The sequence below is a fragment of the Pseudomonas sp. GYB4201 genome, from assembly GCF_056312595.1.
In genome coordinates, this window is record NZ_JBWGIG010000008.1 from 1 (window position 1) to 113,916 (window position 113,916).

A 113,916-nucleotide genomic window follows, 5' to 3' on the forward strand; every position below is an offset into this window, starting at 1 on the left:
CTGTCGAAGCCTTGGACGGTCAGATTGAACGTGGGCTGATTGGCCAGCGCGAACATCCATTGTTCCTCTAGATCAGGGTAGGCAGAAACAACATCGGCCAGAAGAATCTGACCGATGTTGTGACAGTCACGCGCGCTTAGGCGGCGACTGGGGAACGCCAGTCATCGGAACCGGAAGTGCCCGAGACTTCGTGGGTCCAGGTGATCTTGCGGTAGGTGAAGTAGACGTCTTCCAGGTGGGTGAAGTGCGACATGTTCGGGTCCTGGCAGTTAGCCATGTTGGACTGCACGTCAACGATGATCGCGTCTTCCAGCTTGATGGTGTAGTAGTGCTCCTGGGTACCCGAGGCCGAGGTGCGGAACCACTTCAGGGTGCACTCGGTCAGGCGCTCGCCGGTGGTCAGCGCGGTGAAGATCAGCGGCGACGACTTGTCGAAGACCTTGGTGATTTTCAGCGGCTTGTGCACGCGTTGGCCGGTCGGTTGGCCGGACTGTGGGTCACGCGGGATGATGACCTGGTGGTCGAAGGCCTGGACCAGGATCTCGTCTTCGTGACCTTCCTGGTAGATGTTGCCGACCGAGTCTTCGGTGAAGGTGCCGGCAGTGATCAGACCTTGCTTGGTGCCTTGGAGGGTCAGGTAGGCGGGTGTTGGCATGAAAGCTCTCCTTGCGGGGTTTAAGTGTCGAATCCTGGACGGGGTAAGGCGTCCTGGTGGCTAGAGAGATATCAAGAGTCGTGCCATAATTTGCAAAAGCTATGTAAATCAATGGTTTGGCGGAATTTTGCTTCGCCCGCGAGCGGCAAAACCAGCTTTTTCGGGGGTAAAGTGCGCAAGAAGTTGCGCAGTGCTGCGCAACTTCTTGCGCACTTGGCTGCAGCCCTTGTGGGCTGGGGCCTGCAGGGCCTCAGAGGGCCATTTCGAGAGAAAAAGTGCGCAACTTCTTGCGCATGATGGCTATTTGCCTTGGTTGTAAATTCAGCCCGTGTTCAGCGCTTTCGTCATGCAGGTGATTGAATTTTTTTGAACGATAGTTCCGAATGATGCTGTTCATTTAATCCGCAGCGAATGAGGCAGACGTATATCTAGCCAATTGGCTAGATTCCACGATTGATGCGATGCAAGTGAATATGTCTTCACCCGTTTTGAACGATTTGAATTGCTAACATTTCAAGGTGACTGTGTAGGAAATGTCACCGTATACAGTAGTTGAATTCGCGTGTTTTTGATATCAAAAAGAAATCATATGGCCATCATTTTGTTTAAAATACTTCCCCCTTAAATCGCTGCGGCCCTTCTAGTACGCGTGTTCCACGAGATAGCACATTGCCCCGTAATCTTTGGCTTAAACCCCACGTTTTGTCCGTTAATACCTCCGAAAGTACACCTTCGTTCAATGTCAAAATACTTGCATCACGCCAGTAGTCTCATTTAGGATCCACCCCCGCTACAATCAGGGTCGGTTTGTACTACATCGGAAATAGTACGCAACAACCTTCCCGTCATTGTTTTGACACCCAAGACTAACCTTGGGGAAGTTAGTCAATGATTCGTCCCCAAGGCCACGGATGACATATTCAAGCAAGCTTTGCTCCCATTATCTCGACCTCGCGAAAGTGCCGGTTTCAACCACGGCATTTGCCGGCGAAGACGTGCGTTTTTCCCTTGAGTACGAGGCGTTGGAGCTCGAGCTCGCCAAGGGCTCGTCGATGCACGACGCTGGCCGCACCGACTGGCTCAAGGTCAAGGACGGCTGCGAGCTGCTGCTGCGTACCCAGTCCAAGGATTTGCGCGTAGCCACCTGGCTTATCTGGGCGCTGCACCAGCGCGAGTCTTTCGTTGGCCTGGTAGCGGGGCTGGGGTTGCTGCGCTACCTGTGTGAACAGCATTGGGCGCAACTGCATCCGGCAAAGGCGCGCACGCGGGCAGGCGCAATCGTTTGGTTGCTGCCACGCCTGGAGCAGGTGCTGTCGGAGGACGTGCCCGTCAAGGATCAGCTGCCGCTGTTCCGCGCCATGGTCGAACACCTGGAGGCGCTGGACACGGTGTTTGCCGAGCACCTAGGCGACGACGCGCCGTTGATACTGCCCATGCGCCGCCGCCTGGCCTCGATGGTGCAACGCGCCGCCGATGGCCAGCCAGAACCGGGCAGCGTTGGCGCCGTGGTAGCCCAGGTCAAGCAGGTGGCAACCCAACTGCTGACCCCTGGCGCGCCCATCGACAATGAAAAGGAGGCGCACAAGGCATTGCGCGCCCAGCAGGAAAGCGCACGGCCGCTGTGTGCCTGGTGGCTGCGCCAGAAGGCCACCGACCTGCGCGCCTTGCGCCTTAACCGCACCATGCTGTGGCTGCCGATAGACACCCTCCCGGAGCGCAACGCCGAGCAGATCACCGCCCTGCGCGGGGTGCCGGTGGACAAGCTCAACAGTTACCGCGAGCGGTTTGCGTCAGGCAAATACGCGGACCTGCTGGTGGACCTGGAAGCCAGCCTGGCGCGCTCGCCGTTCTGGTTCGATGGCCACCGCATGGCCTGGGAGTGCTTGCAGGCGCTGAATGCCGAACCTGCCATGCGGGAGGTGGAAATCCATTTCGCCCTGTTCCTGCAACGGCTGCCCGGCATCGTCGACCTGCGCTTCCATGACGGCGCACCCTTCGCCGACCCGGCCACCCGCAGCTGGATCAGCTCCACGGTCATGCCGCACCTGCAAGCACCGGCCGCCGCGCCGCGCAAGGCCGAGGCCAGCGCTAGCCGCCCGGCCTGGGAACAGGCCCTTGAGGACGTCAAGCCAGTGTTGCTCAAGGATGGGCTCAAGGCCGCCGTGCAAGTGCTCAAGCAAGGGCTGCAAGGCGTTAACGGCGGCCGGGAACGTTTTTTCTGGCAGTTCAGTCTGGCACGCCTGTGCCATCAGGCAAAAAAGTACGAACTGGCCCGCACCCAGCTGGAGACGCTGGACCAACAACTGCAGGACTCAGGCCTACATGCCTGGGAGCCTGATCTCGCGCTGGAGGTTCTGCACCTCCTGCACAACTGCTGTGAGTTGCTGCCACAGAACCATGCAGTGCGCGAACGCAAGGAAGAAGTGTATCGCAGGCTGTGCCACCTCGACCTCGAAGTGGTACTCGAATAGGCCCCCGGGCCGGAACCGTAAAGGAGAAAACCCATGGCCAAAGAAGGCTCCGTAGCACCCAAGGAACGCATCAACGTCACCTTCAAGCCGGCGTTGGGCAATGCCCAGGAAGAGATCGAGCTGCCGCTCAAGCTGCTGGTACTCGGTGACTTCACCCAGCAGGCCGACGAGCGCAAGGTCGAAGACCGCAAGCCCATCAGCATCGACAAGAACAACTTCGACGACGTGCTGGCCAAGCAGAACCTGAACCTGACCATCAGTGTTCCGAACCGTCTGCAGGAAGAAAGCGAAAACGAAGAGCTGGCCGTGAGCATCAAGGTCGGCTCGATGAAGGACTTCAACCCAGCCAACCTGGTTGACCAGGTGCCCGAGCTCAAGAAGCTGATGGAGCTGCGCGACGCCCTGGTGGCGCTAAAGGGCCCGCTGGGCAACGCCCCGGCTTTCCGCAAGGCCATCGAAGGCGTACTGGCCGACGACGAGTCGCGCACCCGCGTGCTGGGCGAGCTGGGCATGCAAGCCGAACCGCAGGACGCCTGAGTTTCCAATTGATAAGGATGCCAACACATGAGCACCAGTGCAGCACAGCAGCAAACCAGTGAAGTTTCCGAGTTCGGAATCCTCGACCAGATCATCGCCGAGACCAAGCTGACGCCCGATGACGAGGCGTACAACATCGCCAAGCGTGGCGTGTCGGCGTTCATCGAGGAACTGCTCAAGCCACAGAACCAGGGCGAGCCAGTCAAGAAGGCGCTGGTCGACCGCATGATCGCCGAGATCGACGCCAAGCTCAGCCGCCAGATGGACGAAATTCTCCACAACAGCGAATTCCAGGCACTGGAATCGTCGTGGCGCGGCCTGCAGTTGCTGGTCGACCGGACCAACTTCCGCGAAAACATCAAGATCGAAGTGCTGAACGCCTCCAAGCAGGACCTGCTGGATGACTTCGAAGACTCGCCGGAAGTGATGCAGGCCGGCCTGTACAAGCACATCTACACCGCAGAATACGGCCAGTTCGGTGGCCAGCCGGTAGGCGCCATCATCGCCAACTACTTCATGTCGCCAAGCGCGCCAGACGTCAAGCTGATGCAGTACGTCTCCAGCGTCGCCTGCATGTCGCACGCGCCGTTCATCGCCGCCGCCGGCCCGAAATTCTTCGGCCTGGAAAGCTTCACCGGCCTGCCAGACCTGAAGGACCTGAAGGACCACTTCGAAGGCCCGCAATTCGCCAAGTGGCAGAGCTTCCGCCAGGCGGAAGACTCGCGTTACGTCGGCCTGACCGTGCCGCGCTTCCTGCTGCGCAACCCCTACGACCCTGAAGACAACCCGGTGAAAACCTTCGTCTACAAGGAAAACGTGGCCAACAGCCACGAGCACTACCTGTGGGGCAACACCGCCTACGCGTTCGGCACCAAGCTGACCGACAGCTTCGCCAAGTTCCGCTGGTGCCCGAACATCATCGGCCCGCAAAGTGGCGGCGCGGTGGAAGACCTGCCGCTGCACCACTTCCAGAGCATGGGCGAGATCGAAACCAAGATCCCGACCGAGGTGCTGGTGTCGGACCGTCGTGAGTACGAGCTGGCCGAGGAAGGCTTCATCTCCCTGACCATGCGCAAGGGCAGCGACAACGCCGCGTTCTTCTCGGCCAACTCGGTGCAGAAGCCGAAGAACTTCGGCATCAGCGAAGAAGGCAAGGCCGCCGAGCTGAACTACAAGCTGGGCACCCAGCTGCCATACATGATGATCGTCAACCGCCTGGCCCACTACCTGAAGGTGCTGCAGCGTGAGCAACTGGGTTCGTGGAAAGAGCGCACCGACCTGGAAGCCGAGCTGAACAAGTGGATTCGCCAGTACGTGGCCGACCAGGAAAACCCAAGCGCCGAAGTTCGTGGCCGCCGCCCCCTGCGCGCTGCGCAGATCTCGGTCAGCGACGTTGAAGGCGAGCCGGGCTGGTACCGCGTAAGCCTGAACGTGCGCCCGCACTTCAAGTACATGGGTGCCGATTTCACCCTGTCGCTGGTTGGCAAGCTGGACAAAGAGTAAGCAGGAGCTTTCGCCATGACTGGATACGGCAGCCTTTTCGAGCGCCTCAACGGCGATGCTGCACGCCGCGCCGGCTTGCCCCGCGAGGTGAGCGCGATGGCCTCGGTGGCTGCTCATCTGGCGAAAATGCTCAGCACCCGTGCGGGCAGCGTGCAGACGCTGCCCGACTACGGGTTACCGGATCTCAACGACATGCGCCTGAGCCTGCACGACTCATTGAGTCAGGCACGCGATGCGATCAGGAAATTTATCGAGGCCTACGAGCCTCGCCTGTCGAAGGTGCAGGTCGTTTCCCAGCCGCGCAACGGCGACCCCCTGAAGCTGACCTTCGCCATCGAAGGCTTGCTGGAAGTGGACGGTTTCAAGCGGCAGGTCACGTTCACCGCCAACCTGGATGGCAGTGGCAACGTAAAAGTCCAATAAGGAGATAGACATGGCTGGCAAACCTGCTGCGCGCGTCACCGACCCTACTGCTTGCCCGGTATCGGGGCACGGCGTCAACCCAATTACCTCGGGCTCGCCCGACGTGATTTTCGAAGGGCTGGCGGCTGCCCGGTTGAATGACCCGACGGCATGCGGCGGGGCGATCGCCAGTGGAGTTTCGTCGACGGTGTTCATCAACGGGATGAACGCGGCGACGGTGGGCTCGGTGGGTTCGCATGGCAATAGCGTCACGGCTGGGGCGGGGACGATCATCATTGGTGATACGCATACGCCTGCGCCCTTCGAGCCACCTGCCCCATTACCAATGAGGTTTGACGAAAGGATCAAGATCGTTGGCGATGACGGCAGTGGGATGGCTAGCGTGCCTTATTACATTGAGGCCGCTGATGGTTCGGTTTATCAGGGCTTCACTAATGAACAGGGCTTAATCCCTCGAATCATGACGCGGACCAAGTCCCAGTTAACTGTGACCCTTGGTGTCGCAGCTTTGGAAAAAGGGGTTTGGGGATGACGCAATCAACTCACGTGGTTGAGACCAATGACAAACCGCAGTCGATGCAAAGTATTCCTGGCTACCTTATGCCTGCCCGGGCCTTTTTCTTCATTGTGGTTGAAGAGCCTGGGGCGGACGGTTTCCTGGTTAGGAAAATTTATGCGTCTCCCAAGAGTCCCTACCTGAAGAACATGCAATTGTCGCCGTTGCAGCAATTGTCGGAGCTTTCACCTGAAAAATATGGTCTTGCCCCCAAGAGTCCGGGTTCTTCTGTTTCCGTTGCTGAGCATGTAATGGGTAAAAACAGCTCGTCATTTGTGTCGACAAGCTCAATTTTTCCGGAAGGTTCACCACGGTTCCAAGGTCGAAGCATTTTCATTGATATCGAAAGGGCGAAGGCATCCGGTGCGCGGATCATCTCCACGCAGGAGATTTTGGCCGACCTGAACAATTACAAGACGCAAAACCCACACCTTGCCAAGCGGGTGGACAAGATTGCTGGTTACGTTTCCGAGATTGACAAGGAAGTATTGGTTTCAGGCAATAAGGTGCCGGCTAGTGCGGTATTCAGCGAGTCCGGGCTCAAGTTTGCCCAGGTGGCGGCACGATCCGCTCGAGTGGTGCAGGTTGTTGGCATCGTCTTCACGGCTTATGACCTTTCCGTAGCTACTAACGAGTCAATCAAGACCAAAAGCGTCAAGCCAATTACCGCCGAGGTGGTCAGGCAGGCGGGAGGTTGGGGCGGAGCCATGGCGGGGTTCAAGGTGGGAAGTGTCGCAGGCGCAGCAGTTGGCGTAGAGACCGGACCTGGCTTGATTTTAACCGGCTTGGTAGGGGGCTTGATCTTCGGAGCGGCTGGGTATTTCGGTGCCGACTGGGTAGCTGATCATATCTATGAAAACTGAGAGAGGACTTAACTTGATCCGTCATTGGTGGGGCCGACTGTTCCGCCGTGGCAATCCCCAGGGTGACGTTGCGGCCGCCGTGAGCGCGGAGCTCGGTCCCTACGGCAAGACATTTGAAGCGGGTGCTCTGGAGCTGCCTTACGACTGCGACTATCCCTCATTCATGTCCATGGGCGAATTCGGGTTGGCAGCGTATCGCGCCAGTTTTCTAGTGGCTGTGCAAAAGGTAGTGCTGTTGCTGGAGGCGCTTGAGGCGCATTACTTCCACAATGCTTCTCATGGTGACAGCGACTGGCAACTCTTCGAGAGCCAAATCGGCGAAAAGGTCTTGCTGCTTGTGCAGCCATTCCGCCTCGAGTCGTCCGTTCTTCTGCTGACGAACAGCGCCGCGTTCATCGAGGTCCTCAAATCTTTGGATCTCGCGCCGCCCACCCCATGGGATGTGCTTCAGGAACTGAATCCTGAAACTCTGGGCGCCCTGCAGGGCGATGCAGAATTTTATTGGGACCATTACTGGCAACCGTTTTGGTCAACCCGCTGTCCGGAACAGCAACAGGAGTTCCTTGCGCAAGCACCTGTCGGTTGGCGTGATTACATGCAGTTTCGCGGCTGAAGTGAATCACGTGTCTTTTAGTTATTAATTTTAGTTTTAAAGGTAATCAACAGTGTCCTTCAACCACTACTACCAAAGCGAGCTCACCGCACTGCGCCAACTCGGCCGGCGTTTCGCCGAGCGTAGTCCGGCGCTGGCGCCGTTTCTCAGCCAGAGTGGTCGGGACCCGGACGTGGAGCGCTTGCTGGAAGGCTTCGCCTTCCTCACCGGGCGCCTGCGCCAGAAGCTGGATGACGAGCTGCCAGAGCTGACGCATTCGCTGATGCACCTGTTGTGGCCCAATTACATGCGGCCGCTGCCTTCGTTCAGCGTGTTGCAGTTCGAGCCGCTGACCGAAGCCGGGCCGGCACTGATGGTGCCGCGTGAAACCCCGGTGGAAAGCCGCCCGGTAGACGGTGTGCGCTGCCGCTTCCGCACCTGCTACGACACCGAAGTGTTGCCGCTGGACTTGAAGGCCCTGAACTATGCCGCCAAGGGTGATGGTGCGGTGCTGACGTTGCGGGCCGAGATGACGTGCGCCGGCTTCCTGGCCGAGCTTGAACTCAAGCGCATGCGCTTGCACCTGGCAGGCGAGCGGTACATCAGCCAGATGCTCTACCTGTGCCTGCTGCGCAACCTTGAAGGCATCGAACTGGTGCCGGTGGATGCCAATGGCAAGGCTTTCACAGGCGTGAATGACCGGGATATCAGCTTCAAACTTGGCGCCAACAAGGTCGCGCCAGTGGGCTTTGCGGAAGAAGAGGCGTTGATCCCGTATCCGCTCAACACCTTCCGCGGCTACCGCTACCTGCAGGAATACTTCGCCTTCCAGGACAAGTTCCTGTTCGTCGACCTGAATGGCCTGGACGTGCTCAAGAGCTTCCCCGAAGCCCTGCAGGACCAGGTGCGCGGCCTGGAGCTGCGGTTCAATATCCGCAAAAGCGGCATCCAGCGCCTGCGCCCGAGCCTGGATAACGTGAAGCTGCATTGCACGCCCATCGTCAACCTGTTCAAGCATGACGCGCTGCCGATCCGCCTGGACGGCAAACAGGATGAGTACCTGCTGCTGCCGGCCGAATACGACCTGCAGAACTGCGGTGTGTTCTCGGTGGAGTCCATCACGGGGTGGCTGCCGGGTGGCGTGGGCTATCGCCCCTACGTGCCGTTCGAGTCCTTCGAGCACGACCCCAGCTTCGATGTGCCCAACGCCAGCCCGCATTACAGCGTGCGCCAGCGCAGTTCGCTGCTGCACGAGGGCATGGACACGTACCTGAGCTTCGCCATCCGCCATGCCGAGGCGCATGAAACCTTATCCATCGAGTTGGTGTGCACCAACCAGAACTTGCCGTTGCGCCTGCGCGAAGGGGACATCTGCCTGGGGGCTGAAAACACCCCCGAGTTTTTGCGCTTTCGCAATATCACCGCCGCGACGCCCAGCTACGCACCGCCGATCAACCGCGACTTCCTGTGGAAGCTGATCAGCAACATGTCGCTGAACTACCTGTCGTTGGCCAACGTGGAGGCGCTCAAGGTCATCCTCGAAACGTATGACCTGCCGCGCTACTACGACCAGCACGCAGAGAAAGTCAGCAAGCGCCTGCTCGGTGGCCTGAAGGCGGTCAAGCACCAACATGTCGACCGGTTGCACAAGGGCCTGCCGCTGCGCGGCCTGCGCACTGAACTGACTATTGATCCGGAAGGGTACGTAGGGGAGGGCGACCTGTTCGTCTTCGCCTCGGTGCTCAACGAATTTTTTGCGCTCTACGCCAGCCTCAATTCGTTTCACGAACTGAGGGTCAAAAGCACACAGGGAGAGGTGTACCAATGGACACCACGTATGGGCCTGCAGCCCCTGCTCTAAGCGGGCTGACACGGGCAATACGCGAGTACTCGCTGTTTCAGGCCGTGCTGCTGGTAGTGGATCGCTTGCGTGAAAACTACCCGTACCTGAGCGAAGAACAGCTGTATGACCATGTCGAATTCGAGGCCAACCCAAGCCTGGGTTTCCCCGGCAGCGATGTCGATCGCGTGCACTTTTTCGAAGAGCACGGTGAGCTGCGCGCGCGCCTGCGTTTCAACCTGATTGGCCTGTTCGGCGCCAGTTCGCCCTTGCCGGCGTTCTACGGTGAGCAAGCGCTGGGGGATAGCGAGGATGGCAACCCGACCCGGCAATTTCTCGACTTGTTCCACCACCGCCTGCAGCGCTTGATGCTGCCCATCTGGCGTAAGTACCGCTACAACGCGCGCTTTGAAAGTGGCGCGAAAGACCCGTTTTCCGAGCAGCTGTTCGCCCTGATCGGCCTGGGTGGCGAAGACATTCGCCGCGCCGAGGACTTGAACTGGAAGCGACTGCTGCCCTACCTGGGCCTGCTCAGCCTGCGGGCCCACTCCGCAGCACTGATCGAGTCGGTGCTGCGTTACTACTTCAAGCACGAAGAGCTGACGATCGAGCAGTGCGTGGAGCGGCGCGTGGAAATTCTTGAAGAGCAGCGCAACCGCCTGGGCAGGGCCAACAGCATGCTTGGCGAAGACCTGGTGTTGGGTGAACGCGTGCGTGACCGGGGTGGCAAGTTCCGCATCCACGTGCGCGAGCTGACCTGGACCCGCTTCCACGAATTCCTGCCCATTGGCCTGGGCTATCAACCGCTGTGCGCCCTGGTGCGTTTCACCCTGCGCGACCCGCTGGACTACGACCTGCGCCTGGAACTCAAGCACGAAGAGATCCGTGAGCTGCGCATTGGCGAGCACAACGCCTGCCGCCTCGGCTGGACCAGCTGGCTTGGACACGAGCGTGCCGACGGGGTCGTGACCCTCGGCAGCCGAATTCATTAAGGACCAATGAACATGATCAACGTAGATCTGCAACAACTCATCAAGGCGCTGGACGCCGACACCCGCCGTGACCTGGAAGGTTCGGCGCAACGTTGCGTCGCCCGCGGCGGCAGCAAGATCCTGGTCGAGGACCTGCTGTTGGGCCTGCTGGAGCGGCCCGAAGGCTTGTTGGCCAAGGCCCTGCAGGACGCCGACGTAGAGCCGGCTGAGCTGGCCACGGCCTTGCAGCCGCGCCCTGAGCACAACGCATCGCGCAACCCGGTGTTCGCCCCCGAACTGGTGCAGTGGCTGCAGGATGCGCTGTTGGTGGCCAACCTGGAACTGGGCCAGAGCCAGGTCGAACAGGCCGCGCTCATTCTTGCCCTGCTGCGCAACCCCATGCGCTACGCCGGCAGCCACTACCAACCGCTGCTGGCCAGGCTCAACAGCGAGCGCCTGCGCGATTTTGCCCTGGCCCAGAAAGCCGAGCCCGCTTGCGATAAGCCGGCAGCCGGCGGGGAATCGCTGCTGGGTAAATTCACCCACAACCTGACCCAGCAGGCCCGTGACGGCAAGTTGGACCCGGTGTTGTGCCGTGATTCGGCGATTCGCCAGATGGTCGATATCCTTGCCCGGCGCCGCAAGAACAACCCCATCGTCGTCGGTGAAGCCGGGGTCGGCAAGACCGCCATCGTTGAAGGCCTGGCGTCACGCATTGCCGCAGGCGAAGTGCCGCAGGTGCTCAAGGGGGTAGAGCTGCTGTCCCTGGACATGGGCCTGCTGCAGGCGGGCGCCAGCGTGAAAGGCGAGTTCGAGCGGCGCCTGAAGGGGGTGATCGACGAGGTCAAGGCGTCGCCCAAGCCCATCATCCTGTTTATCGATGAAGCCCACACGCTGATCGGTGCTGGTGGCCAGGCCGGTGGCTCGGACGCGGCCAACCTGCTCAAGCCCGCCTTGGCGCGTGGCGAGCTGCGCACTATTGCCGCCACCACCTGGGCGGAATACAAGAAATACTTCGAGAAAGACCCAGCCCTGGCCCGCCGCTTCCAGCCGGTGCAGTTGCACGAGCCTACGGTGACCGAGGCGGTGACCATTCTGCGCGGCCTGGCCCAGGTGTATGAAAAGAGCCACGGCATTTACTTGCGTGATGATGCCGTGGTGGCCGCCGCCGAGCTGTCGGCACGCTACCTGGCCGGGCGGCAGTTGCCCGACAAGGCGGTAGACGTGCTGGACACCGCCTGCGCGCGCGTGCGCATCAGCCTGGCGGCCGCCCCTGAAAGCCTTGAGCGCCTGCGTGGCGAGCTGGCCGAGGGCGAACGCCAGCGCCAGGCCCTGCGCCGTGACGCCGAAGCTGGCTTGCCAGTAGACCTTGCGGCCTTGCAGGTGCTTGAGGCGCGGCTTGGGCAGGCGACCCGTGAGCAGGGTGAACTGCAAGCCCGTTGGGCCGAGCAGAAAACCCTGGCCGAACAGTTGCTGGACGTGCGCCAGCAATTGGCTGAAGCCCGGGGCAGCGAGGCCGATGAGCCGGCAGACATCGCCGGCCTGGAAGCGCAGCTGCACGACACCCACGTGGCCCTGACCACTGCCCAGCAGGTTGAGCGGCTGGTGAGCTTTGAGGTGTGCCCGCGCCTGGTGGCCGAAGTCATCAGTGCCTGGACCGGTGTGCCCCTGAGCCAGCTTGCCCGTGAGCACAATGCCAAGGTCGCCAGTTTCGCCCAGGACCTGCGCCAGCGCATCCGCGGCCAGGAGCAGGCCGTGCATGCACTGGACCGCTCCATGCGTGCCACGGCCGCGGGCCTGAACAAACCCGATGCGCCGGTAGGCGTGTTCCTGCTGGTTGGCCCTAGCGGCGTGGGCAAGACCGAGACAGCCCTGGCGCTGGCCGACCTGTTGTACGGCGGCGAGCGTTTCGTCACCACTATCAACATGTCGGAGTTCCAGGAAAAGCACACCGTGTCGCGCCTGATTGGTGCGCCACCCGGCTACGTCGGGTATGGCGAAGGCGGCATGCTAACCGAGGCGGTGCGGCAGAAACCGTACTCCGTGGTGCTGTTGGATGAAGTGGAAAAAGCCGACCCGGATGTGCTCAACCTGTTCTATCAGATCTTCGACAAGGGCGTGGCCAACGACGGGGAAGGGCGCGAGATCGACTTCCGCAACACCCTGATCCTGATGACCTCCAACCTTGCCAGCGACCGCATCAGTGCGATGTGCGAGGACGGCCAGCGGCCTACCGCACAAGCCCTGGAAGAGGCCATTCGGCCGACGCTGAGCAAGCACTTCAAGCCCGCGTTGCTGGCGCGCATGCGGGTGGTGCCGTACTACCCGGTTGGTGGGCCGGTGCTGCGCGAGCTGGTGGAGATTAAATTGGGCCGGCTGGGCGACCGCCTGGCGCGTCGCCAGTTGGGCTTCAGCCATTGCGCCGCGCTGGTGGACCATTTGGCCCAACGCTGCACCCAAAGCGACAGCGGTGCGCGGCTGATTGATCACCTGCTGGACTCGCACCTGCTACCCCTGATTGCTGACCGCTTGCTCGATGCCATGGCGGCTGGGGATGCGCTGAAGCACGTGCACGCCACGCTCGACAGCGACGGCGCCGTTGTCTGCGAGTTCGCCTGAGGTGGGAGTGATGTTCAACCAGGTCCCCCAGCCGCTGGCTTATGCCGAGCAGCTGTTGGGTGCGTTCGCTTCCTTGGCGCAGGTTAGCGAGCGGGCGCAGCTGCTCGGCGATTTCGCGCGCCTGGCCAGCCAACTGACCGGGTGCGAGCTGGCGCAGGTCTACCTGCTGGACGCTGGCCACAGCAACCTCGGCCTGAGTGCGCAATGCCTGCAGGGCGAATTGCAGGCGGCCGAGAGCGCCCGGCGGCCCACGGACTACCACAGCGACGAGCTGCTGCAGTTCAGCCTCTGCCAGAACCGCGTGCTGTGCCTTGATTCCCTGGGGGACGGCGTCTACCAGACAACCTTCCTGCCAGCCTGTGCCGGGCAGTGGCGAGCGTTGTTGTGCGTGCCATTGAGTAACGATCAGGGCGTGGTGGAGGGGTTGCTGGTGTGTGCCAGCCTGCAGCACGGTGAACTGCGCGGCTTCGCCGACTCCATGGGCACCCTGGGGGCGTTCGTGCTTTCCCAGCTGGCGCTGCGGCAAAAGGCCCGCCAGATCCAGCCGCCGGTATTGGCGGCCCCGGACTCCGCCGTTTGCCCCAGCGGCTACGGCCTGATCGGTAACAGCCCGGCCATGCGCAAGACCTACCAGCTGATTGGCAAGGTGCTGCACAGTCCCTACACCATCTTGCTTACCGGCGAGACGGGCACTGGCAAGGAGGTGGTGGCCCGCGCCCTGCACGAATGTGGCCCACGGCGCTCCAGCAAGTTCATCGTGCAGAACTGCGCGGCTTTTCCCGAGGACCTGCTGGAAAGCGAGCTGTTCGGTTTTCGCAAGGGCGCCTTCACCGGTGCCGACCGTGACCGCCAGGGGCTGTTCGATGCGGCCGACGGCGGCACCCTGTTGCTGGATGAAATCGGCGACATGCCGCTGTCCTTGCAGGCCAAGCTGCTGCGCGTGCTGCAGGAGGGCGAGATTCGCCCACTGGGCGCCAACGATACCCACAAGATTGACGTGCGCATCATTGCGGCCACCCACCGCGACCTGCCCAGCATGGTTGCCCAGGGCAAATTCCGCGAGGACCTGTACTACCGCTTGGCGCAATTCCCCATCGAACTGCCGCCCTTGCGCCAGCGCGATGACGATGTGGTGGTGCTGGCGCGCCACTTCGCCGCTACTGCCTGTGCCTTCATCGGCCGTACCCCGCTGGGCTGGTCCGAGGCAGCGCTGGCGCAGCTGGCGGTGCACACCTTCCCCGGCAACGTGCGTGAACTCAAGGGCATGGTCGAGCGCGCGGTGCTGCTGTGCGAAGGCGACGAGCTGCTGGCCGAGCATTTCAGCGTGAGCGCCGAGGCCCATCCCGAGGACAGCACCCTGTACCTGCGCGAGTACCTGGAGCGCGTGGAACGCGCCTACCTGCTCAGTTGCCTGCGCCGCAACGAGGGCAACCAGACCCTGGCCGCGCGCCAGCTGGGCTTGCCACGCCGCACGCTGCTCTATCGCCTGGGCCGCCTGAACGTCGATTTGCGCGAGTTTCAGGAATGACTGCCCGCTTTTCCCTTTTTGCTTTCATGGAGAAACCCTGATGCCTGTCCGTCCATGGCAGACCGCCGCATTGCTGCTGGCGCTTGTGCTTGGCCTGAGCGCCTGCACCGGCAACTACAAATTCAACGACAACGAATACCGCCCGCTGGGTGATCCACAAGCGGTCAATCGCGGCAAATGACCGCAAGGAGTGCTTCACACATGGAACTGGTCCTCGAGATTCAGAACACCAGGCAGATGATTCCCCATCACGCCGCCAGCCGTACCTTCCAGGAAACCGGCGGCGTGATCGGCCGGGCCAGCGATTGTGACTGGGTCATCCCGGACGCCAAGAAACACGTGTCGGGCCAGCACGCCAAGGTGACCTTCCACCGTGGGGTGTTTTACCTGACCGATGTCAGCCGCAACGGTATGTTCACCGCCTCGGGTATCCAGTTGCCCAAGGGCGAACCGTTCCGCGTTGAGCACGGCAGTGTGTTCCGCCTGTGCGATTTCGAAATCCGTGCGCGGGTGATCCGCGACGCGGTGGCCCTTGATGTGGAGTTGGGGCGCCCGCAGGTGGCAAGCGGCCTGATTCCCGATGACGCTTTCCTCAGCCTGGACCCGTTGGTGGCGCTGGACCAGCAAGAGCGGCAGCACGCCGAGCACGATGACCTGGCGGCGCTGATGGCCCCGCACCGTGAGGCCAGGCAGCGCGCTGACTACGCGTCTATCGACATGGAGAACCTGACGGTGCCGGCACTGGTGCCAGCCCCCGCCGAGCCCGTTGCGGCTGCCCCGGCACCGGCGGCGGTAGCCGAGCCACTGGCGGAGCAATTCTGGGCCCGCTTCGGCCAGGCGCTGGGTGTTGACCTGCAAGGCATGGACAACGAAGCCCGCGAAGCCCTGGCCATCAAGGCCGCAGGGCTGCTGGCACAGAGTGTGGGTGGCCTGCAGCAGAGCCTGCGCACCCGTAGCGAGTTGAAAAACGAGCTGCGCCTGCCCCAGACCACCGTGCAGATGGCCACGCGCAACCCGTTGAAACAGGCCGTGGACAGCGCCGAGGCGCTGCAGGCCATGTTGCAGCCCAGCCGTCCCGGCCAGGTCTCGGGCGAGCAGGCCATCACCCGCGCGTTCCGCGACCTGCAAGCCCATCAGGTGGCGTTGCTGGTGGCGAGCCGCGCCGCTGTACGCGCCAGCATGGAACACTTCGCCCCGCAACAGCTGGCGCTGCGTTTCGAGCGTGATGGCAGCAAACCACTGTTCGCCACCGCTGGCGGGCGCTGGCGCGCCTTTGGCCGCTATCACCAGGCGCTGCGCCAGGACGATGACTTCAGCGAGCGGCTGATCGCGCGGGATTTCGCCCAGGCCTACGACGAACAGGTGCGCTTGATCGCCACCCTCCACACCGAACATCAGGGATGACCCGCATGACCCGTCTCACATCATTCATCAGCGCCGCGGCGTTCATCCTGCTGGCAGGCTGTTCGGCCCTGTCACCGTATTCCAGCGAAACCAAGCTGGACCTCAAGCTCAGCGCCGGTGACCAACTGAACCCGGACCTCAATGGCCGACCGTCGCCCATCGTGCTGCGCCTAATCGAGCTCAAGCACCCGGTGGCGTTCCAGAACGCTGATTTCTTCAGCCTGTACGAGCGCGCCAAGGACATCCTGGCGCAGGACCTGGTAGCCAGCGAAGAAATCGAACTTCGCCCCGGCGAAACCCAGGAACTGAAGCTCACCGTGGACAGCGGCAGCCGCTACGTTGGTGTGCTGGCGGCATACCGCGACCTGCCCGAGACCCAGTGGCGCTACATCATCCCGGTGGATGCGCAACAGCTGACCAAGATCAACCTGGCCCTGGACAAGGACGGCATCCACAACCCCGATGACAAACTGGCCAAGGCGGATGACCGCTCATGAATGCCCATAAAGTCATCTGGCAGGAAGGCATGTTGCTGCGCCCGCAGCACTTCCAGCACAACGACCGTTACTACGATCACCAGTTGAAGTCCCGCACCCAGCTGCTGGAGCGCTACTCGTGGGGCTTCCTGAACCTGGAAATCGACCTGCAGTTCCTGGGCATGGGCAAACTGGTGGTCAGCCAGGCCAGCGGCGTGCTGCCCGATGGCAGCCTTTTCAACCTGGACGGTAACAGCGAGCCATTGGCGCTGGATGTACCGCCCAACACCGGCAACACCCCGGTATACCTGGCGCTACCACTGGTGACCGGCAACCACGTCGAGGCGCGCCGTGGCACCGACCGCGATGTGCTGGCACGTTATATCGCCTATGAAATGGATGTCTCGGACTCCAACGCCGGCGACGATTCCAGCAGCCAGGTCAGCTGTGCACGCCCAGATTTTCGCTTGCTGCTGGGCGAGCAGCAGAATGACCAGGCCTACGTGAAACTGAAAATCTGCAACGTGTTGGACACCTCGCCAGACGGTGTCATCAGCCTTGATGCCGAGTTTGCCCCCACGTACATCCACGCCCATGCGTCCACCTACCTGCAGTCCTGCCTCAAGGAAGTGATCAGCATGCTGGACAACCGCGGCGACGTGCTGGCAGGCCGTATTCGCTCCACCGGCAAGGTCGGCGGTGCGGAGGTCGGGGACTTCCTCATGCTGCAGTTGATCAACCGTACGGGCGTGTTGCTGCGCCACTACCTGGGCATGGAGCATGTTCATCCCGAAGAGCTGTATCGCACGCTGCTGACGATGCTGGGGGACCTGTCCACCTTCGCCAATGAAAGCAAGCGGCCGCGAATCGACAGCCATTACCAGCACAGCGACCAGGGTGCGAGTTATCGCAAGCTGATGGAATCCATCCGCCAGGCGCTGTCGATGGTGCTGGAGCAGCACGCCATCGAGTTGATCCTGCAAGACCGCCAGTACGGTATCCGCGTGGCGGCCCTTCAAGACCACAAACTCCTGGGCACCTCGTCCTTCGTGCTGGCTGCCAGCGCCAGCTGCGACACCGAAGAGCTGCGCCACCGCTTGCCGGCGCACCTCAAGGTGGGCCCGGTGGAGCACATTCGCCAACTGGTCAACCTGAACCTGCCGGGTATCAAGGTGCGGCCATTGCCCGTGGCCCCCCGGCAGATCCCGTTCCACTCGAACAAGACTTACTTCGTCCTCGAATTCAGTGCCGAGGAGCTGGCCCAGTTGGAGCGCTCTGGCGGTTTCGCCTTCCACGTATCGAGCGAATTCTCCGACCTTGAGCTGACATTCTGGGCTATCAGGAACTCATGACAATGAATACGGAAATGGACTACCAGCAGGATGAACCGACGGTTCTGGTGAATAAGGACGGAGACCGCCCGCACCACGAGCCGCTGACCGATTTTGCCAAGCCGCCGCGGTACGAAGAGCTTGAAGAACGGTTGATCTATGCCGCCAACCGCGGCGCAGATGAAAGCTTCAACATCAGCATCAACCCGCTGGTGTCGGCCGCGGCGCCCCTGTTTTCGGCCATCGTCAAACTCAAGAACAGTGCAGGCCAACGGGACCTGAGCGTTTTGAGAGACGAGCTGACCGCGCACATCAAACGGTTCGTGGCCCATGCCTCGAGCGAAGGGGTGGATAACAGCGAGGTCTTCAGCGCGCGCTACGTGCTGTGCACCGTGGCAGACGAAGCCGTGGTGACCACCGATTGGGGCAGCGAGGGCGCCTGGGCGGACTTCAGCCTGCTGAGCAGCTTCCACAATGAAACGTTCGGGGGCGAGAAGTTCTTCCAGTTGCTGGAACGCGTGGGCCGCACCCCGGTTCGGCATTTGCCGATGCTGGAGCTGATGTACATCTGCCTATCCCTGGGTTTCGAAGGTAAATACCGTGTGCAGGCACGCGGCATCATCGAGCTGGAGGGTATCCGCGACAACCTGTACCGGCAGATTCGCCAGATGCGTGGCGATGTTCCGCGTGAACTGTCCCCGCATTGGGAGGGTATCAGCGAGCCCCGTCGCGGCCTGGTGCGCATTGTGCCCTGGTGGCTGGTAGTGGCCCTGACCGTGGTGTGCCTGGCGGTGATGTATTCCGGGTTTGCCTATGTGCTGAGTGAAAAGCGCGAGGCGGTTCTCAAACTCTATGAGCCTGTCGACCCGGTAGTGGTCGAGCCCAAGTCGTAATATCAGGGACGTGTAATGAAAAACTTCTTCAAAAAGACGTGGGCCTTCCTGTGCAAGACCTGGGTGTGGACCTTGTTGCTGGTGCTGGTAACGGCGCTGCTGGTGTGGTTCGCCGGCCCATTGCTGGCGGTAGATGACTACAAATTCTGGGAAAGCGCCAGCTCGCGGCTGCTGAGCATCAGCGTGCTGTTCCTGCTGTGGGGCTTGTTCATGGTCTTCGTCAGCTGGCGCAGCACCGTACGCAAGAAAAAAGTGGAGGAAAGCGAGGACGGCCAGGTGCAGATCAAGCGCCACGAGGCCATCACTGAAGCCGAACACACCCTGCGCGCGCGCTTCAAGGAGGCCATGCGCACCCTCAAGACTTCCAGCCTGTACCGTGGCCGCAGCGAGCGCTGGCGCAACGACCTGCCCTGGTACCTGGTGATCGGCCCCCAAGGCAGTGGCAAGACCAGCCTGCTGGATTTCTCCGGGCTGGAGTTCCCGCTGAACAAGGTGGAGCGCAAGCTTAGCCGTGACGCCACCGGCACCGAACACTGCGACTGGTACTTTGCCGACAATGGCGTGCTGGTCGACACCAGCGGCCGCTACATGGACCAGGGCGACGCCCAGGTCGACGGTGCGGCGTGGAAAACCCTGCTGGGGCTATTGCGGTCGCGCCGCCGCAGCCGCCCGCTCAACGGCGTGCTGGTGACTATCCCGGTTACCATGCTGCAGAGCGGCGACCGCAACGCCATGGTTGCCATGGGGCGGGTCATTCGTAACCGCTTGCAGGAGGTCCACCAACAGCTGCACGTGGACGTGCCGGTTTACCTGGTGCTGACCAAGGCTGACCAGGTGGTGGGCTTCGAGGCGTTCTTCGACCAGCTGTCCCGCGAGGAATCGGAGCAGGTGTTGGGCGCCAGCTTCGGCAAGGGCCAGCACGGTGCGGACGTGACAGTGCTGAACCAGGAGTTCAAAGAGCTGCTGACGCGCCTCAATGCCCAAGTGGTCTCGCGCCTGCACCAGGAGCGCGATTCGCAGCGGCGCGGCTTGATTCTGGACTTCCCGATGCAGGTGGGCCTGATCGGCTCGAGCCTGGGCATCCTCGTGGACGCCGCCTTCACCGGCAACCGTTACCAGCGCCCAAGCAAGTTGCGCGGCTTCTACCTCACCAGCGCGCCGCACTTCAGCAAAACCGCTGGCCAGCAGGAAGACGGGCCAGCGCTGCCGATGATGTACAGCGGCCGGGCGCGCTTCATCTACAACCTGCTGGCGCGGGTCATCTTCCCTGAAGCCGAGCTGGCGGGCCTGGACAAGCGTGAGACCAGCCGCATCAACTGGGGCCAGCGTGCGCTGTACGCCGGTGCCTTGGCCTGCATGGGCCTGTTCGGGCTGGCGTGGGCGGGAAGCTTTTCTGCCAACGACTCCAGCCTTGAAAAGGTAAAAGGCCTGGCCGAGCAGCAGGCTCGCCAACACGCCGGCTTGAGCGCCCAGGACGATGCAATGGCGGTGCTGCCGGTGCTCGACACGCGCTATGCGGCCAGCCAGGTGTTCCCCGCCAAAGGTGACGCTGCGTACAGTGAGCGAGGTGGCCTGTACCAGGGTGAACCGAGCAACCCCAAGCTGGTTGATGCCTACCACCGCGAGCTCAGCCAGGAGCTGTTGCCACGCGTGGCCCACACGCTGGAAGGCCAGATTCGCGCCAACATGGGCAACCGCGACCGCCTGCTGGGCAGCCTGCGCGCCTACCTGATGTTGAACCTGGTAGAGCGCCGCGACCCAGCCACCTTGAAGGACTGGATGGCCGCCGACTGGTCCCAGCGCTACCCGGGCAACGCCCAGGTACAGGCGGGCCTGAATGAACACTTCGGCCGCCTGTTGCAGCAGCCCTTCGTGTACCCGCTCAACGATGCGCTGGTAGCCCAGGCCCGCCAGGTGCTGCGCAGCGAGTCCCTGGCCACCGTGGTGTACCGCGTGCTGCGCGAGCAGGCCCGCGACTTGCCCGAATACCGCTTCAGCCAGCACTTGGGGCCGCAGGGCGCGCTGTTCAGCGGCACCGACTACGTGATTCCCGGTTTCTACACGCAGAAAGGCTATCAGCAGTACTTCATCACCCAGGGCGCCAGCCTGGTGCGCGATATCCTGCGTGACAACTGGGTGCTGGGGGAGGGCGGCAGCCTGAGCGGCATGGACATGCGCCGCCTGATGGTGGAGCTTGAGCAGCTGTACTTCGGCGATTACGCCAACTACTGGAGCGAGGCCGTCAACCAGGTCAACCTCGACGCCTTCACCGATGCCCAGGACGGCGCCGACCAACTGGCAGGCCTGACCTCGGCGAACTCGCCGCTGTTGCAGCTGCTGGTGGAAATTCGCGAGAACACCCGTTTCCCGGCGCTGCTGGACGCGGACGCCGCAGGCGATGCGGCCGACCAGGTCGGTGGCAAGCTGGGCAAACTGGGCAAGGCTGCCGCCGCCGCAGCCGGCCAGGCTGGCGAGGCGATGGCCAAGAACCTGCCAGATACCGCGAAGAAGTCCCTGGAGCGTCGGTTCGAGCCGCTGCACCGCCTGCTGGACGACAACAACGGCCCGGCTGCCGACCTGACGCCGGTGTTGCAGGCCCTCAATGACCTGCAACTGCAACTGTCCGGCCTGGCCCGTGCCAGCCAGCCGGAGCAGGCCGCGTACGATATGTCGAAAAACCGCATGAGCGGCCAGCGTGACGCGCTGAACAGCCTGCGCAATGCGGCGTCGCGCCTGCCACGGCCGATCAGCATGTGGTTCAACAACATGGCTGAAGACACCTGGATGCTGGTGCTTCACGACAGCTACCAGTTCATCAACCAGCACTACCAGGCCGAGCTGTACAGCTTCTACTCCAAGGCCATCAGCCAGCGCTACCCGTTCTTCGCCCACAGCAACAGCGACGTGGCACTGAACGACTTCCGCGAGTTCTTCAAGGCCCAGGGTATTGCCGACCGCTTCTTCGACAGCTACCTCAAGCCGTTCGTCAGCGGTGAGGCGGGCAACTACCGCCTGCGCAGCGTGGACGGCCGCAGCCTGCCGATGTCGAAAATGTTCCTCGACCAGATGGGCAACATCCAGACCATCCGCCGCAGCTTCTTTGCCGAGAACCCCAACGAGCCGCAGGTGCAGTTCAAGCTCGAGCCCTACACCATGGACCCGAACGTGGGCCGCGCCGAGTTCAAGTTCGGTGACCAGCAGATGGTCTACCGCCATGGGCCGATCGTGCCGGTGGCTTTCAAATGGCCAACCGATGCTGACGACGGGCGTACCAGCCTGGTGCTGGAGGAACTGAGCGGCAAGGCCATCGGCATCCAGAAAGACACCGGCCCCTGGTCGCTGTTCCGCCTGTTCGACTTGATGCAGACCGAGTACCAGAGCGGCCGCGACGTGCTGATGATCAAGGCCAACGTCGGTGGCATGCGCGCCAACTACCTGGTGCTGAGCCAGCGTTCGCCGAACCCGTTCGACCTCAGCGCAGTGCGCAGCTTCCGCATGCCGGTGACCCTTTGATGCCGGTCATGCACACCTGGTGCAGCGCGGGCCTTACCCACAAGGGTAAGGTCCGGGCGCGGAACGAGGATGCCTTCCTCGACCGCCCCGAGCGCGGCCTGTGGGTGGTGGCCGACGGCATGGGTGGGCATCAGTCGGGCCACCTGGCCAGCCAGATGGTGGTGGCGGCGCTCGATGAGCTGATGCTCGAAGGTGACTTCGACGAGCAGCTGCGCCAGGTGCGCCAGTGCCTGCATTGGGTGAACCGGCGGTTGGGCCAGGAGCTGACCGTGGTGGCCGACCGTGCCGACAGCATCATGGGCACCACCGTGGTGGCGTTGCTGCTGCACGACAACCGCGCCGCCTGCATCTGGGCCGGCGACAGCCGCTGCTACCTGTGGCGCGGCAACCGCCTGTTCCAGCTGTCCCGGGACCATTCGCTCAAGCAGCAATGGATCAACGAGCAGAGCCTGAGCCCGGAAGAGGCCGCGGGGCGCCCCGGGGCCAACGCCCTGACCCGGGCGCTAGGGGCCAGCGAGCAGCTCAAGCTGGAAATTCTGGAGCTGGAAGTACGCCACGGCGACACCTTCCTGCTGTGCAGTGATGGCCTTTACCAATGCCTCAGCGAAGAGTCCATGGGCAAGGCATTGAATATGCCCCTGCCGGGGATCGCCCTTGAGCGCATGTTCGACAACGTCATGCGCACCCGCGCGGCAGATAACCTGACCGGCGTGGTGGTTCGCCAGTGAGTGGCTACAACCCAGCGGTCCAGGACCCACTGGCCTTCGCCGACGCGGGTGAAAACCTCACCTATTTCGCGTTTGCGGCCAGTGTCGCCAAGCCGTCGCAACCCCCGCCCGCCAGGTCGGTGGGGCCGTTGCCGGACCTGCTTGGCGGCCGCTACCGCCTGGAGGGGCTGCTGGGCGCCGGCGGCATGGGCATGGTTTACCGTGCCCGCGACCTGTTGCAGCAGCAATGTGGCGACCCCGATCCCTACGTGGCCATCAAGTTGCTGCGCGAGGACATTGGCGAGTGCCCGGACGCGGGCGCGCTGCTCTACAGCGAGTTCGCCCTGACCCGGCACCTGCTGCATCGACATGTGGTGCGTGTGCATCACTTCGATGTGGACCCAGGCTGCCGGCAGGCCTATTTCACCATGGAGCTGATTCGTGGCATGCCCATGGACCGGCTGCTGTGCGAGCGCCCGCTGGGGCTGCCGTGGCATGAACTGCGCGGCATCGTCGTGGCCATGCTCGAGGCGTTGGCCCATGCCCATGCCCAGGGGGTGCTGCATGGGGACATCAAGCCCAGCAACGTCATTCTCGGCGAGACCGGGGTGCGCCTCTTCGACTTCGGCCTGGGCCAGGCCATGGCCGGCGTATTGCCCGGCCTGCCGCAGCTGAGCCGCGAACGCTTCAACGCCTGGACCCCGGGGTACGCGGCCCCCGAGCTGTTCGAAGGCGCGCCCCTGTCGATGGCGACCGACGTGTACGCCGCCGCTTGCGTGATCTACGAGCTGGCAGGGGGCAAGCACCCCTTCAGCCGGCTCAGCGCGCAGCAGGCCAGGGAGCAACGCCTGGGCTACCAGCTACAGCGCCCGCGCAACCTGCCGGCCAAGGCCTGGCCGGCGCTACGGCTGGCGCTGGCGCTGGATGCCCAGGCACGGCGCATCAGCATGCAGGAACTGCACGACGCCATCGCGGCGCCTTCATTCACTTGGCTGCAGCGCTGGTTCAACCAGCGTCATGGATAACACCCTGACAGGGAGACACCAATGTTCAACCCCAGCAACGAAACCCACTTCAGCCTGAGCATCGACGGCGCCGACGTGGACTTCAAGGTGCTCGAGTTCACGGGCAGCGAAGGCATCAGCCGGCCGTACCGCTTCGAGGTGGAGCTGGTCAGCGAGCGCTCCGACATCGACCTGGAAACCATCCTGCACAAAGAGGCGTTCCTGGCCTACGACCCAGCCGGCCATGGTATCCACGGGCAGGTCTACCAGGTGGCCCAGGGCGACGCGGGCAAGCGCCTGCACCGCTACCGCATCGTGCTGGTGCCGCACCTGGCGTACCTGGCGCACCGCACCAACCAGCGCATCTTCCAGCAGATGAGCGCCCCCAGGATCATCGCGCAGATCCTGGAGGAACATGGCATCCAGAGCGATGCCTACCGATTCAACCTGGGCACCCCGTGCCCTGACCGTGAGTACTGCGTGCAGTACGACGAGAGCGACCTGCATTTCATTCAGCGGCTGTGCGAAGAAGAGGGCGTGCACTACCACTTCGAGCACAGCAGCGACGGCCATCTGTTGGTATTTGGTGACGACCAGACCTTCTTCCCCAAGCTCGGCCAGCCCACCGCCTACGTGCAGGACACCGGCATGGTTGCCGACGAGCCGGTGATCAAGCGCTTCAAGGTGCGCCTGGAAACCCGTACCAGCCGTGTCACCCGCCGCGACTACAACTTCGAGAAGCCGCGCCTGCTGATGGAGTCGGCCTACAAGCCCACGCAGCCAGCCAGCCAGGAGCCAGACCTGGAAGACTACGACTACCCGGGCCGCTTCATCGACCGTACCCGTGGCAAGCAACTGAGCCAGCGTGCCCTGGAACGCCACCGCGCCGACTACCAATTGGCCGAAGGCAAGGGCGACGAGACCCGCCTGGTCAGCGGCCACTTCATGGCCATGTCCGAGCACCCCCGGCAGGAATGGAACGCCCTGTGGCTGCTGACCGAAGTCTTCCATGAGGGCAAGCAGCCCCAGGTGCTGGAAGAGTCCGTCACCAGCGACGTCACCAACAACAAGGACGACTTCCACCAGGGCTATCGCAACCATTTCTTTGCCACCCCCTGGGACGTGTTCTACCGCCCCCCCCTGGCCCACCCCAAGCCCCGCGTGCTGGGCAGCCAGAGCGCCGTGGTCACCGGCCCCAAGGGCGAAGAGATTTATTGCGACGCGTACGGCCGCGTGAAAGTGCAGTTCTTCTGGGACCGTGAGGGCCAGGCCGACGACAAGACCAGCTGCTGGCTGCGCGTATCGTCCAGCTGGGCCGGCGAACGCTATGGCGGCGTGGCCATCCCGCGGGTGGGCATGGAAGTGCTGGTCAGCTTCCTGGAAGGCGACCCCGACCAGCCGCTGGTTACCGGCTGCCTGTACCACGCCGAAAACAAGGTGCCCTACGACCTGCCGGCGAACAAGACCCGCAGCGTCTTCAAGACCCTGAGCAGCCCCGGTGGTGGCGGCTATAACGAGCTGCGCATCGAGGACAAGAAAGGCCAGGAACAGATCTTCGTCCACGCCCAGCGCAACTGGGACGAAAACATCGAGAACGACCAGAAGATCCGCGTCGGCAACGAGCGTCACGACACCGTGGAAGCCAACAGCTACAGCGAATTCAAGGCCGAGGAACACCGCACCACCTTCGCCGACCGCAAGGGCGAAGTGAAAGTGGACGACCACCTTACGGTAGGCAACAACCAACACGTGAAGCTGGGCGTTGCACAACTGGTGGATGCCGGCACCGAAATTCATCTCAAGGCCGGGGAAAAGATCGTCATCGAGGCCGGGCTGGAACTGACCGTGAAAGCGGGCGGCAGCTTTATCAAGCTGGATGCCGGCGGTATCACTATGGTGGGCCCGCAGATTCTGGCAAACGCCGGCGGTTCGGCGGGGAGTGGTACCGGTATTGGTATCAAGCCGCCGGTGCTGCCGGGGGCGGCGGATGCGGATAAGGCGGGGCAGGTGCCGGAGACGGCGTTGGTGAATGCGCCGATTGAAAAGACCACGGCCAAGCCCGTGCGCATGGTGAAGTTCTCGGGCTGACCGCCAGCCATACAGGATCAGGTAACGAAAGAAATGACAGAACCAGTAAAAGTCAAAAAGTGGGCGTATCCGTTCAAGGTAGGTGGTGTTGAAGCCACCGATCCGCAGCAGTATTACGCTGCCTTGGCCAAGGCCAAGGACGGCTACTACCCGTTGGGTGGCAACGGCTTGTGGCATGGCGGCGTGCACTTTGACGAAGCCACCGGGCTGGTTTCGGAGCACAGCGAAGTGCGTTGCATCGCCGATGGCCAGGTCATCGCTTATCGCATCGACGAAGCCTACCCGGTTACGGCCTACGCCGACCGTAACGCGGTGGCCTCGACGGGGTTCGTGCTGGTAAAGCATGTGCTGGAAGTGCCTGCGCCTCCAGCACCCGCCACACCGGCCGGAGGAACCCCTGCGCCTGCGCCCACTGCGGGGCCCACCTTGACGTTCTTCAGCCTGTATATGCACCTGGTGGATATGGCGGGCTACAACGCCACGCCCTCGCTGGCCAGGCCATCTTACTGGAGTGGTGGTACGTACCGCGTCAAGGCGGATGTCGCCGACAAAATCCAGGGCCTCAACGTACGTGCTGCACCGAAAGGCAGCGAGGGCTATGACCAGATACTCACCACACTGCCACGCGGCACGACGGTGACTACGGGCGAGGCGAGCACCGATGGCAAATGGCTGAAAATCGCCAGCGTATCGCCAGCTGCCAGTGGCTTGGCCGAAGGCAGCGGCTGGGTCTACAAGAACGAGATGACCAGCCAGGGCAACGACCAGTACCTGATCGGCGAGCAAGCAAAGGACACCCCTGCAGGCGCCGCCAAGGGGCTGAACGTACGCAGTACGGCTGCGGCCAGCGGCAGCGTGATTTCCGTGCTTCCCGCCGGTACCGAGCTGACCATCAGCGAAGCCGGGGCTTCAGGCAAATACCGCAAACTGACGCAAATAATCAGTGGCACCCCCATGCCGGCACTCACTGCCGATGCCACTGGCAATGTGCCAGGTTACGTGTGGCTACCGTCCCTGGAAGCCAAGAGCGAACCCAAGGCCATGGGCAGCGTGGTGGTACTCGATACCCCGGTGACCATCAGCGCTGGGGCAACCATCGGCTACGCCGGCAAGTACCAAAGCCACGACGAGGGCGCGCCGCGCAACCTGGTGCACATCGAAGTGTTCAGTTGTGAGGATGCCCAGGCCTTTGTCGCCACAAGCCGCAGCAAAGCCGCAGCGCTACCGGCCGACCAGAAAAACCTGCTGCATATCTACAAGAACACCAATCTCATCACCCACCGCGCCGACATCAGCGCCACCAACCCGCCCAAAGTCAGCGACCCCCATGTGGTGGTTGGCTATGATCTGATCATCCCCGTGAGCGTGCTGGAAGCCATGCCGGCTGAAAAGAAGATCAAGGACACCTCCCAAAGCACCACTGCCCCCACGCTCTGGTGGCACATCGAGGGCCTGTTGGGCGATGCCCAGGGCAACCCCATCAGTGGCTGGCTGCGCGAACAGGACATCATGACCCCGCGCCACAACCCGTGGGAGTGGGAAGGCTTCGACTTCATCGAAGAAACCGGCAGCAACGCCGACCACCTGGCTGCGTACCTTCATGCGCTCGATGCACTGACGGAGGAGGAGAAAGCTACCTACGCGTCCAACGTCTCGGCTTCCATCAGCGGCCCCGCCAAGTCGCGCCTGTACGAGATCATCGACACCGACCACGACAACAAGCTCACCGGCACGGAAATCCGCGCAGCCCTGGCGAAGCCATGGTTTGCACAGTCGATTTCGCAGCTGGTGACGAAGTATGAGAGTGAGTGGTTGTACAAGGCGGACAAATGGGATGCGCTGGATACGTTGATGGGGCATACGGCTGCGCAGCCTAATGTGAATTGGGTGGCGGAGAAGAAGCGGATTGAGGGGTTGGCGTGGTGGGGGGATTTAGCGGGGAAGGAGGGGGTGGAGGCGGAAGGGAAGGCATACCACCTGAACGCTTTGGCAGTGCTGACAAACTTTGTGGCATTGCAAAAAGAATGTACATGCAATGCGCAAGTTAAGGTTACAAGATGGGGGACTCATTACGGGCCTGCCCACTGGGGGACTGATAAACTGCGAGACTCGCCTTTATGGAATAGTGTTTTGGCGAGCGGAGGAGCTACTGCGGAGGAAAAACGTATCATTGACGTGATGTGCGAGAACGAGGGGGCAATCAGCTCAGTTCAGTCATATGATGATCAGATATTAACTGCGGGGGCAATGCAAAAGACGATAGCACCTACCGGGAAGGGACAATTACCTACGCAGATTAATAAATTTAAAAAGATGCATCCTGATGAATATGAGGAGCTGTTTGAAAAACAAGGCTGGCGGTTGGATCCTGATTCTGATATCCCGAAGTTGTACTATCAGCATGATAGTTATGCTGGTGGCGAACGTCTTGAACTGGAAAAAATAACACAAAAAATTAGAGAGGGATGCTCCCAAGCTACATTTTTGAGCGTCATAAGCTGCAAGCCTGTCGCGGTGATGGCTTGTGCTATCGCGAAGCCAAACTATGTGCGTCTACAAATAACAGACTTCGTAGAACAGCTCAGGGCGGTTCTTGCTCAAAAGCCTATTGGTTATGATTTCACAATCGGTGAGTTGTTCAAGGGAGTGCTCGGGCGTGCAACAGCTCTGGACGAGTTGGTGAATCGGCCGAATAATGTAGTATATAGCCTAAAAAGTGCACTCGACTCATTCTTTAGTGCGCATCCGGCGGTGAGTAGAAATGTTGACTCTTGGGGGGATAGTCACGCCGCTTATGAGGCGGAAATAGTTAATGTTTATGGTCATGGTAGGGGTAATATGACTGATGGTGTTCTTCGTTTTAACAAATTAAAGGCGGCTCTTAATGTTTAATGTGATTGTTTTTTTATGGGCGGTATTTTGGACTGCCCTCGTGGGGGCTGCTGAGCAGCCAAACGAATTTAACGGAGTGAATGGTAGCACTTTACGTTTTAGCCATTGGGATGATAAACATGGAGGGTGGGCAAGTGTGGTATTTGAGAAGGGCGATGTTAATTTTCAGATTTACGATTTGCCCGAATCCAGAAGTGCCCCTGGGGCGGGGGTAGTTTCGTCCAGTCGCAGGAATATGTTGTCTCCGGATGGACGAGTTATGATGGTGCAACGAACGGTTTTCGGCCTGGTTGATAATGGTTCTGGCCAAGAGTTCAATTCTGAGCATACATCCTGTGACGCTATTTCAATGGATACCGGTTGTGTGCAGTATTCCGGTGATGCTGAACAATGCGTTGGGTCGTGGAATGAAGGTGCCTGGAGACTTCAAGATGGGTCGGCTCTAAAGATTGTGGACTTGCCGATGTCGCCCCAAAAACTGAGCGCAGCGTTTAAGGCTGCCTCTGTAGAACAGCGTCCTGATATTCTGACTATGTATATGTATATGGGGGTCGGGTCTTATTTATCTTGTTACCCTCCGGAAAAAAATGTGGCGGCTCTCAATGATATTGGTTTTTATCTATCTGAGAGTGGAGATCATAGGGTTGCAATTGAGCTTTATAAGAGCTTGCTGAAAGTCGCGCCAGATAGGATTCCGTTAAAACTTAATATGGCTGATTCACTGTGGGCTACAGATCAAAAAAACGAAGCTCGGAAATTCTACCAAGGATACAAGAAAGCTATGGTTGCAACGGGCAATCAGCTTAAAGTCCCTCAGCGAGTTGATGAGCGCGAAAAGTAGTGATTTGGTTTAGGGGGACAGGGGCAGAGGGTGCGAATAGTTCGCTAGGGCACGGTTGGGCTATCAGATGCAGGCGAGGCGGCTGCAAGAATACTTCGAAGAGTTACGGGGCGCTTGAAGTGAGTTTGCCGGGAGCCGCTTTTCTTGCTGTGGTTTCAGTGCTCGAGAATTTTAAGTGCGGCGATGCGGCTTATATCGAGATTGTGTCGCCGATTGAAATTTTCCAACTTGGTTCAATGAGTCCGGAATCCTGCAACTTGGTCGGCGAGAGGTGAAACTTCATGGCTTCAAGTATTTACTTGATTTGATGTGGATCTGCATGAAAAAACTACCATCATTGTTCGGGCTCATGCTTTCTGGCTCAGTCCCTTATGTGTGTTCGGCCGAAACGATCTCCTACCTCTCGATGCTTCCTGCACCAATGGTCGCTAGGGTTGCTACGGATAGTGAGATGAGGGCTGGAGACGTCCGGTTTTTCCCGGGTGGGACGGTTAAGGTGGGAGGGATCTATGTGAGCGCTATTTCCTTTGTGGACTCAGTGAAAAACTGTTCTATCTATGTGTTGAGTTCTGACAAGGCTTACTCACTATTTAATGGGGCTCCGTGCGAATTTAGTAGTAGGCCTGCCGCTTCTTTCGCGAGAGGAAGCAATTTCCCTGATTTACTATTTAAGATAAAACTGTTCTCTCCAAGTCAGGGCGCAATGGCGGATGAATTAGTGGCGTTTTATTATGATAAGGGTAAATCGACTTACTGTGAAAGTTCACTGCTGTCTGACTGGTATGTAGATGGTAATAAAAGTGTTAAGCCTGCTCTGTCCGACGGTAGGTGTCTTGCAGAGGGTCAATAAAATGCCGATATTCAATGCCTACCGTCTCTCATAAAAAATGCAACTGGCAGCATTACTTGGGGTGAAATGAAGAATTTCTATAAAGAGTTATGTTTTATTTTGCCGTTGTGCTTCTCTGTTGCGTGTTTTGCGCATGAGGATGGCTATTATGTTAACGGCCCCACGATTCAAGGGCCTTTCAAGATCGACATGGTTCAGGGTGGGGAGGTGTCTGTGCTTTCCACCGACGACAGAGAATATCCCGTTTCGTTGGTGTTGGATATCACCGATGGCACAGGTAAAAAAACTCGGAAGCTTGTAGATAAGTATGATGTGGCAGGCTCACCTCCTAAAGTGGATACCGTATTTTTTTACCCTGTAAGGGGGGTGAGAAATGTGATTGTTTTGGTTTCGTGGGAGCTTACCAGTCGTGGGTTAGGTACTTATGGCGATTACTATCAGGTTTACGCTTATGAGCCCGGGGGCGGTGGCCTGGTACCAAATAATAAAATTCGATTCGACAAACATATGACGGGAATCGAGGGTTATCAAGAAGGCTCGCCCCAGTCGTTTTTATACAAAAATGCAGCTGCTATCAAAAATTACTTAAAAACGTTGAATTGATTGGGTTGCGGGTAATGTGATTCTAATGGTTTATTGGGCGAGCCGGAATGGCTCCATGCAGATGTCAATGAAAACTAATGAGGGCTTTTTAACCTCTATTAATATCTGCATGTTCTATTGGTTAATAACAAAATGATCAGCGCTGACAAGCATACAAGAAGGCTATGATTTCAGGCGGCAATAAACTCAAAGTCCCTCGGCGAGTCGATGAGCGTGAAAAATAGTAATTTGGTTATGGAGGGGCAGAGTATGTGGGTAGTCATAGTAAAAGATTTCAGGCGGTCGCAGGCGTGATGGGGGTAACGGTATGAAATGGTTGAAAACTGCGCTCTTCATTGGGGTTGCTTTATTTTCACTTAAGGCAGTTGGTGTCCGGGCTGATTCAGTTGCAGCATTTGGCGATATTGTTCAAGGGCCGTTCAAGACGGATGTATTTCCCAGTGGTAAGCTCTGGGTGGAAAAGATCAATGAGGCTCATAAAACGTTAGCCCTCATATTGGAAAGCACTAATAAGGACGGGGGGCGGATACGTAGGCGAGTAGATGCCTATGACGATGGTGGGACGGGGCTTACCGTTGATTCTGTATTTTCTTACCCTATTAGGGGTAAAAAACATGTCGTTGTTCTGGTCTCGTGGGGGGTGAATAGTAGGGGGGGCGGTACTTATGGAAGGCTCTACCATGTTTTCGCCTACAGCCGTGGTGTGAATGACGAAATTGTTCCAAATAAAGAGATAAGTAATGACGACTCTTTGTTTGGTATGGATGGCTACCAAGAGGGTGAGGTGATAAAATTTAATTATAAAGATGCATCTTCTATTAAGCGCTACATTAAAGAGGTTGTAGATGCGAGGTAGTCTTGGTGGTTGCTTGCGGTAGAGGCATGTCGGTGGAAGAGTGGTTGGCATAGGGGCGAGATGAGCAATTTCTCTATCACCCTAGAGCGGTTAGTGTTTCGGATCTTAAGTGCATGAAGTCTGTAGTGGACTAGTTTGATTATTCTGCTGCGGGGCACGTTCAGGCGTGTCCCGCTTTTGCTACTGTATGCATAAACTACCGCTTAACCAAGCGGTAGTGGCTTTAGATGAGTGAAAATAAATGGTGGCGTACGTTCGATATTTTCTTGTTTTTATACTGGTCTCCTTTAATTGGTCTACGTCAGTGTATGCAGAAGAGCACATTCCAGTCTTTAAAAGCTATTCGGTTCGGGCTGATCGGGCTGTATCCAATCATGCTTACGTAAGTGCCTCCAAAGCAAACCCAATATGGGAAAGTGCTAGAGAGAAAATGGCACAGCATAAACCTAACCTGGCGGGGCACTACGTTGCATACTCCATGGATTGTGGAGGTGGGACAATGTGCGCCGAGATCCTCGATGTGCAGACAGGAAAAGTGGTTGCAGGCTTTCCCGACGCGTACTTGGTAAGCGATGAAGACGAAGAGCACAATTTTGACTTCAGTACGCGAGCAGATAGCAGGCTGGTTATAGTTGCGGGTGTCGGGCAGGGTACAGAGAAAGACCAAAATGGCAAGGAGGTACCGGTTGGTTTTTATACCAGGTATTATGATTTTGACGGTGGCGTGATGAGATTGATATATCTGGAAAGGTAATTGCCAATGAGGAAGCTTTACACAAGTCTTTTGCATATCCCGAAGGTATTCGTTTTTTTAGCCGGCCTCATTAGTTCGGGTGTCGGGTATGCCGATGCGCAAAGCCCCCCATTCCCTCCACTTGCAGTCCCGGGGGGAACGGTCGTGTTCGGGATGAAGCCGGTTTTGGAACAAGAGGGCTCCCCACATCCAGACATGGGGCTGAGCATAAGCTTCCTGAACAGTTCAACGGGAGCGCTAAAATTCGTCGAGCGGTTGCCATACATCGCTGATGCTGGGCAGATACAAGATGCCTTCATGGCTAATACCAGTGAGGGCGAGCAAGAACTGTTTTTAATTCACAGCGTCGCCTTTCGAGCGAGCGGCGGGGTCAGTTTAGGCAGCGACTATTATACGGTGCTGGCCTACCGTCGAGACAACGGTAGCTTTGTTCAGGATAAAGCACTTAGTGAGTACTTCGGAAGTGGCGCCGATATCATTAAGTTTCGCGGCAATGTTGAGAGTCATGTTTATACTTACCCATTCAAGACACGGAAAGACATTCTGCGGCAGTTAACCCGTGCCAGTTATCGCCAGTGGGCCCCCGGGGTACCAATTACACGAACCGTCGGCGCTAAGGTACCTATCTATTCCATGCAATCCACGTCGGGGGACACGGGTATGTACCTGATTAAAGGGGACCGGGTTTTGCAGGAAAAGTTCTCTGCAGGCTGGGTGTCGATACGCTACGTGACCAAGAAAAATAAAGAAATCCGAGGTTGGGTGCTCTGTGAGGGTATTGCTGGATGTTGAGTCTATGACAGGCATAGCCAGCAATATTCAAACCAATCTCGCTTTGTTGACCTCGGTCGAAACCTCTGGCGCGGCACAGGCCCCGCCGCCCCCCGGCCTCCTTTATACTGCGCAACCCGCGACAAGGACTTCGCTGCCGTCACCATGACTTTCAGAACTGCCTTTGCCTTGCCCTTTATCTGCACCCTGGCGGCCACCGTAATGGCCGGCCCCGCGTACGCCTCCAGCCCAGCCGACCCATTCCCTGCGACGATTACCGGCATTGCCGGGCACCGGCTGGAGTTCAGCCACTGGGATGAGCACTTTGGTGGGTGGCGCACGCTGGAGTTTCATGGCGCCGGCGCTCCGTTGCGGATGTACTTTCTTGCCGGTGCACCCGGTGACGCGAATGACGGCACCGTGACTGAAACGGACACTGGCTATTTGTCGCCAGACAAAAAAACCGTCCTGATCGAGCGCAAGGCGTTTGGCCTCGTTTACCCACCAGGCGAGCCGCCGGTGAACTCCGAACAGAACGCCTGCGATGCGGTTTCCATGGACACGGGATGCGTGCTGGCCAGCGCCTCCATCAACCAGTGTGACGGTCGTTGGGACGGTAATCGGTGGAAAACATCAGAGGGTGCCATCTGGGATTTTAAAGACGGGCTTCAGCCGCCAGGGCAGTTCGTCGCGCAGGCACGTACGTTTGGTTCGGAAAAAGGGCGGACGGAAAGCGCTCTGTATTTGCTGTTTGCCGGCGTCGGTTCGTACATGGCCTGCTACCCCCCGGAGAAGAACGTCGCGGCGTATAACGACATCGGTTTTTACCTCGCCCAGGGCGGCCAACATGCTTTGGCGCTCGACATCTACCGGCGCTTGTCCAGCATCGCCCTTGACCGGGTTCGGTTGAAACTGAACATCGCCGACTCGTATTGGGCCGTGGGGCAGCAAGGCCTGGCCAAGCGCTTTTACGCCGATTATCGCCAAGCCATGGTGCGCAAAGGTGACGCTGGCAGAGTCCCTGCCAGGGTCGCCGAACGCCTGGCTAGGCCCCCTGCCAACACTGCGGTCGAGTTCACGCCATGAGGTTGTTGCTCGCCCTGCTAGTGGGTGCCTGCGCCGTGACCGGTGCCCAGGCGGGCAGCGCCTCAAGCGCGGGCACCTACACCTACCAACAGCACGCCGAGACCGACGAGTTGTCACGCCTGACTGTCACCCGCACTGCCACAGGCCAAAGCAGCTCCAGGTTGTTCGAGTTTGGTGACGGTGGGTTGGTGCCAGGCGACTTCCCCGACCGCTTCAGCTTGATGCTCGACTTCCACGTACACCTGGCCCAGCAGATGGAGTACAGCTTCCGCTGGGACCCGCAGGTAGCGGACTGGGTGCTGTACCGCATTGCCAGTTGGGAGGAGCCGTGGCGCGAACAGCTACCTGCGCTGCCACATTCCGCGGCGGCCCCGCAGAACGTCGAAGTTGCCCGTATCGCTTGTTGCACGCGGCTTGCCGACTTCAGCGCGAACGGCGTCAACCCGCAGAAAATGAATACCACGCAACAACGTGAAAATAATCTGGGAGGTGTTTGAGTGCGTTTTGCAACACGGTGCTTTGTAATATTGCTGGCCCTAGCGGGTTCCACTGCCCATGCCGCTGCAATAACGGTAAAAGGGCTGGGCGCCTACCGTTCCGGCCAGTATTGGGCAATGCCTGATGGGATCTTGAAAGCATCTTGGGATGGGGGCGCCGCGTTGGTCAAGGATGTGCTCGGCACACAAGGCGAGAACACCCGGACGTTGGTGAGATTCAATGGCCGTGCAGCTTTGCACTATGATGCCGTCGCTTCAGGGCACCCCTACGAGGCGTACTTCACATTGGCTCATAATAAGGCGGGCCTGGTGGTCGATTGTATCTATGCCTCTATCCGGGATGGAATGACTGGTGCCCTGATTGCCAAAGCAGTGTGCGGGCTCGAGGCACCGTTGAACTCAGGCTATACCGATCTGCTGTCGAGCTTCGAGGAACAATGGCGCAAGCAACTTCAACCGAATGTGTTTCGAGGGGGGGGCGATGACCCGGGGAGGCCAGTTCGTGTGGTCGATGCGAACCTTCGGGGAGTTGAGGTGATACGGGTATACGCTTCGATAGGTGAACTCACCACTCAATGGCCCGAGACACGGATCAGCCTAGGCGCACGCAGCCGCAGCCTGGGCCGCCAGCCTGTCTACCTGGTCTATGACCGATCATCGCTCACCACGCCTGTGGCCCTTGAGGTCGCCCGTGGTGATGAGAGCGAGCCTTTCCAGCTCATGGATTACGGTATGTTGGCTGAGCTGCTGATGCCCAATACCGGTACCGATCAGCAGGTGCCGTGCCATGACATCAGCTCGTGCTCTCCTTTACCGGCAAACACCTTATCGGACGCCCCGGCGAACCTATGCGTCGACAGTGTTGCTCTGTTCCAGTGTGACACCCGTGGTGGCAAACAGATCGTGATGTGTGGCGGTTACGACGCAGATGGCGAACTTACCGGTTTGCAGTACCGCTTCGGTCGGGGTCCAAGCCCGGAACTGATTTACCCGGCGCAACTTAAACAATCGCTGGGGAAGTTCCGGAGTAACCATTATTTCCGCTATCAGACGGATTACTCCCAGATCAGCTTCGACAATGGCTCCTATACCTATTCGGTTTACAGCCATTACGATGGCGAGGGCTCGCCTGGTAATTCCAAGGTCGCGGGGGTAACGGTCACTACTCAAGCCGGTGCGCGGGTGGCGGAAATAAAGTGCAAAGCCATTCGCAAGGATGGCCTTCAGCAAATCACCGCCAAGGTTGCCTGTGATGCAGATCAAGCGTTGGGTTGCAGCTAGTAAGGCCTCGGGGCCCCCTGTCTTAGTACCCCAGCCGGCAACCCCCAATCCGCAGCACGATGTTTCTCCTACCCATAACCCCCGGAGCCAACGGCACCTGATGCAGCCACCACGCGACCTGCTTATCAAACTGGGCTGCCACGCCAGCGCTATCGTGTTGTACGCCTTGCTTTGGGGCTGGAGCTTCAGCCTGTACCGACACTGGGGAGGCACTGTCACTCGTGGCGTGGATATCGGCATGGCGGCGTACCTGATTTTCTACGCCGTCGCGGCCGTTAACCTGCTGGCTGTAGCGGTTCCCGGGCGGGCCGTGCGGTACGTGCTGGCTGCCTGCCTTGGGCTGCTGATCCTTGCCTGGCTGTTGCCCGACTATCCGCTACGCGCGCCATTGTTCGCGTGCCTGGCCACCGGCACCACCAGTGTGGCGGTGGTAGCCAGTGGCTGGCTTTCTGCTTCCGGCGGCTTCAGGCGCAGCCGTTCTGGTTGATGCCCTCGATCATATTGGCGAAGCCGCGGTTGAACTGTGCCGCGTCACTGGGCAGCGGATTGGTGAGTTTCCAGATCATTTTGTCGCCGTGTGGTGTGTAGAGGCCCTGCTTGGCATTGCGGATCGCCGAGCGCCCACGGCTGAGGAAGTCGTTGATCTGGATCATTGCTGAACAACCGGCGGGGTTGCTGGCGCGCAGTTTCTTGTCCCACTGTTCGATCATGTCGCCGGACTGGTTCAGGCTTTGTTCGAAGGCGGCGGTTTCCTGCGCGCCGCCAGCAGACTCGAAGAATGGCGTGGACAGGCGTGCAGCCTGTTTCGAGTACAGAATGGCGCCGGCACGATAGTAGGCAGTAGTGTCCTTCGGGGCGTTCTCGAATGCGGTCTTGGTGTTGATTTCGTCGCGAGCGCTGATCCCGTCGTAGAACTTGGCTTGCGCCTTGGCCACATCAAGCATCGCCGCCTGGAAGGCAGGTTCGAGCTCCCGGGCTTTCTTGCCGTTGTCGGCGAGGAAGCCGCTGGAGTCGGCGTAGCTGTTCAATTCGGCCTGCACGGGGGCAAGCTTTGCCAAGGCCGTGAGCATTTCCGTCGCTGGGCCATCCAGTTCAGGCATCGGCGGTTGCAGGGCCAGGGCGCTCTTCAGTGCTTTCTGTGCATTGATCACCGAATAGCTGGTAAACATGCTGTAGTTTGCCAGCGGCTTACCCGATGCGAGGGGCTTGGCGTACAGCTCGATGTGCTTGTTGAGGGTGTCGGCGAAGTCTTCACTGCGGTTCGCTGCGTCCACGTACAGGTTGTACTTTGCTGTCTCTTGCTGGTTCGCCGCTGCTTGCTGTTGTGCCTGGGTAGCCTTGGGTTTTTCGTTGTTGCCGCAGCCGGCCAACGCGAGGCAGAGTGCCGCCGTCATGGCCGCCAGGATAGGGGTGCTTTTCACGTGTATCTCCATTGTCTTCCATGATTGCCAGCGGCTTGCGCTGGCGAATAAGCGCAGCTGCAGGCTTAGCGCCAGCCCATGCCTTCAAAGGGATTCCAGCTTTGCGAGCCCTTCACCTTTTTCAGGTAGTAGGCGTAGTTGGCGGAGTATGAGTACAGGGTGGCGAAGCCAACGTTCAGCCCAGTGTTGAGCGGGCGAGGCATGGGATGGCCGGCGGCAAAAAACGCGAACTCGATGAGGGTACTGACGGCGACGATGATGGCGAGCAGCGAAAGGTTTTTCTTCCACAGCCCCAGGACGAAGAAATAAATCACGCCGAAGAAGAAGGCGACGATGTTCAGTGTCATCAAGCGTTGTTTGGGTTTGGGAAGGGCCTTGAGCGCGTCTCTGAAGCCAGGAGCGTTGGGTGCGCCATGCTGCTCGAAGAAGGCGAAACGTTCTTGCCATTTCGGGCTGACGGAAGGGGTTTGCAGTTGCTCGGTGGTGCTCATGTCCACTCCTTGTGGAATTTCCTGATCGAACCATTCGACCGGGTGTTACTTGGGGTCGCTGGCGTCTGGCGCCAGGCCCTTGAAGCGATGCCTACCGCGAAGATGGCTGCAGGCGTAAGTTTCGAGGGCGCGGAGTTTAGGTAGTTTTGAATTGGATCCGCAAGAGGTTTTGGCACATTGCCATGCCCGTTGGCTGCAGCCAGGTTCCGCGAAATATGACGTATCATGTGCTCCGCGTGCCTGGGAGCCTGGCCTCCCGTTCGCACCGATTCGCCTGCACCCATCAAGGAATAGAACGATTATGAAGAAATGGAATTTAGCCACGCTCCTCGCCCTTTTGCTGCTCGGCGCCACTGCGGCGGTAGCTGAAACTGCGCGCCCACCCATCGCCAATAAGGTCGATGCCTACAGCAGCGCCCAAGGGGTCCAGGTCTGGACGTTGCGCGTTGGCGAACGCACCGCCAACCAGGCGCTGGTGCAGATCACGGGTGTCGACAATGATTGGGACAAGCGCATCCAGAAGATGGATGTAGAGAAGACGTTCAAGGACGTGCGCTATTCAACGCTGATCAATGGCAAGCGGTTCATCGCCTTGATTGTCGATGACGGTTACGCAGAGGTCTACCTGCCGGGAGAAACCCAATCCATCAAGGTCGCGGCTGATAGTGCACTGGCGTCCGAGGGTAATCCGGAGTATTTCCTGACTGATTATTTGCAGCAGCGCCCGGCGCACTAATCCCAGGCCCATGATGCAGGCGTCTGGCGGCCTGCATCCGGCGAGCCATGTGGCATGCGCCCATGATCAGCCGTGTATGTGCATTTTGCGCTTCAATCCCTGTCTAGCAGCCTACCTGCAGTACTCTGACTATCCGAGCCTTTTCGTCCAGCCTGAAGATGGCTCGGTCGGTGCAGCTAAGTAAGATCTGGTACTGGTTGCATTTGGTATTGAGGCATTTGAATCGGGCATCCTTGACCAATGATGCCGCCTCTTGTGGATGTAGCTGTAGGTTTTGCACTGCGTTTTGGAATGTAGCCCACCGCCGCTGGGCCTCAACGCCGAGCTTGTCTGATACTGATTTCGTTTCCATTGTCCACCCCATTAGTATCTCTCCAAAAATTAATAGGATGGGCAATTTAATAGGAAGGACTACATTTTTTAAGTCGCAACGGGAGGAAGTTTCTGTAGGAAAATTCGCTGATCCCCAAAGCTTTTATTTTCGTGGAAGTGAAAGTCTCTGAACGTGGAGAGCCGCTCTTGCCTCGTCTGCTAGACCACCGCCACGGCCGCAGCAGCTTACCGAAGCCGACGGCCACACCGTGTGGCGCGCAGTGGGTAAAGGGAAATTGAATGGAAAAAATATACTTTAGCCAATGTGGAAAGCCGTTGAAACCTAGCGATTTTGACCGGTTCGAAAATACTTTGAATTACCGCTTCCCCCCGACCTTTCGTGAGCACTACCTAGCGTTTAACGGCGGTGTTCCCTCCAGAACGTACTGGGTCAGCAATACGGGCGATGAGCCCATGGAAGTGGCCGCTTTTCGAGAAGTTGCAGGGGAAAGCGTCTCCACAAAAGGCGACGTTCTCGCAAGCTACAACTCGTTGGTAGAAAGAAGTGTGTTGCCTGAGCATTTGCTTCCGTTTGCCAACGATTGGGGTGGGAACTTATTTTGCTTGAACATGAGCAACGGGCAGGTGACTTTTTACGCCCTTGACAGTTTCGACCCGGACCTGGGCTTCGAAGAAAACCAACGTCATGCTGAGACGCCCCTTTGTTCTTCGTTTGGAGAATTTGCCGCTCGCCTTGTCAGTGAGGACGGTATCGAAGAGTAATGCCGGGAAGAGAGCTTGGTAATCTGCCTGCGGCGCCGGATCGCGAACCCGCCCCATCCCAAAACGAAAAAAGCCCCAAGGCGCAAACCTTGGGGCTTTTTCATCTATATGGCGCACTTGGCGGGATTCGAACCCACGACCCCTGCCTTCGGAGGGCAGTACTCTATCCAGCTGAGCTACAAGTGCAAGCGGGCGCCATGATACCCATCTCGGGGGTGGGCGTCTATTGCGCTGACGTGTGGATGATTTCGCACAGGGGCGGGTCCAAGGGCTGCGCCAGTCGGAAATGAGTGCCGTTGGGGGGAATTTTGTTCTTTTTTCCGAACAGCCTATTGTCCTTTACCCCCATTGCTCCTAGGATTCGTTTGAGATTTCAAACGCTCCCCCAGTCCGGTGCTGCGCTCGCACGGGTAACATCCTGTGCGCATTTGGTGTTTTGCCCGGCATATGATTTCCTGACGGCAGTTCCACTAGGAACGCCTTTCGAACAATCAACAATTTGCCCCGTGTGCGCACGGTGCTGTTAAGGAAGCCGACATGCAGCTCAAAGACGCTCAGTTGTTCCGCCAGAAAGCCTACCTCGATGGTGTGTGGGCAGATGCGGACAACGGCCAGACCATCAAGGTCAACAACCCGGCCACGGGAGAGATCCTGGGTACCGTGCCAAAGATGGGCGCCGCTGAAACCCGCCGCGCCATCGAAGCCGCCGACAAGGCGCTGCCGGCCTGGCGTGCACTGACCGCCAAGGAACGCTCGAACAAGCTGCGCCGCTGGTTCGAACTGATGATCGAGAACCAGGACGACCTGGCTCGCCTGATGACCCTGGAACAAGGCAAGCCGCTGGCCGAAGCCAAGGGCGAAATCGCCTACGCCGCCTCGTTCATCGAGTGGTTCGCCGAAGAAGCCAAGCGCGTCTACGGCGACACCATCCCTGGCCACCAGCCAGACAAGCGCCTGATCGTCATCAAGCAGCCAATCGGCGTTACCGCGGCCATCACCCCGTGGAACTTCCCGGCCGCCATGATCACCCGTAAAGCCGGCCCGGCCCTGGCCGCTGGCTGCACCATGGTGCTCAAGCCTGCCTCGCAGACCCCGTTCTCGGCCCTGGCCCTGGCCGAACTGGCCGAGCGCGCCGGCATCCCCAAAGGCGTGTTCAGCGTAGTCACCGGCAGCGCCGGCGACATCGGCAGCGAGCTGACCGGCAACCCGATCGTACGCAAGCTTTCGTTCACCGGCTCGACCGAAATCGGTCGCCAGCTGATGTCCGAATGCGCCAAGGACATTAAGAAGGTCTCCCTGGAACTGGGCGGCAACGCGCCGTTCATCGTGTTCGACGACGCTGACCTGGATAAGGCCGTCGAAGGCGCGATCATCTCCAAGTACCGCAACAACGGCCAGACCTGCGTCTGCGCCAACCGCATCTACGTGCAGGACGGTGTCTACGACGCGTTCGCCGAGAAGCTGAAAGTGGCCGTGAACAAACTGAAGATCGGCAACGGTCTGGAAGAGGGCACCACCACTGGCCCGCTGATCGATGACAAGGCCGTGGCCAAGGTCAAGGAACACATCGCCGACGCCCTGAGCAAAGGCGCTACCGTGCTGACCGGCGGCAACGCCATGGAAGGCAACTTCTTCGAGCCGACCGTGCTGGTCAACGTGCCGAAGAACGCTGCCGTGGCCAAGGAAGAAACCTTCGGCCCGCTGGCGCCGCTGTTCCGCTTCAAAGATGAAGCCGAAGTGATCGCCATGTCCAACGACACCGAGTTCGGCCTGGCGTCGTACTTCTACGCCCGTGACATGAGCCGCGTGTTCCGCGTGGCCGAGGCCCTGGAATACGGCATGGTGGGTATCAACACCGGCCTGATCTCCAACGAAGTGGCGCCGTTCGGCGGCATCAAGGCGTCGGGCCTGGGCCGTGAAGGCTCCAAGTACGGCATCGAAGACTACCTGGAAATCAAATACCTCTGCATTTCGGTCTGATCCGCAGCGGTAGCCAGCCGCCGGGGCGCGAGAGCGACGTCCCGGCGGTTTTCATGCAGCACCCGCAACACCCTTTTCGTGGCCGGGAGGCCGTGACAGTCGATCATCGTATGCTGTCGCCGTTGACCCCCGCTGCTTGATCCTTGAACCACGCCGCCCGATGAGCGGTGAATGAGGAAAACATGAGCAAGACAAACGAATCCTTGATGCAACGCCGCCAGGCAGCCGTTCCACGTGGCGTTGGTCAGATCCACCCGATCTTTGCCGACTCGGCGAAGAACGCTACCGTAACCGACGTTGAAGGTCGTGAGTTCATCGACTTCGCCGGCGGTATCGCCGTGCTGAACACCGGTCACGTACACCCGAAAATCATTGCTGCCGTTGAAGCTCAACTGCACAAGCTGACCCACACCTGCTTCCAGGTACTGGCCTACGAGCCTTACGTGGAAGTGTGCGAGAAGATCAACGCTCGCGTACCGGGCGACTTCGCCAAGAAAACCCTGCTGGTGACCACCGGTTCCGAAGCGGTAGAGAACGCCGTCAAGATCGCCCGTGCCGCCACTGGCCGCGCTGGCGTGATCGCCTTCACCGGCGCCTACCACGGCCGCACCATGATGACCCTGGGCCTGACCGGTAAAGTCGTGCCTTACTCGGCCGGCATGGGCCTGATGCCAGGCGGCGTGTTCCGCGCCCTGTACCCGAACGAACTGCACGGTGTGAGCATCGACGACTCGATCGCCAGCATCGAGCGCGTGTTCAAGAACGATGCCGAGCCGCGTGACATCGCTGCCATCATCCTGGAGCCCGTGCAGGGCGAAGGCGGTTTCTACGTCGCGCCGAAAGAGTTCATGGTGCGCCTGCGCGCCCTGTGCGACCAGCACGGCATCCTGCTGATCGCCGACGAAGTACAGACCGGCGCTGGCCGTACCGGCACCTTCTTCGCCATGGAACAGATGGGCGTCGCGCCTGACCTGACCACCTTCGCCAAGTCCATCGCTGGCGGCTTCCCGCTGGCCGGCGTGTGCGGCAAGGCCGAGTACATGGACGCCATCGCCCCCGGCGGCCTGGGCGGCACCTACGCCGGTAGCCCGATCGCTTGCGCTGCGGCCCTGGCCGTGATGGAAGTGTTCGAGGAAGAGAACCTGCTCGACCGCTGCAAGGCCGTGGGCGAGCGCCTGGTGACCGGCCTGAAGGCCATTCAGGCCAAGCACCCGATCATCGGTGACGTGCGTGCCCTGGGCGCCATGATTGCCGTTGAAGTGTTCGAAGGCGCCGACAACCACAAGCCGAACGCCGCAGCCGTGGCCGCGGTGGTTGCCAAGGCTCGCGACAAGGGCCTGATCCTGCTGTCGTGCGGCACCTACGGCAACGTCCTGCGCATCCTGGTTCCGCTGACCTCGCCAGACGAGCAGCTGGACAAGGGCCTGGCCATCATCGAAGAGTGCTTCGCCGAATTGGCGTAAAAGTGTGACGCGATGAACAAAAAAACCCGCTTCGGCGGGTTTTTTTTTGCGTTGAACGAAGGCATCCCGCGTAATGTCTGGATAACCTGTAGGCAAGGCCTTCGGAGTAATAGCCATGAGTGCGCAGGATAGCCCGGCAATACCGCGGGTATTGATCGCCGAAGCAGACCCCTGGACCCGGGACCTGCTGACGCAAATGTTGTTGAGCGTGCGCTGTGACGCGCAGCTGGATGTGTGTACCGACGGCCAGGATGCCCTGCAGTTGCTGCAGCGCCGGCCTGACCTGGTGATTGCCGCGCGCGAGTTGCCCGGCGTCGATGGCCTGGACCTGCTGCGCAACGTGCGGCAGAAAAGCCAGCGCAAGAACCTGCCGTTCATTCTCATCAGCGACCGCAGCGACGTGGCCAGCGTGCGTGAAGCCGTGCCCCTGGCACCAACGGCCTACCTGACCAAGCCCTTGAACATGGACTCGCTCAAGGAACGCCTGCACGGCCTGTTGTTGGCTGTGGGCCAGGAGGTGGTGTGCGAGATTCCGGCGCTGGCCCCGGGCATGCGCCTGGAGCCGTTCCTGGAAGAGCGCCGGCAGCACTCCGACGGCGGCCCGCTGATGGCCGACGTGCAGGTGGCCATCAAGCGTGCGCTCAACCCCCAGGGCCTCAACCTGCGGCAGCTGGAAGAGGAAGTGCGCACCGACCCGCAGATCACCGCAGTGCTGATCGCGGCCGCCAACAGCGCCGCTCACCACAGCGACGCGCCGGTGCAGACGCTGCTGCAGGCGCTGCAGAAGCTGGGCGCCACGCAGAGCATGAACCTGATCCTGGGCCTGGCGCTCAAGCGCAGCGCGCGGCTGTCAGACCCCGAGCTGTCGCAGCATGCCGAGCGGTTCTGGAGCCATTCGCTGCACGCGGCGGAGTACGCCCGCACCCTGGCGCGCAACCTCGACGTGGACCAGGAGCGCTGCTACTGCGCCGGCCTGCTGCATTGCCTGGGCGACCTGGCGCTGTTACGCGCGCTGCAGGAGTGGCGGCTGGCTGGCGGCGTGCTGGAGGAGGGGCAGGTGGACAAGGCCCTGAAGGAGTTTGGCGCGGCCTACGGCTCGGCGCTGCGTACGCGCTGGCGCCTGCCGATCGAGCTGCGGGAGCTGATCGCGGCTATCTACCACCTGGGTGGTGGCGTGTACGGGCGCGATACGCTGGCCATGAACCTGGCGGGGCAACTGGCGCGCCTGGGCCCGGAAGAAAGCCTGGAGCCCATCGCCAACGGCAAGACCGCGCGCCTACTGAAAATGAGCCTGCCAGAACTGACACGCCTACGCCGCAATTAACCCGTAGCAGCGGCCAAAGGCCGCGTCCCCAGACACCGCGTTTTACCAGGAACACTGCGGTATGCCCGGACGCCGCCTGGCGGCAGCTGCTACGGGCAGTCGTGCGCGTTCAACCCACCACGATCTGGTTCTTGCCCTGGCGCTTGGCCTGGTACATGGCCGCGTCCGCCCGGGCGAACAGGTTGTCCAGCAGCTCGTCGTCCTCGTTGCGGCCGGTCAGGCCCTGGCTCACGGTAACCCCGTACACCTGGCCGTCATGGTTGAAGCTCAGGCGCTGGATCTCCCGTTGCAGGCGCTCGGCGATCTGCTGCGCCACCTCGGGCGAGCAGCCGGGGAACACCGCGGCGAACTCTTCGCCGCCAATGCGCCCGAACAGGTCACCCCGGCGCAGCACGGCGCGGCCGGTCTCGGCGATGCGTTGCAGCACCACGTCGCCTTCCTGGTGGCCGTAGGTGTCGTTGATGATCTTGAAGTCATCGATGTCCAGCAGCAGGAACGAGATGTTCGACTCCTGCAGGCGCGCGGTCTCGAATTCGCGATGGGCGCACTCGAAGAAGTGCCGGCGGTTGCTGCTCTGGGTGAGCACATCGGTGGTGGCCAGGCGCTGTAGCTCGCCTTCCAGGTGCTTCTTTTCGGTGATGTCCTCGGCGATGCCGACCACGATCACCCGCTGCTCCGGGTCGTTCTGCTGGCTGACGAAGCACTTGTCGCTGAGCCAGCGAATCTGCCCGTCGGCGCCGATGATGCGGTACTCGCGGTCTTCCACCGCGCCCTTTTCCAGCACCTCGGCGAGGCTGCGCTCGGCGTAGTCGAGGTCGTCGGGGTAGATGCTGTCGCGCCACTCGTTGTAGTCCGCCAGCAGCAGGCCGGCCGAGCGGCCGAAGATGCGCTCGTAGGCGGGGCTGACGTAGATCATGCGCTGGGCTTCCCAGTCGAAGGCCCACAACACCGCGTTGACGCTGACCAGCAACGAGCTGAACAGCTGTTCGCGTTCGCTCAGCCGGGCCACCTCGCCCTGGGCGTGCATCAGTGCCAGCAGCGTCTCGGCCGCGGCTGGCATCGGGGGGAAGGACGGCGACTGTGGTTGTTTGTTGACCATCATCACGAAATCTCGAATGTCACGGGGGCCGGGCCCTGGCATGCGCACACGTCAGGTCCCGCCGCGTAGGCGATCATTCGTAGGATTAATATTTTGTAATGAAGTTCCAAGCGGCACGCCCCTTGCCGGGGCGCGCCGATGGACGGTGTCAGGCGTGGGCGGGGCGCAGCGAGTAGGTCTTGAGCTGGGTGGCGAAATCACGCAGCGACTGGATACCGCTGGCCTCGGCCTCGTGCACCCAGTCCTTGATGGCGGCCAGCATGTCGTGGCCGTTGGAGCTGGTGCGGGCCCAGATCTGTTGCAGCGCCAGGCGCTTCTCGTAGATCACCTTCAGCGCGTGGCTGTGTTCCAGCATGCTCTGGATGTGCGCCTGGTGGCGGTCGTCCAGCAGGCTGGTTTCGCGCGACAGCAGGCGCTTGGCGCGGCGGAACTGGTGGCGCACCGAGGCATCCACGCGCGACAGCTCCTGGGTCACCAGCGGCGCGATTACCAGCTTGCGGTACTGGGCCATGATCTGGAAGCGGTTGTTGAGGATGGCCATGGCGGTGTCCATGTCCAGGTGGCCCTTGCCCTCGACGCGGTGGGCGATGGGCGCCACGCGCTGCACCTTGGCCAGGCGCATGAACGACAGGATGCGGATCCACATCCAGCCCATGTCGAACTCCCACTTGCGCACCGACAGCTTGGCCGAGTTGGGGTAGGTGTGATGGTTGTTGTGCAGCTCTTCGCCGCCAATGATGATGCCCCACGGCACCAGGTTGGTGGCGGCGTCACGGCATTCGAAATTGCGGTAGCCCACCGCGTGGCCCAGGCCGTTGACCACGCCGGCGGCCCAGAACGGAATCCACATCATCTGGATGGCCCACACGGTCAGGCCGATGACGCCGAAGCAGGCCAGGTCGATGGCCAGCATCAGGAACACGCCCAGCAGGCGGTAGCGCGAGTACAGGTTGCGCTCGATCCAGTCCTCGGGGCAGTTCTTGCCGTAAATGCGCAGGGTCTCGGCGTTCTGCGCCTCGGCGCGGTACAGCTCTGCGCCGCGGCCCAGCACCGTGCCCAGGCCCTTGATCACCGGGCTGTGGGGGTCATCGACGGTTTCGCACTTGGCGTGGTGCTTGCGGTGGATGGCGGTCCACTCGCGGGTGTTCTGCGCCGTGGTCAGCCACAGCCAGAAACGGAAGAAATGCTTGAGCCCGGCGTTCAGTTCCAGCGAACGGTGGGAGGAATAACGGTGAAGGTAGATGGTGACACTGACAATCGTCACATGGGTCATCAACAGGGTGACCGCCACCAATTGCCAGGCTGACAGGTCAAGAAAACCGTTGTACCACATAGGCTGCAGGGCCCTCGTCAAAGAAAAAATTAGAAGCACGTCGCATTATCGGCATGTAAGCAGATAAAACCAGCTCGGGTTTTAGATAAGAGTGGCTGAATGTTTCTGCTTTATAATCCCAATCTTTTCGTATGGGCTTCGCCATTTTTATGCCTGGTACTTCTCGCGGGGCCCTGCGGGCCGCCTTGCTCTACCTGCTGGCCTCGGTCATCTGGCTGGTGCTGACTGATCAAATATTGAGCAGCCTTTTCGATGATTCGGCGCGCCAGCTGCATTGGCAGCTGATCAACGGCTATGTCTGGGTGCTGGCCACCGCCGCCATGATCTTCCTGGCCCGCGCCAGGCTGCTGCGCTGGTTCGGCCTGGGCGACGCCGGGCGCATCCAGCGCGAGCGCCTGCGCATGGCCGCGGCGGTGTTCGACAGCACCCTGGAAGGGGTGCTGGTGACCAGCCGGCTGGGCAGCATCGTGCACGTCAACCGCGCGTTCATGGACATCACCGGCTACCGCGAGGACGAAGTGCTGGGTCACAACCCCAGCAAGTTCAAGTCCGGCCGCCATGGCATCGACTTCTACCGGCAGATTTTCCACAGCCTGGAGCAGACCGGCAGCTGGAGCGGCGAGATCTGGAACCGGCGCAAGAGCGGCGAGATCTACCCGCAGTGGCAGACCATCCGCGCCATTGCCAACGACGCCGGCCACGTCAGCCACTACGTGGCGGTGTTCTCCGACATCAGCGCGCTGAAGCATTCCGAACGCGAGCGCGCGCACCTCATCCAGCACGACCCGCTGACCGAACTGCCCAACCGCCTGCTGTTTCATGACCGCGCCGAGCAGACCCTGGCCGCCGCCCAGGCCAACAAGCGTGGCTGCGCGCTGTTGCTGCTGGACCTGGACCACTTCCAGAGCATCAACGACAGCCTCGGCCACGCCACCGGCGACCACCTGATCAAGGCCGTGGTCGAGCGCCTGCAGGGCCTGCTGGGCAACGGCATGACCCTGGCGCGCATGGGCGGCGACGAGTTCGCCGTGCTCCTGGAAGACTCGCCCCAGGCCGCCCACGCGGCCCTGCTGGCGCAGTCGATCATCGACGGCCTCAAGCAGCCGTTCCTGCTCGACGGCCACACCCTGTTCATTAGCGCCAGCATCGGTATCAGCCTGTTCCCCAATGACGCCCTGGGCCCCGAGCAACTGCTGCGCAACGCCGACTCGGCGCTGTTCAAGGCCAAGGGCAACGGCCGCGGCGGCTACGCGCTGTACACCGAAGAATTGACCGCCCACGCCCAGCAGCGCGTGGAAATGACCGCCGAACTGCGCCGCGCCCTGGCCCAGGAAGAACTGCGCGTGCATTACCAGCCGGTGCACGACCTGGCCAGCGGCCAGCTGGTGGGTGTCGAGGCGCTGGTGCGTTGGCTGCACCCCGAGCGTGGCCTGATTCCGCCAGGCGAGTTCATCCCCATCGCCGAGCGCAGCGGCCTGATCGCCGAAATCGATGCCTGGGTAATGACCAACGCCTGCCGGCAGATGTGCCAGTGGCAGGCCGAGGGGCATTCGCTGGACTTTATCGCCGTGAACGTCTCCAGCCGCCTGTTTGGCCGCCAGGACCTGTACCAGCAGGTGGCACGCATCCTTGCCGAAACCGGCCTGGACCCGGCGCGCCTGGAGCTGGAAGTGACCGAAAGCGCGGTGATGGAAGACCCCGAGTCGGCGCTGGAGCAGATGCACCGCCTGCGCGAGCTGGGCCTGCGCCTCTCCATCGACGACTTCGGCACCGGCTACTCGTCGCTGCTGCGGCTCAAGCGCCTGCCGGTGCAGAAGCTGAAAATCGACCAGGGCTTCGTCGCTGGCCTGCCCCTGGACGAGGACGATGGCGCCATCGTCCGGGTCATCATCGCCCTGGCGCGCAGCATGGGCATGCAGGTGCACGCCGAGGGCATCGAGCAGCCGGAACAGGCGCAGTTCCTGCTGGAGCAGCAGTGCGAATTGGGGCAGGGGTATTGGTTCGGGCGGCCGGTGCCGGCCGCGGATGTGCGTTGGGCCTGACGCGGCCTTCGGCCGCTGCTACATACCTGAGTGTGGCCCCCGTAGCAGCGGCCGCAGGCCGCGTCCCACGGTTTGAAATTTGGTTATATGGGCATTCTTAAATAGTATTTTTAAGTATAACCCTGCCTATCTACTATGGCGCTCAAGGCAACTCTCACCCAAGGAGCATGATCATGAGCGCATCTCTGCGTAGCGTCGACGGTCAGGACGAAGCAACCATTCTGCGCGAAATCCAGAGCGCGCTGCGTGACCTGCGCTTCGGCGCCGTGGAAATCACCGTCCACAACGCCCAAGTGGTGCAAATCGAGCGGAAGGAAAAATTCCGCCTGCAGAATCCGGGCAACAAGCCCAGCTGAATGATTTTGCCATAACAACGCCAACATAATAATCAAGAGTCATCCAGGAGCTTCACCATGTCTATCCGTCATTACGCGCTGGCGGCGCTCGCCAGTGCGCTGTTCGCAGGCTCTGCGGTCGCCAAGGACTACGAGCTGCTCAACGTTTCCTACGACCCGACGCGCGAGCTGTACCAGGATTACAACGCCGAGTTCGTGAACTTCTGGAAGCAAGCCCACCCCGACGACAGGGTCGACATCAAGCAGTCCCATGGCGGCTCCGGCAAGCAAGGCCGCGCCGTGATCGACGGCCTGCGCGCCGACGTGGTGACCCTGGCCCTGGCCGGCGACATCGACGAGATCGCCAAGCTGGGCAAGACCCTCCCGGAAAACTGGCAGACCAAGCTGCCGGACGCCAGTACCCCGTACACCTCGACCATCGTGTTCCTGGTGCGCAAGGGCAACCCCAAGGGCATCCATGACTGGAACGACCTGATCAAGGACGGCGTCTCGGTGATTACCCCGAACCCGAAAACCTCTGGCGGTGCGCGCTGGAACTTCCTGGCTGCCTGGGCCTACGGCCTGAAGGCCAACGGTGGTGACGAAGCCAAGGCCAAGCAATACGTGCAGACCCTGTTCAAGCACGTGCCCGTGCTGGACACCGGCGCCCGCGGCTCGACCATCACCTTCGTCAACAACGGCCAGGGCGACGTGCTGCTGGCCTGGGAAAACGAAGCCTACCTGGCGCTGAAGGAAGACGGCGGCAAGGACAAGTTCGACATCGTCGTGCCGTCCGTGTCGATCCTCGCCGAGCCGCCGGTGGCCGTGGTCGAGAAAAACGCCGAGAAGAAAGGCAACGAAGCCATCGCCAAGGCGTACCTGGAGCACCTGTACAGCAAGCAAGGCCAGGAGATTGCGGCGAAGAACTTCTACCGCCCGCGTGACAAGGACGTGGCGGCCCAGTATTCCAAGCAGTTCCAGGAAGTGAAGAGCCTGGCCACCATCGACAAGGACTTCGGCGGCTGGAAAACCGCACAGCCCAAGTTCTTCAACGACGGCGGCGTGTTCGACCAGATTTACCAGGCGCAGTAATTCACTGGCCCCATCGCGACCAAGGTCGGCTCCTACCCAAATCGGCGTAGGAGCCGACCTTGGTCGCGATGGGGCCAAACTGCATTACCAGCATTCTGACCAAGGACACTTATGTCGCGTCGTATCTCCCCCGTCATACCCGGCTTCGGGCTGACGCTGGGCTACACCTTGGTGTACCTCAGCCTGATTGTGCTGATTCCCCTGGCGGTGATGTTCGTCCATGCCGCCCAGCTCACCTTCGACCAGTTCTGGGCCATCGTCAGCTCGCCGCGCACGCTGGCGGCACTCAAGCTGAGCTTCGGCACCGCCCTGTGCGCGGCCATCGTCAACGGCATCATCGGCACGCTGCTGGCCTGGGTGCTGGTGCGCTACAGCTTCCCCGGGCGCAAGATCATCGATGCCATGATCGACCTGCCGTTCGCGCTGCCCACCGCCGTGGCCGGCATCGCCCTGACGGCGCTGTACACCCCCAACGGCCTGGTCGGCCAGTTCGCCGAGAGCCTGGGCTTCAAGATCGCCTACACCCCGCTGGGCATCACCCTGGCGCTGACCTTCGTGACCCTGCCGTTCGTGGTGCGCACGGTGCAGCCGGTGCTGGCCGACATTCCCCGTGAAGTCGAGGAAGCCGCCGCCTGCCTGGGCGCCAAGCCGCTGCAGGTGTTCCGCTACATCCTGGCGCCGGCGCTGCTGCCGGCCTGGCTCACCGGCTTCGCCCTGGCGTTCGCTCGCGGCGTGGGCGAGTACGGTTCGGTGATCTTCATCGCCGGCAACATGCCCATGAAGACCGAGATCCTGCCGCTGCTGATCATGGTCAAGCTGGACCAGTACGACTACACCGGCGCCACCGCCATCGGCGTGATGATGCTGGTGGTTTCCTTCATCCTGTTGCTGCTGATCAACCTGCTGCAGCGGCGCATCGAAACCCCTTGAAGGAGGCGCTGAACATGTCTGCATCTTCCATTGCTGCTACCAGCGCCAACGCCGCCCGCCGTGGCAGCGCACTGTCGCGCACGGTGTTGATCGGCCTGGGCTGGCTGGTGTTCGCGGTATTCCTGCTGTTGCCGTTGTTCATCGTCGTGTCCCAGGGCCTGAGCAAGGGCGTGGGCGAGTTCTTCACCGCCATCCTTGAGCCCGATGCGCTGTCGGCGCTGAAGCTGACGGTGATCGCCGTGGTCATCTCGGTACCGCTCAACGTGGTGTTCGGCGTCAGCGCCGCCTGGTGCGTGAGCAAATACTCGTTCCGTGGCAAGGCCATCCTGGTGACGCTGATCGACCTGCCGTTCTCGGTGTCGCCGGTGATCGCCGGCCTGGTCTACGTGCTGATGTTCGGCGCCCAGGGCCTGTTCGGCCCGTGGCTGGCCGACCATGACATCCAGATCGTCTTCGCCCTGCCGGGCATCGTGTTGGCGACCATCTTCGTCACCGTGCCGTTCGTGGCCCGTGAGCTGATCCCGCTGATGCAGGAGCAGGGCACCCAGGAAGAAGAGGCCGCGCGCCTGCTGGGCGCCAACGGCTGGCAGATGTTCTGGCATGTCACCGTGCCGAACATCAAGTGGGGCCTGATCTACGGCGTGGTGCTGTGCACCGCGCGGGCCATGGGCGAGTTCGGCGCGGTGTCGGTGGTGTCCGGGCACATCCGCGGCGTCACCAACACCTTGCCGCTGCACGTCGAGATCCTCTACAACGAATACAACCACGTCGCCGCCTTTGCGGTCGCGAGCCTTCTGCTGGTCATGGCGCTCTTCATCCTGCTGCTCAAGCAGTGGAGCGAGAACCGTATTAACCGCCTGCGCCACAGCGCAGCGGAGGAATAATTCATGTCGATCGAAGTTCGTAATGTCAGCAAGCGCTTCAACGCCTTCCAGGCCCTGAACTCCATCAATCTGGACATCCAGAGTGGCGAGCTGGTGGCCCTGCTGGGCCCGTCGGGCTGCGGCAAGACCACCTTGCTGCGGATCATCGCCGGCCTGGAAACGCCGGACGACGGCAGCATCGTCTTCCATGGCGAAGACGTGTCGGGCACCGACGTGCGCAACCGCAACGTCGGTTTCGTGTTCCAGCACTACGCGCTGTTCCGCCACATGACCGTGTTCGACAACGTCGCCTTCGGCCTGCGCATGAAGCCCAAGGGCGAGCGCCCCAACGAGACGCGCATCGCCGAGAAGGTCCACGAGTTGCTGAACATGGTGCAGCTGGACTGGCTGGCCGACCGCTACCCCGAGCAGCTGTCCGGCGGCCAGCGCCAGCGTATCGCCCTGGCCCGCGCCCTGGCGGTGGAGCCCAAGGTGCTGCTGCTGGACGAGCCGTTCGGCGCCCTCGACGCCAAGGTGCGCAAGGAGCTGCGCCGCTGGCTGGCGCGCCTGCACGAGGACATCAACCTGACTTCGGTGTTCGTCACCCACGACCAGGAAGAAGCCATGGAAGTGGCCGACCGCATCGTGGTGATGAACAAGGGCGTGATCGAGCAGATCGGCTCGCCGGGCCAGGTGTACGAAAACCCGGCCAGCGACTTCGTCTACCACTTCCTCGGGGATTCCAACCGCCTGCACCTGGGCGAGGACAACCACGTGTTGTTCCGCCCGCACGAGGTGTCGCTGTCACGCTCCGAGGTGGAGGGCCACCACGCTGCCGAAGTGCGCGACATCCGCCCGCTGGGCGCCACCACCCGGGTGACCCTGAAGGTGGAAGGCCAGCCCGACCTGATCGAGGCCGAAGTGGTGAAGGACCACGACAGCCTGACCGGCCTGGCCAAGGGCGAGACGCTGTTCTTCAAGCCCAAGGTCTGGCAGAAGGTTGCAGCCATCTAGACGCGCAACCCGTAGCCGCTGCCGCCAGGCTGCGCTGGCCTTCACCTACACTGGAGATCTTCAGTGCAGCACAGGGCCAGCGCAGCCTTCGGCAGCGGCTACGGTGGTTTCGATCTGCAGTTGGAGATCGGTACGCAGCCCCAGCAGGAACCCGGCCTCCGCCACTACAAACAACGGCCCCACGATCAACCCCGCCACGTCATCCACAAACGCCGGCTTGCGCCCCTCCCAGTAGTGGCCGACGAACTGGATCGCCCAGCCCACCACGAACAGCCCCAGCCCCGCACTCAGCCACACCAGGGTGGCCTGTACCGCCAGCGCCTGCCCGGCCCACAGGCATAGCCCCAGCAGCAGCGTCATCAGCGCGCCGAAGCGCTTGTCCAGGCGCAGGTAGAACCACGCCGAGGCCAGCGCCACGAACAGCGCCGGGCTCACCCACAGGCCGGCCAGCCAGCCGCCGGGCCGCGACAGCAGCACGGTCACGGCGACGACTATCATGGGGATACCGATGAAATGGCTGGCGATATTGCGCGGGTCGCGGTGGTAGGCCGCGTATTGGCTCAGGTGCTGCACGAGGTTTTTCATTGTTGTGCCCTCAGGGTGGGTGATGATTGATCATGCCCGTTCGCTGGCCCATGCTCTGTCGGCTAGCCGACAAACCTGTACGAGAGGCTTCATGAACGACGTCACCGCCTGGCGCCCGCGCCTGCTCACCGGGCACTGGTTCGCGCACTTGCCACCTACGCTTCAGGATAGTGTGCTGGCGGCCGCGCGAGTGCGCCGCCTGCCGGCAGGCGGCTGCCTGTTCCAGCGCGGCGATGCGCCTTGTGGGTTGTACGCGGTGGTGGAAGGTTCGATGCGCATTGGCGCCGTGAATGCCCAGGGCAAGGAGGCCCTGCTGGCGCTGGTGGAAGCGCCGCAGTGGTTCGGCGAGATCGCCCTGTTCGACGGCCAGCCGCGTACCCACGACGCCTATGCCGAGGAAGATTGCGTGCTGGTGTGGGTGCCTCAGGGTGCGTTGCTGGCGATGCTGGCGGCAACGCCGGCCTGGTGGCGGGATTTTGCCCTGTTGATGAGCCAGAAGCTGCGGTTGGCGTTTGTCATGCTTGAGCAGCAAAGCCTGCTGGCGGCGGCGCCAAGGCTGGCGCATCGGTTGTTGATGATTGCCCAGGGGTACGGCGAGGTGGAGGGGGCGCGGCGGGTTATTCGGCTAGGGCAGGAGCAGTTGGCGATGATGTTGTCGTTGTCGCGGCAGACTACCAACCAAATCCTCAAGGACCTGGAACAGCAGGGAGTGCTGCGGCTCAGCTACGGCGAGATCGAAATCCTCAACCTCAACGCCCTCAAGCACGCCGCAACCCTGTAGCAGCTGCCGAAGGCGGCGTCGGGCCCACGCGGACCATCAGCTACACCGCGGTGCCTGTGACGCGGCCTGGCGGCCGCTGCTACAGAGGGTAGGGGGGCTTTTTACGAACCGCGGTACGTGCTGAAGCCATAAGGGCTCAGCAGCAGCGGAATGTGGTAGTGCTGATCCGTCTGCTTCACCTGGAAGATCACCGGTATCTCCGGGAAGAACGTTTCATGCCCGGTGCGCTTGTAATAATCCCCGGTCTTGAACACCACCCGGTATTCACCCTGCACGAAGGTGTGGTCCGCCGGGAACAGCTCGGCAATGCGCCCCTGTTCGTTGGTGGTGCCGTGGGCCAGCATCTGCCAGTCCTTGCCCACGTGCTGCTCCAGGGTCACTTCCACGCCCGGCGACGGCACGCCGTTCTCCAGGTTCAACACGTGCACGCTCAGCGGGTTGGCCGCCATGGCCAGGCTCGACAGGGTGCTCAGGCCCAGGGCCAGCATCAGTTTCATCGGTAGTTCCTTCAGGGGTGAATGGCCAGGCCCAGGGCGCTGGCGGCTGTGGTTGCGCATTGTTCGTCCTGCTCGGCGCCGCCGGCCCCGGCCACGCCCAGGGCGCCCACCAGCTCGCGGCCTTCGAACAGCGGAATGCCGCCGCCCAGCAGCAACAGCTCGCCCAGGGTATTGAGGTTGGCGGCCTCGGGGTTGTTGCGGGCGTGCTCGGCGAACAGGCGGGTAGGGGTCTTGGTCGACAGCGCGGTGTAGGCCTTGCGCCGCGCGGCATCGGCGTTGTGCGGGCCGACGCCGTCGGCGCGCTGGGCCAGGATCGGGTTGCCACCGCGGTCCAGCACGGCGATGGCGGCGTGGCAGGGCGCGGCGTCCACCAGCCGGCGGGCGTTGGCCAGGTCCAGCTCGGGGTGCTGCGGCAGGGCGGCCTGGGCCTGCAGGGAGGCCAGGGCGGCCAGGCTGAACAGCAAGGGTTTGAGCGGCATGGGACAGCTCCTTAATCAGGTGCCGGCAGGCTACTGGGCGCATGCCCACAGAACCCCGTCAGCCTGATTACAACTTTGTAATGGGCAAGCGCGCCCAAGCGGCCTAGCCTATGGCTTGCGCAAACGAGGTGTACGATGCATTTGCTGGTGGTGGAAGACGAAGCCAAGACCGCACGGTTCCTGGCCAAGGGCCTGGGTGAGTCCGGGTTCAGCGTGGACGTGGCGCTCAATGGCCTGGACGGGCGGCACTTCATCGAGGAACAGGCCTACGACCTGATCATCCTCGACGTCATGCTGCCCGGGCTCAATGGCTGGCAGCTGCTCAAGCTGATTCGCCAGCGCGGCGACACCCCGGTGCTGTTCCTCACCGCCAAGGACGCCATCGAGGACCGGGTGCGCGGCCTGGAACTGGGCGCCGATGACTACCTGGTGAAGCCCTTCGCCTTCGTCGAACTGCTGGCGCGGGTGCGCACCCTGCTGCGCCGCGGGCCTACGCGCGAAGTCGAGCACTACCGCATCGCCGACCTGGAGCTGGACGTGCTGCGCCGCCGGGTCAGTCGCGCCGGCCAGCGCATTGCCCTGACCAACAAGGAGTTCGCCCTGCTACAGCTGCTGGCCAGCCGCCGCGGCGAGGTGCTGTCGCGCACCTTGATCGCCTCGCAGGTGTGGAACCTCAACTTCGACAGCGACACCAACATGGTCGAAGTGGCCGTGCGCCGCCTGCGGGCGAAAATCGACGACCCCTACATGCCCAAGCTGATCCACACCGTGCGTGGCGTCGGTTACCAGCTGGACGGCCCCGATGAGTGAGCCGGGCCGCGGCCCGTCGCTGGCCTGGCGCCTGGCCCTGGCGTTCGCGGCAGTGTGCGCCCTGGTGCTGGGCGTGGCCGGGGTGTTCCTGTACCGCAGCCTGGAAGCGGAACTGATCTACCGCGACGACCAGGCCTTGCTGGGCCGCCTGGAGCAGGTGCGCGCCTTGCTGCACGACAGCGACAGCCTCGACGCTCTGCAACAGCGCCCCCGGCTCTACCAGAACATGCTCGGCAACCAGGAAAGTCTGTTGCTGGTGAACCGCGCCGATGGCTCCCCGGTCATCGCCATCAACCCGCGCGGGCAGCAGGTGCCCCAGGTAGCGCCGATCCCCGAGCAACGCAGCCCGCAGCCTGCAGATATTCACGACTGGCGTGCGCCGGGCGCTACGCCCTTGCTGCTGTTGGCCGGCCAGGCCCAGGGGCCACGGGGCGAAGCGCTGACCGTGGTGGTGGGCAAGCAGTTGGCCGAGCGCGAAGCGATGCTGGCCAGCTACCGCCTGCGGGTGTACCTGGCGGCTGGGGCCGGCGCGCTGCTGGCGTTCGCCGTGGGCCTGCTGCTGTTGCGCCGGGCCTTGCTACCGCTGCGGCACATGGCCCGCACCGTGGCGCAGATCGACCTGCGCAGCCTCGACCGGCGCCTGCAATGGCGCACCATCCCCAAGGAACTGCACGAGCCGGTGCAGGCCCTCAACGGCATGCTCGCGCGCCTGGACGACAGCTTCGGGCGCCTGTCGCAGTTCTCTGCCGACCTGGCCCACGAGATTCGCACGCCCCTGCACAACCTGCTAGGCAGCAACGGCCTGGCCCTCAGCCAGCCGCGCAGCAGCGATGAATACCAGGAGCTGCTGGCCTCCAACGTGGAAGAGTTCGAGCGCCTCAACCGCATGGTCGAGAACCTGCTGTTCCTGGCCCGCGCCGACCATGGCCAGCGCCTGCTCAACCTCCAGGCCGTGGACCTGCATGAGCTGGGCGAAGACCTGTGCGCGTACTTCGAGGCGCTGGCCGACGACCGCCAGCTGCGCCTGGACAACCAACTGCATGGCTGCCTGGACGCCGACCTGCAGCTGTTGCAGCGGGCCCTGGGCAACCTGCTGGCCAACGCCGTGCGCCACGCCACGCCTGGCAGCACGGTGGTCCTGGCGCGGGTCGATGCGCAACTGACCGTCAGCAACCAGGGTCAGCCCATCGCCCCGCAGCACCTGGGGCGCCTGTTCGACCGCTTCTACCGGGTCGACGCCTCACGGGCGGAGCCGGGGGACTCCGGCGGCCTGGGCCTGGCCATCGTGCAGTCGATCATGCAGCTGCATGGCGGCCGGGTGACGGTCAGCAGTGACGCGCAGGCCACGGTGTTCAGCCTGGGGTTCACACCATCCGATCGCGGAACTGCCCCGGCGACAGCCCCGTCCAGCGTTTGAACGCGCGGTTGAAGCTGCTGGCGTCGGCGAAGCCCAGGCGGAAACCAATCTCGGTAAGCGTGACTTCAGCGTCGCGCAGGTAGGCCAGCGCCAGGTTCTGCCGGCACTGGTCCAGCAGCGCGTCGTAGCGGCAGCCTTCGTCGGCCAGGTGGCGCTGCAGGCTGCGCAGGCTCAGGTGCATGGACTCGGCGATCTGGTCGGCCGAGGGCACGCCGTTGGGCAGGTGGTGCTCGATGGCGTTGCGCACCCGGCGTTCCCAGGTCAGTGGGTGCAGCAGCTCCAGGGTGCGGTTGAGCACCGCTTCGTTGTGTTCGGCCAGCTCGGGGTTGGCGTCGTCCAGGTGGCATTCGAAGTCCACGCAGGCGAACTCCAGCCAGTTGTGCGGTGCGTTGAAGTGCACCGGGGCGCGGAACACCGTGTGCCAGGGCGTCGGGTCGGCCGGCGGTGGGCGCGTCAGCCACACCCCCAGCGGCGCGTAGTCGCGGCCCAGGCGGTTGCGGCAGGTGCGCACGTAGATGGCGGCGAAGGCGTCCATGGCCTCGGGCGCCGGGGGCGGGCTGCCCTCGGGCACCTCAAGGCGGAACACGTAGCGGCCATTTTCCCGGCTCAGGTGCGGCACCACGGCGTCGCTGACCACCTGGTGGTAGCGCACGATGCGCTCGAACACCTCGCGCAGGTTCTCGCTGGCCACCAGCGCATAGCCCAGGGCATGGAAGGTGGTGGGGCTGACGTAGCGCGACACGCGCAGGCCGATGGCCGGGTCGCCGCTGGCCTGCACCGCCAGTTGCCACAGGCGCGTGGTGGCCGACAGCGGGTAGCGGGCCTTGGGGTCGTCCATGTGCTGCAGGTCGAGGCCGGCCTTCTCGCACAGCGTGGCGCTGTCGAGGCCCAGTGCGTCCAGTTGCTTGCGCAAGGCGCGGGTCCAGCTGGCAAGCGTGGTCGGTTCAGTCATGACGAATGGCGCCTGAGGTCAACAGGTTGGCGTCCATGGCTAGCGTTCCTTGGCTGATTCTGAGTCAGAGTCGTTCCATCCATAACAAGAGGATGGAAGCATGGACCGCACTTGTGCAAGCCCCGACAGACTGAATGCACAGCAACGCAGCGCCCATATTCGCCAGGTGGTGATGGCCAAGGGTGACGATTTGCGCCGCCGCTACCCGATACTCAAGCACCAGGACGCCATCGGCGCCAGCATCCTGGCCTTCTCCCTGGCCGGCATGATCGGCAGCGCGGCGCTCTACATCGAGGGTTACATGGCCTGGTGGGCGTGCCTGCTGCTGAACGCCTTCTTCGCTTCGCTGACCCACGAGCTGGAACATGACCTGATCCACAGCATGTATTTCCGCAAGCAGCGGGTGCCGCACAATTTGATGCTGGCGCTGGTGTGGCTGGCGCGGCCAAGCACCATCAACCCGTGGATCCGCCGCCACCTGCACCTCAACCATCACAAGGTCTCGGGCACCGAGACCGACATGGAAGAGCGCGCCATCACCAACGGCGAGCCCTGGGGCATCGTCCGCCTGCTGATGGTGGGCGACAACGTGATGTCGTCGCTGATCCGCATGCTGCGGGCCAAGACCTGGGCGCACAAGTGGAGCATCCTCAAGCGCACCCTGCGGGTCTATGCGCCGCTGGCGCTGCTGAACTGGGGCACCTGGTACGTGTTCCTCGGCTTCCATGCCGCCAACGGCGTGGCCTGGCTGCTGGGCGCGCCCATTGATTGGTCGGCGGGCACGCTGGCGGCCATGCAGGTGGTGAACGTGGCGGTGGTGGTGATCGTCGGCCCCAACGTGCTGCGCACCTTCTGCCTGCACTTCATCAGCTCGAACATGCATTACTTCGGCGACGTGGAGCTGGGCAATGTGATGCAGCAGACCCAGGTGCTCAACGCCTGGTGGCTGTGGCCGCTGCACGCGTTCTGCTTCAACTTCGGCAGCACCCACGGCATCCACCACTTTGTGGTGAAGGAACCCTTCTACATTCGGCAGATGACGGCGGGCGTGGCGCACAAGGTGATGGCGGAGATGGGCGTGCGCTTCAATGATTTCGGCACGTTCACGCGGGCGAACCGCTATACGCCGGTGGCGAATGAAGCCACCGCCCCGGTAGCGCAAGCCAACCCGTAGCAGCGGCCGCAGGCCGCGTCCGCAAACGCCTCGCAGTGCCTGCGGACGCCGCCTGGCGGCAGCTGCTACGGGGGTTAGTCGGGTTGGAAGGGGGATTTGCTGAGGATTACCCCGGTTTCTTCCACGTATTTCTGCCACTCGCCGATCAACGCCGCCAGCTTCTGCGGGTGGCTGGCTGCCAGGTCGTGCACCTCGCCGCGGTCGCGGCTTAGGTCGTAGAGCTGCCAGGTGGCCGGGCCCACGGGGCCGGGGATCCACACCGCTTTCCAGTCGCCCTGGCGGATGGCGCGCTGGCCGAACAGCTCCCAGCCGGTCACGGTCTTGTCGTCGTGCACGCTGGCGGTTTCGCCCGACAGGTAACCCAGCCACGAACGCCCGCGCACCGGCGCCACCTCCTTGCCGCGCCAGCGCGTGCCTGGGTGGCGCACGCCGGCCAGGTCGAGGATGGTCGGGGTCACGTCCATCACCGTGCCGAAGCCATGGCCGATCTGCTTTTGCCGCGCCAGCGGCGGGTAGTGGATCAGCGCCGGCACGCGAATGCCGCCCTCGGTGGTGAACGCCTTGAACAGCCGCGACGGCGCGGTGGCCGCCTGGGCCCAGCCGGGGCCGTACCAGACGTAGGAGTTGGCGCGGCCGATGTTCTCCAGGCTGTTGTCGTAGTGGGCGTCCAGGTAGCTGAGCAGCTCGGGGCCGAACTTGGGGAAGGCTTCCAGCAGCGCGCCCTCGGCACCGTTGTCGGACATGAACAGGATGAAGGTGTTGTCCAGCTGGCCCTGCTGGCGCAGGTAGTCCACCACCCGGCCAATGTTCCAGTCCATGCGTTCGACCATGGCGGCGTACACCTCCATGGCCCGCGCCGAGGCCTGGCGCTGCTGGTCATCGAGCTGCGCCCATTCGGCGTTCAACGCCAGCAGCGGGTGCGCCTCCGTGGCCTCGTCGATCAGGCCCAGTTCGCGCAGCCTGGCCAGGCGCTCCTGGCGCAGGGCGTGGGGCCCGGCGTCGTAGCGGCCCTTGTACTTGGCGACGATGTCAGCCGGCGCCTGCAACGGCCAGTGCGGCGCGGAGAAGGGCAGGTAGGCGAAGAACGGCCGGCTCTGGTCGCGCTCCTTCAGGTACTGCAGCAGCTTGTCGCCGAAGGCGTCCGAGGAATAGAAATCCTTGGGCAACTCATCCAGGAAAGTGTCGTCCTCGATGTACAGCGCCGGCGTGGAGCGCAGCAGGCCCGGGGTGCTGTCGTCGTAGGTGGGCTCGAAGCCGTAGTGGTTGGCCGCGCCCGGCAGCAGCGAGAACGAGCGCTCGAAGCCGCGCGCATGGGGCGCTAGCTCGGCCGTCAGGCCCAGGTGCCACTTGCCGCTCATCAGGGTCTGGTAGCCGGCCTCGCGCAGCAGCTCCGGCAGGGCCACCACGCGGTCGTTCAGGTAACCCTCGTAGCCCGGCTTGCCGATCAGCTCAGGCGTCAGCGCCTCGGCCATGGTGCCGATGCCGGCGATGTGGTGGTCAGTGCCGGTCAGCAGCATGGAGCGGGTGGGCGAGCAGGTGGGGGCGGTGTGGAAGTCGGTCAGCCGCAGGCCGGCCAGCGCCAGCTTGTCCAGGTGCGGGGTGGCGATCTCGCTGCCAAAGGCGCCGATGTCGGAAAAGCCGAGGTCGTCGGCCAGGATCACCAGGAAATTGGGACGTTGGGGCATCGTGCGGCTCCTTTGCTCAGCAGGCGATGAAAGCCGGCGGCAGATCGCGGATCTGCACCGGGTTGGGCGCGACGTAGTGGTCGTCGCTGGTCAGTTCGTGCAGCAGTTCTTCGCGCAGCTGGTGGAATTCGAAGCTGCTGCGCTGGCGCGGGTGCGGCAGGTCGATCTCGACCACGCGCTTGATGCGGCCCGGGCGCGGTTCCATCACCACCACGCGGTCGGCGAGGAAAATCGCTTCCTCGACGTCGTGGGTGACCAGCACCGTGGTGATGCGCGCGCGCTCGCGGATGGCCAGCAGCTCGTCCTGCATCTGCTGGCGGGTCAGGGCATCGAGGGCGCCGAACGGCTCGTCCAGCAGCAGGATCCGTGGGCTGGCCACCAGGCCGCGGGCGATGGCCACGCGCTGGGCCATGCCGCCCGAGAGCTGGTGCGGGTAGGCGCGGGTGAAGTCCTTGAGGCCCACCAGGTTGACGAAGTCCTGCACGCGGCGCTGACGTTGCTCGTTGCTCAGGGCCTCGTTGACCAGGCCCAGGCCGATGTTTTCTTCCACGGTGAGCCAGGGGAACAGCCGGTGTTCCTGGAAGACGATGCCGCGCTCGCTGCCGATGCCGGTCACGGGCTTGCCGTCGACCTGGATCTCGCCGCGAAAATCGGTGTCCAGGCCGATCAGCAGGCGCAGCAGGGTGGACTTGCCGCAGCCGCTGGAGCCGACGATGGCGACGAACTCACCCTCGGCGATCTGCAGGTTGAACTCGCGGATGGCTTCCAGGGTGCCGCCGTCCACGTCGAACTGCTTGCCGACGTGGTTGAAGCTGACGATGGGGTGGGTCAGTGCGTTCATGCGTGTCTCCAGCGCGTGGCGCGCGCTTCGATGCGTTGCCCGAGGGCGTTGAGCAGGGCGCCGGTGATGCCGACCAGGAGCATGCCGCTCATGATCAGGTCCATGCGCATCAGCTGTTGGGCGCCGAGCATCAGGCTGGCGATGCCGCCGTTGGACGGCATGAAGTATTCGGCGCCGATGGTGCCCAGCCAGGCGTAGATCAGGCTCAGGCGCAGGCCGGCGAAGATGCCCGGCGCGGCACCCGGCAGGATCAGCCGGCGCAGGCGTTGCCACAGGCTCAGGCGCAGCACCTGGGCGGCCTCGGCCAGCTGCGGCGACAGGCTGGCGACGCTGCGGTGGGTGGCGATGAACAGCGGGAAGAACGCCGCCAGGGCCACGAACACCCATTTGGCTGGTTCGCCCAGGCCGAACCAGGCGGTGATCAGCGGCACCCAGGCGAAGATGGCGATCTGGCGCAGGGCGCCCAGGCTGGGGCCCAGCACCCGCTCGGCAGGTTTCGACAGGCCCAGCAACAGCCCCAGGGCAAAACCCAGCCCGCCACCCAGCAGCAGGCCGGCCAGGGTGCGGCCCAGGCTGAGGCCCATGGCGGTCAGCAGCGAGCCGTCGGCCAGGCCCGCCCAGGTGGTGTGCAGCACCGCCAGCGGCGCGGCCAGAATGTTGGCGTCCACCCAGGCCAGCTGGCTCGCCAGCTGCCACAGCACCAGCAGCGCGGCGGGCAGCAGCCACGGCACCAGGCGGTCCAGGCCCTGGCTGCGGGTGGTACGCGGCAGCGCCGCAGTGGCGGCATGGGGCCAGTGCACCAGCTTGCGGTCGGCCAGGGCGATGCCCTTGTCCATGACCACGCCAATGACGCCGATCACCACCACGCAGACGAAGACGATATCGAGCATGAACAGCTGCCGCGCCCACACCATCAGGTAGCCGATGCCTTCGCTGGAGGCCAGCAGTTCCACCGCCAGCAGCGACGACCAGCCCGCGCCCAGAGCCAGGCGCACGCCGGCCATGAACGAGGGCAGGGCGGCCGGCAGCACCAGCCGGCGCACCAGCAGGCGCGGCGGCAGGCGCAGCACGGCGGCGGCTTCGCGCAGCCGCGGTTGCGCATCGCGCACGCCCACCAGGGTATGCAGGGTCACCGGCACGACGATGGCCTTGATCAGCACCACCAGCTTGAGCAGTTCGCCGATGCCGAAGAACACCATGAACAGCGGAATCCAGGCCAGGGTCGGAATCTGCGCCAGGGCGGTGAAGGTCGGCAGCACCAGGCGCTCGGCGCGGCGGCTGGCGCCCATCCAGGCACCCAGCAGCGCACCTCCGAGGATGCCGGCCAGCAGGCCCCAGCACAGCCGTTGCAGGCTGATCCACAGGTTGGCCGGCAGGTCGTTGCCGGCCAGGTCCAGCGCGCTCTGCCACACCAGCGCCGGTGCGGGCAGGATCTGCTCGCTCATCCAGTGGTTGCGCGCGGCCAGCCACCACAGCACGAACAGCGCGGCGGGCAGCAGCAGAGGTTGCAGGCGTTGGCCCAGGCCAGGGCCGGTGCGCCGGCGGGCGGTGGGGGGCGTTGCCAGGGGCACACTGAGAAGCGATTCGCGGGCCATGTCAGACCTCCGTTGTCGGCTACTGCGTAGGGCTATTTGCTTATTCTTATCTGATATATAAAAAGTTTTTAACGGTAGATATGGAGATAAGAGGTGCCATTTAAGGCCCAAGCGCGCAAGGCATCCAATGCATTCGGGGAATATTTCCCATGCGCCACATGCATGGGCTGTGGGCTACCTTCAACCCGCCTTGGCGGCAGGCTGCGCATCGATTTCCACGATGGTGTCGATCATCGCCCGCGCCGCCGGTGACAGGCGGAAGCCCATGCGGCTGACGATGCCGCAGCGCGCGCTCAGGCTTTCCAGGTTCTGCGGCAGGTTGCGCCAGTGCAGCCGCACCAGCTCGCCCTCCAGGTTGTCCTCGTCAAAACCCTCCTCCGAGCACAGGCCGATGGCGTCGGAATTGAGCACGATCTTCATCAGCGTCGGCATGTGCTCGGTCTGGATATGCGGGCTGAAGTCGGTCTTGCCACTCAGGTTCGCCAGCAGCTTGCGCACCCCCGGCGGGATCAGCGTGGCGGCCAGCGGGTAGTCGAACATGTCGTTGGTGGACAGGCTCTCCTTGTTCACCAGCGGGTGCCCGCGCCGGCAGAAGAACGCGCCACGCTTGGGCGTCAGTGGCTGGGTCTGGAAGTTGGGGTCGGCCTCGAAGTGGCGGATGTCGGCGATGAAGAACTCGATTTCCTCGCGGCTCAGGGCGCGGCTCAGCTTCTCCCAGTTGTTCACCTCGAAGCAGGTGCGCACCTTGGGGTGGGCGCGCACGAACGCCGATATCGCGTCCGGCACTAGGCGCACGGCCGGCGCCGGGCCGCAGCCGAAGCGCAGTTCGCCGGCGTCGAGCTTGGTCATCTGCGTCACTTCGCTGGCCAGCAGCGCGGCACCCTGCACCAGGCTCAGGGCGTGCTGCAGCACCACCTGCCCTTCCGGGGTGGGGCGCAGGTCCTTGTTGCCACGGTCCACCAGCACGCAGCCGAATTCCTGCTCCAGGCCCTGGATGCTACGGCTGAATGCCGGCTGGGTGATGCCCATGGCATCGGCGGCGCGGACGAAACTGCGGTGTTCGGTGAGGGCGATGAAGTACCGCAGCTGGCGCAGATCCATATGCATTCCCGGCATTTGAAAAATAGGTCGAAGGTATTGGTACAGCGGGTGGGTTGAGGTTTTAAATGCAAGCTCTTATTCCGTCAACGAAGCATTGGTGATTCATCTAGAACTAATGCTTATATGCATAGAGAGAAGAGGGTCCAACCATGAGCACAGCCACACTCGCCACGAACCCCACCGCCGTTGCGCTGGATATCCACCCGGTTGCCGGCCGCATCGGCGCCGAGATCCGCGGCATCCAGCTGGGCGCCGACCTTGACGCCGCCACCGTCGAGGCCATCCAGGCCGCGCTGGTGAAGCACAAGGTGATCTTCTTCCGTGGCCAGGCCCACCTCGACGACCAGAGCCAGGAGGCTTTCGCCCACCTGCTCGGCGAGCCCATTGCCCACCCCACGGTGCCGGTGCGCGACGGCACCCGTTACCTGATGCAGCTGAGCGGCGCCGACGGCCAGCGCGCCAACTCCTGGCACACCGACGTGACCTTCGTCGACGCCTACCCCAAGGCTTCCATCCTGCGCTCGGTGGTTGCCCCGGCAGCCGGTGGCGACACCGTGTGGGCCAACACCGCCGCGGCCTACAACGACTTGCCGGCGCCCCTGCAGGAATTGGCTGACAAGCTCTGGGCGGTGCACAGCAACGAATACGACTACGCCGCGGCCAAGCCCGACGTGTCGGCGGAAAAGCTGGAAAACTACCGCAAGGTGTTTACCTCCACGGTGTACGAAACCGAGCACCCGGTGGTGCGCGTGCACCCCATCAGCGGCGAGAAAACCCTGCTGCTGGGGCACTTCGTGAAGCGCATCAAGGGCTACAGCGCCAGCGATTCGGCGCACCTGTTCGGCCTGCTGCAAAGCCACGTGGTGCGCCTGGAAAACACCGTGCGCTGGCGCTGGAGCACCGGCGACGTGGCCATCTGGGACAACCGCGCCACCCAGCACTACGCGGTGGACGACTACGGCACCCAGGAACGCATCGTGCGCCGCGTGACCCTGCAGGGCGAAGTGCCGGTGGGCGTGGCGGGCCAGCGTAGCGTGACTACGCGGGGGGTCTAAAGGCGACGCAGCCTTCGGCAGCTGCTACGGGATCTGCGTAGCAGCGGCCGCCAGGCCGCGTCCAGGGCCAGCGCGGTCTACCAAACGCCGATAGGCACCAGCTTCTCCTCCTCAGGCTCGCCATAACGGAAGCGCTGCCCACGCACGTCAATCTCGCGATTGCTGATGGTGGTGCGGCGCTTCAAGCCGCGCAGCCAGTCAAACAGATACCCCTGATGCTGCTCCCGCACCCCGGCCAACGCCGGGTCGGTGCCCAGGTCATGCAGTTCCTGCGGGTCATTCGCCAGGTCGAACAGCTGCGGCCGGTGGCCGTCGTAGGCCAGGTACTTGTAGCGCTCGCTGCGCACCATGTACATGCGGCACCGGTCTATCGCCTGGCCCAGGCGTTCGCGGGCCGGGGCCTGGAAGGCGTAGTCATATTCGGCCACGGCGAAGTCGCGCCAGGCCGGTTGCTGGCCGTGCAGCAGCGGAATCAGCGAGCGGCCCTCCAGGCGGTGGTCTGCCGGTGGCAGGCCGAGCGCGTCGAGGAAGGTGGGCAGGGCGTCGATGGTCTCGGCCAGGCGCGGGTCCACGGTGCCACGGGTGACGTCGGCGGCGGCACGCGGGTCGCGCACAATCAGCGGCACGCCCACGGCCGGCTCCAGCAGGAACTCCTTTTCACCCAGGTAGTGGTCGCCCAGGTAGTCGCCATGGTCGCTGGTGAAGACGATCAGGGTGTCATCCCAGCGGCCGTTGGTTTGCAGGAAATCGAACAGCCGGCCCAGTTGGTCATCCACCTGCTTGATCAGGCCCATGTAGGTGGGGATCACGTTGAGGCGCACTTCCTCGCGGGAGAAATTGCGGCTTTCCTCGTGCTGGCGGAAGGCGTTGTACACCGGGTGGTCATTCTCCTGGCCAGGCTGTGGCAGCACGGCGGGCACTACCTGGTCCTTGCCATACAGCGCGTGGTACGGCGCAGGCGCAATGTAGGGCCAGTGCGGCTTGATGTAGGACAGGTGCAGGCACCAGGGTTGTTCAGCCTGCTCGCTGATGAAATCGATGGCGCGGTCGGTGGTGTACACCGTTTCCGAGTGCTGCTCGGGCACGCGGGCGGGCAGGTGGGCGTTGCGCATTTTCCAGCCGCTGAGAATCTCGCCGTTGGCGCCCTCGGCGGCGTTGGCCCACTCGTGCCAGGGGTTGCGGCCGGCGTAGCCGAGCTTGCGCAGGTAATGGGTGTAGGGTGCGCCCTCGCGCTTGCCGTCGAAGATCGGGTCGTCGGGGAACAGGCCGTCGTGGCGCACGTAGGGTTCGAAGCCCACCTCGTTCAGCTGCTCGGCCTGGGCGCTGTCGGGCGCCATGGCCAGGCGTTGCTGGGCGTCGGTGTTGGGCGTGGCGTGGGTCTTGCCCACCAGCGCGGTGCGAATGCCGGCCGGGCGCAGGTAATCGCCGATGGTGAATTCGTCCAGCGGCAGCGGCACGCCGTTCCAGGCCACCTGGTGGCTGCTGACGTAGCGGCCGGTGTAGGCCGACATGCGCGACGGCCCGCAGATGGTGCCCTGGGTGTAGGCGCGGCTGAAACGCACGCCGGCGGCGGCCAGGCGGTCGATGTTGGGGGTATGTAGGTGCGGGTGGCCGTAGCACGACAGGTAGTCGCGGCGCAGTTGGTCGCACATGATGTACAGCACGTTCTTGATCGCGGTCATGGTCGGTACCGGGGTATCAGAGGGCTTTGCCGGTGGCGTCGAAAGCGGGCCACAAGGCGTCGAGTTTTTGCTGCTGCACCGCGGCGTCGACGAAACGCGGCTCTACCCAGTCGGTGGCAGTGAACGGGCGGCGGATCAGGCCCAGGGCCTTGGCCTGGTCGACGCTGTCCTGCAGGCTGGCGCGCAGGAAGGCGTCGATGCGCGGCGAGTCGCGGAACTTCAGGTCGTCGCCGGCGCTTTCCTGCTCGAACAGCTGCGCCGGGATGGCGCTCTGCTCAGCCATCAGCTGGTTGTAGGGCGCCTGGTTCTGCGGCTCGGTCAGGTAGGCAGCGTTTTTAACCAGCACGTTGATCAGGCGCTGGGTCAGGTCGGGGTGCTGGTCGATGAACGCCTGGGTGGCGACAAGGCCGGCCTGGGTGGTGGCCAGGCGCGGCAGCTGCTTGGTGCTGAGCGGGAACTGCACGCCTTGCGCGCCCAGGGCGAGAATGCCCATGCCCGACCAGGTGGCGTCGATCTGGCCGCTGGCCAGGGCCGCGCGGGCGGCGCTCCAGTCCAGGCTGATGATTTGCAGGTCATGTTCCTTCAGGCCCTGGGCGGCGAGGGCGCGGGCGAACGACAACTGGTCGGCGGTGCCGCGGTACACGGCCACGCGCTTGCCCTTGAGGTCGGCGAGGCTGTGGATGTCGCTGCCGGCGCGGGTGGCCAGGTACATGTTGTTGCCGCGGGCGCCCAGCAGCAGGCGGGTCTGCAGGCCGCTGGAACGGCCGATGATGGCGGCCAGGTCGCCGAGCCAGGCGAAGTCCAGCTGCTGGTTGGCCAGGGCTTCGTTGACTGCGGGGCCGGCGCCCTTGAAGAAGTGCCATTCCACCTTCACGCCATCGGCGGCGAACTCGTTTTCCAGCTGCTTCTGGATATGCGCCAGGCCCACGGGGCCGGCAATGAACGGCGCGCTGCCAGCGCCCTGGTCAGGCGTGCCGATGCGGATGGTGACGGGGTCGGCCGCCTGGGCCTGGCCCAGCAGGCCGGCCAGGACGATGCCGAGCAGTGGTTTGAAAAACTTTTTCATGGGCCTTCCTGATTGCGCAAGTCACTGAAATAGCGACTATTTCGCGATCGGGAAGGGCCAGTCGGCAAGCGCATTCAATGAATACTTTGTATGCATTGCCTGCATACGCAAATCCCGTAGCAGCTGCCGCAGGCTGCGTCCGGCGGCGTGCTTGCCGGACCGCGGCGCTTGTGACGCGGCCTGGGGCCGCTGCTACGGGGGCAGGGCCTATACCGCCAGGTTCTGGATGTCGTAGGTGGTGCCGCCCTCATCGCGCTCATCCACCAGCTTGATCTCCTCGATCATCGCTTCGGCCAGCGGCGACAGCCGGTAGCCCGCGCGGCTGACGATGCCGTAGCGGGTGAACAGCTCCTCGCGTTGCTCATCCAGCCCCTCTATTCGCAGCCGCACCAGTTCGCCGCCGGCGCCACGCATGACATCGCTGTAGCTGCCGCTGATGCCGATGGCGTCCGAGCGCAGCACCACGCTGAGCAGCGCATAGCTGCTTTCGCATTCCACGTTAGGGGCAAAGTCGGGGCGGCCGCTGAGGTCGGCCAGCACCTTGCGCAGGTTCGGCGGGCGCAGGGTGGCGGCCAGCGGGTAGCTGAGCAGTTGCTCGGCCGTGACCCATTCCTGCTGCGCCAGCGGGTGCCCGGCGCGGCAGCAGAAATGCCATTTGCGCGGGCGCAGGCGGTGGGTGTGGTAGTCCGGGTCGGCCTCGAACTGGCGGGTGTCGGCGACGAAGAATTCGAACTCCTCGCTGAGCAGGCGCTTGCTCAGGCTGTGCCAGTCATCCACGTGGAAATGCACCCGCGCCTTGGGGTAGCGGCCGATGAAGCTGCCGACCGCCGCCGGCACCAGCCAGGAGGCCGGTGCCGGGCCGCAGCCGAAGCGCAGCTCGCCGGCCTCCAGGCCATTGAACTGGCTGATCTCGTTGCTCAGCTGGCGCGCGCCGCTGACCAGCCGCCGGGCGTGCTCGAGCACCACCTGGCCCTGCTTGGTGGGTCGCAGCTCCTTGCGCCCGCGGTCCACCAGCTGGCAGCCCACGGCGTGTTCCAGGGCCTGGATGCTACGGCTGAACGCCGATTGCGACAGGTTCACGGCCACGGCGGCGGCGACGAAGCTGCGGTGTTCGGCCAGGGCGATCAGGTGGCGAAGTTGGCGCAGGTCTATATGCATTTTTCACATTAAAAGTATCGGGCAAATGCATTTGCTATGCATCCGGTGCACTCCTTATAAAGGCAATCACTTATGCAGTAAATCTCTAGAAAAACATATGCAAATAACTGAAGGGAATATGCGGAGCGCTCGGCACATCGAATGCCGGCCCCCCGTTCCCTCACCAAGGAGCCGTGCCATGAGTCGTCAGTCACCCCCTGCAGCGCCCACTTCAGCCAGGCGTCTCAAGCGCTTGCCGCTGGCCATGCTGTTGGCCGGCAGCGCCGGTTTTTCCCTGGCCCACGCGGCTGACGACCCCACCCAGGCCAGCGCCGCGGCTGACGATGGCACCCACCTCAAGACCGTGACTGTGACCGCCCGGCGCCGCGAGGAAAGCGCCCAGGACGTGCCCACGCCGATCAGCACCGTGGACGGCAGCACCCTGGAAGCCCAGCACGTGTACCGCATCCAGGATTTGCAGCAGCTGGTGCCCAGCGTCAACGTGGCGTTCATGCACGCGCGCCAGTCCAGCGTGTCGATCCGCGGCCTGGGCAACAACCCCGCCAGCGACGGCCTGGAAGGCAGCGTGGGCCTGTACATCGACAACGTCTACCTGGGCCGCCCGGGCATGGCCGTGTTTGACCTGATGGATATCGATCAACTGGCGGTGCTGCGCGGCCCGCAGGGCACGCTGTTCGGCAAGAACACCACGGCGGGGGTGATCAACATCACCACCCGCGCGCCCAGCTTCACCCCCGAGCGCACCATTGAAAGCTCGGTGGGCCAGCACGGCTACGTGCAGACTAAGGGCACTATCTCCGGGCCCATCACCGATGAGCTGGCCGGGCGCCTGTCGGTGTACCGCAGCGACAGCGGCGGTACCATCACCAACGAAGACAACGGCCACAAACTGGGCGGCGGCGAGCGCGACGGCCTGCGCGGGCAGCTGCTGTTCAAGCCCAACGAAGACTTCAGCCTGCGCGCCATCGTCGACTACAACGAGGAAGACTCCAGTTCCGGCACCCGCACGCTGTTCAACACCGGGCCGACCGTCAACGGCTTCAACGTCTACGAAACCCGCGCGGCGGCGGCGGGCGCCACGCTGGTGGAGCCGGGGTCGCGCAAGGTCAACCTCGACAACAGCCAGCACGTGACCGTGCACCAGGGCGGTGGCTCGGTGGAGGCCAACTGGAAGCTGCCGAGCGACTTCACCCTGACGTCGATCAGCTCCTATCGCTTCTGGAACTTCACCCCGCGCAACGACGACGGCCTCAACGTGCCTGCCGCCTACAACGCCGGCGTGTCGGTGGAAGACAAGCAGTGGTCCCAGGAATTTCGCCTGGCATCGCCCACCGGCGGGGCGTTCGACTACGTGCTGGGTGGCTACTACTTCGGCTCGAAGACCGACAACAAGTCGTTCTCCTACTACGGGCCCAAGGCCGATATCTGGAACGGCACCCCCACGGGCGCGCTGGCCAACGTCACCAGCATTGGCCACGGCCACATCGACACCGACAGCTTCGCGCTGTTCGCCCAAGGCACCTGGCACCTCACGCCCAAGCTGGACCTGACCGCCGGCGTGCGCGGCACCTATGAAGAAAAGAGCGCCTGGGTGGAACGCGACGCCCCGGTGGGCGGCGCCGCCGTGACCGGCGCTGCCCTGACCGCGCGCAACGGCCGCGCCGGCGCCTACAACTCCGGCGACCTGAGCCTGTACAGCGCCAGCCCCTCGGGCATGGTCAACTTGAGCTACCACTTCACCGATGACCTGATGGGCTACGCGACCCTGACCCACGGCGAGAAGTCCGGCGGCGTCAACCTGGCGGTCGGCAGCGCGCCCACCGCCGGCGCCGACTCGCTGCTGATTGGCGCCGAACGCGCCAACGACGCCGAGCTGGGGCTCAAGAGCACCCTGTGGGACCGCCGCCTGTTGCTCAACGCCAACCTGTTCTGGACCACGGTCAACGGCTACCAGGCCAACGCCTACGACTCGGCCAACCGCGTCTCCTACCTGACCAACGCCGGCACCGTGCGCTCCCGTGGCCTGGAGCTGGATGGCACGGTGCTGCCGCTCAAGGGCCTGACCCTGAACTTCAACGGTGCCTACAACGACGTGCGCTACATGTCCTACAAGGACGCCCCATGCCCGCCGGAAGTCAGCGAGCAGACCGGTGCGCCGGCCTCGTGCAGCCTGTCCGGGCACCAGGTGGTGGGCGCCTCGAAGTACACGTTCAACACCAACGGCGAATACAAGTGGAACTGGGCCAGTGGCCTGGAAGAGTACGTCACCGGCAGCTACTCGTACCGCTCCCACGCCGTGGGCACCCTGGAAGATTCCGCCTACGCGCAGATCCCCGGCTACAGCCTGGTCAACCTCAGCACCGGTTTTCGCGGCAACCTCGGCCAGGGCCAGTGGGACGTCTCGCTGTGGCTGAAGAACGCCTTCGACAAGACCTATTACACCACCCTGTGGGCCGAAGGTAACGGCGGCTACAGCGGCGTCCTTGGCGACCCGCGCACTCTGGGCGTGACCGCCCGCTACGACTTCTGACAACAAAGGACGTGATCATGAAAGCCTTCAAGACAGCGTTGCTGGCCAGTGCCGTGTTCGCCAGCGTGGCCCAGGCCGCCCCCAGCGTGTACCCCACCGGGGTGACCCGCTACGACCCGGCCAAGGCCTACAACCAGTACGTGATTTTCGCCGGTGCCGACAAGCAGACCCACCTGATCGACATGGACGGCAACGAGGTGAAAAGCTGGCCGCACAACGGCTTCCCGTCGGCCATCATCGACCCCAGGCTGGTAGGCGGCGAGCGCGGCCACGTGCTGCTGCAACTCAGCGACAAGGCGCCGGGCCCGCTGGGAGCGGCCGGCAACGGCCTGGCCAACCAGAGCGTCGGCGAGCTGGACTGGAACGGCAAGGTGGTGTGGCAATGGGGCGACAAGGCCCCCGGTGGCGCCGCCCAGCAACACCATGACCAGCGCCGCCTGGGCAACGGCAACACCCTGGTGCTGGCCAACAAGGTGCACAAGGTGGCCGGCTTCAAGGTGCCGCAGCTGATCGACGACGTGGTGTACGAGGTAGACCCGCAAGGCCAGGTGAAATGGCAGTGGCTGGCCAGCGACCACCTTACCGAGTTCGGCTTCACCCCGGCGCAGTTGAAGCTGGTGCGCGCCACCGACAACCCCGACTACCTGCACATCAACAACCTCAGCGTGGTGGGCCCCAACAAGTGGTTCGACGCCGGCGACAAGCGCTTCGCCCCCGACAACCTGCTGCTGGACTCACGCAACTCCAACTTCATCGCCATCATCGACAAGGCCAGCGGCAAGGTGGTGTGGCACCTGGGCCCGAACCTGCCGACCCTCAACCCCAAGACCGCCCAGCAGGTGCCGCGGCCGCTGGACCAGTTCGTTGGCCAGCATGACGTGCACATCATCCCGGCCGGGCTGCCGGGCGCTGGCAACCTGCTGGTGTTCGACAACCAGGGCACCGCCGGCTACCCCTCGGCACCCCTGGGCCTGACCCCGGGCTCGCGCGTGCTGGAGATCGACCCCATCAAGCAGCAGGTGGTGTGGCAGTACACCGCCGCCAGCTCGAAACAGCCTTCATGGGCGTTCTACAGCTCGTTCATCAGTAGCGCCCGGCGCCTGCCCAACGGCAACACGCTGATCGACGAAGGCATGAACGGGCGCTTGTTCCAGGTCACCGACAAGGGCGAGATCGTCTGGGAGTACGTGAGCCCCTACCAGGGCAAGGCACCGGGCAGCGACGCCATCAGCAACTGGGTGTACCGCGCCTTGCCGGTGGCCTACGACTGGGTGCCCGAAGGCACGCCACACGCCGAAACCGCCGTGCTGGCCCCCGACGCGGCGCTGAAAAACGCCAGCGCCAGCCGCTGAAAGCCATGCCTTGGGGGAATATTTTCAATGCCCCCAAGGCATCGGCTTCCGAGCGCTCTGCTACAGGCCTTGCAGGGCAAGGGCCGGAGCAAAACCAGGGTTCTGCATATTCCATACAGGTCTATGTATAACTTTAAAGATTACTTTCAGCGCTAAGCGTGGGGCGTCGATGATTCGCCTCGCGAGGCCTCCCTCGCACTATCGCTGAAGACCGCAGGAGTACAACAATGGGCAATGTCCAGACCGCAGCCAGTGCACCCCAGGCGCTACGGCGCCAGGCACCGGGCGGCGAGTTGGTCGACCTGGGCCGCGCGCACCGTGCGCCGTTGGCCCAGTCGCGTCTGCACACGACCCCCAAGGGTGTACTGAGCCGGCGTGAAGGGATTGCGCTGGGCGTGTTTGCGCTGGTGCTGCATGGCGCGGTGATTTACTGGCTGAGCCAGGAACCGCTGGCCGCGCTGCCGATCAAGCCGCCAGAAATCCCGCCAATGACCATCGAGTTTTCCCAACCGGCACCGCCGGTGGTTGAAACGCCTCCGCCACCGCCGCCACCGCCCGTGGCGCAGCCGGTAGAGCCGCCGCCACCGGTCGAGGACGAGCTGGCCACCAAGCCGCCGCCCAAGCCCAAACCCAAGCCCAAGCAGGTCGCCAAGCCGCTGCCCAAGCCCGTGCCGAAGCCGGTGGAACAACCGCCAGCGCCGCCACAGCCGGTTGCCGCGCCGACGCCACCGGCACCGCCTGCACCCCCCGCACCGAAACCGGTAACCCCGGCCTCGGCCAACGCCGGTTACCTGCACAACCCGGCGCCCGAATACCCGGCCCTGGCCATGCGCCGCAACTGGGAAGGCACCGTGCTGTTGCGGGTGCATGTGCTGGCCACCGGCAAGCCCGGCGAGATTCAGATCCAGAAAAGCAGTGGTCGCGACCAGCTCGATGACGCCGCGCTTGCCGCCGTCAAACGCTGGAGTTTCGTACCGGCCAAGCAGGGCGATGTCGCCCAGGACGGCTGGGTCAGCGTGCCCATCGACTTCAAGATCCGCTAATTCGCGCTAACACAAGGAATACACATCATGAGTACTTTGGCTTCCCCATTTGCCTCCATCGAAGGCGCGGTAATCTGGCTGTTGATCGTCTTCTCCGTCGCCACCTGGGGCCTGTTCCTGGCCAAGGGCGCGCAGTTCGGCCGCCTGAAGAACCAGGACCGCAAGTTCCACAAGCAATTCTGGGCAGCGTCGAGCCTGGATTCGGCCGCCGAACTGACCGTGACCCAGCCGGGCGCCGCCGCCCGCGTCGCCCAGGCCGGCTACGCCGCCATCCAGGTCGGTGAGCCCGGCCATGCAGCGGACCTGAGCCAGGCCATCAACCACCAGGACCGCCTGGAACGTGCCCTGCGCCAGCAGATCGTGCGCGAGCGCCGTTCCCTGGAAACCGGCCTGGCGGTGCTGGCGAGTATCGGTTCCACCTCGCCCTTCATCGGCCTGTTCGGCACCGTGTGGGGCATCATGTCCGCCCTGAAAGGCATCAGCGCCGCCGGTTCCGCCAGCCTGGAAACCGTGGCCGGCCCCATCGGTTCGGCCCTGGTGGCCACCGGCGTGGGTATCGCCGTCGCCGTGCCGGCGGTGCTGGTCTACAACTACTTCCTGCGCCGCCTGAAGCTGACCGTGGCCGACCTCGACGATTTCGCCCACGACTTCTACAGCCTGGCCCAGAAGAGCCAATTCCGCGTGCTGCTGCACCCGGCCCTGACCAAGACCGTCCAGGGCGGTGCTGGCCAGAAAGTGAAGGAGGCGTCCTGATATGGCCTTCTCTACCCAGGACAGTGATGAGGTACTGAGCGAGATCAACGTCACGCCGCTGGTGGACGTGATGCTGGTGCTGCTGGTGGTGTTCATCGTTACCGCGCCGCTGCTCACCAACTCGATCCCGATCAACCTGCCCAAGACCGACTCGGTGGCGCCGGTTGAGCAGAAAGACCCGCTGGTGGTGAGCATCGACGGTGGCGGCAAGTTCTTCATCAACAAGGACGAAGTGCAGCCCGACCTGCTGGAGTCGAACCTGGAGGCGGCCAAGGCCAAGAACCCGGACCTGCGCGTGCAGCTGCAGGCCGATGACGGCGTGGGCTACGGCAAGGTGGCGGGGGCCATGGCGTCGATTGAAAAGGCGGGCATTACCAAGTTGTCGGTGATTACCAAGCGGTGATGTTTTGCAGTGGTTTCTTGGGTCGCTCCTCAGGCAGGGGGCGGCCCTTTTTTTTGCGCCAGTGGGCACCACACAACCCGTAGCCGCTGCCGCAGGCTGCGCTGGCCCTACTGGGTGCAGGAGATTTCAGTGAGGCACAGGGCCAGCGCAGCCTGCGGCAGCGGCTACGAGGCGGCTCGGACAGATTTTCTTATATCCTTATAAGTTATTAACAAATAGCTTCTTATTCCTTAACGAATATATAACCCGCCCCTATACTGACCTCAACGCAAACGATGCAGGAGGCGTATGCCATGCGCAACGAGTCGATCCGCTACCTGATTGTGCCGGGCTGGCAAGGTTCTCCCCAGGACCACTGGCAAAGCCACTGGTGCAACAGCCTGCCCAACAGCGCGCGGGTAGAGCAGGCCGACTGGTTGGCGCCGCAACGCCAGGACTGGGTGGCCGCCCTTGAGCAGGCCATCAGCGCCAGCACCGATCCGGTAATCCTGATTGCCCACAGCCTGGGCTGCATCACCGTGGCCCACTGGGCCGCGCAGGCACCCCGGGCGCTGTTGCGCCGGGTGCAAGGTGCCTTGCTGGTGGCGCCGGCCGATGTCGAGCGCCCGGCGTGCTCGCCGGCGCTGCGCAACTTCGCTCCCGTGCCCACGCACCTGCTGCCGTTCCCAAGCCAGGTGGTCAGCTCCGACAACGACCCGGCCGTGAGCGTGCCGCGCGCCATGCAGATGGCCCGCGACTGGGGCGCCGAGGCCGGCATCCTGGCGGGCGCCGGGCACATCAACGTCAAGTCCGGCCACCAGCGCTGGGAGCAGGGTTTTGCCTACCTGTACCGCCTGCAAACCCGCCTGCAGGCCCACGCACTGCGCAGCGCCTGACTGCCACTTATTTGAAAAACGCCCGGGCCCATGCGCCCGGGCGGGAGTATTGCCATGAGTCATCCTGAACATTTCGGCCAGCCGCTGCTGACCTTCCCCGAAGCCGACAAAAGCCCCCTGAGCATCCGCGCCAAGGCGCTGGTGTTCGTCGACCCGCGCTCGCGGCAGCTGCGCCAGGAGCTGGAAAGCCTGGCGCCGCGCAGCCTGCCGGTGCTGATCCATGGCGAGACGGGCACCGGCAAGGAGCTGCTGGCCCGGCACATTCACCGCGCCAGCGACCGCGCCGGGCTGTTCGTGTCGGTGAACTGCGGCGCCATCAGCCCCACCTACGCCGACGCCGAACTGTTCGGCTACAGCGCCGGGGCTTATAGCGGCTCGGCCAGCAGCCGGGCAGGGTGGTTCGGTTCGGCCAACGGCGGCACCCTGTACCTGGACGAGATCGGCGACCTGCCGTTGCCTATTCAACTGAAGCTGCTGGCAGCGCTGGAAAACCACGAAGTCACCCGCGTCGGTGCCCAGCAGCCAAGCCCGGTGGACGTGCGCCTGGTGGCCGCCACCAGCATCGACCTGGCCCAGGCCGTGGCCGCCGGCAAGTTCAACGAGCGGCTGTTCCATTACTTGGGCGAAGGCCGCCTGGTGCTGCCGGCCCTGCGCGAACGCCCGGGGGACATTCTGTCGTTGGCCGAATATTTCGTCGGCATCTACAGCGCGCGCCTGAACCTGCCGGTGCCGCTGATCAGCGAAAGCGCCCAGCTGTTGCTCGAGCGCCACAGCTGGCCGGGCAACACCCGCGAGCTGGAAAACATCATTCATTTCGCCCTGCTGGTCAGCAGCGGCGACGAGATCCTGCCCGAGCACCTGAACCTGCCGCTGGTGGCCGAACCACTGGCCGATATCGAGCGGCAGATTGCCGCACTGCTCGGCGAGGGCTCTGGCTCGGCACTCCAGGGCCTGAAAGCGTTGCTGGAGCGCAGCGCCTTGCGTGTGGCGCAACAGATCGGCTGAGCCATGCGCGGGGCGCTGACATGGCCAATTGCCCGGAAATGACTAAAAAGGCATAAGCAGTGAAATAAAAGATATTGTCTTGGTATAAAAAATATCGGTATTGTCCGCCCCAAGCCGGCCAAATACGCAGCTGGCACCTTATTGATCAAGGACATTGCATGAAAAAGGCTCTGCTGTTCACTGCCCTGGCCGCCGCCCTGACCATGGGTGTTGCCAACGCCAACGAGAAGCTGGTGGTCGCTGCTACCCCGGTCCCGCACGCTGAAATCCTGGAGCTGGTGAAACCGGTCCTGGCTAAAGAAGGCGTGGACCTGGAAATCAAGGTCTTCACCGACTACGTGCAGCCCAACGTGCAGGTTGACCAGAAGCGCCTGGACGCCAACTACTTCCAGACCCTGCCGTACCTGAAGAACTTCAACGACGGCAAGGGCACCCACCTGGTGACCGTGGTCGGCGTGCACGTGGAACCCTTCGGCGGCTACTCGAAGAAGATCAAGTCGCTGTCCGAGCTGAAAGACGGCGCTACCGTTGCCATTCCAAACGAAGGCAGCAACAGCGGCCGCGCGCTGATCCTGCTGCAGAAAGCCGGCCTGATCACCCTGAAAGATCCGAAGAACGCCCTGGCCACCCCGAAAGACATCGCCGAGAACCCCAAGCACCTGAAGTTCAAGGAGCTGGAATCGGCCATGCTGCCACGCGCCCTGGACCAGGTTGATCTGGACATGATCAACACCAACTACGCGCTGGACGCCGGCCTGAACCCGGCCAAGGACGCCCTGGTGATCGAAGGCGCCGACTCGCCATACGTGAACTACCTGGTTGCCCGCCCGGACAACAAGGACAGCGACGCCATCAAGAAACTGGCCGCTGCCCTGACCAGCCCGGAAGTGAAGGAATTCATCGCCAAGAAATACAACGGCGCGGTACTGCCGGCGTTCTGATCGCCAGCTGAGCTGCACTGCAAAAAACGCCGACGGCTTACACAGCGTCGGCGTTTTTTATTGCCTGCGCCGTCACGCGGCGCCTGGGACGCGGCCTGCGGCCGCTGCTACGGGGATTACTGCGCGGCACAGGGCTGTGGGGTATTGCCTTGCGGATCCCCCGTAGCAGCGGCCGTGAGGCCGCGTCAGCCTTCACGCGTCACGTCAGGCCCACCGCGGCGTTCGGGACGCGGCCTGCGGCCGCTGCTACGGGGATTATTGCGCGGCGCAGGGCCGCCAGCAGTTTGATCACGTCCTGGGGGTCGAGCTTTTTCACGGCGTTGTTATTCATTATTGGACTTCCTTGGCACGGGCAGAAAGTTTTCGAGTACGCCCGTGCGAAAAAGATCCCACCCGGGGTGAAAAATCCTCGAACAAGTTTTCAGCGGATGACCGCACGTACATGGCAGTTGTCCGCACGATGAACCCTGAGCTACCCTCACGGCTCATAATGAATCTGAGCTAAAACAGCGCACGCAAAGGAGCCTGCATGGCTGCTCTTCGGTTGGGTTGGGTGTTGGGTGCTTGCCTTGCGGCAACCCTGGCCGGTTGTGGGCAGGGCAAGCCGGAGGAACCGCAGCGGCCCAGGGTGAAGGTGCAGACGGTGCAGAGCACCGACTTTGCCGCGCCCGTGAGCCTGACCGGCGACATCCAGGCGCGGGTGCAGACCCAGCTGTCGTTCCGCGTGGGTGGCAAGATCATCAAGCGCATGGTCGACGTCGGCGACCGCGTCAGCGCCCGCCAGGTGCTGGCCCAGCTCGACCCCAAGGACCTGCAGACCAACGTCGACTCGGCCAAGGCCGCGGTGTTCGCCGAGCAGGCGCGGGTCACCCAGACCCAGGCCGCTTTCGTGCGCCAGCAGAAACTGCTGCCCAAGGGCTACACCAGCCAGAGCGAATACGACTCCGCCCAGGCCGCGCTGCGCAGCAGCCAAAGCGCCCTGGCCGCCGCCAACGCGCAGCTGGCCAGCGCCCGCGAGCAGTTGAGCTACACCGACCTGATCGCCGAGGCGCCCGGCATCATCACCGCCCGCCAGGCCGAAGTCGGGCAGGTGGTGCAGGCCACCGTGCCGATCTTCAGCCTGGCCCGCGACGGCGAGCGCGACGCGGTGTTCAACGTCTATGAGTCGCTGTTCGTGCAGCCCGCCGGCGACCAGCAGGTGCCGGTCAGCCTGGTCGAAGACCCGAAGGTGAAGACCACCGGCAAGGTGCGCGAAGTGACGCCCGCGGTGTCGGCGCAGACCGGCACCCTGCAGGTGAAAGTGGCGCTGGCCGGCCTGCCGCCGGGCATGAACCTGGGCTCGGTGGTCAGCGGCACCCTCAGCGGGCCGGCCAAACCCAGCATCGAGCTGCCCTGGTCGGCCCTGACCAAGGACGGCAGCGACCCGGCCGTGTGGCGGGTGGATGCGCAGAACAAGGTCAGCCTGAAGAAAGTCACCGTCGCCCGCTACCTCACCGGCAAGGTGGTGGTGGGCGACGGCTTGCAGGATGGCGACAAGATAGTGGTGGCCGGCGTGCAACTGCTGCACCCGGACATGCAGGTCGAAATCGCTGCCGAGGAAAAGCCATGACCCGCGCATTGACCTCGCTGTGCCTGGGCCTGGCGCTGCTGGGCTGCTCGAAGAATGAACCGCCGCCCGAGCCGGTGCGCCCGGTGCTGTCGGTGCAGATCACCCCGCAGAACATGGAGCAGCTGGGGCGCTTCGCCGGCACCATCCAGGCCCGCTACGAAAGCACCCTGGGCTTCCGGGTGTCCGGGCGCATTGCCCGGCGCGCCGTGGACGTGGGCAGCGAAGTGAAGGCCGGCGACCTGCTGGCCACCCTTGACCCCACCGACCTGCAGAACCAGGTGCGTTCAACCCAGGGCGACCTGGCGCGGGTGCAGGCACAGTGGATCAACGCCCAGGCCGACGCGCGCCGCCAGCAGGAGCTGTTCGACCGTGGCGTGGGCGCCCAGGCGCAACTGGACGTGGCGCAGACCAACCTGAAAACCACCAAGGCGTCGCTGGACCAGGCCCAGGCCTCGGTCAGCCAGGCCAAGGACCAGCTCAACTACAGCGAACTGCGCACGGACCACAACGCCGTGGTCACGCACTGGAACGTCGAGGCTGGCCAGGTGGTCAGCGCCGGCCAGGAAGTGGTGACGTTGGCGCGGCCCGATATCAAGGAAGCGGTGATCGACCTGCCGTCGTCCCTGGCCGAACAGCTGCCGCCCGGCGTGACTTTCACCGTCGCCGACCAGCTGGAGCCGAGCATCAGCACCACCGCCACCCTGCGCGAACTGGAACCCCAGGCCGACAGCGCCACGCGCACCCGCCGCGCACGCCTGACCCTGGCCGACACGCCGCCGGCGTTCCGCCTGGGGACGGCCATCGGCGTGACCCTGAGCTCGGCCATCGAACCCAAGGTGGAGCTGCCGCTCAGCGCCATCCAGGAGGCCGAGGGCCAGTCGCGCATCTGGGTCATCGACCTGCAGAACCACACCGTGGCGCCGCGGGCGGTGCACGTCATCAGCCGTGACCAGGACTCGGTCATTGTCAGCGCCGGGGTACAAGCCGGCGAGCGCGTGGTCAGCGCCGGCGTCAACAGTCTCAAACCGGGGCAGAAGGTCAAAGTGGACGAGGGCAGCAAGCAATGAAAGGAAGCTTCAACCTGTCCGACTGGGCGCTGAAACACCAGTCCTTCGTCTGGTATTTGATGTTCGTGGCGTTGTTGATGGGGGTGTTTTCCTACCTCAACCTGGGCCGTGAGGAAGACCCCAGCTTCACCATCAAGACCATGGTCATCCAGACCCGCTGGCCGGGCGCCACCCAGGACGAAACCCTGTTGCAGGTGACCGACCGCATCGAGAAGAAGCTCGAGGAGCTGGACTCCCTCGACTACGTGAAAAGCTACACCCGCCCCGGCGAATCCACCGTCTTCGTGTACCTGCGCGACACCACCAGCGGCAAGGCCATCCCGCAGATCTGGTACCAGGTACGCAAGAAGATCGACGACATTCGCAGCAGTTTCCCCCAGGGCATCCAGGGCCCGGCGTTCAACGACGAGTTTGGCGACGTGTACGGCTCGATCTACGCCTTCACCGCCGACGGCCTGAGCATGCGCCAGCTGCGCGACTACGTTGAGCAGGCCCGCGCCGAGATTCGCCAGGTGCCGGGGCTGGGCAAGATCGAAATGATCGGCGCCCAGGACGAGGTGCTGTACCTGAACTTCTCCACCCGCAAGCTGGCGGCCCTGGGCATCGACCAGCGCCAGGTGGTGCAGGCGTTGCAGGCGCAGAACGCGGTGACGCCGGCCGGGGTGATCGAGGCCGGACCCGAGCGCATTTCCGTGCGCACCAGCGGCCAGTTCGCCTCCGAGAAGGACCTGGCGGCGGTTAACCTGCGGCTCAACGACCGCTTCTACCGGCTGGCCGACGTCGCCGACATCCAGCGCGGCTACAGCGACCCGCCCACGCCGATGTTCCGCTTCAACGGCCAGCCAGCCATCGGCCTGGCCATCGCCATGCGCGACGGCGGTAACATCCAGTCGTTCGGCAAGGCCCTGCACCAGCGCATCACCGAGATCACCGCCGATATGCCGGTGGGCGTGGGCATCCACAACGTCTCCGACCAGGCCCAGGTGGTGGAAGAGGCCGTGGGTGGCTTCACCAGCGCCCTGTTCGAAGCGGTGATCATCGTGCTGGTGGTGAGCTTCATCAGCCTGGGCGTGCGCGCCGGGCTGGTGGTGGCCTGTTCGATCCCGTTGGTGCTGGCCATGGTCTTCGTGTTCATGGAATACAGCGGCATCACCATGCAGCGTATCTCCCTCGGCGCGTTGATCATCGCCCTGGGCCTGCTGGTGGACGACGCCATGATTACCGTGGAAATGATGGTCACGCGCCTGGAAATGGGCGAGACCAAGGAGCAGGCGGCCACCTTTGCCTACACCAGCACGGCGTTCCCCATGCTCACCGGCACCCTGGTGACGGTGGCGGGCTTCGTGCCCATAGGCCTCAACGCCAGCTCGGCAGGGGAGTACACCTTCACCCTGTTCGCGGTGATCGCGGTGGCCATGCTGGTGTCCTGGGTGGTGGCGGTGCTGTTCGCGCCGGTGCTGGGCGTGCACATCCTCAGCACCAACGTGAAGCCGCACTCCAGCGAGCCGGGGCGCATTGGCCGGGTGTTCAACAGCGGCCTGCTGTGGGCCATGCGCCACCGCTGGCTGACCATCCTGATCACCGTGGGGCTGTTCCTGCTGTCGGTGTTCTGCATGCGCTTCGTGCAGAACCAGTTCTTCCCCTCGTCCGACCGGCCCGAGGTGCTGGTGGAGCTGAACCTGCCGCAGAACTCGTCGATCAACGAGACCCGCAAGGCGGTGGACAAGCTGGAGGCCAGCCTCAAGGATGACCCGGATATCGCCCGCTGGAGCACCTACATCGGCCAGGGCGCGATTCGTTTCTACCTGCCCCTGGACCAGCAATTGGAGAACCCGTACTACGCCCAGCTGGTGATCGTCAGCAAGGGCCTGGACGAGCGGGCGGCGCTGATGGACCGCCTGCGCAAGCGCCTGCGCGACGACTTCGTGGGCATTGGCAGCTACGTGCAGACCCTGGAAATGGGCCCGCCGGTAGGCCGGCCAATCCAGTACCGGGTCAGCGGCAAGGACATCGACCAGGTGCGCAAGCACGCCATCGACCTGGCCACGCTGCTGGACCAGAACCCGCACATCGGCCAGATCATTTATGACTGGAACGAACCGGGCAAGGTCCTGCGCATCGACATCAACCAGGACAAGGCACGGCAGCTGGGGCTGTCCTCGGAAGACGTGGCCAAGCTGATGAACACCATCGTCAGCGGCACCGCGGTGACCCAGGTCAACGACGACATCTACCTGATCAACGTGGTGGGGCGTGCCGAAAACGCCGAGCGTGGCTCGCCGGAAACCCTGCAGAACCTGCAGATCGTGACGCCCAATGGCGTGTCGATTCCGCTGCTGGCGTTCGCCACCGTGCGCTATGAACTGGAACAACCGCTGGTGTGGCGCCGCGACCGCCACCCTACCATCACCATCAAGGCCTCGGTGCGCGACCAGATCCAGCCCACCGACCTGGTCACTCAGCTCAAGCCCACCATCGACCAGTTCGCCAGCAGCCTGCCGGTGGGCTACAAAGTGGCCACCGGCGGCACCGTCGAAGAAAGCGGCAAGGCCCAGGGCCCCATTGCCCGCGTCGTGCCGCTGATGCTGTTCCTGATGGCGACCTTCCTGATGATCCAGCTGCACAGCGTGCAGAAGATGTTCCTGGTGGCCAGCGTCGCGCCCCTGGGGTTGATTGGCGTGGTGGTGGCGCTGGTGCCCACCGGCACGCCCATGGGTTTCGTGGCCATCCTCGGCATTCTGGCGCTGATCGGCATCATCATCCGCAACTCGGTGATCCTGGTGACCCAGATCGACATCTTCGAGAAGGACGGCTACACCCCGTGGGACGCCGTGGTGCAAGCCACCCAGCACCGCCGCCGGCCCATCCTGCTGACCGCCGCCGCCGCCAGCCTGGGCATGATCCCCATCGCCCGCGAAGTGTTCTGGGGACCCATGGCCTACGCCATGATCGGCGGCATCATCAGCGCCACGCTGCTGACGCTGCTGTTCCTGCCGGCGCTTTATGTGGCTTGGTACAAGGTCAAGGAGCCGAAGAAAGCGGCGTGATGCTATCGCGGCCAAGGCCGGCTCCTACCATGGACAGCGCAGGAGCCGGCCTTGGCCGCGATACAGACGACGCGGTCATCTGTAGCAGCTGCCGTCAGGCGGCGTCCTTGCGCCACACGCTGGCCAGCCAGGGTTGCTGCTCACGCGGCAACCCGGTGGGGCGGTAGTAGTGTTCAAGCTCCACGAAGCCGGCCTCGGCCAGCACGCGCTGCCAATTCTCAAGATCGTGGTAGGCGCCATAGCGCGGGCCTTTCCAGCCTTCCTGGTTGTTGCCGCGGGGGTTGGAGCTGAACAGCACCCCGCCCGGCTTCAGCGTGGCGTGCAGTTGGCTCAGCACCCGTGGCAGTTCCTGGCTGGGGATGTGGAACAGCACGGCGTTGGCGAACACGCCGTCGAAGCGTTCGGCGGGCAGGTCCAGTTCGAGGAAGTTCTGCTGCCACACCTCGCAGCCGCTGTCGGCGCGGGCCATTTCGGCGAAGCGTTCGCTGCCGTCAAGGCCGGTGGCAATGTGGCCCAGGCGGGTGAAGGTGCGCAGGTCGCGGCCCGGGCCGCAGCCGAAATCGAGGATCTGCGCCGGCGCCGGCACCTGCAGGTGGCGCAGCAGGGCGTCGATGTTCTGGCTGACGTCGTGGTCGCGGGTGCCTTCGCGGAAGCTCTCGGCGGTCTGGTTGTAGTTGCCCAGGGTGGTCTGGGTGATCTGTTGCAGGGCCTGGGGGTCGAGTTTCATCGCGGTCGCCAACGGAAAAGGTGATGACCACGATGATACCTCAGCGCTTGTTCAACACCTTCGCCAGCCGATCACCGCCAAACTGGATGAACGCCACCAGCACCACCAGCAGCACGATCACCGTGAGCATGATCTGCGAGTCGAAGCGCTGGTAGCCGTAGCGGTAGGCAATGTCGCCCAGGCCGCCAGCACCGATGGCGCCGGCCATGGCCGAGGAGTTGATCATGGTCACCAGGGTAATGGTGAAGCCGCCGACGATGCCCGGCCGCGCCTCGGGCAGCAGCACGTGCCAGATGATGTGCCAGCGCCGGCAGCCCATGGCCTGGGCGGCTTCGATCAGGCCGTGGTCGACCTCGCGCAGGCTGACTTCGGCGATGCGCGCAAAAAACGGTGTGGCCGCAATGGTCAGCGGCACCACGGCCGCCCACACGCCGTAGGTGGTGCCGACGATCAGGCGGGTGAAGGGGATCAGCGCCACCATCAGGATCAGGAACGGCACCGAGCGGAACAGGTTGACGAAGGCGCCCAGCACGCGGTTCAAGGCGGGCGCTTCATAAATGCCGCCCTTGCTGCTGGTGACCAGCACCACCGCCAGCGGAATGCCCAGCACCAAGGCGATGAACGAAGACACGCCAACCATCAACAGTGTGTCGAGAATCCCTTGCAACAGCCGTTCAGCCCACATAGCCCAGCACCTCCACGCGGTCGGCCCACAAGGCCGCGCGCTCGATCAGTTGTTCACGTGCCAGCGGCGAGTGCGCCACGGCAATCACCAGTTGCCCCAGCGCGCGACCCTGGATGCGTTCTACGCCGCCTTGCAGCAGGCTGACGCGGCCGCCCAGGCTGTGGAACAGCGCCGACAGGTCGGGCTCTTCGCCGTCGCTGCCGTTCAGGCGCAGGCCCAGCACCAGTGCTGCGGCGGCAGAGCCGGGTTGTTCCTGGATGCGCGCCTGCAGTTCCGCCGGCAGCCCGTGTTGCAGCGGCGCCAACAGGGTCTTGCTGACGGCATGCTGCGGGTCGCCGAACACCTGCCACACCGGGCCTTGCTCCACCACCTGGCCTTGCTCAAGCACCACCACGCGGTCGCAGATGTCGCGGATCACTGCCATCTCATGGGTGATCAGGATGATCGTCAGGCCCAGGCGCTGGTTGATGTCGCGCAGCAGCGCCAGGATCGACTCGGTGGTCTCCGGGTCCAGCGCCGAGGTAGCCTCGTCGCACAGCAGGATGGCCGGGTCGTGCACCAGCGCGCGGGCGATGCCCACCCGCTGTTTCTGCCCGCCCGACAGCTGCGCCGGGTACACGTGGTGCTTGTCGGCCAGGCCCACCAGGTCCAGCAGTTCGGTGACCTTGCGGTGGCGCTCGGCCTGGCTCATGCCGGCCACTTTCAGCGGCAGCTCGACGTTCTGCCACACGGTCTTGGCGGACATCAGGTTGAAGTGCTGGAAGATCATGCCGATGCGCCGACGCAGCTGCACCAGGCGGTCTTCGTCGAATTCCCCTATGTCCACCTGGTCGATCAGCACGCGGCCGACGCTGGGTTGCTCCAGGCGGTTGATGGTGCGGATAAGCGACGACTTGCCGGCGCCGCTGCGGCCGATGATGCCGAAGATTTCGCCACGCTGGATGTTCAGGTCAATGCCTTGCAGCGCTTGCACCGGGCCGTGCTGGCCCTGGTAGGTCTTGCCCAGGCCGATGAAGCGCACGTGGGCGTTGGCCAGTTCCGGGTGCAGCTGGGTGCGCTCGGCGCTGGCCGGCGGGCGGGTTGCAGTCAGGCGCTGGGCGCTGCTCATGGTCAGCCTCCCCAACCGGTCTGGTACAGCTTGCCGTAGGTCTTGTCCAAGGCTGCGCGGACTACCGGCGAGTGCTGGTAGATATCGACAAACTTGGCCAGGCGCGGATCGGCCTTTTCCTTGGGCTGGATCACGAACTGGATCACGTATTCAGGGTGGTCGACGCCGTCGAACAGCAGTGCCGACTCGGCGTCGAAGGTCTTGGCCAGGCGGATGTAGGCCGGGTAGCCCTGCACCAGGTCGGCGTCATCGTAGGCGCGCACCAGCTGCACGGCTTCCACCTGCAGGATCTTCAGGTGCTTGGGGTTGGCGGTGATGTCGTCCTCGGTGGCCTTGTAGCCCACGCCGTCCTTGAGGCTGATGAGCTTGGCCTTGGCCAGCAATTGCAGGCCGCGGCCGCTGTTGATCGGGTCGTTGGCGATGGCCACGGTGGCGCCGTCGGGCAACTGGTCGAGGCTCTTGTACTTCTTCGAGTACAGGCCGACGTTGTTGATGATGCCGGGGGCGTAGGGCACCAGGTCGAAGCCGGCGGCGGCCTTGGCGTTTTCCAGGAACGGGATGTGCTGGAAATAGTTCACGTCGATGTCGCCGGCCGCCAGGCTGACGTTGGGCGCGATCCAGTCGGTGAACTCCACCAGTTGCACCTTCAGGCCTTGCTTGTCGGCCTCGGCCACGGCGGCTTCCAGCGGGATGGCGAAGGCGGCGGTGGTGCCGATTTTCAGCGGGTTTTCAGCGCTATGGGCAAGGCCCGTGGCCAGGCCGAGGCTGAGCAGCAGGGTAGCGATTTTGTTCATGTTGTTCTGGCTCCAAATACGATGAGGCCCCTGTAGCAGCGGCCGCCAGGCCGCGTCCCAGCCGCCGCGCGAAACCGCGTAGGGCGCTGACGCAGCCTTCGGCAGCTGCTACGGGATAGGGTGTTTGAATTCGCTGGCGATGTGGTTGTGGGGCAGCCGCGGGCCGTGCTCGAAGAGCTTTTCGCGCAGGGTGCCGTCGCCGTACGCGGTCTTGTACCGCCCGCGTTGCTGCAGTTCCGGCACCACCAGGTCGATGAAGTCCACGTAGCTTTCCGGGGTGACCGTGCGCGCCAGGTTGAAGCCGTCCAGGCCGGTTTCGTCGAGCCAGGCAATCAGCTGGTCCGCCACCTGCTGGGGTGAACCGACCAGGGTGATGTAGCGGCCGCCCAGGGCGTGCTGGTCCAGCAGCTTGCGGCGGGTCCAGTCGTTGTTCTGCAGGTTCTTGGTGGCCGACTGGATGGCGTTGCTTTTCACGTATTGGATCGGCTCGTCGAGCGCGTAATGGGCGAAATCGATACCGGTGGAGCTGGCGAAATGCGCCACGCCGGCCTCGGCGCTGGCGTATTGCAGGTATTCGGCGTGCTTGGCGTGGGCGGCTTCCTCGGTGGCAGCGACAATCACCGTCAGGCCCATGAACACCTTGATGTCCTCGGCGCGCCGGCCTGCCGCAGCAGCGCTGGCGCGTACCTTGTCCACCTGGGCGCGGGTAGCCGCCTTGGTCTGGCCGCTGATGAACACGCACTCGGCGTGGCGGCCGGCGAACAGCAGGCCACGGTCCGAGGCGCCGGCCTGGAACAGCACGGGCGTGCGCTGGGGCGAGGGCTCGCACAGGTGGTAGCCGTCAACCTGGTAGAACTCGCCCTGGTGCTGCACCTTGTGCACCTTGCTCGGCTCGGCGTACACCCGGCGTGCCGGGTCGTTGACCACGGCGTCGTCTTCCCAGCTGCCTTCCCACAGCTTGTACAGCACCTGCAGGTATTCGTCGGCCTGGTCGTAGCGGCGGTCGTGCTCGGCCTGCTCGCTGAGGCCCATGGCCTTGGCGGCGCTGTCCAGGTAGCCGGTGACGATGTTCCAGCCCACGCGGCCACGGCTCAGGTGGTCGAGCGTGGACATGCGCCGGGCGAACAGGTACGGCGGCTCGTAGGTGAGGTTGGCGGTCAGGCCGAAGCCCAGGTGCCGGGTGACGGCGGCCATGGCCGACACCAGCAGCAGCGGGTCGTTGACCGGCAGCTGGATGGCCTCGCGCAGCGGCACGTCGACGCTGTGCTGGTACACGTCATACACGCCGACGATGTCGGCGATGAACAGCCCGTCGAACAGGCCGCGCTCCAGCGTCTTCGCCAGCTCGGTCCAGTATTCGATTGTCTTGTACTGGCTGGAGGTGTCGCGCGGGTGTGTCCACAGGCCGTGGTTGATGTGCCCTATGCAGTTCATGTTGAAGGCGTTGAGCAGGATCTTTTTACCGGTCACCAGATAGTCCCTCGGCGGAATAGCGCCGCGTTGTCGCGGCGGAAAATGCGCAGGTCCGGTGGTCCGGTTTATATACCCTAATCGTGTATAAAGTTTAAATATACTAACCTTTAGGAATATTAATAGAAGTGGCGTCGCGGTACACCCGTACCTGCCGGGCAGGGGCCCAGCCAGACGGGTTGCCGACCCGGTCGAGGATGCAATAGGTAGCCTCCAGGTGCTCGTCCTGGCCGGCTTCGCGGATGACCTTCTTGGGGATGCGGCCGCTCACCGGCAGCCCCACCTGGCTTGGCAGCAGGGGCGGCAGGTCCAGGCGCAGGTCGCCCCAGCGCAGGGTCAGGCAATCCAGCGCAGCCATGTGCTGCCAGGGCTCGACACTGAACGGCACGCCGCGCTTGAGGGTGTTCAGGCAGACTGCCTCGGGCAGTTCCAGCGGGGCGAGGAACTGGTTTTCCTCGGTGCCGTGCAGCGGGTTGCCCGGGCACTGCAATTTCACGCTGAAGGCCAGCGCCGGCGAGCGTTGCGCCTGATGGCCCACGCGCAGCACCCGGTAATACAGGTGCGCCTCGCCGTTCAGGGCGAAGCTGGCCGGGATCGGCAGTTGCAGGGTGCGGCCAGGCTCGCCGGGCTGCACGACGTGGGCGGTGACGAAGCAGCTGTTCCAGAACAGCTCCAGCAGGTCGCCCTGGTCCATGTGTTCCCAGGGTTCGATGGCGGCGCACAGGTGGCGGCTGGCGTGCAGGCCGAGGCCGTGGTTGGCCAGCAGCGGCAGGGCAGGGGGCAAGAGTTCAGATCCGTTGAACAGGCGCATGGCGATTCTCCTTGAAGGCCGGCGTCCTTCATAGGTGCTCGCTAGGGTGGGGTCAAGGTGGGGGGATTGCCGTTGGTTGTGTTCAGACGGTTCCTACAGGCAGTACCCCAAACGCGTAGCCGCTGCCGTAGGCTGCGCTGGCCCTCGCGTTCACCGGAGATCTTCAGTGAGGCAAAGGGCCAGCGCAGCCTGCGGCAGCGGCTACGGGGGTAGCGTTTACCCGGCCAGGAACTTGCTGAGGAATTGCCTGGTGCGTTCTTCGCGAGGGTTGGCGAACAACGCTTTCGCCTCGCCCTGTTCCACGATCACGCCCTTGTCGAAGAACACCACGCGGTTGGCCACGTCACGGGCGAACGCCATTTCGTGGGTGACGATGATCATCGTCCGCTTTTCTTCGGCCAGGCTGCGAATGGTCGCCAGCACTTCGCCCACCAGCTCCGGGTCCAGCGCCGAGGTGGGTTCGTCGAACAGAATCACCTCCGGCTCCATGGCCAGTGCGCGGGCGATGGCCACCCGTTGCTGCTGGCCACCGGACAGCCGGCGCGGGTAGGCGTCTTCCTTGCCCGCCAGGCCCACCTTGGCCAGCAGCTTGCGGCCCAGGGCCTCGGCCTGGGCGCGCGGGGTCTTCTTGACCACCACCGGGCCTTCAATCACGTTTTCCAGCGCGGTGCGGTGCGGGAACAGGTTGAAGTTCTGGAACACGAAGCCCACCTGCTGGCGCAGGCGACGAATCAGCCCTTGCTGCTGGGCGATACGGCTGCCGTCGATCTCGATGTCACCCATGCGGATCCGTCCGCTGTCCGGGGTTTCCAGCAGGTTCAGGCAGCGCAGGAAAGTGGTCTTGCCCGAGCCGCTGGGGCCGATGATGGCCACCACTTCACCGGCATCCACCTGCAGGTCGATGCCCTTGAGCACGGCGTTGCCGTTGAAATGCTTGGTCAGTTTTTCCACCACGATCATGGCGTCAGGCCTCCTGGTCATGGCGGTTCACCCGCGCTTCGAGACGGTTCTGCAGCGCCGACAGCACGCTGGCCAGTACCCAGTAGATAACAGCCGCAGCCAGGTACATGGTGAACACTTCGAAGGTACGCGCGGTGATCAGTTGTGCCTGGCGGAACAGCTCGGGCACCTGGATGGTCGCGGCCAACGCCGTGTCCTTCACCAGCGAGATGAAGCTGTTGCCCAGCGGCGGCAGGGCGGTGCGCGCGGCTTGCGGCAGGATCGCCCGGCGCAGGGTCTGGCCCCGGGTCATGCCGATGCTGGCAGCCGCTTCCCACTGGCCCCGGTCCACGGAACTGATGGCCGCCCGCAGGATTTCACAGACGTAGGCGGCCATGTTCAGCGAGAAGCCGATCATGGCTGCTGGCAGCGGGTCCAGCTCGATGCCAACCTGCGGCAGGCCGTAATAGATCACGAACAGTTGCACCAGCAGCGGCGTGCCGCGGAAGAACGACACGTACACCCGCGAAACGCCGCGCGCCAGCATGAAGCGCGACAAGCGCATCAGCGCCAGGCCGAAGCCCAGCAGCAAACCGAAAAACATGCCCCCAAGGCTCAGGAGCACCGTGAATTCGGCGCCCTTGAGCAGGAAAGGCGCTGAATCCAGCGCCAGTTTCAGACTTTCTTCAATCATTTGGTCACGTCAGCGTTGAAGTACTTCTGCGACAGCTTGGCCAGGGTGCCGTCCGCGCGCAGTTTGTCGATGGCCTTGTTGATGGCGGCCAGCAGCTCAGGCTCGCCCTTGCGCAGGGTCACGCCGGCTTCCTGGCGGGAGAACGCCGGGCCAGAGACGGCCAGGGTGTCGTTGGTCTTGCTGATCAGCTCGAAGGCGGCCAGGCGGTCGACCAGGATGGCGTCGATACGGCCAACGCGCAGGTCCTGGTACTTGGTGGGGTCATCGTCGTAGGTCTTGATGATGGCGCCCGGCACGTTTTCCTTCAGCCATTGCTCGTAGTTGGTGCCCAGGCCCACGCCGACCTTCTTGCCGTTCAGGTCGTTGGCCGAGGCGATCTTGCCGGCGTCTTTCTTCTGGGTCAGGGCCTGGATGCCAGACACGGTGTAGGGCTCGGAGAAGTCATACTTCTTCTTGCGCTCTTCGGAGATGGTCACCTGGTTGATGGCCACGTCCAGGCGCTTGGATTCCAGCGCTGCAAGAATGCCGTCCCACTTGGTGGGCTGCAGCTTGGCGGTCACGCCCAGCTCCTTGGCCAGGGCTTGGGCGAACTCCACTTCGAAGCCGGTGAGCTTGCCGTTTTCGTCGACATAGCTGAACGGTGGGTAGGTGCCTTCCAGGCCGACGCTGATGCTGCCCTTGTCCTGGATGGATTTCAGCTCGTCACCGGCCACGGCCTGGCCGATCAGAGCGGAACCCATGACCAGGCCCATGCTGGCAATGAGGAGATTGCGACGCAACGAAGAGAAAGTCATGTGATGCCCCATATGTTGTTGTGAGGGAAGGCACGCATCCTTGCGTTGGTGGCTGATTATCGCCGCCTGTCGTTATGGCTGAAAATAATAAAAAATTCAGCTTTCTTCTGTTCCAGCTATATCAGTTCGACCAGATGCCCGGGTAGGCGAACAGCGCCGGGGCACCGCCGGTGTGCAGGAAAATCACCGGGCCGGCGTCCAGGCGCTGGCGGCCGATGCCGTCCAGCAGGCCGGCCATGGCCTTGCCGGTGTACACCGGGTCCAGCAGCAGGCCTTCCTGGTTGGCGACCAGCTTGATGGCCGATAGCGTGCCGGCGTTAGGTTCACCATAGCGCGGGCCGAAGAATTCATCCCACAGGGTGACCTTGAAGCTGTCCGGCAGCGGCACGCCCAGCAGCTCGGCGGTGCGTTCGGCCAGGCCCTGCACCTTGGGGCGCTGGGCTTCGTCGGTGCGCGACACGGTGACGCCGATTACCGGCAGCTGCGGCAGCGACTCGCTCAGGCCCAGGGCCAGGCCGCTGTGGGTGCCGGCGCTGCCCGAAGCCAGTACCACGGCGGCGAAGTCCAGGCCGGTGGCCTTGATCTGCTCGGCCAGTTCCAGGCCGGCGCGCACGTAGCCCAGGGCGCCCAGGGCGTTGGAGCCGCCGATCGGCACCAGGTACGGCTTGCGGCCGCTGTCGGCCAGGCGGCGGGCCAGGGCTTGCAGCTGCTCGTCGGCGTTGTCGAGGTTTTCCACCAGCTCGACCTTGGCGTCGAACAGGTCCAGCAGCAGGCGGTTGCCGTTGCCCAGGTAATTGCTGTCGTCGGTGGCGATGGGGTTTTCCAGCAGCGCCACGCAGCCCAGGCCCAGCTTGGCGGCGATGGCCGCGGTCTGGCGCACGTGGTTGGACTGGATGGCGCCGGCGGTGATCAGGGTGTCGCAGCCCTGGGCCAGGGCATCGGCGGCCAGGTATTCAAGCTTGCGCAGCTTGTTGCCGCCCATGGCCAGCGGGGTCAGGTCGTCACGTTTCACATAGATATCGCGGCCGACCCACTGTGACAGTCGCTCGAGTTTTTCCAGTGCAGTGGGGGCACCCAGGAGGTCGAGGCGTGGGAAGCGGGCAAGCGATTGCGTGATCATGGGGAATCCGGTGTTGGGGGAAACAGGACTATAGGCAGGCACAGATTGGGGGGCAACCCTGTGCTTCTGTGGGAGCGGGCTCTGCCCGCGAAAAGAACACCGCGGTGGCCCATTCGCGGGCAGAGCCCGCTCCCACAAAAAATCCCCGCCTGTGAGGGACGGAACGGCGGGCTGCGCTTATGTTCATAACGTCACCGCCCATCAGAATCCGTTCTTTTTGCGGTGCGACAATCTACCGTACAGTGGGCGCCGAACAGGCGGCCATATCAGGAGTACCCCATCGTGAGCGACAAACCCCAAGCGGCGAACGGCCACTGGCAGTTGCAGTCCATCGTCGGCCAGTTGCGCGGTGCGCGTGAGCAGTGGCGCCGTGAGAACGGGCGCAGCAGCGGCGAGCAGGGGGGCCGGCAGCTGCCGTCGCGCGAAGCGGTGCGCTGCATTCTTGAACAGCTGTGCGGGGCACTGTTCCCCATGCGCCTGGGCCCGGTGGACCTGCGCGAGGAAAGCGAGGACTTCTACGTCGGCCACACCCTGGACGCCGCGCTCAACGCGCTGCTGGCCCAGGCCCGGCTGGAGCTGCGCTATGCCGCCCGCCACCAGCAGGCGCAGGAAGACGTGGACGCCCATGCGCTGCAGCTGATCCAGGGCTTCGCCGCGGCGCTGCCCGGGCTGCGCACCCTGCTGGACACCGACGTGCTGGCCGCCTACCACGGCGACCCGGCGGCGCGCAGCGTGGACGAAGTGCTGCTGTGCTACCCCGGCATCCTCGCCATCATCCACCACCGCCTGGCGCACCACCTGTACCGCGCTGGCCTGCCGTTGCTGGCGCGCATCAGCTCGGAGCTGGCGCACTCGGCCACCGGCATCGACATCCACCCCGGCGCGCAGATCGGCCCCAGCTTCTTCATCGACCATGGCACCGGCGTGGTGATCGGCGAGACGGCGATCATCGGCGAGCGCGTGCGCATCTACCAGGCCGTGACCCTGGGCGCCAAGCGCTTCCCGGCGGACGAGTCGGGGCAGCTGCAAAAAGGCCACCCGCGCCACCCGATCGTCGAGGACGACGTGGTGATCTACGCTGGCGCGACCATCCTGGGGCGCATCACCATCGGCAAGGGTTCCACCATTGGCGGCAACGTGTGGCTGACCCGCAACGTGGCGCCGGGCAGCAACCTGACGCAGGCCAACCTGCAGCACGATGACGGCACGCAGAAGTAACCCGTAGCCGCTGCCGAAGGCTGCGCTGGCCCTGCCATACACCCTGGAAATCAAGGTTGGAAGGCGGGCCAGCGCAGCCTGTCGGCAGCGGCTACGGTTTGGTGTGAGGGCGGTTGTGTGGTTAAATTGAACGGTTGTTCAATTTAAAAGATGTTCGCGATTCGCGTTCTACAGGAGGTCATCCCTTGCTGAAAACGCTCTATTCAGCTGCTTTCCCGCCTTTCGAGGTGCACTGCCAATGAGTGCCTCGTCTTCTCCCGCCAGCGGCAACGTCCGCATGAACCCCCCGGTGTTCTACTTCGCCGCCAGCTTCATCCTGCTGTTCGGCATCGTCGTCATCGCCTTCCCGCAACAAGCCGGGGCCTGGCTCACCGCCGCGCAAACCTGGGCCGCCAACACCGTTGGCTGGTATTACATGCTGGCCATGACCCTGTATCTGGTCTTCGTGGTGGTCACCGCCTTGTCTGGCTACGGCAAGATCAAGCTCGGTGCCGACCACGACGAGCCCGAATTCAGTTACCTGTCATGGGCCGGCATGCTGTTCGCCGCGGGCATCAGCATCACCCTGTTCTTCTTCTGCGTCTCCGAACCCCTGACCCACATGCTGACGCCGCCGCAAGGCGAGGGCGGCACCCAGGCGGCCGCGCGCCAGGCCATGCAGCTGCTGTTCCTGCACTGGGGCCTGCACGGCTGGGGCGTGTTCGCGTTCGTGGGCATGGCCCTGGCGTACTTCGCCTACCGGCATAACCTGCCGCTGGCGCTGCGCTCGGCGCTGTACCCGCTGATCGGCAAGCGCATCAACGGCCCCATCGGCTACGCGGTGGACGGCTTTGGCATCATTGCCACGGTGTTCGGCCTGGGCGCCGACATGGGCTTTGGCGTGCTGCACCTCAATTCCGGCCTGGATATTCTGTTCGGCGTGCCGCACACCCAGTGGGTGCAGGTGATCCTCATCACGCTGATGATGGGCGCGGCGATCATCGTCGCCGTCTCCGGCGTGGACAAGGGCGTGCGGGTAATGTCCGACATCAACATGCTGTTGGCTGTTGCGCTGCTGCTGTTCGTGCTGTTCGCCGGGCCTACCCAGCACCTGCTGACCACGCTGATCCAGAACGTCGGCGACTACCTGGGCGCGCTGCCGTCGAAGAGTTTCGACGTGTACGCCTACGACAAGCCCAGCGACTGGCTGGGCAACTGGACGGTGTTCTACTGGGCCTGGTGGATCGCGTGGGCGCCGTTCGTGGGGCTGTTCATCGCGCGCATTTCCCGTGGCCGCACCATTCGCGAGTTCGTCTTCGGCGTGCTGCTGATTCCGCTGGGCTTCACCCTGGCGTGGATGTCGATCTTCGGTAACAGTGCCATCGACATGGTGCTCAACCACGGCATGACGGCCCTCGGCCAGTCGGCCCTGGCAGACCCGGCCAAGACCCTGTACCTGCTGCTGGAAACCTACCCCTGGAGCCGCACGGTGATTGCCGTGACGGTGTTCATCAGCTTCGTGTTCTTCGTCACCTCGGCAGACTCGGGCACCGTGGTGCTGTCGACCTTGTCGGCCCGTGGCGGCAACGCCGACGAAGACGGGCCCAAGTGGCTGCGGGTGTTCTGGGGCGTGATGACCGCGGTCATCACCAGCGGGCTGCTGTTCGCCGGCAGCATCGACTCGCTGAAGTCGGCGGTGGTGCTGACCTCGCTGCCGTTCTCGCTGATTCTTTTGGCGATGATGTGGGGCCTGCACAAGGCGTTCTACCTGGAGTCCCAGCGCAAGATCGCGCAGATGTACTCCCTGGCCCCGGTGGCCACCAACGCCCGCCGCGGCCGTGGTGGCTGGCGCCAGCGCCTGAGCCAGGCCGTGCACTTCCCCTCGCGCGACGAGGTGTACCGCTTCATGGACACCCTGGTGCGCCCGGCCATCGAGGAAGTCTCGGCGGTGTTCACCGAGAAAGGCCTGAAGGTGGTGACTCAGGAAGACCTCAGCCACGACCAGGTCAGCCTGGAAATCGGCCACGGCGAAGAGCGCCCGTTCATCTACCAGGTGCAGATGCGCGGCTACTTCACGCCGTCGTTCGCCCGTGGCGGCATGGGCACCAAGGAGCTGAAGAACCGTCGTTACTACCGCGCCGAGGTGCACTTGGCCGAGGGTAGCCAGGACTACGACCTGGTGGGCTACACCCGCGAGCAGGTCATCAACGACATCCTCGACCAGTACGAGCGGCATATGCAGTTCCTGCATATGGTCCGCTAACCCCCGTAGCAGCGGCCGCAGGCCGCGTCACAGCCTACGCGGTTGTGTGCATGACGCAGCCTTCGGCAGCTGCTACGAGGGTGAGTTAGACGATGCCGCCGTTGGCGCGCAGGGTCTGGCCGTTGACCCAGCCGCTGTCCGGCCCCGCCAGGAACGCCACCACGCCGGCGATATCCTCCGGCTGCCCCAGGCGCTCCAGCGGCGGCAGCTTGGCGAAGTGCTGGATCTGCTCTTCGCTTTTCCCCGTCAGGAACAACTCGGTGGCCACCGGCCCCGGCGCCACGGCGTTGACGGTGATTTGGCGCCCGCGCAGCTCCTTTGCAAATACATGGGTCATGGCTTCCACTGCTGCCTTGCTGGCGTTGTAGATGGCGTAGCCAGGCAGCTTGAGGCCCAGCGCCGAACTCGAGAAGTTGATCACCCGGCCACCGTCGTTCAGGCGCGTGGCGGCTTCGCGCAGGGCGTTGAAGGTGCCGCGGGTGTTGATGGCGAAGATCTGCTCATACAGCTCGTCCGAGGTCTCGGCGACGGGGGTGGGCTTCATGATGCCGGCGTTGTTCACCAGCACGTCGACCTTGCCCAGTTGCTGCTCGGTGGTGTCGAACAGCTGGCGCATGTCGCTGCTGCTGGCCACATCGGCCTTCACCGCAATGGCGCGGCCGCCGGCTGCCTTGATCTGGCTGACCAGGGCTTCGGCCTCGGCGGCGCTGCTGGCGTAGTTGACGGCCACGGCAAAGCCGTCCTGGGCCAGGCGTTGGGCGATCACGGCGCCGATGCCGCGGGAGGCACCGGTGACAATGGCTGTTTTGCTCATGGGGGATGTCCTGTGTCGGGTAGGGGTGGAGCAGAGGTTCACATGTTTACCCAGCCCGATAAATGCGCCAGAGTTGCCTTGACTGTTCAACTTTCGCCAACAATCAGGGGGCTGCATGGACCAGGTTCGCGCCATGAGAATCTTCGTGCGCATCTTCGAGCGCAGCAGCTTCACCCTGGCCGCCGAAGACCTGAACCTGCCCCGCGCCACGCTGACCCACAGCCTCAACCAGTTCGAAGCCTGGCTGGGCACGCGGTTGCTGGAGCGCAGCACCCGGCGCGTACGCCCGACGCTGGACGGCGAGGCCTACTACGCACGGTGCGTGCGCCTGCTGGCAGAGCTGGAAGAGGCCGAGCTGGCGTTCCGCCAGGTGGCGCCCAAGGGCCGTTTGCGGGTGGACCTGCACGGCTCGCTGGCCAGCTACTTCGTGGTGCCGGCGCTGCCCGAGTTCATCGCCCGCTACCCGGATATCGAGCTGTCGTTCAGCGAAGCGGACCGCTTCGTCGACCTGATCGAGGAGGGCGTGGACTGCGTGGTGCGCGCCGGTAACCTGGGCGATTCGTCACTGATCGGCCGGCGGGTGGCGAACTTGCCGCAGGTGACCTGCGCCAGCCCTGCTTACCTGCGCCAGCATGGCGAGCCGCACACCTTGGCGGACTTGCAGCAGCACAAGGCGGTGAACTACGTGTCGCGCACCGCGAACAAGCCGTTCCCCTTTGAGTTCATGGTCGACGGCGAGGTGGTGGAAGTGCAGGTGCCGGGGGCTATTTCGGTGTTCGGCACGCAGATCTACGCCGCAGCGGCGATTGCCGGGCTGGGGCTGTTCCAGGTGCCACGCTACCGGGTGGCGTTGCCGATTGAGCAGGGCTTGCTACGCGAAGTGCTGCCGCAGTTCCCGCCACCGCCCATGCCGGTGTCGGTGCTATACCCGCAGAACCGCCACATGGCGCCGCGGGTGCGGGTGTTCGTGGATTGGGTGGCGGAGGTCTTCGCCAACGCCACCTCAACCCCGTAGCAGCTGCCGCAGGCTGCGTCTTGCTGCACAGTGTGCCAGCAGGGTTGCGGCGCCTGTGACGCGGCCTGGCGGCCGCTGCTACGGGGCTAGGCGCTTTCGCGTTCGATCAGGCGGCATTCCAGCAGGTTGAGGCGTTCGACTTCCACCTCGCCCAGGCTCTCCAACACCCGCGTCGCTGCCAACACGCCAATCTCCAACGCCGGGGGCTTGATGGTGGTCAAACTGGGCATCAGCATCTCCGCAAACGGGTAATCGCCAAACCCCACCACCGCGCAATCCTCGGGGATCTTCACCCCCGCGCGCTGCCCCGCCAGCAGGCCGCCGGCCGCCAGGTTGTCATTGGCAAAGATGATCGCCTGGGGCGGCTTCTCACCCGCCATCAACGCCTGCATGGCCTGCTTGCCGGCCTCGAACGGCGCCAGGCCTTCCTGCGGGGCGAACACCTGCGGTGCCAGGCCCAACTCGGCCATGGTGGCGCTGTAGCCGTCGCGCCGCTCCAGGGCGCTGAAGTCGCCGGCCGCGCTGTTCTGCACGAAGGCGATGCGCTGGTAGCCCTTGCCATGCAGGTAACGGGTGGCCGTGACCCCCACCTGGAAGTGCGAGAAACCGATCTGGATGGGGCTGCGCTCGGGCCGGTAGTCCCAGGTCTCGATCAGGGGGATGTCGGCCTCGGCGATCATCTTCTCGGTGGCTTCGCTATGGAAATGGCTGGTCAGCACCAGCGCCGCCGGCGACCAGCCGAGGAACGCGCGCACGGCGCTTTCCTCCTGCTCTACCGAGAAGTAACTGGAGGCCAGCAGCAGCTGGTAACCATGGCGGCTGAGGGTGTCGCTGAAGCCCTGGATAGTGTTGGCGAAAATCGGCCCGGAGATGTTGGGAATCACCATGCCGACAATGCGCCCGCGCGCCGAGGCCAGGCCACCGGCCACCAGGTTGGGCACGTAGCCCAGCTCATCCACCGCCGCCTTGATGCGCTCGCGGCGCTCGGGCGACACCTGCTCGGGCTGGTTGAAATAGCGCGACACGGTAATCGCCGACACCCCGGCGTGGCGCGCCACGGTGTTCAGCGTGACCCGACCGGCGCCACGGCGCTTGCGCTTGTCGTCGCTCACTTCAATCTCCTGATAAAACCTAAACGCATATAAAAGTAATTTTTCAGTATTGGACGGTCTATGTCCGGATTACCGATACTTTCGATGTTAGCGCTAACAAAGTGCTTTGTCTGCTACTCGCTCGAGCGAATGCCCACGACACCTTTTCTGCGAAACGACAGACGCAGTGGCCGCAGAGCCACGGCCAGGGCACAACCTTCGAGCAGGGCATCCGACATGCAAAACCGATTTGGGGATCGTTTCAAAACCACCGCGCTGGTACAGGCCTTCGGCTGGACCCTGGCCGCCTGCGCGGCCATGCCGCTGGGCGCGGTGCAGGCAGCGGATGCCACCACCACCGCTACCGACAGCAGCGCGGAACCGGTGCTGAAATCGGTGACCGTCACCGCCACCCGCCGCGAAGAGTCGCTGCAGAAGGTGCCCGTGGCCGTCACCGTGGTGGACGGTGAGCAACTGGGGCGCGAGAACCGCACCAACATCGAAAGCATCGTGCAGCAGATCCCCACGGTGAACTTCCGCACCGGCGCGTCGAACAAGGACACCTCGCTGTTCATTCGCGGCGTGGGCACCATCTCCACCTCACCGGGCGTGGAGCCCACCGTGGCCACCGTGGTCGACGGCGTGGTGTACGGCCGCCCGGGCATGGCCACCCTCGACCTGCTGGACCTGGACCGCATCGAAGTGCTGCGCGGCCCGCAGGGCACGCTGTTCGGCAAGAACGCCTCGGCCGGCGTGCTCAACATCGTCACCAAGGCGCCCACCGACGAGACCCACGGCTACGTGGAACAGTCCTACTACCAGGGCAACGAAAGCCGCACCCGCTTCGGCATCGGCGGCACGCTGATCCCCGGCGTGCTGAAGGGCAACGTCACCGCGCTGGTCAGCGACTACGACGGCAACGTGCACAACAAGACCAACGGCCAGGAGCTCAACGGCTACAACCGCAAGGGCGCGCGCGGCAAGCTGGAGTTCACCCCCAACGAAGACTTCAAGCTGACCCTGTCCGCCGACTACATGAACGCCGCCAGCGACGCCCCCAACGGCGTGGTCGCCGCCAGCACCCTGGCGTCGTTCGGCAGCGCGCTGTCGCCGGTCACCGCCAGCTCGCACAACCGCGACATCGTCAGTGACTACCGCACCCACGTCGATGACATCAACAAGGGCCTTTCCGCGCAGGCCGACTGGAACCTGGGCGACTACACCCTGACCTCGATCACCGCCTGGCGCGGCTGGAACAACGACCAGTGGCAGGACGCCGACCGCCTGGCCACCATAAGCGCCGCCTACCCGGGCATCCAGGACAAAGGCACCCTGGACTACGACCAGTACAGCCAAGAGCTGCGCCTGGCCTCGCCCAAGGGCGAGTTCATGGAATACGTGGCCGGCCTGTACTACATGCACGCCCGCGACAGGGAAACCTACGGCCGCACGCTCATCACGCCGACCGCCACCAACAGCGGCCTGGCCAACTACGGCACCACCAGCGACAGCTACGCGGTGTTCGGCGAGAACACCTTCAACTTCACCCCCACCTTCCGCGGCATCGCCGGCCTGCGCTGGACCCACGACGAGCTGAAGTACGACCACGAGCGCACCTCCACCTCGGCCGTGGCGGTGAACGGCATCAACCCGGCCACCAGCAGCTCGGGTGACACCAACGCCGAAGGCTGGTCGGGCCGCCTGGGCCTGCAGTACGACCTCAGCGATAGCGTCACCAGCTACCTGACCTACTCGCGCGGCTACAAGGGCCCGGCCTACAACGTGTTCTTCAACATGCAGCCGCGTGACACCGACGCGCTCAAGCCGGAAACCTCGAACACCTGGGAGCTGGGCGTGAAAGCCACCAGCTGGAACAACCGCCTGACCACCAACCTTGCGGTGTTCCACAGCCAGTACAACAACTACCAGGCCAACTTCTACGACACCGTGGCCAACCAGGTGGTGACCCGCCTGATCAACGCCGGCACGGTCAGCACCGAGGGCGTGGAGGGCGACTGGGCCCTGCAGGCCACCCGCAACCTGAAGCTGTCCGGTGCGTTCGCCTATACCCACGCCCGCATCGACCAGTTCAGCTGCCCGGCCGGCGCCGCCGCCTCGTGCAACGTCAACGGCAAGACCCTGCCGTTCAGCCCGGACTGGAAGACCTACGTGCGCGCCGACTACGACATCCCGCTGGACAACGGCATGGACATCGAGCTGGGCACCGACTTCAACTGGCAGAGCAAAGTGCAGTACGACATCAGCCAGAACCCGCTGACCGAGCAGGGCGCCTACGGCATCTGGAACGCCAGCGTCGCCCTGGCCGACTACGGCAGCGGCTGGCGCGTGTCGCTGGAAGGCAAGAACCTGGCGAACAAGTCCTACTCGCCACTGCTGGCCAGCGGCACCGGCTACATCTACCGCGCGGTACCGCGTGACGACCAACGTTACTTCGGCATTCAAGTACGCAAGGACTTCTGAACATGAGCCAGGCACCACGACAACTGAAATTGGGCGCGTTCCTGATGGCAACCGGTCACCACGTGGCCGCCTGGCGGCACCCAGAAGTGCCGGCCAACGCCGGGTTGGATTTCAAGCACTACAAGCACCTGGCCCAGGTGGCCGAGCGCGCGCGCTTCGACACGCTGTTCGTGGCCGACAGCGTGGCGGCGGCCACCGGCGACATCGCCAGCCGCATGGCGCGCTCCGACCACTTCGAGCCGCTGACCCTGCTGTCGGCGCTCAGCGCGGTCACCGAGCACATCGGCCTGATCAGCACCGTCACCACCAGCTACAACGAGCCCTACCACGTGGCGCGCAAGTTCGCCTCGCTGGACCACCTGTCCGGCGGCCGCGCCGGTTGGAACCTGGTGACCTCGGACGCCGCTGCCGAAGCGCTGAACTTTGGCCGTGACGCACACATCGGCCATGCCGAGCGCTACAGCCGCGCCCGCGAATTCCATCAGGTGGTCACCGGCCTGTGGGACAGCTGGGGCGACGACGCTTTCACCCGCGACAAGGCCAGCGGCCAATACTACGACCCGGCCAAGCTGCACGTGCTCGACCACAGCGGCGAACACTTCAAGGTCAAGGGCCCGCTCAACGTCGCCCGCTCGCCCCAGGGCCGGCCGGTGATCGTGCAGGCCGGCTCTTCGGAAACCGGCCGCGAGCTGGCGGCGCAAACTGCCGAAGTGGTCTTTACTGCCCAGACTTCGCTGGCCAACGCCCAGGCGTTCTACGCAGATTTGAAAGGCCGGCTGGCGAAGTTCGGGCGCAGCGCCGATTCGCTGAAAATCATGCCCGGCGTGTTCGTAGTGGTAGGGGAGACCGAAGCCCTGGCGCGGGAAAAATTCGAAGCGTTCCAGGCGTTGGTCGAACCCGAGGTCGGCGTGGCGCTGTTAGGGCGTATGCTCGGTAACTTCGACCTGTCCGGCTACCCGCTGGACGGCCCGCTGCCCGAGCTGCCGCTGACCGACAGCGGCCAGCAAAGCCGGCAGCAACTGCTGACTGAGCTGGCCGGGCGCGAGCAGTTGAGCCTGGCCGAACTGGGCCGCAAGATCGCCGGTGGCCGTGGGCATTACAGCCTGATCGGAACCCCGGTGCAGATTGCCGATCAGTTGCAGGCATGGTTCGAACAAGGCGCGGCCGATGGCTTCAACGTGCTGGTGCCGCATTTGCCCGGCGGCCTGGAAGACTTCGCCGACCACGTGGTGCCCGAGCTACAACGCCGCGGGTTGTTCAGGACCGAGTACGAAGGCACCACGCTGCGCGAGAACCTGGGGCTGGAAAGGCCGGCCAATCAGTTTCTGTGAACCGTAACCCCGTAGCCTGGCGGTAGCGGCTACGGGGGCATAATTTCAACAAGAGAGGAACCGATGACCTACATCGCTGCGCAAGACCGCTACGAGTCCATCCCTTACCGCCGCGTAGGCCGCAGCGGCCTGGTGCTGCCGGCGCTGTCCCTGGGCCTGTGGCACAACTTCGGCGACAGCACGCCCATCGACACCCAGCGCGCGCTGCTGCGCACCGCCTTCGACCTGGGCATCAACCACTTCGACCTGGCCAACAACTACGGCCCGCCCTACGGCAGCGCCGAGATCAACTTCGGCCGCCTGCTGCGCGAAGACTTCAAGCAGTACCGCGACGAGCTGATCATCTCCAGCAAGGCCGGTTGGGACATGTGGCCAGGCCCGTACGGCCAGGGCGGCGGCTCGCGCAAATACATCCTCGCCAGCCTCGACCAGAGCCTGCAGCGCCTGGGCGTGGACTACGTGGACATTTTCTACTCGCACCGCTTCGACCCCGACACCCCGCTGGAAGAAACCGCCGGCGCACTGGCCACCGCCGTGCAACAGGGCAAGGCGCTGTACATCGGCATCTCGTCGTACTCGGGGGTGAAAACCCGCGAAATCGCCAAGCTGCTGCAAGAGTGGAAAGTGCCGCTGCTGATTCACCAGCCGGCCTACAACCTGCTCAACCGCTGGGTGGAAAAGGACCTGCTGGACGTCACCGACGAGCTGGGCAGCGGCGTCATCGCCTTCACCCCGCTGGCCCAGGGCCTGCTGACCGACAAGTACCTCAACGGCGTGCCCAAGGATGCCCGCGTGAACAAACCGGGCGGTGGCTCGCTGCTGCAGTCGCACCTGTCGGAAAGCAACCTGGCGCACATCCGCTCGCTGAACGAAATCGCCCAGCAGCGCGGCCAGAGCCTGGCGCAAATGGCGCTGGCCTGGACCCTGCGCGACCCACGCGTGACCTCGGCGCTGATCGGCGCCAGCCGCCCCGAGCAGATCATCGAGAACGTCGGCGCCCTGAAGAACCTGGCCTTCAGCCGTGAAGAGCTGGAAGCCATCGACCGCTTCGCCGTCGAAGGCGGCATCAACCTGTGGGAAAAGCCGTCCCTGGCTGAGTAACCCCTCCCAGCCGGGGGCCACGGCCCCCGGCCCTGCATTGCGAGAACGCCCATGAAACCACTAGCACGCCTGGCGGCCGGCCTGTCCCTGCTTGCCCTGACTTTCAACGCCCTGGCCGACCCGGCCGCGCTGCGCATCGGCTACCAGAAGGGTTCCATCGCCCTGGTGCTGGCCAAGGAGCACGGCCTGCTGGAGAAGCAGTTCCCGCAGACCAAAGTGCAGTGGGTTGAATTCCCCGCCGGCCCGCAGATGCTCGAAGCGCTCAACGTCGGCGCGCTGGACGTGGGCTCCACCGGCGACATCCCGCCGCTGTTCGCCCAGGCCGCAGGCGCCGACCTTGTGTACATCGGCGCCGAACCGGCCAAACCGGCCGCTGAAGTCATCCTGGTGAAGAGCGACAGCCCGCTGCACAGTGTGGCCGAACTCAAGGGCAAGAAAGTCGCGTTCCAGAAGGGCTCCAGCTCGCACAACCTGATCCTGCGCGCGCTGAACCAGGCCGGCCTGAGCTACAAGGACATCCAGCCCATCTACCTCAGCCCCGCCGACGCCCGCGCCGCTTTCGAGCAAGGCAGCGTCGACGCCTGGGTGATCTGGGACCCGTACTCGTCGCTGGCGCTGAGCGAAGGCCACACCCGCAAACTCGCCGACGGTACCGGCCTGGGCCTCTCCGGCCCGCTGTACACCGCCCGCCGCCCGTACGCCGAACAGAACGGCCCGTTCATTCACAACCTGCTGGCCGAACTCAGCCAGGCCGAAGCGCTGACGCGCAGCCAGCGTGAAGACAGCATCAACGTGCTGGCGGCCAACATGAGCCTGCCCAAGCCGGTGGTGGCGCAGTACATCGACAACCGCCCGCCATCGCCGATTGCGCCGGTTGACGCAAAGGTGATGGCGGCGCAGCAGGTGACGGCGGATCTGTTTTGGCAGAATCATTTGCTGCCGAAGCGGTTGGATGTGAGCAAAGCGATTCCGTAGCCTGGCGGGGGCAGCTACGGATTCTTCCTACATCCATATCGGAAGTGGCCGGATAGTTGTGCCCCAGGCAACGCCCTATAGTCCTCTGCGTCGCTGACCATCAGCGGCCGGGCGTGCAAGCCTGTCCAGAAACGTCGTCCCCGTAACCGCACAGCAGGCAGTAGAATGCCTGCTGTGTTCGTCATGGTGGCTATGTGTGGGAGATCTTCGGGTCTGCCGGCTCTGGACCGGTCTTGCACACCTGCGCATAGCTGCCACCCATTCGCGTGCAAGCGAGGGTGGCTGTCTCAACTGTCCAGAGTACTTGCCATGACTTACCAAGACGCCTCACCCCCCATCTTCCTCATCAACCCCGACTGCCCCGACCTCGACCTCTTCGAATTCGCCACCCGCCGCTTCCAGACGGTGCGCAACCTGATGGAGTCCTTGTCGTGCATGAATTCCTGCTCCATCGAGGGCAAGGACCTGAATGTGGCGGCGGAGGTGAGTTATCACCTGTTACAGGAGGGGTGTGAGGTGCTGGAGGCCATGCACAAAAAGCTGGCCCTGTAGCAGCGGCCGCCAGGCCGCGTCATGGGCGCCGCGTTATTGCAGGTACGCCGCCAGACGCAGCCTTCGGCAGCTGCTACGGGGCGGTGGATGGCGCAATTTTTGTAGCAGCGGCCGCCAGGCCGCGTCACGGGCGCCGCGTTGTTGCAGGCATGGCGCCGGACGCAGCCTTCGGCAGCTGCTACGGGGCGGTGGATGGCGCAATTTTTGTAGCAGCGGCCGCCAGGCCGCGTCATGGGCGCCGCGTTATTGCAGGCATGGCGCGGGACGCAGCCTTCGGCAGCTGCTACGGGGCGGCGTCGTCTGCATCGCGGCCAAGGCCGGCTCCTACCGCGGACGGCGTAGGAGCCGACTTCAGTCGCGATGCAGGCGACGCGGTCCCGCAGAGCACATCAGAACGGCGCATCGCCCAGGATGGTTGCGCGCTGCATTACGCGGCGGGCGGGGCGGTAGTCGTCCACGGCGTAGTGCTGGGTGCTGCGGTTGTCCCAGAAGGCCACGTCGTTTTCCTGCCAGCGCCAGCGCACGAAGAATTCGGGGCGGGTTGCATGGGCAAACAGCAGCTTCAAAATCGCATCGCTTTCCGCCGGCTCCAGTTCGTTGATGCGGGTGGTGAAGCCGTCGCTGACGAACAGCGATTTGCGCCCGCTGACCGGGTGGGTGCGGATTACCGGGTGGCTGATGGGCGGGTTCTTGCGCCGGGTTTCTTCCCAGCGCGCCAGGTCTTCGGGGGTGCTGCCGAAGCGCTCCAGCGGGAACGACTTGGTGAAGTCATGGGTAGCCGTCAGGCCGTCCAGCAGGCGCTTTAGCGGCGCGGACAGTGCTTCATACGCGGCAATGCCGCTCGCCCACAGGGTATCTCCGCCGTAGGGCGGGATCAGCTTGGCGCTAAGCACCGCGCCCATGGCCGGGGTGGGCAGGAAGGTTACGTCGGTGTGCCAGATGGCGTTGTCGCGCACGTCGGTCACGGCGGTGTCGAGGATCAGCACTTCCGGCTGTTCCGGCACGTTCGGGTAGATGGGGTGAATGTGCAGGTCGCCGAACTGGGCGGCGAAGCGCGCCTGCTGCTGCGGGGTAATGGGCTGGTCGCGGAAGAAGATCACGTGGTGCGCCAGCAGCGCCTGTTCGATGGCGTCGCGGTGCGCGGTGGTCAACGGCTGGGCGATGTCGACGCCGCTGATGACGGCGCCGATGGCAGGGCTGATGGGGGTGATGGTCAGGCTCATGGCTATCTCGTTATTCAAGGTAAGCAGCGATCGATCAATGACTTTGGCCGTGCCAGGGCACCAGCTTGCGTTGCAGGGCGCGCAGGCCCATTTCCAGGGCGAAGGCGATCACGGCAATGACCAGGATGCCCAGGATGACCACGTCGGTAACCAGGAACTGCGCGGCCGACTGCACCATGAAACCCAGGCCGCTGGTGGCGGCGATCAGCTCGGCAGCCACCAGGGTGGACCAGCCCACGCCCAGGCCGATGCGCACGCCGGTAAGAATGTCGGGTAGAGCGCTGGGCAGGATCACGTGGCGAATCAATTGCGCGCGGGTGGCGCCCAGGGACTGCGCGGCGCGTAGCTTGGCCGGGTCGACGGTGCGCACGCCGGTGGCGGTGGCAATGGCGATGGGGGCGAAGATGGCCAGGTAGATCAGCAGCACTTTCGACAGTTCGCCAATGCCGCACCAGATCACGATCAGCGGCAGGTAGGCCAGCGGCGGGATCGGGCGGTAGAACTCGATCAGCGGGTCGAAGATGCCACGGGCGATGCGATTGGTGCCGATGGCGATGCCGATTGGAATGGCCGTCAGGATGGCGAAGCCCAGCGCCAGGCCGATGCGGCTCAGGCTGGCACCCAGGTGCTGCCACAGGGTGGCGTCCATGTAGCCCTTGGTCGCCAGCAGCCAGCCTTTTTCCAGCACGGCCCCGGGCGAGGGCAGGAACAGCGGCTCGATCAGCCCGCTGGCGGTGACGGCCCACCACAGGGCCAGCAGGGTCAGCAGGGTAAGGCTGCTGATGGCGCGGGTGCTCAACGGGCGCCGCGGTTTCACCGGCTTGACCAGGGTAGCCTGGGCGGTGACGGGGGCTTGGTAGCTGCTCATGCCGGCTCCTGTTGCAGTGCGGTGCGTTGCGAGAACACGCGCGACAGCACGTGCTCGCGGGTTTCGATGAAGCGTGGGTCGGACTTGATGGCGCGGGCCGACTCGCCGGCGGCGTAGCGCTGGCCGAAGTCCAGGCTCAGGCGCTCCACCACCTGGCCGGGGTTGGGTGCCAGCAGGATCAGGTCGGTGGCCAGGAACACCGCTTCTTCGATGTCGTGGGTAATCAGGAACACCGGCTTGGCGGTGCGCTTCCATACCTGCAGCAGCAGTTCCTGCATCTGCTCGCGGGTGAAGGCGTCCAGCGCGCCGAAGGGTTCATCCATCAACAGCACGCGCGGGTCGGCGGCCAGGGCCCGGGCCAGGCCGACACGCTGCTTCTGGCCACCGGAGAGTTGCCAGATGCGCCGGCTGCCGAAGTCGGCCAGGTCCACCAGGGCGAGCATGTCGCGGGCGCGCAGTTCACGCTTTTCGCGCGGCACGCCGGCCAGCTCCAGGCCGAAGGCGACGTTGGCCAGCACGTCCTGCCAAGGCAGCAGGGCATCGTCCTGGAACACCACGCCGCGCTCGGCGCTGGGGCCTTTCACCGGCACGCCGTCGAGGGTGATGCGTCCGGCGCTGGGCTCGACGAAGCCGGCGATCAGGTTCAGCAGCGAGGTCTTGCCGCTACCCGAAGGGCCCAGGGCCACCAGCAGTTGTTGCGGGCCCAGGGACAGGTTGATGTCGGCCAGCACCGGCGTGCTGGCGCCGGGGTACTGTGCGCTGATGCGCTCGAGTTGCAGCAGGGCCATGGTGGCTTTCCTCCGAGTTGTAGCCGCTGCCGCCAGGCTGCGCTGGCCCTTGTGTACGCTGGAGATCTCCAGTGTGGGTTGAGGGCCAGCGCAGCCGGGCGCAGCGGCTACTGGTGGTATTTACTGAACGAACTGCGCGCTCACGTAGGGGGCGTAGTCGGGCAGCACGGCGTCGACCTTGCCTTGTTCCTTGAGGAAGGTGGCGGTGTCGGTGATGGCCTGGGTGGTGGGGGCGCCCAGGGCAGTCACCTGGTCAGCGGCCAGTGGGTAGACGTTGCCCTGCAACAGCAGCGGGATGTCGGCGGCCTTGGCACCCGACAGCTTCACCAGCTTGTCGACGTTGCCCTGGTTGGCCAGCCAGGCCTTGGGGTCTTTGCGGTAGTCGGCGTAGGCGTCGAGGGTGACCTTGGCGAAGGCCTTGACGATTTCCGGGTGCTTGGCGGCGAAGTCCTTGCGCACGATCCAGGCGTCGAAGGTCGGTGCGCCCAGTTTGGCCAGTTCACCCGAGGTGATCAGCACCTTGCCGCTTTCCTTGGCCACGCCCAGCGCCGGGTCCCAGACGTAGGTGGCGTCGATGTCGCCGCGCTTCCAGGCAGCGATGATCGCCGGCGGGTCGAGGTTGAGGATGGTGACTTTCGAGGGATCGATCTTCCACTGCTTCAGCGCGGCCAGCAGGCTGTAGTGGCCGGTGGACACGAACGGCACGGCGATTTTCTTGCCCACCAGGTCCTGCGGGCTGTTGATGCCGGCGCCGTTGCGGGCCACCAGGGCCTCGGCGGCGCCGATCTGGGTGGCGATCAGGAAGGTTTCCACCGGCAGTTGGCGGGTGGCTGCGGCAGCCAGCGGGCTGGAACCGACGTAGCCGATCTGCACGTCGCCAGAGGCCACGGCGGTGATCACCTGCGAGCCGCCGTCGAACTTGCGCCAGCTGATTTTCGATTGGGTGGCCTTTTCATAGGCGCCGTCGGCCTGGGCGACCTTGGCCGGGTCGACGGTGGTCTGGTAGGCCACGGTGAAGTCGGCGGCCTGGGCCACGAACGCGGCGCCTGCCAGGGACACGGCCGCCAACAGGCGAAGGGGGTTGAAGCGGGACATGGTGCAGCTCCTCATCAGGCGGCCGGATGGCTTGGGTGATGGGAAGACTAAATGATCTAAGAATTAGTAAATAAATAACTGTTTTGCATTAGCTTAGCGCTGGACGTGCCGGACGCGGCCTTCGGCCGCTGCTACGGGATTTGCGCCCCGTAGCAGCGGCCATAGGCCGCGTCAGTTAACGAACCTGGCGCTTACGTACGGGGAATAATCAGGCAGCACGCTCTCGACCTTGCCCTGTTCCTTGAGGAACTCCGCCGTCTGCTCGATGGCCTTGGCGGTGCCGCCTTGCAGCAGCGCCGGGGTTTGCTGGGCCTTGGCGTCGGGGAAGGCGGCGCCGGCCAGCAGTTCGGGCACGTCGCTGGCGTTGGCGCCGGTGAGCTTGGCTATTTTTTGCACAGGCACCGAGTCAGCCGTCCAGGCGGCCTTGTGCGCGGCATAGTCGGCGAACGAGTCCAGGGTCACCTTGGCGAACTGGGCGATCACTTCCGGGTGCTTGTCGGCGTAGTCCTTGCGCGCAACCCACACCTCGAAGGTGGGCGCACCCCATTGGCCCACCTGGGCGGCGTCGGTGAGGGTCTTGCCGGTCTTGCGGATCTCGCCCAGGGCGGGTGACCACACGAACGCGCCGTCGATGTCGCCGCGCTTCCAGGCGGCTGCGATTTCCGCCGGCTGCAGGTTCACCACCTTGACCTTGCCTTCCAGCCCCCAGTGCTTCAGCGCGCCCAGCAGGCTGTAGTGCGAGGTGGACACGAACGGCGTGGCGATGGTCTTGCCCACCAGGTCCTGCGGGTTGTTGATGCCGCTGCCGTTGCGCACCACCAGGGCCTCGGCGGCGTTGATCTGTGCGGAGACGATGAAGGCCACGATCGGCAGCTTGCGCGAAGCGGCAGCGGCCAGCGGGCTGGAACCCAGGTTGCCGATCTGCACGTCCCCCGAGGCGATGGCGGTGACCACTTCCGGGCCGCTGTTGAAACGGCGCCAGTCGATCTTCTCGCCGATGGCTTTTTCGTAGGCGCCGTCGGCCTGCGGCACCTTGCTGGGGTCGATGCCGGTCTGGTAGCCGATGGTGAGGTTGGCCGCCTGCGCGCTGGCCTGGCAGATGAACAGGCTGAGGGCGACGGTTAAAAGCTTTTTCATGTGCGGACGGTTTACGGACACGGAGCACCTCTGACCGCTCGGGCGGCTTCTGCAAAGGGGGTGGGGAAATGTCCGGTGGTCCGGTTGGTGAAAGCTAAACGATCTAAAAAATAAATTACAAAGACCGTTTAGTAATTACCTTAGAGGTCGATACAGGTTAAGCGACGTGGCGTTTGGCAAAAACCGTTTTCTATTCCAAAACGATCTGAAAAGAGATGAAACAATTCTTTTTGGAGTTATGAAATATTATTTACTCTTGCCCGTCACAAAATGGACATAGACCATCGTCGTAAACCGACCTAGAGCGGTTGACGCGGTGTTCGCCACTGGCATTAATCGCAACAACCCCAGCGCAATGGACAGAAGATCCATGATTGGGGACAGACAAGAATTAGAATCATTACAGGAGCAACACAATGTACAAGTCTTCCTTGGCTTTGGCCGTGGCTGTAGGGGTATTCGCCGCGCACGCTGGCGCCGAAGGTTTCATCGATGACAGCAAGGCAACGCTGAAGCTGCGCAACTACTACATCAACACTGATAACCGTGACTCGGGTGCCCCGAAGACCAATAACTACTCGGCAGAGTGGGGGCAGGGCTTCCAGGTCGATTTCCAGTCGGGCTACACCGCGGGTACCGTCGGTTTCGGCGTTGATGCAATTGGCCTGTTGGGCGTGCGCCTGGACGGTGGCCGTGGACGTTCGGGCAACTACGCTGGCACCGCTGATGGCGGCACCGTATTCCCAACCGACGGCAAGGACCCAGCCAGCGAGTTCTCCAGCCTGGGCCTGACTGCCAAGGCCAAGATCTCGAAGACTGAGCTGAAGCTCGGCACCTTGATGCCAAAACTGCCGGTCATCCAGTACAACGACGGTCGCCTGCTGCCGCAGACCTTCCAGGGCGGCCAGATCACCTCGAACGAGATCAAGGACCTGACCCTGATCGCTGGCCAGATCGACACGGCCAAGGGCCGTAACTCGAGCAACAACGAGAACCTGTCGATCAACGGTTCCAATGGCAGCGGCAATAGCAACGCCACCGGCCTCAATGCCCGCAGCAACAAGTTCTACTACGCTGGCGCCGACTACAAAGTCACCAAGGACCTGCTGGTCCAGTACTACTACGGTGAACTGACCGACTTCTACCAGCAGCACTTTGTTGGCCTGACCCACAACTGGGCAATCGGCCCAGGCGTGCTGAAGTCTGACCTGCGTGCGTTCCACAGCACCGATGACGGTGTCAGCGCCACCGACGCCGACCACTTCAGCTCGGGTGACTACCGTGGTGTTGCCAACGGTCGTGGTCCAGTCGACAACAACCTGTACAGCGGCCTGTTCCTCTACACCGTTGCCGGCCACACCTTCGGCGGCGGCTACCAGGTCAGCAACGGCAGCTCGGACTTCCCATGGCTGAACCAGGGCGACGGTTCGTCCAACGGCACCATCACCGACATGCAGATCCAGAAGTTCGGCCGTGCCGGCGAGCGCACCTGGCAAGCACGCTACTCGTATGACTTCGCAGCGCTGGGCCTGCCAGGCGCCACTGCTGGCCTGGTCTACCTGCGCGGCGACAACATCGACACCGTCGGCTCCAACCGTGCTGTCAGCGCCACTGGCCGCTCCGAGTGGGAACGCGACCTGACCCTGGCCTACGTCGTACCAACCGGCACCCTCAAGGGCCTGGGCTTCACCTGGAAAAACGCCATGTGGCGCAACGA

101 protein-coding genes and 1 tRNA gene (1 of these 102 only partly in view) are annotated in these 113,916 nt (G+C 63.5%); 67 read left to right on the top strand and 35 right to left on the bottom strand.

Going from position 1 to position 113,916, the window contains the following annotated elements; all coding sequences use genetic code 11:
- Positions 1–136 precede the first annotated feature (136 nt).
- The gene (locus AC0Z2B_RS09330; RefSeq protein WP_008375709.1) at positions 137–655 is read right to left on the bottom strand and encodes an Hcp family type VI secretion system effector; all 519 of its coding nucleotides are present in this window, start codon (positions 653–655) and stop codon (positions 137–139) included.
- Positions 656–1,566: 911 nt separating this feature from the next.
- Between AC0Z2B_RS09330 and tssA the strand changes: the two genes are divergently transcribed.
- From tssA to AC0Z2B_RS09485, 31 genes are all read left to right on the top strand, one after another.
- Positions 1,567–3,126, top strand: a complete 1,560-nt coding sequence (gene tssA, locus AC0Z2B_RS09335) for a type VI secretion system protein TssA (RefSeq protein ID WP_476296240.1) — start codon at positions 1,567–1,569, stop codon at positions 3,124–3,126.
- A 33-nt stretch (positions 3,127–3,159) separates the two neighbouring features.
- Positions 3,160–3,663, top strand: coding sequence for a type VI secretion system contractile sheath small subunit (tssB, locus tag AC0Z2B_RS09340; RefSeq protein WP_476296242.1), 504 nt, complete (start codon positions 3,160–3,162; stop codon positions 3,661–3,663).
- 27 nt (positions 3,664–3,690) lie between these two features.
- Positions 3,691–5,166 carry a type VI secretion system contractile sheath large subunit gene (tssC, locus tag AC0Z2B_RS09345; RefSeq protein WP_476296244.1) on the top strand — a complete coding sequence of 492 codons (1,476 nt, stop codon included), beginning with the start codon at positions 3,691–3,693 and terminating at the stop codon, positions 5,164–5,166.
- A gap of 15 nt (positions 5,167–5,181) precedes the next feature.
- Positions 5,182–5,589, top strand: coding sequence for a type VI secretion system baseplate subunit TssE (gene tssE / locus AC0Z2B_RS09350; protein ID WP_476296246.1), 408 nt, complete (start codon positions 5,182–5,184; stop codon positions 5,587–5,589).
- A 10-nt stretch (positions 5,590–5,599) separates the two neighbouring features.
- Positions 5,600–6,121: a PAAR domain-containing protein gene (locus tag AC0Z2B_RS09355; protein WP_476296248.1), complete on the top strand. Its 522-nt coding sequence runs from the start codon at positions 5,600–5,602 to the stop codon at positions 6,119–6,121.
- On the top strand, positions 6,118–7,008 hold the full coding sequence (locus AC0Z2B_RS09360) for a glycine zipper family protein (RefSeq protein WP_476296250.1): 891 nt from the start codon (positions 6,118–6,120) through the stop codon (positions 7,006–7,008). Before AC0Z2B_RS09355 ends, AC0Z2B_RS09360 begins: the two co-directional genes overlap by 4 nt.
- A gap of 13 nt (positions 7,009–7,021) precedes the next feature.
- Complete coding sequence (locus AC0Z2B_RS09365; RefSeq protein WP_476296252.1) at positions 7,022–7,621, top strand: hypothetical protein; 600 nt, start codon at positions 7,022–7,024, stop codon at positions 7,619–7,621.
- 52 nt (positions 7,622–7,673) lie between these two features.
- Positions 7,674–9,461 (top strand): type VI secretion system baseplate subunit TssF, encoded by a 1,788-nt coding sequence (gene tssF / locus AC0Z2B_RS09370; protein WP_476296254.1) that lies wholly within the window; start codon positions 7,674–7,676, stop codon positions 9,459–9,461.
- A complete protein-coding gene (gene tssG / locus AC0Z2B_RS09375; RefSeq protein ID WP_476296256.1) occupies positions 9,425–10,432 on the top strand; it encodes a type VI secretion system baseplate subunit TssG in 1,008 nt (335 codons plus the stop codon). Before tssF ends, tssG begins: the two co-directional genes overlap by 37 nt.
- 6 nt (positions 10,433–10,438) lie before the next feature.
- Complete coding sequence (tssH, locus tag AC0Z2B_RS09380; RefSeq protein ID WP_476296258.1) at positions 10,439–13,030, top strand: type VI secretion system ATPase TssH; 2,592 nt, start codon at positions 10,439–10,441, stop codon at positions 13,028–13,030.
- A 10-nt stretch (positions 13,031–13,040) separates the two neighbouring features.
- Positions 13,041–14,558 carry a sigma-54 interaction domain-containing protein gene (locus tag AC0Z2B_RS09385; RefSeq protein WP_476296260.1) on the top strand — a complete coding sequence of 506 codons (1,518 nt, stop codon included), beginning with the start codon at positions 13,041–13,043 and terminating at the stop codon, positions 14,556–14,558.
- 40 nt (positions 14,559–14,598) lie between these two features.
- The gene (locus tag AC0Z2B_RS09390; protein WP_476296262.1) at positions 14,599–14,739 is read left to right on the top strand and encodes a type VI secretion protein; all 141 of its coding nucleotides are present in this window, start codon (positions 14,599–14,601) and stop codon (positions 14,737–14,739) included.
- Positions 14,740–14,759: 20 nt separating this feature from the next.
- Positions 14,760–15,962, top strand: a complete 1,203-nt coding sequence (tagH, locus tag AC0Z2B_RS09395; RefSeq protein WP_476296264.1) for a type VI secretion system-associated FHA domain protein TagH — start codon at positions 14,760–14,762, stop codon at positions 15,960–15,962.
- A gap of 5 nt (positions 15,963–15,967) precedes the next feature.
- A complete protein-coding gene (tssJ, locus tag AC0Z2B_RS09400) occupies positions 15,968–16,459 on the top strand; it encodes a type VI secretion system lipoprotein TssJ (RefSeq protein WP_476296266.1) in 492 nt (163 codons plus the stop codon).
- Entirely contained in the window at positions 16,456–17,790 is a 1,335-nt protein-coding gene (gene tssK / locus AC0Z2B_RS09405) for a type VI secretion system baseplate subunit TssK (protein ID WP_476296268.1), read from the top strand. Before tssJ ends, tssK begins: the two co-directional genes overlap by 4 nt.
- Positions 17,791–17,792: 2 nt before the next feature.
- The gene (gene icmH / locus AC0Z2B_RS09410) at positions 17,793–18,662 is read left to right on the top strand and encodes a type IVB secretion system protein IcmH/DotU (protein WP_476296270.1); all 870 of its coding nucleotides are present in this window, start codon (positions 17,793–17,795) and stop codon (positions 18,660–18,662) included.
- A gap of 15 nt (positions 18,663–18,677) precedes the next feature.
- On the top strand, positions 18,678–22,175 hold the full coding sequence (gene tssM / locus AC0Z2B_RS09415) for a type VI secretion system membrane subunit TssM (protein WP_476296272.1): 3,498 nt from the start codon (positions 18,678–18,680) through the stop codon (positions 22,173–22,175).
- Entirely contained in the window at positions 22,175–22,903 is a 729-nt protein-coding gene (locus AC0Z2B_RS09420; RefSeq protein WP_476296274.1) for a PP2C family protein-serine/threonine phosphatase, read from the top strand. Before tssM ends, AC0Z2B_RS09420 begins: the two co-directional genes overlap by 1 nt.
- Complete coding sequence (locus AC0Z2B_RS09425) at positions 22,900–23,907, top strand: serine/threonine-protein kinase (RefSeq protein ID WP_476296276.1); 1,008 nt, start codon at positions 22,900–22,902, stop codon at positions 23,905–23,907. Before AC0Z2B_RS09420 ends, AC0Z2B_RS09425 begins: the two co-directional genes overlap by 4 nt.
- A 21-nt stretch (positions 23,908–23,928) precedes the next feature.
- Positions 23,929–25,974 (top strand): type VI secretion system Vgr family protein, encoded by a 2,046-nt coding sequence (locus AC0Z2B_RS09430; RefSeq protein ID WP_476296278.1) that lies wholly within the window; start codon positions 23,929–23,931, stop codon positions 25,972–25,974.
- A 33-nt stretch (positions 25,975–26,007) separates the two neighbouring features.
- The gene (locus AC0Z2B_RS09435; protein WP_476296280.1) at positions 26,008–28,866 is read left to right on the top strand and encodes a hypothetical protein; all 2,859 of its coding nucleotides are present in this window, start codon (positions 26,008–26,010) and stop codon (positions 28,864–28,866) included.
- On the top strand, positions 28,859–29,707 hold the full coding sequence (locus AC0Z2B_RS09440; RefSeq protein WP_476296282.1) for a tetratricopeptide repeat protein: 849 nt from the start codon (positions 28,859–28,861) through the stop codon (positions 29,705–29,707). The genes AC0Z2B_RS09435 and AC0Z2B_RS09440 overlap by 8 nt, the downstream gene beginning before the upstream one ends.
- Positions 29,708–30,026: 319 nt before the next feature.
- Positions 30,027–30,557 (top strand): hypothetical protein, encoded by a 531-nt coding sequence (locus AC0Z2B_RS09445; RefSeq protein ID WP_476296284.1) that lies wholly within the window; start codon positions 30,027–30,029, stop codon positions 30,555–30,557.
- Positions 30,558–30,623: 66 nt separating this feature from the next.
- Positions 30,624–31,160, top strand: a complete 537-nt coding sequence (locus tag AC0Z2B_RS09450) for a hypothetical protein (RefSeq protein WP_476296286.1) — start codon at positions 30,624–30,626, stop codon at positions 31,158–31,160.
- 307 nt (positions 31,161–31,467) lie between these two features.
- Positions 31,468–32,016, top strand: coding sequence for a hypothetical protein (locus AC0Z2B_RS09455; RefSeq protein WP_476296288.1), 549 nt, complete (start codon positions 31,468–31,470; stop codon positions 32,014–32,016).
- A 430-nt stretch (positions 32,017–32,446) separates the two neighbouring features.
- A complete protein-coding gene (locus AC0Z2B_RS09460; RefSeq protein ID WP_476296290.1) occupies positions 32,447–32,770 on the top strand; it encodes a hypothetical protein in 324 nt (107 codons plus the stop codon).
- Between the two features lie 6 nt (positions 32,771–32,776).
- Positions 32,777–33,562: a hypothetical protein gene (locus AC0Z2B_RS09465; protein ID WP_476296291.1), complete on the top strand. Its 786-nt coding sequence runs from the start codon at positions 32,777–32,779 to the stop codon at positions 33,560–33,562.
- 144 nt (positions 33,563–33,706) lie between these two features.
- Positions 33,707–34,627 (top strand): tetratricopeptide repeat protein, encoded by a 921-nt coding sequence (locus AC0Z2B_RS09470; RefSeq protein ID WP_476296293.1) that lies wholly within the window; start codon positions 33,707–33,709, stop codon positions 34,625–34,627.
- Positions 34,624–35,124 carry a hypothetical protein gene (locus AC0Z2B_RS09475; protein WP_476296295.1) on the top strand — a complete coding sequence of 167 codons (501 nt, stop codon included), beginning with the start codon at positions 34,624–34,626 and terminating at the stop codon, positions 35,122–35,124. Before AC0Z2B_RS09470 ends, AC0Z2B_RS09475 begins: the two co-directional genes overlap by 4 nt.
- Positions 35,125–36,405: a hypothetical protein gene (locus tag AC0Z2B_RS09480; protein ID WP_476296297.1), complete on the top strand. Its 1,281-nt coding sequence runs from the start codon at positions 35,125–35,127 to the stop codon at positions 36,403–36,405. It abuts the gene before it with no gap.
- 100 nt (positions 36,406–36,505) lie between these two features.
- Positions 36,506–36,892, top strand: a complete 387-nt coding sequence (locus AC0Z2B_RS09485) for a hypothetical protein (RefSeq protein WP_476296299.1) — start codon at positions 36,506–36,508, stop codon at positions 36,890–36,892.
- On the opposite strand, the gene AC0Z2B_RS09490 is transcribed toward AC0Z2B_RS09485, so the two are convergent.
- Both AC0Z2B_RS09490 and AC0Z2B_RS09495 read right to left on the bottom strand, forming a co-directional pair.
- Positions 36,870–37,826 (bottom strand): DUF3829 domain-containing protein, encoded by a 957-nt coding sequence (locus AC0Z2B_RS09490; RefSeq protein WP_476296301.1) that lies wholly within the window; start codon positions 37,824–37,826, stop codon positions 36,870–36,872. The genes AC0Z2B_RS09485 and AC0Z2B_RS09490 overlap by 23 nt on opposite strands.
- Positions 37,827–37,891: 65 nt before the next feature.
- Positions 37,892–38,317, bottom strand: coding sequence for a DUF2628 domain-containing protein (locus AC0Z2B_RS09495; RefSeq protein ID WP_476296303.1), 426 nt, complete (start codon positions 38,315–38,317; stop codon positions 37,892–37,894).
- 301 nt (positions 38,318–38,618) lie between these two features.
- Between AC0Z2B_RS09495 and AC0Z2B_RS09500 the strand changes: the two genes are divergently transcribed.
- Complete coding sequence (locus tag AC0Z2B_RS09500) at positions 38,619–39,053, top strand: hypothetical protein (RefSeq protein ID WP_476296305.1); 435 nt, start codon at positions 38,619–38,621, stop codon at positions 39,051–39,053.
- 612 nt (positions 39,054–39,665) lie between these two features.
- The gene (locus tag AC0Z2B_RS09505; protein ID WP_476296307.1) at positions 39,666–40,148 is read left to right on the top strand and encodes an SMI1/KNR4 family protein; all 483 of its coding nucleotides are present in this window, start codon (positions 39,666–39,668) and stop codon (positions 40,146–40,148) included.
- Between the two features lie 109 nt (positions 40,149–40,257).
- Here AC0Z2B_RS09505 and AC0Z2B_RS09510 read toward each other — a convergent pair.
- Positions 40,258–40,334 (bottom strand) — tRNA-Arg (locus tag AC0Z2B_RS09510).
- 351 nt (positions 40,335–40,685) lie between these two features.
- Here AC0Z2B_RS09510 and gabD point away from each other — a divergent pair.
- The 3 genes from gabD to AC0Z2B_RS09525 all read left to right on the top strand — a co-directional run bounded on the left by gabD (position 40,686) and on the right by AC0Z2B_RS09525 (position 44,915).
- A complete protein-coding gene (gene gabD / locus AC0Z2B_RS09515) occupies positions 40,686–42,128 on the top strand; it encodes an NADP-dependent succinate-semialdehyde dehydrogenase (RefSeq protein ID WP_416421566.1) in 1,443 nt (480 codons plus the stop codon).
- Between the two features lie 182 nt (positions 42,129–42,310).
- Positions 42,311–43,591 carry a 4-aminobutyrate--2-oxoglutarate transaminase gene (gabT, locus tag AC0Z2B_RS09520; RefSeq protein WP_416421565.1) on the top strand — a complete coding sequence of 427 codons (1,281 nt, stop codon included), beginning with the start codon at positions 42,311–42,313 and terminating at the stop codon, positions 43,589–43,591.
- A gap of 115 nt (positions 43,592–43,706) precedes the next feature.
- On the top strand, positions 43,707–44,915 hold the full coding sequence (locus AC0Z2B_RS09525; RefSeq protein ID WP_416421564.1) for an HDOD domain-containing protein: 1,209 nt from the start codon (positions 43,707–43,709) through the stop codon (positions 44,913–44,915).
- A gap of 109 nt (positions 44,916–45,024) precedes the next feature.
- On the opposite strand, the gene AC0Z2B_RS09530 is transcribed toward AC0Z2B_RS09525, so the two are convergent.
- Complete coding sequence (locus AC0Z2B_RS09530; protein ID WP_473006917.1) at positions 45,025–46,014, bottom strand: diguanylate cyclase; 990 nt, start codon at positions 46,012–46,014, stop codon at positions 45,025–45,027.
- 148 nt (positions 46,015–46,162) lie between these two features.
- Positions 46,163–47,347 carry a delta-9 fatty acid desaturase DesA gene (desA, locus tag AC0Z2B_RS09535; protein WP_416421563.1) on the bottom strand — a complete coding sequence of 395 codons (1,185 nt, stop codon included), beginning with the start codon at positions 47,345–47,347 and terminating at the stop codon, positions 46,163–46,165.
- 149 nt (positions 47,348–47,496) lie between these two features.
- Between desA and dibA the strand changes: the two genes are divergently transcribed.
- The 6 genes from dibA to AC0Z2B_RS09565 all read left to right on the top strand — a co-directional run bounded on the left by dibA (position 47,497) and on the right by AC0Z2B_RS09565 (position 53,623).
- Entirely contained in the window at positions 47,497–49,389 is a 1,893-nt protein-coding gene (gene dibA, locus AC0Z2B_RS09540; RefSeq protein ID WP_476296310.1) for a phosphodiesterase DibA, read from the top strand.
- A gap of 173 nt (positions 49,390–49,562) precedes the next feature.
- A complete protein-coding gene (gene oscA / locus AC0Z2B_RS09545) occupies positions 49,563–49,745 on the top strand; it encodes a sulfur starvation response protein OscA (protein ID WP_007941032.1) in 183 nt (60 codons plus the stop codon).
- Positions 49,746–49,802: 57 nt separating this feature from the next.
- Complete coding sequence (locus tag AC0Z2B_RS09550) at positions 49,803–50,816, top strand: sulfate ABC transporter substrate-binding protein (protein WP_476296312.1); 1,014 nt, start codon at positions 49,803–49,805, stop codon at positions 50,814–50,816.
- Positions 50,817–50,927: 111 nt separating this feature from the next.
- Entirely contained in the window at positions 50,928–51,746 is an 819-nt protein-coding gene (cysT, locus tag AC0Z2B_RS09555) for a sulfate ABC transporter permease subunit CysT (protein ID WP_416421560.1), read from the top strand.
- 14 nt (positions 51,747–51,760) lie between these two features.
- Positions 51,761–52,630: a sulfate ABC transporter permease subunit CysW gene (gene cysW / locus AC0Z2B_RS09560; RefSeq protein WP_416421559.1), complete on the top strand. Its 870-nt coding sequence runs from the start codon at positions 51,761–51,763 to the stop codon at positions 52,628–52,630.
- Positions 52,631–52,633: 3 nt separating this feature from the next.
- Positions 52,634–53,623, top strand: a complete 990-nt coding sequence (locus AC0Z2B_RS09565; protein WP_416421558.1) for a sulfate/molybdate ABC transporter ATP-binding protein — start codon at positions 52,634–52,636, stop codon at positions 53,621–53,623.
- Positions 53,624–53,683: 60 nt separating this feature from the next.
- Here the strand turns inward: AC0Z2B_RS09565 and AC0Z2B_RS09570 are convergent, their stop codons facing one another.
- The gene (locus AC0Z2B_RS09570) at positions 53,684–54,208 is read right to left on the bottom strand and encodes an Mpo1 family 2-hydroxy fatty acid dioxygenase (RefSeq protein ID WP_476296314.1); all 525 of its coding nucleotides are present in this window, start codon (positions 54,206–54,208) and stop codon (positions 53,684–53,686) included.
- A gap of 91 nt (positions 54,209–54,299) precedes the next feature.
- On the opposite strand from AC0Z2B_RS09570, the gene AC0Z2B_RS09575 reads away from it, so the two are divergent.
- Positions 54,300–54,989, top strand: coding sequence for a Crp/Fnr family transcriptional regulator (locus AC0Z2B_RS09575; protein WP_476296316.1), 690 nt, complete (start codon positions 54,300–54,302; stop codon positions 54,987–54,989).
- Between the two features lie 101 nt (positions 54,990–55,090).
- On the opposite strand, the gene uraH is transcribed toward AC0Z2B_RS09575, so the two are convergent.
- The gene (gene uraH / locus AC0Z2B_RS09580; RefSeq protein ID WP_473004900.1) at positions 55,091–55,486 is read right to left on the bottom strand and encodes a hydroxyisourate hydrolase; all 396 of its coding nucleotides are present in this window, start codon (positions 55,484–55,486) and stop codon (positions 55,091–55,093) included.
- 11 nt (positions 55,487–55,497) lie between these two features.
- Positions 55,498–55,965 carry a GlcG/HbpS family heme-binding protein gene (locus tag AC0Z2B_RS09585; protein WP_476296318.1) on the bottom strand — a complete coding sequence of 156 codons (468 nt, stop codon included), beginning with the start codon at positions 55,963–55,965 and terminating at the stop codon, positions 55,498–55,500.
- Between the two features lie 135 nt (positions 55,966–56,100).
- Between AC0Z2B_RS09585 and AC0Z2B_RS09590 the strand changes: the two genes are divergently transcribed.
- Together AC0Z2B_RS09590 and AC0Z2B_RS09595 are read left to right on the top strand one after the other, a co-directional pair.
- The gene (locus tag AC0Z2B_RS09590; RefSeq protein ID WP_476296320.1) at positions 56,101–56,775 is read left to right on the top strand and encodes a heavy metal response regulator transcription factor; all 675 of its coding nucleotides are present in this window, start codon (positions 56,101–56,103) and stop codon (positions 56,773–56,775) included.
- Positions 56,768–58,192 (top strand): heavy metal sensor histidine kinase, encoded by a 1,425-nt coding sequence (locus tag AC0Z2B_RS09595; protein WP_476296322.1) that lies wholly within the window; start codon positions 56,768–56,770, stop codon positions 58,190–58,192. Before AC0Z2B_RS09590 ends, AC0Z2B_RS09595 begins: the two co-directional genes overlap by 8 nt.
- On the opposite strand, the gene AC0Z2B_RS09600 is transcribed toward AC0Z2B_RS09595, so the two are convergent.
- Positions 58,140–59,144, bottom strand: a complete 1,005-nt coding sequence (locus AC0Z2B_RS09600) for an AraC family transcriptional regulator (protein ID WP_416421552.1) — start codon at positions 59,142–59,144, stop codon at positions 58,140–58,142. The genes AC0Z2B_RS09595 and AC0Z2B_RS09600 overlap by 53 nt on opposite strands.
- Before the next feature lie 100 nt (positions 59,145–59,244).
- On the opposite strand from AC0Z2B_RS09600, the gene AC0Z2B_RS09605 reads away from it, so the two are divergent.
- Positions 59,245–60,318: a fatty acid desaturase gene (locus AC0Z2B_RS09605; protein ID WP_476296324.1), complete on the top strand. Its 1,074-nt coding sequence runs from the start codon at positions 59,245–59,247 to the stop codon at positions 60,316–60,318.
- Positions 60,319–60,392: 74 nt separating this feature from the next.
- Here AC0Z2B_RS09605 and AC0Z2B_RS09610 read toward each other — a convergent pair whose 3' ends face one another.
- From AC0Z2B_RS09610 to AC0Z2B_RS09625, 4 genes are all read right to left on the bottom strand, one after another.
- Positions 60,393–62,003: an arylsulfatase gene (locus AC0Z2B_RS09610; RefSeq protein WP_476296326.1), complete on the bottom strand. Its 1,611-nt coding sequence runs from the start codon at positions 62,001–62,003 to the stop codon at positions 60,393–60,395.
- A 16-nt stretch (positions 62,004–62,019) separates the two neighbouring features.
- Entirely contained in the window at positions 62,020–62,835 is an 816-nt protein-coding gene (locus AC0Z2B_RS09615; RefSeq protein WP_416427498.1) for an ABC transporter ATP-binding protein, read from the bottom strand.
- Between the two features lie 5 nt (positions 62,836–62,840).
- Positions 62,841–64,439, bottom strand: a complete 1,599-nt coding sequence (locus tag AC0Z2B_RS09620) for an ABC transporter permease (protein ID WP_476296328.1) — start codon at positions 64,437–64,439, stop codon at positions 62,841–62,843.
- A 180-nt stretch (positions 64,440–64,619) separates the two neighbouring features.
- Positions 64,620–65,540 (bottom strand): LysR family transcriptional regulator, encoded by a 921-nt coding sequence (locus tag AC0Z2B_RS09625; RefSeq protein WP_476296330.1) that lies wholly within the window; start codon positions 65,538–65,540, stop codon positions 64,620–64,622.
- A gap of 149 nt (positions 65,541–65,689) precedes the next feature.
- On the opposite strand from AC0Z2B_RS09625, the gene AC0Z2B_RS09630 reads away from it, so the two are divergent.
- Positions 65,690–66,595, top strand: a complete 906-nt coding sequence (locus AC0Z2B_RS09630; protein ID WP_476296333.1) for a TauD/TfdA dioxygenase family protein — start codon at positions 65,690–65,692, stop codon at positions 66,593–66,595.
- 77 nt (positions 66,596–66,672) lie between these two features.
- On the opposite strand, the gene AC0Z2B_RS09635 is transcribed toward AC0Z2B_RS09630, so the two are convergent.
- From AC0Z2B_RS09635 to AC0Z2B_RS09645, 3 genes are all read right to left on the bottom strand, one after another.
- Positions 66,673–68,277 carry an alkaline phosphatase family protein gene (locus AC0Z2B_RS09635; protein ID WP_476296335.1) on the bottom strand — a complete coding sequence of 535 codons (1,605 nt, stop codon included), beginning with the start codon at positions 68,275–68,277 and terminating at the stop codon, positions 66,673–66,675.
- 16 nt (positions 68,278–68,293) lie between these two features.
- The gene (locus AC0Z2B_RS09640; RefSeq protein ID WP_476296337.1) at positions 68,294–69,343 is read right to left on the bottom strand and encodes an ABC transporter substrate-binding protein; all 1,050 of its coding nucleotides are present in this window, start codon (positions 69,341–69,343) and stop codon (positions 68,294–68,296) included.
- 207 nt (positions 69,344–69,550) lie between these two features.
- Positions 69,551–70,501: a LysR family transcriptional regulator gene (locus AC0Z2B_RS09645; RefSeq protein WP_476296339.1), complete on the bottom strand. Its 951-nt coding sequence runs from the start codon at positions 70,499–70,501 to the stop codon at positions 69,551–69,553.
- A gap of 178 nt (positions 70,502–70,679) precedes the next feature.
- On the opposite strand from AC0Z2B_RS09645, the gene AC0Z2B_RS09650 reads away from it, so the two are divergent.
- The 8 genes from AC0Z2B_RS09650 to AC0Z2B_RS09685 all read left to right on the top strand — a co-directional run bounded on the left by AC0Z2B_RS09650 (position 70,680) and on the right by AC0Z2B_RS09685 (position 79,403).
- A complete protein-coding gene (locus AC0Z2B_RS09650; RefSeq protein ID WP_476296341.1) occupies positions 70,680–73,031 on the top strand; it encodes a TonB-dependent receptor in 2,352 nt (783 codons plus the stop codon).
- Positions 73,032–73,048: 17 nt separating this feature from the next.
- Entirely contained in the window at positions 73,049–74,383 is a 1,335-nt protein-coding gene (locus tag AC0Z2B_RS09655) for an aryl-sulfate sulfotransferase (protein ID WP_476296343.1), read from the top strand.
- Between the two features lie 227 nt (positions 74,384–74,610).
- Entirely contained in the window at positions 74,611–75,426 is an 816-nt protein-coding gene (locus AC0Z2B_RS09660; RefSeq protein WP_476296345.1) for an energy transducer TonB, read from the top strand.
- Positions 75,427–75,453: 27 nt separating this feature from the next.
- Positions 75,454–76,179 carry a MotA/TolQ/ExbB proton channel family protein gene (locus AC0Z2B_RS09665; RefSeq protein WP_416421540.1) on the top strand — a complete coding sequence of 242 codons (726 nt, stop codon included), beginning with the start codon at positions 75,454–75,456 and terminating at the stop codon, positions 76,177–76,179.
- Position 76,180: 1 nt separating this feature from the next.
- On the top strand, positions 76,181–76,582 hold the full coding sequence (locus AC0Z2B_RS09670) for an ExbD/TolR family protein (protein ID WP_416421539.1): 402 nt from the start codon (positions 76,181–76,183) through the stop codon (positions 76,580–76,582).
- 293 nt (positions 76,583–76,875) lie between these two features.
- Complete coding sequence (locus tag AC0Z2B_RS09675) at positions 76,876–77,457, top strand: alpha/beta hydrolase (protein WP_416421538.1); 582 nt, start codon at positions 76,876–76,878, stop codon at positions 77,455–77,457.
- 54 nt (positions 77,458–77,511) lie between these two features.
- A complete protein-coding gene (locus tag AC0Z2B_RS09680; protein WP_476296347.1) occupies positions 77,512–78,462 on the top strand; it encodes a sigma 54-interacting transcriptional regulator in 951 nt (316 codons plus the stop codon).
- 158 nt (positions 78,463–78,620) lie between these two features.
- Positions 78,621–79,403, top strand: coding sequence for a MetQ/NlpA family ABC transporter substrate-binding protein (locus AC0Z2B_RS09685; protein WP_416421536.1), 783 nt, complete (start codon positions 78,621–78,623; stop codon positions 79,401–79,403).
- A gap of 199 nt (positions 79,404–79,602) precedes the next feature.
- On the opposite strand, the gene AC0Z2B_RS09690 is transcribed toward AC0Z2B_RS09685, so the two are convergent.
- Positions 79,603–79,734 carry a hypothetical protein gene (locus AC0Z2B_RS09690; RefSeq protein WP_476296349.1) on the bottom strand — a complete coding sequence of 44 codons (132 nt, stop codon included), beginning with the start codon at positions 79,732–79,734 and terminating at the stop codon, positions 79,603–79,605.
- A 198-nt stretch (positions 79,735–79,932) separates the two neighbouring features.
- Here AC0Z2B_RS09690 and AC0Z2B_RS09695 point away from each other — a divergent pair, with 198 nt between their 5' ends.
- The 3 genes from AC0Z2B_RS09695 to AC0Z2B_RS09705 are packed head-to-tail and all read left to right on the top strand — an operon-like array spanning position 79,933 to position 85,126.
- Positions 79,933–81,012: an efflux RND transporter periplasmic adaptor subunit gene (locus tag AC0Z2B_RS09695; protein ID WP_476296351.1), complete on the top strand. Its 1,080-nt coding sequence runs from the start codon at positions 79,933–79,935 to the stop codon at positions 81,010–81,012.
- A complete protein-coding gene (locus AC0Z2B_RS09700) occupies positions 81,009–82,079 on the top strand; it encodes an efflux RND transporter periplasmic adaptor subunit (RefSeq protein WP_476296353.1) in 1,071 nt (356 codons plus the stop codon). Before AC0Z2B_RS09695 ends, AC0Z2B_RS09700 begins: the two co-directional genes overlap by 4 nt.
- Positions 82,076–85,126 carry an efflux RND transporter permease subunit gene (locus AC0Z2B_RS09705; RefSeq protein WP_476296355.1) on the top strand — a complete coding sequence of 1,017 codons (3,051 nt, stop codon included), beginning with the start codon at positions 82,076–82,078 and terminating at the stop codon, positions 85,124–85,126. Before AC0Z2B_RS09700 ends, AC0Z2B_RS09705 begins: the two co-directional genes overlap by 4 nt.
- 94 nt (positions 85,127–85,220) lie before the next feature.
- On the opposite strand, the gene AC0Z2B_RS09710 is transcribed toward AC0Z2B_RS09705, so the two are convergent.
- From AC0Z2B_RS09710 to AC0Z2B_RS09755, 10 genes are all read right to left on the bottom strand, one after another.
- Complete coding sequence (locus AC0Z2B_RS09710; protein WP_476296357.1) at positions 85,221–85,853, bottom strand: class I SAM-dependent methyltransferase; 633 nt, start codon at positions 85,851–85,853, stop codon at positions 85,221–85,223.
- Between the two features lie 40 nt (positions 85,854–85,893).
- A complete protein-coding gene (locus AC0Z2B_RS09715) occupies positions 85,894–86,538 on the bottom strand; it encodes a methionine ABC transporter permease (RefSeq protein ID WP_476296359.1) in 645 nt (214 codons plus the stop codon).
- The gene (locus tag AC0Z2B_RS09720) at positions 86,528–87,646 is read right to left on the bottom strand and encodes a methionine ABC transporter ATP-binding protein (protein ID WP_476296360.1); all 1,119 of its coding nucleotides are present in this window, start codon (positions 87,644–87,646) and stop codon (positions 86,528–86,530) included. Before AC0Z2B_RS09720 ends, AC0Z2B_RS09715 begins: the two co-directional genes overlap by 11 nt.
- A 2-nt stretch (positions 87,647–87,648) precedes the next feature.
- A complete protein-coding gene (locus AC0Z2B_RS09725) occupies positions 87,649–88,440 on the bottom strand; it encodes a MetQ/NlpA family ABC transporter substrate-binding protein (RefSeq protein WP_476296362.1) in 792 nt (263 codons plus the stop codon).
- A gap of 108 nt (positions 88,441–88,548) precedes the next feature.
- A complete protein-coding gene (locus AC0Z2B_RS09730; protein ID WP_476296498.1) occupies positions 88,549–89,874 on the bottom strand; it encodes an LLM class flavin-dependent oxidoreductase in 1,326 nt (441 codons plus the stop codon).
- 139 nt (positions 89,875–90,013) lie between these two features.
- A complete protein-coding gene (locus AC0Z2B_RS09735; RefSeq protein WP_476296364.1) occupies positions 90,014–90,721 on the bottom strand; it encodes a hypothetical protein in 708 nt (235 codons plus the stop codon).
- 216 nt (positions 90,722–90,937) lie between these two features.
- The gene (gene tcyN, locus AC0Z2B_RS09740; protein WP_473006915.1) at positions 90,938–91,681 is read right to left on the bottom strand and encodes an L-cystine ABC transporter ATP-binding protein TcyN; all 744 of its coding nucleotides are present in this window, start codon (positions 91,679–91,681) and stop codon (positions 90,938–90,940) included.
- Between the two features lie 4 nt (positions 91,682–91,685).
- Positions 91,686–92,351, bottom strand: coding sequence for a cystine ABC transporter permease (gene tcyL / locus AC0Z2B_RS09745; RefSeq protein ID WP_476296500.1), 666 nt, complete (start codon positions 92,349–92,351; stop codon positions 91,686–91,688).
- Positions 92,351–93,148 (bottom strand): cystine ABC transporter substrate-binding protein, encoded by a 798-nt coding sequence (gene tcyJ, locus AC0Z2B_RS09750; protein WP_476296366.1) that lies wholly within the window; start codon positions 93,146–93,148, stop codon positions 92,351–92,353. The genes tcyL and tcyJ overlap by 1 nt, the downstream gene beginning before the upstream one ends.
- Before the next feature lie 121 nt (positions 93,149–93,269).
- Positions 93,270–94,268 carry a D-cysteine desulfhydrase gene (locus AC0Z2B_RS09755; protein WP_476296368.1) on the bottom strand — a complete coding sequence of 333 codons (999 nt, stop codon included), beginning with the start codon at positions 94,266–94,268 and terminating at the stop codon, positions 93,270–93,272.
- A gap of 282 nt (positions 94,269–94,550) precedes the next feature.
- On the opposite strand from AC0Z2B_RS09755, the gene epsC reads away from it, so the two are divergent.
- Both epsC and betT read left to right on the top strand, forming a co-directional pair.
- Positions 94,551–95,486, top strand: coding sequence for a serine O-acetyltransferase EpsC (gene epsC, locus AC0Z2B_RS09760; RefSeq protein WP_476296370.1), 936 nt, complete (start codon positions 94,551–94,553; stop codon positions 95,484–95,486).
- 277 nt (positions 95,487–95,763) lie between these two features.
- Entirely contained in the window at positions 95,764–97,728 is a 1,965-nt protein-coding gene (betT, locus tag AC0Z2B_RS09765; protein WP_416427495.1) for a choline transporter BetT, read from the top strand.
- Positions 97,729–97,813: 85 nt separating this feature from the next.
- Here betT and AC0Z2B_RS09770 read toward each other — a convergent pair whose 3' ends face one another.
- A complete protein-coding gene (locus AC0Z2B_RS09770) occupies positions 97,814–98,542 on the bottom strand; it encodes an SDR family oxidoreductase (RefSeq protein WP_476296372.1) in 729 nt (242 codons plus the stop codon).
- A 115-nt stretch (positions 98,543–98,657) separates the two neighbouring features.
- On the opposite strand from AC0Z2B_RS09770, the gene AC0Z2B_RS09775 reads away from it, so the two are divergent.
- Positions 98,658–99,557: a LysR family transcriptional regulator gene (locus AC0Z2B_RS09775; RefSeq protein ID WP_476296374.1), complete on the top strand. Its 900-nt coding sequence runs from the start codon at positions 98,658–98,660 to the stop codon at positions 99,555–99,557.
- A gap of 86 nt (positions 99,558–99,643) precedes the next feature.
- On the opposite strand, the gene AC0Z2B_RS09780 is transcribed toward AC0Z2B_RS09775, so the two are convergent.
- Complete coding sequence (locus AC0Z2B_RS09780) at positions 99,644–100,669, bottom strand: LacI family DNA-binding transcriptional regulator (RefSeq protein ID WP_476296376.1); 1,026 nt, start codon at positions 100,667–100,669, stop codon at positions 99,644–99,646.
- A 216-nt stretch (positions 100,670–100,885) separates the two neighbouring features.
- Here AC0Z2B_RS09780 and AC0Z2B_RS09785 point away from each other — a divergent pair, with 216 nt between their 5' ends.
- From AC0Z2B_RS09785 to AC0Z2B_RS09805, 5 genes are all read left to right on the top strand, one after another.
- The gene (locus tag AC0Z2B_RS09785; RefSeq protein ID WP_476296378.1) at positions 100,886–103,129 is read left to right on the top strand and encodes a TonB-dependent receptor; all 2,244 of its coding nucleotides are present in this window, start codon (positions 100,886–100,888) and stop codon (positions 103,127–103,129) included.
- A gap of 2 nt (positions 103,130–103,131) precedes the next feature.
- A complete protein-coding gene (locus tag AC0Z2B_RS09790) occupies positions 103,132–104,460 on the top strand; it encodes an LLM class flavin-dependent oxidoreductase (protein WP_476296380.1) in 1,329 nt (442 codons plus the stop codon).
- Positions 104,461–104,523: 63 nt separating this feature from the next.
- On the top strand, positions 104,524–105,561 hold the full coding sequence (gene mgrA, locus AC0Z2B_RS09795) for an L-glyceraldehyde 3-phosphate reductase (protein ID WP_416421517.1): 1,038 nt from the start codon (positions 104,524–104,526) through the stop codon (positions 105,559–105,561).
- Positions 105,562–105,612: 51 nt separating this feature from the next.
- Positions 105,613–106,536, top strand: coding sequence for an aliphatic sulfonate ABC transporter substrate-binding protein (locus tag AC0Z2B_RS09800; protein WP_476296382.1), 924 nt, complete (start codon positions 105,613–105,615; stop codon positions 106,534–106,536).
- 309 nt (positions 106,537–106,845) lie between these two features.
- Positions 106,846–107,088, top strand: coding sequence for a hypothetical protein (locus tag AC0Z2B_RS09805; protein ID WP_416421513.1), 243 nt, complete (start codon positions 106,846–106,848; stop codon positions 107,086–107,088).
- A 389-nt stretch (positions 107,089–107,477) separates the two neighbouring features.
- Here the strand turns inward: AC0Z2B_RS09805 and tauD are convergent, their stop codons facing one another.
- The 5 genes from tauD to tauA (AC0Z2B_RS09830) form a co-directional block, all read right to left on the bottom strand.
- Positions 107,478–108,311, bottom strand: coding sequence for a taurine dioxygenase (gene tauD / locus AC0Z2B_RS09810; RefSeq protein ID WP_416421512.1), 834 nt, complete (start codon positions 108,309–108,311; stop codon positions 107,478–107,480).
- 34 nt (positions 108,312–108,345) lie between these two features.
- The gene (gene tauC / locus AC0Z2B_RS09815; protein ID WP_476296385.1) at positions 108,346–109,179 is read right to left on the bottom strand and encodes a taurine ABC transporter permease TauC; all 834 of its coding nucleotides are present in this window, start codon (positions 109,177–109,179) and stop codon (positions 108,346–108,348) included.
- Positions 109,176–109,967 (bottom strand): taurine ABC transporter ATP-binding subunit, encoded by a 792-nt coding sequence (gene tauB / locus AC0Z2B_RS09820; RefSeq protein WP_476296387.1) that lies wholly within the window; start codon positions 109,965–109,967, stop codon positions 109,176–109,178. The genes tauC and tauB overlap by 4 nt, the downstream gene beginning before the upstream one ends.
- Positions 109,968–110,087: 120 nt before the next feature.
- A complete protein-coding gene (gene tauA / locus AC0Z2B_RS09825) occupies positions 110,088–111,062 on the bottom strand; it encodes a taurine ABC transporter substrate-binding protein (RefSeq protein ID WP_476296390.1) in 975 nt (324 codons plus the stop codon).
- A 171-nt stretch (positions 111,063–111,233) separates the two neighbouring features.
- Complete coding sequence (gene tauA / locus AC0Z2B_RS09830) at positions 111,234–112,199, bottom strand: taurine ABC transporter substrate-binding protein (RefSeq protein WP_476296392.1); 966 nt, start codon at positions 112,197–112,199, stop codon at positions 111,234–111,236.
- Between the two features lie 416 nt (positions 112,200–112,615).
- On the opposite strand from tauA (AC0Z2B_RS09830), the gene AC0Z2B_RS09835 reads away from it, so the two are divergent.
- Positions 112,616–113,916 carry the 5' portion of an OprD family porin gene (locus AC0Z2B_RS09835; protein WP_476296393.1) on the top strand. It continues 67 nt past the right edge of the window, so 1,301 of the gene's 1,368 nt are visible here — the first part of the coding sequence; the start codon lies at positions 112,616–112,618; its stop codon lies beyond the right edge, outside the window.

Excerpts from the sequence above, each read along its gene's own strand:
- AC0Z2B_RS09640 (WP_476296337.1), bottom strand. The coding sequence starts at position 69,343 with ATGAAAAAGTTTTTCAAACCACTGCTCGGCATCGTCCTGGCCGGCCTG.
- uraH (WP_473004900.1), bottom strand. The coding sequence starts at position 55,486 with ATGAAACTGATGCTGGCCCTGGGCCTGAGCACCCTGTCGAGCCTGGCC.
- AC0Z2B_RS09705 (WP_476296355.1), top strand. The coding sequence starts at position 82,076 with ATGAAAGGAAGCTTCAACCTGTCCGACTGGGCGCTGAAACACCAGTCC.
- AC0Z2B_RS09565 (WP_416421558.1), top strand. The coding sequence starts at position 52,634 with ATGTCGATCGAAGTTCGTAATGTCAGCAAGCGCTTCAACGCCTTCCAG.
- AC0Z2B_RS09485 (WP_476296299.1), top strand. The coding sequence starts at position 36,506 with ATGCAGCCACCACGCGACCTGCTTATCAAACTGGGCTGCCACGCCAGC.
- AC0Z2B_RS09785 (WP_476296378.1), top strand. The coding sequence starts at position 100,886 with ATGCAAAACCGATTTGGGGATCGTTTCAAAACCACCGCGCTGGTACAG.
- icmH (WP_476296270.1), top strand. The coding sequence starts at position 17,793 with ATGAATACGGAAATGGACTACCAGCAGGATGAACCGACGGTTCTGGTG.
- tagH (WP_476296264.1), top strand. The coding sequence starts at position 14,760 with ATGGAACTGGTCCTCGAGATTCAGAACACCAGGCAGATGATTCCCCAT.
- tssK (WP_476296268.1), top strand. The coding sequence starts at position 16,456 with ATGAATGCCCATAAAGTCATCTGGCAGGAAGGCATGTTGCTGCGCCCG.
- AC0Z2B_RS09440 (WP_476296282.1), top strand. The coding sequence starts at position 28,859 with ATGTTTAATGTGATTGTTTTTTTATGGGCGGTATTTTGGACTGCCCTC.
- AC0Z2B_RS09525 (WP_416421564.1), top strand. The coding sequence starts at position 43,707 with ATGAGTGCGCAGGATAGCCCGGCAATACCGCGGGTATTGATCGCCGAA.
- AC0Z2B_RS09605 (WP_476296324.1), top strand. The coding sequence starts at position 59,245 with ATGGACCGCACTTGTGCAAGCCCCGACAGACTGAATGCACAGCAACGC.
- AC0Z2B_RS09800 (WP_476296382.1), top strand. The coding sequence starts at position 105,613 with ATGAAACCACTAGCACGCCTGGCGGCCGGCCTGTCCCTGCTTGCCCTG.
- AC0Z2B_RS09500 (WP_476296305.1), top strand. The coding sequence starts at position 38,619 with ATGAAGAAATGGAATTTAGCCACGCTCCTCGCCCTTTTGCTGCTCGGC.
- AC0Z2B_RS09770 (WP_476296372.1), bottom strand. The coding sequence starts at position 98,542 with ATGAGCAAAACAGCCATTGTCACCGGTGCCTCCCGCGGCATCGGCGCC.
- AC0Z2B_RS09700 (WP_476296353.1), top strand. The coding sequence starts at position 81,009 with ATGACCCGCGCATTGACCTCGCTGTGCCTGGGCCTGGCGCTGCTGGGC.
- cysW (WP_416421559.1), top strand. The coding sequence starts at position 51,761 with ATGTCTGCATCTTCCATTGCTGCTACCAGCGCCAACGCCGCCCGCCGT.
- AC0Z2B_RS09685 (WP_416421536.1), top strand. The coding sequence starts at position 78,621 with ATGAAAAAGGCTCTGCTGTTCACTGCCCTGGCCGCCGCCCTGACCATG.
- AC0Z2B_RS09550 (WP_476296312.1), top strand. The coding sequence starts at position 49,803 with ATGTCTATCCGTCATTACGCGCTGGCGGCGCTCGCCAGTGCGCTGTTC.
- tssG (WP_476296256.1), top strand. The coding sequence starts at position 9,425 with ATGGACACCACGTATGGGCCTGCAGCCCCTGCTCTAAGCGGGCTGACA.
- AC0Z2B_RS09330 (WP_008375709.1), bottom strand. The coding sequence starts at position 655 with ATGCCAACACCCGCCTACCTGACCCTCCAAGGCACCAAGCAAGGTCTG.
- tcyN (WP_473006915.1), bottom strand. The coding sequence starts at position 91,681 with ATGATCGTGGTGGAAAAACTGACCAAGCATTTCAACGGCAACGCCGTG.
- AC0Z2B_RS09495 (WP_476296303.1), bottom strand. The coding sequence starts at position 38,317 with ATGAGCACCACCGAGCAACTGCAAACCCCTTCCGTCAGCCCGAAATGG.
- tssC (WP_476296244.1), top strand. The coding sequence starts at position 3,691 with ATGAGCACCAGTGCAGCACAGCAGCAAACCAGTGAAGTTTCCGAGTTC.
- AC0Z2B_RS09635 (WP_476296335.1), bottom strand. The coding sequence starts at position 68,277 with ATGACCGCGATCAAGAACGTGCTGTACATCATGTGCGACCAACTGCGC.
- tssB (WP_476296242.1), top strand. The coding sequence starts at position 3,160 with ATGGCCAAAGAAGGCTCCGTAGCACCCAAGGAACGCATCAACGTCACC.
- tauA (WP_476296390.1), bottom strand. The coding sequence starts at position 111,062 with ATGTCCCGCTTCAACCCCCTTCGCCTGTTGGCGGCCGTGTCCCTGGCA.
- AC0Z2B_RS09575 (WP_476296316.1), top strand. The coding sequence starts at position 54,300 with ATGAACGACGTCACCGCCTGGCGCCCGCGCCTGCTCACCGGGCACTGG.
- AC0Z2B_RS09435 (WP_476296280.1), top strand. The coding sequence starts at position 26,008 with ATGACAGAACCAGTAAAAGTCAAAAAGTGGGCGTATCCGTTCAAGGTA.
- tauB (WP_476296387.1), bottom strand. The coding sequence starts at position 109,967 with ATGGCCCTGCTGCAACTCGAGCGCATCAGCGCACAGTACCCCGGCGCC.
- AC0Z2B_RS09670 (WP_416421539.1), top strand. The coding sequence starts at position 76,181 with ATGGCCTTCTCTACCCAGGACAGTGATGAGGTACTGAGCGAGATCAAC.
- AC0Z2B_RS09695 (WP_476296351.1), top strand. The coding sequence starts at position 79,933 with ATGGCTGCTCTTCGGTTGGGTTGGGTGTTGGGTGCTTGCCTTGCGGCA.
- AC0Z2B_RS09450 (WP_476296286.1), top strand. The coding sequence starts at position 30,624 with ATGAAGAATTTCTATAAAGAGTTATGTTTTATTTTGCCGTTGTGCTTC.
- AC0Z2B_RS09610 (WP_476296326.1), bottom strand. The coding sequence starts at position 62,003 with ATGCCCCAACGTCCCAATTTCCTGGTGATCCTGGCCGACGACCTCGGC.
- AC0Z2B_RS09655 (WP_476296343.1), top strand. The coding sequence starts at position 73,049 with ATGAAAGCCTTCAAGACAGCGTTGCTGGCCAGTGCCGTGTTCGCCAGC.
- tauD (WP_416421512.1), bottom strand. The coding sequence starts at position 108,311 with ATGAGCCTGACCATCACCCCCATCAGCCCTGCCATCGGCGCCGTCATC.
- AC0Z2B_RS09420 (WP_476296274.1), top strand. The coding sequence starts at position 22,175 with ATGCCGGTCATGCACACCTGGTGCAGCGCGGGCCTTACCCACAAGGGT.
- AC0Z2B_RS09625 (WP_476296330.1), bottom strand. The coding sequence starts at position 65,540 with ATGGATCTGCGCCAGCTGCGGTACTTCATCGCCCTCACCGAACACCGC.
- AC0Z2B_RS09630 (WP_476296333.1), top strand. The coding sequence starts at position 65,690 with ATGAGCACAGCCACACTCGCCACGAACCCCACCGCCGTTGCGCTGGAT.
- AC0Z2B_RS09355 (WP_476296248.1), top strand. The coding sequence starts at position 5,600 with ATGGCTGGCAAACCTGCTGCGCGCGTCACCGACCCTACTGCTTGCCCG.
- tcyJ (WP_476296366.1), bottom strand. The coding sequence starts at position 93,148 with ATGACTTTCTCTTCGTTGCGTCGCAATCTCCTCATTGCCAGCATGGGC.
- AC0Z2B_RS09755 (WP_476296368.1), bottom strand. The coding sequence starts at position 94,268 with ATGATCACGCAATCGCTTGCCCGCTTCCCACGCCTCGACCTCCTGGGT.
- AC0Z2B_RS09505 (WP_476296307.1), top strand. The coding sequence starts at position 39,666 with ATGGAAAAAATATACTTTAGCCAATGTGGAAAGCCGTTGAAACCTAGC.
- AC0Z2B_RS09680 (WP_476296347.1), top strand. The coding sequence starts at position 77,512 with ATGAGTCATCCTGAACATTTCGGCCAGCCGCTGCTGACCTTCCCCGAA.
- AC0Z2B_RS09735 (WP_476296364.1), bottom strand. The coding sequence starts at position 90,721 with ATGCGCCTGTTCAACGGATCTGAACTCTTGCCCCCTGCCCTGCCGCTG.
- AC0Z2B_RS09645 (WP_476296339.1), bottom strand. The coding sequence starts at position 70,501 with ATGCATATAGACCTGCGCCAACTTCGCCACCTGATCGCCCTGGCCGAA.
- AC0Z2B_RS09665 (WP_416421540.1), top strand. The coding sequence starts at position 75,454 with ATGAGTACTTTGGCTTCCCCATTTGCCTCCATCGAAGGCGCGGTAATC.
- dibA (WP_476296310.1), top strand. The coding sequence starts at position 47,497 with ATGCCTGGTACTTCTCGCGGGGCCCTGCGGGCCGCCTTGCTCTACCTG.
- AC0Z2B_RS09385 (WP_476296260.1), top strand. The coding sequence starts at position 13,041 with ATGTTCAACCAGGTCCCCCAGCCGCTGGCTTATGCCGAGCAGCTGTTG.
- AC0Z2B_RS09720 (WP_476296360.1), bottom strand. The coding sequence starts at position 87,646 with ATGAGCAGCGCCCAGCGCCTGACTGCAACCCGCCCGCCGGCCAGCGCC.
- AC0Z2B_RS09725 (WP_476296362.1), bottom strand. The coding sequence starts at position 88,440 with ATGAACAAAATCGCTACCCTGCTGCTCAGCCTCGGCCTGGCCACGGGC.
- AC0Z2B_RS09530 (WP_473006917.1), bottom strand. The coding sequence starts at position 46,014 with ATGGTCAACAAACAACCACAGTCGCCGTCCTTCCCCCCGATGCCAGCC.
- AC0Z2B_RS09675 (WP_416421538.1), top strand. The coding sequence starts at position 76,876 with ATGCGCAACGAGTCGATCCGCTACCTGATTGTGCCGGGCTGGCAAGGT.
- AC0Z2B_RS09710 (WP_476296357.1), bottom strand. The coding sequence starts at position 85,853 with ATGAAACTCGACCCCCAGGCCCTGCAACAGATCACCCAGACCACCCTG.
- AC0Z2B_RS09600 (WP_416421552.1), bottom strand. The coding sequence starts at position 59,144 with ATGACTGAACCGACCACGCTTGCCAGCTGGACCCGCGCCTTGCGCAAG.
- AC0Z2B_RS09595 (WP_476296322.1), top strand. The coding sequence starts at position 56,768 with ATGAGTGAGCCGGGCCGCGGCCCGTCGCTGGCCTGGCGCCTGGCCCTG.
- AC0Z2B_RS09475 (WP_476296295.1), top strand. The coding sequence starts at position 34,624 with ATGAGGTTGTTGCTCGCCCTGCTAGTGGGTGCCTGCGCCGTGACCGGT.
- desA (WP_416421563.1), bottom strand. The coding sequence starts at position 47,347 with ATGTGGTACAACGGTTTTCTTGACCTGTCAGCCTGGCAATTGGTGGCG.
- AC0Z2B_RS09460 (WP_476296290.1), top strand. The coding sequence starts at position 32,447 with ATGGCACAGCATAAACCTAACCTGGCGGGGCACTACGTTGCATACTCC.
- AC0Z2B_RS09585 (WP_476296318.1), bottom strand. The coding sequence starts at position 55,965 with ATGCCGCTCAAACCCTTGCTGTTCAGCCTGGCCGCCCTGGCCTCCCTG.
- AC0Z2B_RS09455 (WP_476296288.1), top strand. The coding sequence starts at position 31,468 with ATGAAATGGTTGAAAACTGCGCTCTTCATTGGGGTTGCTTTATTTTCA.
- tssH (WP_476296258.1), top strand. The coding sequence starts at position 10,439 with ATGAACATGATCAACGTAGATCTGCAACAACTCATCAAGGCGCTGGAC.
- gabD (WP_416421566.1), top strand. The coding sequence starts at position 40,686 with ATGCAGCTCAAAGACGCTCAGTTGTTCCGCCAGAAAGCCTACCTCGAT.
- gabT (WP_416421565.1), top strand. The coding sequence starts at position 42,311 with ATGAGCAAGACAAACGAATCCTTGATGCAACGCCGCCAGGCAGCCGTT.
- tssJ (WP_476296266.1), top strand. The coding sequence starts at position 15,968 with ATGACCCGTCTCACATCATTCATCAGCGCCGCGGCGTTCATCCTGCTG.
- AC0Z2B_RS09690 (WP_476296349.1), bottom strand. The coding sequence starts at position 79,734 with ATGAATAACAACGCCGTGAAAAAGCTCGACCCCCAGGACGTGATCAAA.
- tauA (WP_476296392.1), bottom strand. The coding sequence starts at position 112,199 with ATGAAAAAGCTTTTAACCGTCGCCCTCAGCCTGTTCATCTGCCAGGCC.
- AC0Z2B_RS09715 (WP_476296359.1), bottom strand. The coding sequence starts at position 86,538 with ATGTGGGCTGAACGGCTGTTGCAAGGGATTCTCGACACACTGTTGATG.
- AC0Z2B_RS09470 (WP_476296293.1), top strand. The coding sequence starts at position 33,707 with ATGACTTTCAGAACTGCCTTTGCCTTGCCCTTTATCTGCACCCTGGCG.
- AC0Z2B_RS09430 (WP_476296278.1), top strand. The coding sequence starts at position 23,929 with ATGTTCAACCCCAGCAACGAAACCCACTTCAGCCTGAGCATCGACGGC.
- AC0Z2B_RS09660 (WP_476296345.1), top strand. The coding sequence starts at position 74,611 with ATGGGCAATGTCCAGACCGCAGCCAGTGCACCCCAGGCGCTACGGCGC.
- tssM (WP_476296272.1), top strand. The coding sequence starts at position 18,678 with ATGAAAAACTTCTTCAAAAAGACGTGGGCCTTCCTGTGCAAGACCTGG.
- AC0Z2B_RS09805 (WP_416421513.1), top strand. The coding sequence starts at position 106,846 with ATGACTTACCAAGACGCCTCACCCCCCATCTTCCTCATCAACCCCGAC.
- tauC (WP_476296385.1), bottom strand. The coding sequence starts at position 109,179 with ATGAGCAGCTACCAAGCCCCCGTCACCGCCCAGGCTACCCTGGTCAAG.
- AC0Z2B_RS09590 (WP_476296320.1), top strand. The coding sequence starts at position 56,101 with ATGCATTTGCTGGTGGTGGAAGACGAAGCCAAGACCGCACGGTTCCTG.
- AC0Z2B_RS09650 (WP_476296341.1), top strand. The coding sequence starts at position 70,680 with ATGAGTCGTCAGTCACCCCCTGCAGCGCCCACTTCAGCCAGGCGTCTC.
- cysT (WP_416421560.1), top strand. The coding sequence starts at position 50,928 with ATGTCGCGTCGTATCTCCCCCGTCATACCCGGCTTCGGGCTGACGCTG.
- AC0Z2B_RS09620 (WP_476296328.1), bottom strand. The coding sequence starts at position 64,439 with ATGGCCCGCGAATCGCTTCTCAGTGTGCCCCTGGCAACGCCCCCCACC.
- betT (WP_416427495.1), top strand. The coding sequence starts at position 95,764 with ATGAACCCCCCGGTGTTCTACTTCGCCGCCAGCTTCATCCTGCTGTTC.
- AC0Z2B_RS09775 (WP_476296374.1), top strand. The coding sequence starts at position 98,658 with ATGGACCAGGTTCGCGCCATGAGAATCTTCGTGCGCATCTTCGAGCGC.
- mgrA (WP_416421517.1), top strand. The coding sequence starts at position 104,524 with ATGACCTACATCGCTGCGCAAGACCGCTACGAGTCCATCCCTTACCGC.
- AC0Z2B_RS09570 (WP_476296314.1), bottom strand. The coding sequence starts at position 54,208 with ATGAAAAACCTCGTGCAGCACCTGAGCCAATACGCGGCCTACCACCGC.
- AC0Z2B_RS09360 (WP_476296250.1), top strand. The coding sequence starts at position 6,118 with ATGACGCAATCAACTCACGTGGTTGAGACCAATGACAAACCGCAGTCG.
- AC0Z2B_RS09445 (WP_476296284.1), top strand. The coding sequence starts at position 30,027 with ATGAAAAAACTACCATCATTGTTCGGGCTCATGCTTTCTGGCTCAGTC.
- AC0Z2B_RS09730 (WP_476296498.1), bottom strand. The coding sequence starts at position 89,874 with ATGAACTGCATAGGGCACATCAACCACGGCCTGTGGACACACCCGCGC.
- AC0Z2B_RS09390 (WP_476296262.1), top strand. The coding sequence starts at position 14,599 with ATGCCTGTCCGTCCATGGCAGACCGCCGCATTGCTGCTGGCGCTTGTG.
- tssA (WP_476296240.1), top strand. The coding sequence starts at position 1,567 with ATGACATATTCAAGCAAGCTTTGCTCCCATTATCTCGACCTCGCGAAA.
- AC0Z2B_RS09465 (WP_476296291.1), top strand. The coding sequence starts at position 32,777 with ATGAGGAAGCTTTACACAAGTCTTTTGCATATCCCGAAGGTATTCGTT.
- oscA (WP_007941032.1), top strand. The coding sequence starts at position 49,563 with ATGAGCGCATCTCTGCGTAGCGTCGACGGTCAGGACGAAGCAACCATT.
- AC0Z2B_RS09790 (WP_476296380.1), top strand. The coding sequence starts at position 103,132 with ATGAGCCAGGCACCACGACAACTGAAATTGGGCGCGTTCCTGATGGCA.
- tssE (WP_476296246.1), top strand. The coding sequence starts at position 5,182 with ATGACTGGATACGGCAGCCTTTTCGAGCGCCTCAACGGCGATGCTGCA.